Here is a 115,343-nt window from a genome sequence, read left to right as displayed (position 1 = left end):
AAAACACCGGCAATCAACGCTGGCGTCATTAAGTGTGGCTGAGCAATGGTTACATTGCCACCGGTTGGTAATGCTCCACCAATGACGCGCAGTGAAGAACATGTGCGATAAAGATGTTCCAACTGGTGAATGGTCGTCAGGCGATCGCCAGTTTTTGTTCCGCTACTGCCCAAAATATAAGTAATGTTTTCCCAGTTATGTTTAGCTCCCCAGTAGAGGCCCGGCGCGAACCCGATCAAAGCTCCTGGAATAGCACTGACGGCGAGCAGGAGGCCCATGAAGATGGAGCTATTTTGCGCGGCTGTACTCTTTTTTCGGTAGCGTGCCACTATTTCTAGCAGGCAGTATCCAGCTATCCAGATTATGGCGGCCAGAACTGCTATGACAATAAGGGGGTAGATCCAAAAGCCCAGGCCGATCAGAAAACCTATGCCGGCCCAGCGTAATGCAAGTTCTTTATAAGACGCACCTGCATGCCAGCGCTGTGTTAAGCGTAATGCTGAAAAAAGTAGCCATAGCATTACTATAAATGTTTCGATGTATCCGCCATAGGTACGAAGTTCTATCACCAGATCATAAAGGGGCGGAAATGTTGCGCACAGTGCGGCAATTGTCATGAACCATTGTTTCGCCCGGGGAGCTAAATGCGCGCTATCAGCCAGCGCTCCGGCTAATTTCCAGGTGAGCCAGACTACAATGAGCGAGAGTAAAATAGGCTCGGTACGCAGGGTCCATACAGATGCGCCGAAGAGAGCGAAAAGAGCAGCAATCAAGTAAGCTTCTAAGCTGCCCATGTAGGGCTGCCCATAGAAATAAATTGGATGTTCTCCACGTAAAATATGTTCTGCTTGAATACCCACCAGGGCTTCATCACCTTCAACTACTCCATGATTATGGATAATGAACCACACCCGTATAATCAAGGTGCACAGCAGACATATCAATAAGGGAGTATGTATCCATATTTGTGAGAGGGAGAACTTTGCGCTGAAGTTTCGCAGCGAAGAGCTTGTTTTTTGCGCAGGGTCTAGCGTCACAGTAGCAGATTTCATACCCATCTGTACTTAATCTCCTGGTACTCATTGTGTTTAAATAGTGAAATATAGATTTTTTGACGTATGAAATACTGTTTTGAATTTATTATTGCTCTGGCCTAAATAAATATAGCAACAGCAAAGTTAGTCTAATTTATAGATGTGATTATGTCAATAAAAACAATACTTTTGGATAGTTTAAGATGTACATTATTTCAAGTGCGGAGTGTGTGGTGGGTGGCCGCGGCCTCCTGCCTCTTGCAAACATGGGTATTACCAGCAAAAGATAAGGAGTCCATTATTTCAGGTGTGTAGTGTGTGGTGGGCGGCCGCGGCCACCCACCACACACTCCGCACTCCCAACCCGGCGCCGTAGGCGCCCAAGAGGAAAAGTAAAAAGCCCTGAGAGTGTAGTCATGTAAAGTTGTCCATTAAAAAGTGGAATGTTATAATTGGGTCGCCTCTAGTTTTAAGCATAACATCGCTATGTATTAATTTAAACCAATTAATAACTATGCAGGCGCATTGAAAAAAAGAGAGAAGAGGCCAACAACGAGCACTGCGGTTAGCGCGGGTGATCGGCGTGCTAGCTTTGCTCGATGAGGTGGCGATAGCTCTGGATGAAGTGGGCTCTTTCTCGCGATGGCAGTCCGACCCAGCCTTGCTCTTTGGCGTATTGCCAGGCCCAGTGATAAACAGGCATGAATTTAGGAGGATAGTTATTTGATGAGTACTGCCTCATCCTCAGAAAGAGTTGCATCTGTCCCTGATAGTGGAAAGTATTTGAAGCGTCATCTTGCCTTGCGGTCTGTACTTATCTCGTGGGAAATGTACTTGATTGTCATTGTTGCAGCCTTCCTGCGCTTCTACCAGTTGAATACGACTGAATTTGACGATGATCAAGGCGTTATCTTTCATATGGCCCGTTATGCTGTTACGCATGGATTGATCCCTGCTACGACTAATAGAGCATCAATCGGCATTATTAATCCACCAGCTACAATCTATTTGTTGATGATCCCGGCGGCTGTCAGCAGTGATCCGTTAGCGGGCGTTTTCATGACGGCGTTTTTAATGGTGGTCTCAGTGCTATTAACATATCTTTTTGTCCGCCGTTATTATGGTCGGGTGGCTGCGACCATCGCTGCGCTCAGTTATGCTACCCTCTTTCGCGCCGTTGTTTACTCGCGTTTTATGTGGGATCAGAATTTTCTGCCCTTTTTTATTGTGCTCTTCTTTATGGCGCTTTTCAGTGGGATCATTGACCGTAAGAAGGGCTGGTTTTTATCTGCCCTCATTCTGCTGGGAATACTCGTACAACTGCATGCCAGCACTATACTCTTACTGGTACCTCTGGCCCTGGCATACATATTTGCTCCAGGTACGATTCGTAAACGCGATTATCTCTTTGGGGGATTGGCTTTATTCCTCCTTTACTTTCCCTATTTCGCCAATGAGGTTAAGATCCACTTTAGCGATATAATTGCGTATTTGCATGCACCTAAAAAGACTGTGCTGGATATGGAGGCTTTGCAGTTCTATCAAGCCTTCCTCAATCCCTATAAGCTGCTGTCAGAACAGTATCCCTTGCACTGGCGGGTGGTGCCATTCATTGGACAACCATCGCTGCTCTGGCAACTTTCCCCTTATCTGAGCTGGTCGAGTATCCTGTTGGAGCTACTTATTGTTATCAGTATGGTCGCTCTCCTGGTGCTGGCGTTTAAGCCCGCTAGCCGAGGAACTGCCGGGCAAGAAAGTCGGACAGGCTTATGGGGCAAGGCTCTGTTTTATTGGAATCAATTACGGGGCTCACCTTATCGTTGCGCTCTGCTTGTACTGCTGGCATGGCAAATTGTTCCCCTGCTGTATCTTATGCGCCACTCGATGCAGCTCTATCTGCACTATATTATCTTTTTTATGCCCGGTCCTTTTATCCTGTTGGGCATCTTCATCAGACAAGTGATCATCTGGTTTGAGGCGCGCAGCTCGCGTGTGCTTAAGCATACTGTGACCTACGGGCTTTATACCCTGATCTTATTGATTGTGCTTGCGCAATGCATTGGGACCACCGCTGGCGTGCTGGATCTTGATCAAGGCCACTATAGTGATGGTGCTCCGGTCAATAACTTCTATAATGATCTGCGTTCGTTGCGCAACGCTGTCACTGCTGCCGACCAGCTTGCTCTCGAAAACCATATTAGCCGCGTCTATATCTCAGCCGATTGGCCGACCCAGTCCGCACTGGGCTTTTTAAGCACTCAGATGCATACACCTGTTACGTTATTTCAGGATAATGGTTGTGCTGCCCTGCCGGCTTCTAACGCGGGTCCGGCGGTACTGCTGATGGGCCCTTATCCCTCTTTTGCTGACACGTTGGTGCAGCGCTTTACTACTGCTACTCTGGTCAGCAAACCTGCTCGTGCTGGTGGGTCGCCTTTTCGACTCTACATTATCAATACAAAAGCTGCCCCGTCCGCCTCAACGAATAGGCTTGGTCAGGATTTGCAATGGCTGGGTATGGCGGGGGGACTGGTTCAATATAAACAAAGCTCATGGCAGGTGAGCCAGTGGACTCTACTGCGTTCCGCTCAGCCAGATTATCGTACTGTTTATTCTTACACTCTGACCCAGAGCATTGATGGTCAGAATGTAAAGCAGGAATGTGCTTTTTCGGCTCTGCATGCAGGAGATCAGATTCTGGTGCCTTTTCAACAAAAGAAAGCAGCGCAGGTATCATCCAAAGGTGCTGGACTTGCCTCAACGATGGATATACAGGCAGCATCCTATCAGGTCCAGCCGTACACTTTTCAGGTGGGTCCCTTAAAGTTTCTGACCTTTGAAGATATCGACACACCTGTCAGGCAACTCACGACGCCCGCTGGGAAGAATGCCCTTGCTATACCTACGGCTAGTTTGGCCAGCCCTAAAAAAGGTAAGTAGATGGTCTGGGCAGCAGGGTGCATGTCAAGGTAGCTTTTGCGTCTTAAAAGAAACTATTTTTGCGCTGAAATGACTCCTCTTCATGCCACCCTACAAGCGGCGCGAGGCGGTTTCTAGTGCAGGAAGGCAAGCACATGAATCAACACGTATGCTATTGTCTCCACTGCGGGGCTGAGAATGCCTCAACAGATGAGGTCTGCCACGCCTGTCACGTGTCGCTGAGTGCAGCGGGTGGCGTGAGCAGCGAACCACTTGCGAAAACAAAACCACCATCCCCAGTCCCTCAAGCAGGACGTGGAACTAAGATATCGCGCCGCCGCATGTTGCAAGGGCTGGGCGTTGGCTCTCTTGCCCTGGCGGCCATTGCCGCGCTTAGAGGCTACATCTGGCTTACCACTCCCCGATATTATGGGTTGCCGGCAGTACACATCATACCCATTGCCACGCCGGGTGCCGATTACATTTATCGGGGACATAGCGCCGCCGTTACGACGGTGTCCTGGTCGCCTGATGGTCACTACCTTGCTTCAGGTAGCGCAGATAAGACGGTACAGGTCTGGCAAGCTACCAACGGGGCCCTGCGCTATACCTTTGTCGGCCATACCTCTCCGGTAACTGCGCTCGCCTGGAACGTACAGAGCACCTATATTACCTCGGCTGGTGATGGGGATGGCAAGGTCTGGGTCTGGAATGCGTTACGGGACGAGCAAGATGCGGGCCACATGGGACAACAGGGGAGGGTGCGCTCCCTGGCCTGGCCAGATCCATATATCACCAGCAGGACCTCTCCCGTGAATGTGATCATTTCTGGCGCTGAGGATGGCACTGTGCAGGTCTGGGATGCCGAGAGCGGGAAGACCACAGCAACCTATACCAGGCATGGTGGTGTTAGAGCACTTCTCTCCTCCTCCCCAGATCGTGTGTTGTTGGCCGGGGATGACCATACTATTCATAATTGGGAGATCTTTGTGGACAAGAAAGCCTCTCCTACTCCTGCGACCTATGAGGGACATACTGGCGCGATCAATGCCCTCACATGGATCGATGAGAATAACATCTTTGCCTCGGCTAGCGATGATGGCACTGTCCGTGTCTGGTCTGCCACGAGCAACCGGCCTTCTGCCTCGCCCACACTTACCTATCGCGGCCACAAAGGCAGCGTCTATACTGTGGTAGCTTACAAAGGGCTGATTATCTCAGGCGGACAGGACCATAGCGTACAGCTCTGGCGCTTTGACACTGGCAAACTGCTCTACACGTATACTGGTCATAAGGGGCCCATTCGCTCACTCGCGGTGGTAAAGCCGCATGATAATGCATCTTATGTCTACACGCCCGTACCGTTTGTGGCCTCGGCCAGCGATGATGGGACTGTTCATGTCTGGCGTATCCCCGAGAAGGTCCTCGCCTCAGGAGGCTTCTATAGATAGACATATTTATACTTTAAATGAAAAGAAGGATCTGTATGAGTAAGCGAACCTGGACCTATATACCTGCTCCAATTAATGTAGTAAAACGTATGCAAGCATAGCCCTACACCTTTTGTTGTTGCTGCTTCATCCTCAATCGCCTCAAAGCCGAAGCTTTTTTGGTCTTCCATCAAGTCCACAGCCAATTTTGCGTCTTCGTCCGAGCCAGTGCCGCCGACGGCTTGATCCATGAGCCCGATCAAGCGAAGGGCTTCGTCTAAGATATTCAAACTGGCATTATGATCACGATCCTGGGGAACGTGATGATAGGCACAGTCCGCATTTTGACAGACAAACAGACGATCCGACAGGTCCATGTCCTCCCATCTCCACCCACACCCATGACAGGTTTTTGACGACGGAAAGAAGCGCCCCACCTTCACCACCTGTCCACCACGCTGCTCCACCTTGCTGGTGAGCAGTGACAACAACGTCCCAAGCGCTGCGTCGGATAACGAGCGGGCCAGGCAGCGATTCTTGAGCATCCCTTTGAGGTTGAGGTCTTCGATCCCGATGATCCCATAACAGGTTGCGAGATGGGTGCTCACTTTGTGCAACAGATCCTGGCGCAAACAGGTGATGCGGTAATGCAGTCGTGCCACCTGCCGACGCGCTTTCTCACGATTCTTGGAACCTTGAACACGACGGTGCAGCCGTTTGTTGGCCTGACGGAGCTTGTGGAGCGACGCTTTAAGGAATGCTTGGTTCTCGTATCCCTCTGCGGTACTTAACGTGACCAGTCGGTTCAAGCCGTCGGCATCGACGTCGGCTGCTGCTCGCTTGAAAGATGGCTCCTGGGGAATCTCGACCGTGATGCTGATGAACTACCAATCAGCGGTTTTGCTCATGCGCGCCCCCATAATTTTTCCGTGGAAACGCAGATTCTCCGCCATATTGACCCATCCGAGCTTGGGCACCCAGACGCGATGATCGCCTAGTTCCAGTTGATCATTGGCCAGATAAAAGCTCGCTTTACTGCGCTTTTTGCTTTTGAAGCGGGGAGAGCCGGTGCGTTTGCCCGTCTTGAGGCCTTCAAAGAAAGCAGTAAAGGCCTTGCCCAGATCAAGAAAGGGCTGATCGGAGGCGTTTTTGGTCACCTCCCAGGTCCAGGGAAACTGCACACGCCTGATCGCATTGAACTGTTTCTTGAGTTTCAAGGCAGTGGGAGTGTCGCCCGCTTCAACCTGCCGCTTCCACTCAGCCAGCGCCCAATTCCAGCAAAAACGGCTGACGCCAGCCGCTCTGGCGAAATAGGCCTGTTGTTCCGCTGTTGGATGCAAACGGATTTTATGTGCTCGAATCATCCCCTCTCCCCCTGGACACATCAAGAGCCTGTCATGCAACGTATATTAGAACATATTTTCTTGGCTGTCAAGCCCCACGACATGTCTGCTCTTTTCCATACAGACTTTACAAGCCCCCAGGCCACCCACTAATCCATGACGATTTTATCGCGATGCTTATACGCCCACTTCTCGAAGGTCGCCAGCGGTATGCCGGCAGTACCGAGATGGCAAGATGAGCAAGAGAGAAGAAGTTTTTTTGAGTTCCGCGTGATACGCTTTCATCAAAATGAAGCACGAGACTGATGGGAAAGAGCCGGCCGGTGTTACTGCCTTTCCCCATCACTGAACAATCGAAAGGGACGCCATTGATGAACGAACCAGTTACGAAAATTGATCCCCGCTTCAGCGATCCAGATGCCGTTGCCACGCCATGGAACGAGACGCGCCGGGTGCTCGAAACGGCCGAGCTATTCTGGATCTCGACGGTCCGGGCTGATGGTCGACCACACGTCTCTCCACTGGTTGCTGTGTGGCTTGATGGGGCCATCCACTTCTCTACCGGCGCTAGCGAGCAGAAGGCTATGAACCTGCGTGAGAATCCGCACGTGATTCTGACGACCGGCTGCAACCAATGGCAAGCAGGGCTAGATGTTGTGGTCGAGGGTGATGCCGTCCAAATCACTGATAATGATATGCTTGAGCGCCTCGCCGAGGCATGGACCACCAAATGGGACGGACAATGGCAATTTGAGGCGCGCGATGGAGGTTTTTACCATAAAAGTGGTGGGATGGCCCTCGTGTTTTCGGTAGCGCCCATCAAGATCCTTGCGTTCGCCAAGGGTAACTTCAGCCATACACGTTATCAGTTCTGAATTTATTGCTATAAGTTTAAGCGGTTTCACAAAACGTTTTGTTAATACACGGAGGCCAACGATCTATAATTGTCGTGCTTGCATCCCTACTATAGAATACGAATCGGTTTGCGCGGATGGGGAGGGTATACAAATATTCTACTCATCTGTTTGAACAGATCGATCCAGACAACGCTGATGTGGGACGAGAGCTCATTGTTATTGAGCTCTTTCCTATGTGGGTATGGGCTCCCAACTCTCTCTGGAAAGTAGAAGAGGAGAAAAGACGACCATGGCGATCCTTCGAGACAATGGTTCCCAAAAAGAAACGCGTCAAACGGATGTGGTCATTATTGGCGGGGGATTGGCAGGGCTGAGCGCGGCTCGAAAGCTTACTGCTCATGGCAAAGATGTGCTGGTTTTGGAAGCCACAGATCGCGTTGGCGGGCGTACCTATACTGTACAAAGTGTTTCTGGCGTCCCTATTGATATGGGAGGACAGTGGATAGGGCCAACTCAGATCAACATTGTTCGGCTTGCCGCTGAGTTTGGCATTGCGACCTTCCCTTCTTACGATACGGGTCAAACGGTTGGCTACCATCAGGGACAGCGGTTTCTCTATCCTGGTTTGATTCCTACGGTCGATCCTGCGTCAACTCAAGAGATCAACCAGGCCATCCAGCAGCTTGACGAGATGGCTTTGCAGGTGCCTTTAGATTCCCCCTGGCTGGCGGAGCAAGCTGCTTTGTGGGATGGGCAAACGGCCGCGAGTTGGCTATCTGCGACGGTCACCTCTCTTATCGCACGTGAATGGTTGACGGCCTTTCTGTTTGAAAACGTCTTTTCGGCTGCGCCACAGAGTCTTTCTCTGCTGCATGTCCTGTTTTACATTCATTCCAGTGGCGGCGTACAGACATTGCTCGCCACCACCGGGGGAGCACAGGATCGGCGTTTCCGGAGAGGAGCACAACAGGTAGCGCTGGCGCTCGCTGGTGAGTTAGGCATGCGTGTTTTGCTCAATCAACCCGTGCGCACTGTTATACAGCAGCCGCAAGGGGTTGAGATTCACAGTGATCGGTTGATCGTCAAGGCGCATCATGCCATCGTCGCACTTGCCCCTACCCTGGCCGGTCGTTTGTGGTATCAACCGGCTTTGCCGGGCCGCAGAGATCACCTGACACAGCAGTTTCCGATGGCGGCAGTGATCAAAGTACATTGTATCTATGATCGGCCTTTCTGGCGCGAGGAAGGGCTCTCAGGTCTGGCTATTGGTACACCCGGGGCACTGAGTGCGGTGCTTGATAATTCCCCCGAAGATGGCAAGCAAGGCGTGCTTGTGGGCTTTGTCCACGGAGATAAAGCGTTACTGTGGAGCACAAGAAGTGCCGAAGAACGACGCGCGGAGCTATTGAACTGTTTCAGCCGTTTCTTTGGCCCACAAGCCGGCCAGCCAAAAGAATACCTGGAGCAGTCCTGGATCGAGGAGCCATTTATTCGTGGTGGTTATGTTGGCTACCTGCCACCAGGCGCATGGACCAGTTGTGGCGAAGAACTCCGTAAACCCGTGGATCGTATCCACTGGGCTGGAACTGAGACTGCGACCGTTTGGAATGGCTACATGGATGGAGCAGTGCAGTCAGGCGAACGCGCTGCCGCCGAGATCCTCGCTGACGTTCACTGAACACATGAGCACATATTACACTTCTTCCGGCGGGAGATCAGCTCTGTTCGCACCTATCATTCCTGCCATCAAGCCAAGCAAAAAGCCAGCAAAAAAAATAATGAAGGGCGCGAAAAAATAGATACTTCCAAACAATGCCTGCCCACGGACCGCGTTCCCTGGCACCCTACTCATTGGGGTACCGAGTTGGGTGCCCACTATGCGCACAAGCCACAGCATACCAATAGCAACCATGCTCATCCATAGACCTGCTATCGTTCCTATATTCATATCCCCCGTTTTCTTTGCTGTGAAGAGCCCCACGCGCCAAAAACCAAAACATAAAAAGGCCAGGACTGCCAGAAAGAGGAAGAGCACCACTAGCAAGATACCGAGATCCATGGTAGGGCCCTGCGTCGGAAATATCCATCCAAACCAGAGCGCACAGTAGATATATAACGGCAAGCCGAAAACGAGCGCAAAAATCAGGCCAGTGATGCCAGCAGTAAGTACAGAAACAGGGCATAGATTCACTTTCTTTGGCATGGCATTTCCCTTTTACCTCCTGGCAACAAGGTTGCATGTTTGTGTTTCTTCACGTCGATACTAGAGAGTGTTTATGTAGTTTCCAAGTTTCTCCAGAGCTATCTTCCTTAAAGACGTTTCTTTTTGTTCTTCAATGGTCATTTCGGCCCAGGTTTTCTCTGATCCGCTGGGAATAAAAATGGGGTCCCAGCCAAAGCCGTTGTGTCCTCGAGGTATAGGAGAGATTGTGCCTTCCTTTGAATTGGCAAATGTATGTAGCGCTTGCCCATCATACAAACCAAACATGACCGCAGCCTCTGCGGATCGATCTGGATAGCCATCGAGTAACTGACATAATCCGCTCGTGCCCAACTCGCTGTAAAACCATTTGATGAGTGGCCCTGGTAATTTGCCCAGGGCGCAGAAGCGCAATGAGGTATCTTCTACCAGAACCGGAGACTGAACATATTTATAAGCCTCTTTCGCTTTCCACTCGATAATGGTGGCTAAATCAAGGGATTGAATTTCGGGGAGATCAATCTTCTTGTGGGTGACAGGAAAATCCAGATGCCAACCTACTTGTTTGGCTTTATCACTATTACCTGTAATAAATGTCAGCGTTTGCACTATCCTCAATCCTCGTTTCATCTGCGTTGCTCGCCTTATTAGTGCGGAAAGGATGACGTATTTCTAGCCCTACAATAGCAGATTACGTGCATGATTCGCAAGTCTTGCATTATTTGACTGGGCTTTTTACTGTTCGTCCAGAGAGCACAGGGAGATCATGAGCAAGCAATAAGAGGTCCATTCTTTCAGGTGTGGAGTGCGTGTGGTGGGCGGCCGCAGCTTCCTTCCTCCTGCAAACAGGGAGATCACGAGCAAGCGATACGATGGACCTTCTTTCAGGTGTAGAGTGTGTGGTGGGCGGCCGCCCACCACACACTCTACACTCCCCACCCGGCGCCGCAGGCGCCCAAGAGGAACATGAAAAAGCCCTATTATTTTGAGCATAGTAAGTTGTTGAAAGGCATTTGTTTTATATGCATTTTTGTATTTTCTATAATTTATAGGAAATAAAAAGATTTTCGTGTAATTTGCTAATAATAATTAATTATGTTATACTAAAATCAAGAAAAGGAGTCAAACCCTGGCTCTTTCTTCTACAGGAACAGCTTCGGCCCTTCCCTGCTTCTGCACTCTTCCCGTAAAGGCCACCGAACATCCCCTCTGTCGATGTGACGAGGAGCCGGGTATCCGATGATCAAAGACCTCACTTATACCTGGCTTACTACACTGAATTGAAGTATTTCTATGTCAACTGTAGTAAAGCATGTCAAATCAAGAAGGTAAAACATTATGTACCATCAACCCATAGGTCATCTTCCACCAGATGTGCAGATCGGACTGAAGTTCGAGTTGCTAGGCGGTCAGGCTGTTCTAGGTGTATCACAGGGAGATGCCGCTCCCACCCTTAATAACACGGGTTTTTTCCAGAATTTCTCGAATGGTTGGTCCATATTTTGGTCGCCAGTCACAGGTGCTCATGAAGTACATGGAGATATTCGTGCTAAGTGGGCAGAATTTAATTATGAGCGTGGTTTCCTGGGGTACCCGGTCAGCGATGAGACCGGAGCTCCAGATGGCATTGGACGTTACAATCATTTTCAAGGTGGTTCGATCTACTGGAGTCCATCCACAGGTGCTCATGAAGTACATGGAGACATTCGCGGGAAGTGGGCGGAACTTGGTTGGGAGCGAAGCTTCCTGGGATATCCGGTTACCGACGAGACTGGTGCTCCAGACGGGATAGGACGTTATAATCATTTCCAGGGCGGTTCGATCTACTGGAGCCCAAGCACAGGTGCCCATGAAGTACATGGAGACATTCGCGGGAAGTGGGCGGAACTTGGTTGGGAGCGTAGCTTCCTGGGATATCCTGTCAGTGATGAGCACGACTGCCCACCGGGCAGATGCAGCGATTTTCAGAACGGTACCATCTCCTGGACTCTTCAGGGCGGTTCCCAGGAACAACCACAGACATACGTTGTGGATGCACCTGATATCACCTTCGGGACAGGCATTGCCGCAGGTGGCAACGCGACGCTCACCCTGGCAAGCAATGGGGTTGTTACCTTCCGTGGACATTTACATGATAGCGGCCTCCCATCTTATGATTTTCTCGCGGTGTTTTCGGTCAAAGATAGTAATGGACAGTCAGCGTACACTGCTAGCCATGCAGGGAGATTACATGGCAGTGATGAGGCAGGGAGTCGGGATGGCGATTGGAATGAGACGATCAACAGTGATCTGGTGCGTCAGAACTGGCCTCTTGTCCGTGCTGGTTCAAGTGGCTGGAAGGTCGAGGTTACATCTGACTGGAGCCCTCAGAAGATTGCTGAAGATGTCCTATCCGTGGTTGGGACGACTGTTGGGATAGTTGCTCTGTTCATTTAATGCCCTTTGAAAATTCTCCTCGCTTCTGTCAGGACCTGTCAGGCTCTCTAGCAACAGTGAGGATGCGTGGCCCTCAATTAGCTTCTCCAGTTAGTTGAGGGCCACGCTATTTTTCTTCCCTCGCTTGCTTCCCATGAGCTCGTGAATGCTTGTTGGCTACCTCTCTCGCCTCTTATTTACTTAGCAAGGTGAACTCCACGAGAATGTGTAAGATCCTCTGTATCAAATCTCAAATTGCATCATGTGTACAGGCAACTTGTTAAGATTGCTTAACCTCATTAACCAAATAAACACTTCTTTGTCACTGCTTTCTATTGTTCTTGTATAGATAAAAATAATTATAATATTGAAGAGTTTTTATTAATCATTTTTATTTGTTTTATATGTGTTTTTGGTTATTCAACGTATGGATAGCACATATAAAAACTACTTGACAAGAGGGATTATGTCAAAACAGGTTTTTGCATTGGATGCGGCTGCAACACACCGTATCACGATCCATTGGACAACTGAAACTGATCCAGCTAGCGTATTGCTCAACGGTACGTTGTTGGGTACGTTGACTACAGGCCAGGAAAAAGTGGTCGGTAAAGATTTCGTTCTGCCCGATAATTCACCGCTGCACGTGCGATTCTTCAATGGGCAACCCCAGGCTTTCAGAGCGGGTGTAGCCCTCGCTCCTGTGTTTGATGAGGCTGATGTACCCATGGCTCAACGCAAACGCGGAGGGTGTTTAACTACCTGGCTGATTCTGAACCTGGTAGTGATGGTTGCCTTAACGCTGCTCTATTTTCTGGCCACCCTTGGCTCGCTGGTCAATAACAATACGGGCGTTTCGCCGTTGGCATTTTTCCTGTTAGCTGTAATGGGGATTGTTGGGATTGTGGGGATTAGTTTATTGTTGGCCTGGAAGAAGCTGGGATTTTATCTGGTCGCGGGCTATGTGCTCATCAGTATTGTGATCTCTTTGATCTTTGGACTTATCGATGGCAGAACTTTTACACCATTGATAGGGATTGTGGTCCTCTATTTCTGGCTCAATAGAAGTGGGGTGTGGGAAAAGCTTAGCTAGGCTTGCCTGAAAAAGGATCTGGCATTTCTTTCTTTTGTGGCCTGCAGCCTGCACATAAAAGCCTCCTGGATGAAGACTGATGCGTTCTTTCTTTCGCAGTCTCTTCCAGGAGGCTTTTTGTGACCTCATCCAGCAATTGCTGGTATCTCTATTTTGTGTTGCTCAGCGTGGCGAAATCTTCGGGGCTGAGCTGGATGGCTGTGGCGGCGATGTTCTCTTCAGCGTGTTGGACCGAGGAGGTGCCGGGGATTGGCAGCATGATGGGTGAGCGCGCCAGTAGCCAGGCCAGGGCGATCTGGGCCGGACCGGTCTGGTAACGTTGTGCCATTGCTTCCAGCGGGCTACCAGCCTGGCCGAGCTGTCCGATGGCGAGCGGGAAGAAGGGCATGAAAGGGATGTGCTGGGTGGTACAGGCATCCACTAAATCTTCATGCTCACGGTTGATCAGGTTGTAAAGGTTCTGCACCGAGGCTACCCGGATGATAGCTTGCGCCTCTTTGAGCTGTTCCAGCGTTACGTTGCTGACACCAATATGGCGAATCTTGCCCTCACGTTGCATTTCGGCCAGCGTAGCTACCGAGTCGGCAAAAGGAATGTCCGCATCAGGCATATAGCGGCAATGGACCAGGTGGATCTGCTCCAGGCGTAGCTGGCGCAGGTTTGTCTCGATCGCATTGCGCAGGCTGGCTGGACTCATATCAGCGGTCCAGCTGCGGTCAGCGTTGCGGCGAGCCCCGACCTTGGTAGCTATAACCAGATTCTCTGGATAAGGGTAGAGGGTCTCCGCGATCAAGCGGTTAGAGACATCTGGACCATAATAGACGGCGGTATCCAGAAAGTTGACGCCCAGTTCCACCACACAGCGCAGGACCGCCCGGGCCTCTTCAGGATGGGCGGGCTCGCCCCATACGCCAGGTCCGGGTAGGCGCATCGCTCCATAACCCAGACGGTTCACAACATACTCATTGCCAATCGTAACAGTGCCGGCTGTGGCGGCTGTTGGTGTTGTTGTCATATACAAATCCTGCTTTCTTTCGCTATCTAATTATTGCGCACCTTCACTGACGGATGGTACAGTAGCAAGTATGACACGTAAGCAAACGCAGGACTAGAGTCTTGTTATCGTACGATTGAGAGTGTCAGGATAAATACGGGAGGAAGCAATGACTGTATATGACGAGCAACGCCGCGAGGCATTGGCAGAATTTCTACGCACGCGGCGCGAGCGCCTGCGACCCGAGGATGTAGGTTTACCCACAGGCAAGCGGCGACGCGCGCCGGGCCTGCGCCGTGAGGAGGTGGCCCAACTGGCCAACATCGGCGTTTCCTGGTATACCTCGATGGAGCAAGGTCGCGATGTCCATCCTTCACTCGATATACTTGATAGCGTGGCTACGGCTTTGCAGTTTACTGAACATGAACGTCAACATCTTTTTCTGCTGGCCGATCAACATGCCTTTGCCAGTGCACCACCTCCTGAAGAATATATCAGCCCCGCCCTGCGGCGTATCCTGGCTAGCCTCGATCCCGATCCAGCCTACATCATGGGACGACGCTGGGACTACCTGGCCTGGAATAAGGCGGCCGAGTGCCTGTTTCGGCCCGCTCAGAGCTCAGAGGCATATGCCCGCAACATTATCTGGACCATATTCACCGCTCCTGAAAAGCGCATTGCTGGTTCACACTGGGAGCAGGTCGCGCAGGCGATACTGGCCGAGTTTCGTAGCGAGAGCGCACGCTATGCTGGCGAAGAATGGTTTAAGCAGCTGGTTGCCGACCTACAGCACGCCAGCCCCGAGTTTCGTGCCTGGTGGCCGCGCCACGATGTACGTGGGCGTACCGATGGCTACAAGGAGTTTGAACATCCTATGGTTGGTCGCCTGCTTTTTGAGCACAGCACCCTTCAGGTACCCGCCAATCCCGATATCAAAATCATGATCTATACACCTGTGCCCGGTACGCCGACCGCCGATCTTTTACAACAGCTGATAGCTACCACAGCCGCACAGGCTCTCGATCCTGTGCACTGACTTGAGCAATCCCTGATATCTAGCCAGAGCGTGGCAGCCAAAAAAGTTGTGGCTAGCTATTATTCCTCGACCGTATTTTGGCCAACATCGTTGGTGGTTGTTGCCCCGTCAGCCTTATTTTGTGCTACATCGTAGACGGTCGTTATCCCATCAACTGTGATAGCAATTTTTGTATAACTGAAGGAATCTTGCTCGGTATCCGTGTTGCTATTGGAGAAGCGTGCATACCCGGTCACCAGCACATTGCTCAAGGTAATCATTTTTGAGCTCTTGCCTGCAGCGTCATAAAATGTAAAGGTGACAGTTTTAATATGGGCACCAGTCGTCAGCGCCCTCACAATTTTAGGTGTCAATTTGCTGACATCCTTGGCTATGGTTACTGCTGAGACCTGGACTTTGCCAGCCGCCAGTCCATTTCCTGTGGGATTGCTTACTGTATTGGTCATACTCATCTGGAGGGTATTGATCGGTTCGGTTCCAATTGTGTCAATATCCATGACGATGGTAGTGGTGACCTGTGCTTTGACACTGGCTCTTCCATAAGCAATACCATTAAAGTTCCAGGCGCTCGCCAGGCTGGCAAGTGCCACTAATACCAGCGCGACCAGCAGTGGCCGCATAAGTTGAAATGTAAATCTTCTTTCCATCTTCCATTCCTCAACTGAATAAACAAGTCTTATACCTTCAGCATATAGCACCTGTAAAAATGAGCGCATAAAAAACCAAATCTTTATGTATTGCTGTGTTTAACATGCTGCTAAAAATTTCGATTAATAGCTGATATAGCCATTTTTCTTTTGCTATCTTTGTATTTGTGCACTTGCTATCTGTCGATATGGTATACTCGAATATAAGTGAGTTTCTTTATTTAAGATAGGAAATAGGGACTTCATATTACTAAGTTTGCTACTAGTAACTATTTCTTTTATCTATGGATATCCTACGTACAACAGTTATTTCTAATATTTTTTGTGTGCGCCTCGATCATAGATATTGGGAGTGTGGAGTGTGTGCTGGGCGGCCGCGGCCGCTCAGCACACACTCCACACTTGATAGATAATATATTATGAGTAAGAGCGAAAATTAAGGAGCGCCGAACGCATGGACGCCATTCAGGCATCTCATTCTAAGCAACAAGCGAAGAAGCCTGGCAATACCTCTCCATCCTCGAAACAGTCACCGCCTCCAACACGAAGTAATATATTCAAGAAGCTATGGCACTGGTGGTCCGCATTCACGGGCCCTAAAAAGGATACATTTCCGACTGATATTTTTGCTCAAGAACAGCTGCGCCGCGCACGCCTGGTGAGCGCTTTGTTAATACTTGTTGTCATCGTAGTGGCGCTACTCATTCTTAGCGCAACGGTGCGTTCACTCTGGATACCGACCATCATTTTATTAGTTGGTGGTGTTGTTATCGCGTTCTGCAATCGAGCTGGCCATACGACGTTAAGTTCGATTTTCTATGTCTTACTCGTAGATGTAGCGCTGGTTGGCTTTTTCTATTTTAAGCCCGTGCCCGCGCTGAGTAGTGGGAACATGACAGGCCTTGATCTCTTTATTCTCGCCGTCCTGGTGGGTGGTGTCATTTTGCCGAAAGGACTGATTCCATTTTCTGGCATCCTGCAGGTTCTTCTCATCTGCGTGATCTTCTTCTCTCGTCCGCATGATGCCAGCCTGACCGAGTTGATTCAACGCGCCGGCAATGACTATGTTGCTCTTATGCCCACTCTGGTGCTCCATGTTGTTGGCACAACACTTGCCTGGTTACATGCATGGAGTGTCGAACGAGCGCTTATTCGTGCCAGCCAGGCCGAAGAACTGGCGGAAGCACGCTCTGAGTTAAGTCAGCAGGCATTACTCATCACAAAGCAGAAGCAGCGGCTTGAAGAGGGCATCTCGTCCATCCTGGAGGCCCATCGGCAGATCGCGGCTGGCAATCTCGCCGCGCGGGCACCGGTGCATGAAGACCAGGAGTTGTGGCAAATTGGACACGCACTCAATCTTATGCTAATGCGCATTCAGCAGCAGGCACAGGACTATCGCTCCCTCCAGGCCACGTATAAAGAGATCGATCAATTAATTAATGTGTTCGGTGAAGCGCGTGCGGAGAGACGGCCAGCTCTTCCTCCTGTGCGTACACCTTTAGCGCAGCGTCTGCTGGTTGTATTGAGGCGCTAATATATTCTTCGCTTTTTTGGTCATGATACACTTACTGGATCGGGCATTGTCGCATTCTGGCGTAGGAGGGTGAGGGCGATGATTGGGAAGATCAGGACCGAGAGTAGCCCGGCGGCTATGAGCGCTGCGCCGGTGGCCCTGGTGATTATGCCCAGATCCAGACCGATCTGTGTGGCGGCTACTATAAATGATAACGAGGTGGCTTGCAGCAGTCCTGCGATGATCGAGCGTTGCTTGCCGATGAGTGGACGGTAGAGGAGCGCGGGTAGACCGCGAATGAGTAATAAAGCGAGCAGAAATAATGGTACTCGTAAGATGGTTTCAGGACTTGCGATGAGTGACTTCAGGTCAAATTGTATGCCGCTACTGATGAAGAATACGGGAACAAAGATCCCAAAACCGATGGCTTCGAGCTTTTGCCGAAATTGGGGATGGGTTAACGTGCGATCCCCATCGATTTGCCTGAGGATGACGCCGGCGATAAATGCACCCAGAATGGTCTCGAGTCCGAGTCTCTCTGCGAGCGCGACGAACGCGATCAGTAATGCGAAGGCTCCCCGTACACGGATCTGGGCGGTGGTATCCTGAAGACGTACAAGTACTGTTGTTATGCGCATTGATCTTTCCAGACGTAATACGATAACGGCGCATATTATTGCTAGCAGTACGAAACCCCAAGGAGTACTAATTTCGCTCCTGTACCGATTGCTTCACGTGAGAAGAACAGTGATAGTAGAATAATCGAGCCAAATTCAGCAAACATTGCCCCTGCAATCACCAGTTGACCAAAATCTGTGTCGCTCTCGCCTGCATCTTTGAGGAGTGGCACCACAATACCCAGGGCTGTCGCTACCAGGACAATTGCGATGAATAGCGGTGCTATTATCTGCCCTGCCGCATAAAGCCCATATCCCACCAGTAGCGCTAGCCCCAGTGAGACCAGGAAGGCGAGTGCTACATAGAGTAATAAGCGGCCTTTTAATCGTTCTAGTTCTACTTCCAGGCCCGCCAGAAAGAGTAGAAACGCTAGTCCGATCAGGGAGAGAATTGAAATTGGTAGATCAATTTTGACCCACCCCAGCACGGCTGGTCCGATAATGATGCCTCCCAGTATCTCTAATACCACCGATGGGAGGCGACGGATTGGAGAGAGGCCTAATAGAAGTGGTGCCAGGAAGGCCAGGGCAGTGACAATAAGTAAGCCAGTAAATGAGATAATAGGCATGCTAACCTCGCATCTATGTACTGAAAAAGTTCCCAGACCAGTATTGACTGTTGCCTGTTCAAGAACAATCCTTGTTTATTTGTTACACTGTCTGTTTGCCTCTTTAAACGACTCTGCCATGCATAACACACTTGTCCATTTCGCCTTTGTGCCAGAGTGGTCCCTCTAGCGCACACCACAAATTTCAGGTGAACGCAGCAGGCGCAAGACTTCATGAGCACTGTAACATTCCAGGTCTGTTATTCGTTTCGTGAGAGTAGGCATGTTGTGCTCACCCGTTTTTTATCCCTGATGTGGCGCTTATATATTTCCCTCGAGTTCGAAGTGAAGCGTGATACGACGGCTGCGCTATCCGCGAGTGAACGGTGTTTCTCATGGCTTTTCAGTGCATATAGTAATAAGTGTTTCTGAACATGCATCGCGCAGGATGAGGGAGGAATAGTCATGATAACGCAATTTCGGGATCGTACCGAGGCAGGCCTGCAGCTAGCAGCCCAATTGACTGCTTATCGCGATCGGCCAGATGTTCTGGTACTGGCATTGCCCCGAGGTGGTGTGGTCGTTGCCTTCGAGGTTGCTCGTAAGCTCCATGCTCCTCTGGATGTTATGATTGTGCGCAAGCTTGGTGTGCCCGGGCAAGAGGAACTTGCGATGGGAGCCATAGCTTCAGGTGGCGTGCGTATATTTAATGACGAGGTTGTGTACATGCTAAGGATCTCCGATGAGATGATCAATGCAGTCGTCGCACGTGAACAAGGTGAATTGGAGCGGCGAGAATACCTCTATCGTGGAGATCGTCCAGCCTATGATGTTCGTGGTCGCACAGTTGTGCTGGTAGATGATGGGATCGCGACTGGAGCGACTATGCGTGCGGCTATCGTGGCGCTGAAACAGCAGCGCCCTGCTCATCTGATCATTGCTACTCCTGTGGCTGCCGCCGCAACCTGCGATGAATTCATCGCTGAGGGGAATGCGATTATCTGTACCCATAAACTGGATAGGCTCTATTCCGTTGGCATCTGGTATGAACAATTCCCTCAAACCAGCGATGAAGAGGTACGTGACCTGCTTGAGCGAGCCAACCAGGAGTATTCTGCCTGGTTGCGGAGGCCAAAATAAACCATTCCTTGTCAGGAGTCAATTACTCCTCTTAACTCTGTATGGTTTTTTGATCTATCTCCACTTTTCGTTAGTGCTTCCTCATTTAATTTAGCATGAGCACAGTATTCATTCAGGAAAGATGGTGATGAAATGATGGGTAAACCTCAACTTGAGAAGATTATACAGATACCAGCCGATACCGTTCTGCTTGAAGGATCGCTTGTTCTACCCGACCGTACTGAGGGCCTGGTGGCATTCGCTCATGGTAGTGGGAGTAGTCGCTTTAGCCCCAGAAACAATTTTGTTGCTCGACAATTGAATCAAGCAGGCATTGGCACACTCCTCTTGGACTTACTCACAGGGCTGGAAGATACTCGCTACGAAACGCGCTTTGATATCGATTTATTGGCGGCCCGTCTGCTTCAGGTTACGTATTGGTTGCAAGAGCAGCCAGATACCAGGCAGTTGATGTTCGGTTACTTTGGAGCGAGCACCGGTGCCGCAGCCGCGCTCAAAGCCGCTGCGGCCCGCGCAACTCTCATTAGAGCAGTTGTTTCCCGGGGGGACGTCCTGATTTAGCACAAGAAGCACTGCTGCATGTTCAGTCTCCTACCTTGTTGATCGTAGGGGGTAATGATGAAACCGTCTTGCAACTGAACCGGGCGGCTTTTGCCGTTATCCCTGCGGAAAAAGAGCTCGTCATTATTCCAGGAGCAACCCATCTGTTTGAAGAACCTGGTGCCCTGGAGGAAGTTGCACAATTAGCAACACAATGGTTCAAAAGATACCTCCATTCATCTATACATTGATTTAATAGAAGTACCATGCCAGTTTTTAGTCCTATTTCATTTTAAGTTTTAATAGCTCCTATGTTAGAATGTAGGAGCTACTGACTCAGGTGGTACGCTGTTGACCTGCAGAGGATCATTGTTTCACCCTGGGCGCGCCCGAGCTTTTTTGCACCACACAAGAAAAAGTGCCGATATATGGGCTAAAGATACTCATTTAAAATAAAATAAAAAATATATAGTGTTATTGTTGTAATTAGGAGAATGAGCATTTGAGTAAAACCATACCACCACACCAGCCAAATACAAATCCCCAATTAGACAAGCCTATCTCTTCAGCCACTGGCAGCAATGTTGCTCAACCCACGCATCCCGTCTTGAATGTCATGAGAAAGGTTCCGGAAATTACGGTCTTTTTCTGGATTATCAAGTTGTTGACCACTGCGATGGGTGAAGTGACCTCAGACTATCTGGCCCATCAGCTCGATCCGATTATCGCCGTTGCTCTGGGTGGCATTGGCCTGTTAGTCGCGCTCATCCTGCAGTTCGCGGTGCGCCGATATGTGCCCTGGATCTACTGGTTAGCCGTCGTTATGGTCGCTATTTTCGGCACCATGGCTGCCGACGTGTTACACGTTGGGTTTGGTGTCCCATATCTTGTCTCAACCACGTTATTCCTGGTCGCTCTGGTCGTTATCTTCCTGCTCTGGTATCTGACCGAGAAGACTTTGTCTATCCATAGTATCTATACACGTCGCCGTGAGCTTTTTTACTGGGCCACCGTGATGGCTACTTTTGCGCTCGGTACCGCCGCAGGTGATATGACCGCGTCGACCTTTAATCTGGGTTACCTCGCTTCCGGTGTGCTGTTCGCGGTATTAATTGCTATACCAGCTCTCGCCTACTGGCTGTTTGGCTTGAACGAGATTGTTGCCTTCTGGCTTGCTTATATTTTAACCCGGCCTCTGGGTGCGTCGTTCGCGGACTGGGTAGGCAGGTCTCGCGATCTGGGTGGCCTTGGGTTGGGTACCGGACAGGTTAGCCTGGTTCTGACTGTTTTGATTGTTATCTTTGTTGGCTACCTGACAGTTACCCATAAGGATATTAAGGGTGAACAACGGTAGCTTCCTTGTGATCTCCATGATCTTCGCGCCCTCGGCGCTCAAGTAGTAATCTTCTGTAGTGTAAGCAATGCTATTTTTGCATTGCTTACACTACAGAAGAAAAACAGATGCGGGCGCACCTGCGCCCGTTTACAAGGGAATGATGTACTTCCCACTGCCATGAGGATCGCTCCCCTCAGCCGCCTCCGGCAAAGCCAGGCAGATCACGCGCAACCGCTCAATCAAATCTTCTTCTATGCCGTATCATCCATCCCTTCCACTTATTTCACATTAGAAATTGTGTTCTTTCTCCATTGTGCATCAATCAGCAACAAGATGTAAGCAATTCGACAATTGGGGGTACAGACAGGTATACGAGTCCTGACATGTAACAATTTTCCAGATCATGCGACGAAGAGGATGAGATCTCAATATTAGCAAAATGCAGAGGATGCAGAGGATGCAGATGCCATCATTTAAACAGCCGCCGCCTCAGGAGCATAGGGCTCTGGTCGCTAAATTATATACATATTATGCACCGGCCATGCTGATGTATATACGCCGTCATATCCTTTCTCGGGAAGATGCGGAAGATATCTTATTGGAAGTCTTTACGGTGGCGCTTGAGAGCCAGTTGCTGGGTGAGCTAAACGAATATAAGCAGCGTAGTTGGCTCTGGAGCGTGGCGCATAACAAGGTGATGGATTATCACCGACGTGCTAAACATCGTGTCCATACGAAGCTGGAGGATGTCGAAGAAGATCTACTGGACGCCGAGGAGGATATGCCAGAGGCTGCGGTTCTGCGCGACGAGGCACATGCCCAGGTCCGCGTGCATCTCGACACGCTTTCGCAGGCTCAGCAGGAGATAGTACGCCTGCGCTTCGCCCACGGTCTGCGTAGCCCTGAAATTGCGACCCTGGTCAATAAGAGTGAGGTAGCCGTGCGCGTTATGCTCTCACGTGCGCTCAACAGTTTGCGGGGCATCTACAACAAGGATGGTGAGGAATCGCACAATGGATGATAAAGAACACTTTCGCCCGGAAATTGTCGATGAGCAGATCGATGCGTTACTACAGGCCAGTTCTACCGCTGAAAAAGAGGCGCGTACCGTACACGACCTGCAGGATCTCTATCAGAGCGATCTCCAATCACTCAAGCGTGTCCGGAAACGTCTGGATCTGGGAAGCGATACGAACTTTGAGGAAGAATCGTGGCTGAGCAATAGCCATTACAATAATACATTATCCCATCATGAAAGGTCTCAACCCATGCAAGGACAGCACACCCAACGCTCTGGGACCAGTCCCAGGCAGGTTTTGATACGCCGCTTTGGTCTGATCGCGGCTGTACTCGTAGCGGCCCTCCTGGTTGGTAGTCTCATCACGGCCCTGAATATTATGCGTGGGCAACATAGCAATGTTGCCACCACATCGAATCCATCGCAGGTGAAGACCTCCGCCGGCCTCTATATCAGGTATTTCAACGGGGTGATAAAAGTTGATCCCATGACGGGAAAAACTATCTGGCGTTACAACCTGCCCCAGACCAAAGAAATGCCCCAGACAGCGATTACCCACGTTGACTCCGCCGGTAACACGCTATTTGTGATAGCTAATGGAAAGCTGAAAAATGGTATGTATGCAGGAGGTATGGTTGCCCTGAATGCACAAAACGGCGCTACTCTCTGGCAAAAACAACTACCACCAACGGGAGTCGGAGCCATGACCTGGAACAACATGACAGTTGCTAATGGCAACGCCTACGTTATTAGCACGGATAATAAATTAAAATCAGAGATTGTGGCCCTTGATGCTACGACAGGCGCGACGAAGACAAGCTATGGACTCTCATTATTAATTAACCAGATATCCTGGGATAGCGGCAACTTGTACCTGGGAACCACTCAGGGGTTGTACGTAGTGAATGCGCAAGACGGCAAAGTAGTCTGGAAAGATCAAGGAACCGAACCTGGTCAACGCTACTCGGTCTTGCTGTATATCGAAAATAAAATTGTCTACGCAGCTTTTAATGGCAATAACTCTTCATACCTGAAGGCATATGATGCTCAAAACGGTACTTCATTATGGCAAGGTAAAAATTTTAATGGGATGATAAGTCGTTCCATCACCATCAGCGGCCAGCAGATGTATGCCAACGTTATAACCTATGGTCAGCCGCCTGCTAGTTCTATCACAGCGTTCAATATTAACAATGGGGACGTGAACTGGTCCGTATCAGCACCGTCCATGGCTTCCTTGCCAATAGGGGCACCCGAGGTTATCGATGGGGTTGTTTACTTCCCTACCACCGTAAGTGGACAAAAAGGCGAGGTGTATACCCTGAATGCTTTAAATGCGCTTACTGGTAAGCGTCTGTGGCAGAAGCCGGTCGATCAGGGTCTTGCGTACTATGCAGCGTTGTCCAACAATATTGCCTATGCTGCCAGGCTCGATGCTCTCCCTGAACCCAACACAGTTATTATCTCTGCATATACAATTGATGGCAAACGTCTATGGCAGATCACGATCAATGAGGATGTATTAGAGATGATCACCCAGGCTGGATAGCAGAGCATAATCTATATCGGACACATTAAACTGACGAAATCGTTCACCCATGCGAGGTCACCTGCTCAAGTAGCGGTGACCTCGCATGGGTTTATTACATAATCTGGTGCATGCGCCAGGCCGTTGTAAATTTGCTTAAATATAACGTCCTATTTATTGGGTAATTGACGTCATTATTATTTAGTAAAGCAAAAATAATGTATGAAAGTTACCAATGCATACATAGGTCTTTATGCCTTTGATAATTTTGATGCATTTATAATGTATTATTGTCCCACTATGGTAATTTTTAGTCATTGCAGTTTATATCAGAGTTGCGGATAAAAAATAGCTTTGTGCATGGACTTAAAGGGAGATCGCCGCTATGAATAGAATTTTTGCTGGTAGAAACAGAGGTTTGCGTGTATTACTCATTTTGGCTGCCATCCTTGTATTGATTATCCTTATTCCTGGGATTGGTGCATGGACGATTGTCGATGCCGGGCACGTTGGCGTTGTGACCAGATTTGGTGCCATCAATCGCGTTGTGGACCCTGGCTTTGTTCTGAAGCTTCCTCTGGTTGAAGGTGTCTATTCTATGGAAACAAGGACCCAAAAAGAACAGGTGGAGGCCCTGGCCGCTTCTAAAGACCTGCAACAAGTTACTTCAACGATTGCCCTGAACTTTCATTTGAGAGGCGAAAAAGCCCAGGAGGTCTATCAGAATATTGGTGAAGACTATACTAATAGAATTATTGATCCAGCCCTGCAGGAGGCCTTTAAATCGACAACCTCTCAATTTACTGCTGCCGACTTGATTGGCAAGCGAGAACAGGTCAAGCAGATTGCTTTTACAGAACTGAAGGATCGCCTTGGAAAATATGATATCGTGGTGGATGATTTCAACATTGTAAATTTTGCTTTTTCCCAGGAGTTTAATGTAGCTATCGAGCAAAAAACTATAGCTGAGCAGAACAAGGAGAAGGCGCTCATCGAAGCCCAGACCGCCTTGATCCAGGCAAAAGGCCAGGCGGATGCTCAAAAGGTCTTAAAAGATGCGGGCGATCTGACCCCTGCCTATCTACAATTTCTGGCCATACAGAAATGGGACGGCAAATTGCCCAGCTCAACCAGTGGCGTCCCCTTCTTTCAAATCCCTATGAAATAACGCTGGCTATTCCACCAAAACTCAAGCCCACCCCCCGCCCCCAGTCTCAGTCGGGAAGAAAGCTGGTAAAGCGGGGAGGTGCAGGCGCCCCGCGATCAAGTAGCCGGGGCAGCGAGCCTATACGCGGGAACGTAGCTCAACAACAGCAAATTTGAGTGAGCTATGCCTTCTATATTTTCCCGAAAACACCGAAAGTTCGTCAGTCATTCTGTGCACTTTTTTTGCTGTGCTTGCATCTCAACGATACAATCAGGAGGTAATCGCACATTATGGAAAGAAGTGAGCAAGATGAAAGCGATTCAATTTGATCAGTATGGAGAACCTGCACAGGTTCTAACGCTCCGAGAAACTTCCGTACCTGAGCCAGGAAACAATGAAGTACGCGTTCGTATGATTAGCAGCCCTGTCAATCCGTCTGACCTGCTGTTTGTGCGAGGCGTATATGCAGGAGTTCAACCGCACTTTCCGGCATCTGCCGGATTTGAAGGGGTAGGTCTTGTGGATGTAGTTGGCCCACAGACACAGGGAGTTGTCCGTGGACAACGAGTGGCGGTACTCAATGGGGAAGGTGGCAACTGGGCAGAATACGCGGTTGTTCCCGCCAACAGACTCTTCCCTGTCCCTGATGACCTTTCCAATGAACAGGCGGCCTCCTTCTATATCAACCCCGCAACGGCCATTGCCATGGTTCGTTATGTGCTCGCTGTACCACGAGGCGAGTGGCTACTCCAGTCCGCCGCAGGTTCAGAACTGGGACGCATGATTATCAAACTGGGTCAGAAGGATGGATTCCACACGATCAATGTTGTCCACCGACACGCATCAATTGAAGAGCTCAAACAACTGGGTGCTGACGCCGTCATTGCCGCTGATGACGGACCAATTGACGAGCAGGTACGCAGGCTTGTCGGTCCTCAAGGCGTCAGGTACGCCATTGACCCGGTGGCAGGAGATACCGGAACCCAGATATTTCAGGCGCTCAGTGATGATGGACACATGCTGGTCTATGGTTCCTTGACGGGTGAACCAATCCGTGTCGGGGCCGATCCACGTTTCATTCTCGCTGGCAACCGCATCCTGGAAGTCTTCTGGCTTGGCTATTGGTTCCGGGGGCGCGATGATGCCGCGCAACGGAATCTGTTTGGTGATATTGTCACGCTCATGCGTGAGGGCATCCTGGGAACCACAAGCGCACATCCTTTCTCCCTTGACAAGATTGGTGCCGCCGTCAAACAAGCAGAGGCCCCAGGTCGCCATGGCAAAGTGCTGCTCGTGCCCGCAAAGCAGTAGAAGCAGTGAGCCCCACCTCCCGCCGAATGGTCTTTAACCAATGAAGTTGGTAGAAAGCAGGGAGGTGCAGGTGGGGCGGCGAGCCCCACCTGCCAGGGAGCGGGTGTCCCCGCTCATTTCCTCCTCCATTCCCGCCGAAGGGGGGAATGTAAAAGATAGCCAATCTGGCTAGTATATTTAGTAAAAAACTAAACAATTAAACCTGTTTTGTGCGTGAATTTCATAACCCTTTTCGTTTATTAATATAAATATTGACTTTTGTGCATGAAGCATATACACTCGATCTATCCTTATTCCTTTAAATAAACCGTGCAAATGTGTAACCTGTTTTGACCCAAGAGAAAGGCTGACTTCGCAATGGCGTTCGTACCTGGTGAACCTCTATCCAATGATTCTTCTGTTGTCTTGCAAAAGGCACGCGAGCATACTCTTCTGATTATTGACACAAACGAGGTTCGGGCACAGCACCTGGCTCGCCTTCTTACTTTTGCCGGGTTGCGAGCTATTGTTACTTCAACCAGCTATCAGGCTTTTAATCGTTTCTTAAAAGAGCGTTTTGTTCCTCGCCTGATCTTGATTGGTCAACAGGAGGAGACCACGAATCCTCTTTTTGCGCGTTTTTCCCAACGCCTGCTTCAAGACTTACAGCAGGATATTCCGGTCATGCCTCTATCTTCTATTTACCTCAATGACGGCCTGCTCTTGACGGCGGAAGAGTCTATTTCAAGTACGATGCATTGTATCTCACCTCCTAACCGCCTGATCCTGAGGAGAATCTGGCAGGTATTGCCGTCGGCACAGATACCGTTGAAGACGATGGAGCACTCCATGGCTTTGGAGTCGCTGCCAAAGATAGGCTTTCGCCCTCGCGTTGCCCGCTCCAAACGCTCTTTCTCGTCTCATTTGCATTATCAGTTGAAGGCGGCCAAACACGTTATCCCGCCCGATCAATGGGATGTGTTGACCGATGTCGGACTGGCACAGTTCTGTCAGGAGGACCAGTGGCCGTCCGCGGTTGATCAGTTTACTATCCCGCCCGAATATTTCTCCCTCCTCACCCGGGCCGTGATGTTTTCACGCCCTGAACAGCCTTTGCAGCAGGTGCACCATTGGGCTGATCAGGTTGAAGCTGATACGTTGCATAAAGCCCTCTTGATTTTTTTGATGCAGCAGATCCCCAAGATTATTGGCGCCGATCGCACCATGCGTACACTGCTTGGTGTGCTGACCAACGAGATCGATAGCCGCCGCGGCGAAAAGCTCACTGAATGGAAGCGGCTTGAGGACGGCTCATTTATCTTTGTTTTTTATAGCAATATTTTTGTCTATAGTCAGATGGGATCTGAGCGTCCCTTATGCACTATGTGGCAGTCTTCATTTGATCTTATTCTGCGACTGACAAAGCAGCAGCAACAATGGAATATTCGTGAAGTTGAATGCAGTAGCCAGACCCATACCGGACATTGTGTATTCCTCATTTCACCCAGACAGCGCTAGTAGCGCGCCTGCGGCGCTCAATAAAGTTTTTAGAATAGGTCTTGTCCTCATGATCTCCTCGCTCTTCACACCCGATTTTGAGCGCCAATAGCGCTCAAGGTGTATTTCTTGTGTGGTGCAAAAAGTGCGCTATGCGCACTTTTTGTACCACACAAGAAAAAAAGCTCGGGCGCGCCAGCGCACGTACGCCAGGGCTCAGCGCGCTTCCATAAGACAGACTATGAACTTATCCCTGTAACTAATTCTGTAATGCCATCGTCATATCTCTGTATGAGATTTCTACTTTTCTGCAGGGCTAAATAGTAGAAAATACTGTTACGTGCATCCATTATTGATATATGGCAACTATAGTTTGCCGGAGCATATTGTGATGGAAATGTGATGCCCATCTCACCATAGAGAGTCTTTTGAGACGGCTAGAGGTTATATTTTTATTCTTAGCAAAGAATTGGCATTTACAGCTTTTTAAGAAAGACACATTGTCAGTGTTGCAGACCCGGGACTGGTTGCGCATGTCACAAAGGAGGACTGGTAATGTCTCTGTTCTTTCCGCTGCACCAGGTGATAATCTTACTCCCACTTGCCAGCAAGTGTCTGATTATTGGTCTTGCCGTTCTCTTTGCCGCCTCTCTTGTCTATCGCAGGCGGTTGCATGCCCACTCGGCTATGTCTCGGAAGCGCGATTATCTATTGCAGTCAGTTGCTTCACTCCATGCCAGCGATTTTAGATTGATGCATTATGTGCAGGATATTTATCTTTCTCGCCAGGTTGATCGGGTTGTAAGAGAGACCCTTAGAGAGCTGGCCGCTGCTACCAATCGTTCGTTGCTGGGTGTCTGTATTGTTGGACCTCCTTTACAGGGAAAGACGCGGCTTGCCTGGGAGGCGATGCGGGCTGAATTAGCGGACTGGACTGTTGTGCGTTGGCCACATGTCTGCTATCGGGCCCTGGCACCCTTTGATTTTTCCTCTGGCATAGAGAGACGGTTCGTTCTCTGGCTAGATGATGTGTATGAGTTCGCTCATCCAGATGAGGCGAATGCTATCCTGGATTTTATCCGCCTTTGTTCTATTCATGATGTGCATCTCATTGTGATTGCTACCTGCCAGGATGGAGAGCTACAAAGGCAGGCAGAGCATTATCTGGATAGTCTGCTGGGCCGCTTGAAAACCGTGATACTTCCACCTATGGATCAGTGTGAGCAAAGGGAGCTGCTCTATAGTTTTTCGGAACAGGGAGATGCAGTATACGGGGATGAAGTCGATGGTGCACCAGGATTGCTTGTGTTAAGGATCAAGTGTATGCGGGAGCGCTATCTCCATTTGCCGTGTGAGGCTCGCTATGTGCTGCAAGCTTTGAAGCTGTTGCATTCAGCCCACATTTATCTCTATTCTGACACACAGGTGAAAACGATTGTTCAATATGTCTTTGGTTGCCAGTATGCTAATTGGTCGGATATCTATGCCGTCCTGGAGCAGGAACATTTTATCGTCCGGCGCACAGGTGATCGTGATGCAGGAGATATTATCGAGCCAGTGGCTAACAGCTATATTGGTGATGATGTCATCATGGATTTTCCTGCCCGGCAGGTACCACTGACTTACTACTGGATACAATTGAAGAATAGCTTCAAGCAGCATGCCGATATTAAAGGACTAAACTACCTGGGATTGGCTTTCGCGACCTGCCCGCAAGAAAATCCATTGCATAATCTGTTTCAGGCGGAGGCTTGCTATCGTAATGCTCTCCAGCTATGCAGTAAAAGAAGCATGCCGTATTATTGGGCCAACATTCAGGGCAATCTGGGCGATGTTTTTCAGGCTCAGGCGGCCATGTTTGCTGGTGTCGAAGGCAGGTTTTTGGTGCAGCGAGCCATCACGGCTTATCACGATGCTCTCACTGTATATAGCCCGACCGGATCTCCAATAGCCTGGGCAAAAACTTTGAGCCGCCTTGGGCGGCTTTCGCAGGCGCAAGCCAGGGTGATGAAGGGCGATGAGTCATACTGTCTTTTGGGCAATGCTTTGCAGACTTACGAGGAGACCATGGTTGTCTATACACGGGAACATACCCCGATCGATTGGGCGATGACTTTGAACGATATGGGGCTGACGCTTCATAGCCAGGCTCAATTGCGCGAGGGCTTTATCTGCTATCAGCTTTTGCAGCAGGCTTTGTCAACCTATCAGGATGCTCTTATGGTCTATATTGATAATCACGCATTCAGATATAGAGCGCAGATTCAGCGCAACCTGGGGAACATCTTATGTGATCAGGCAAAGCTGGCTATTGGAGAAGAGCAGAGCAGCCTGTTGGATCGTGCCCTTGCCGCTTACCAGGACGCCCTGACCTATTGATCCCCGCCCGTTGTTTAGTGGCCGCCTCCAAATTGATAGAGCTTCTGAAAGCTTGCAATTACCTCACCGGTGGCTGGAGTCATATTTATAAATGCCTGGATGCCGGGCCATGCTGGCTGGCATGTGCGACGGATCTCTTCGTATAACGCGCTTTCGTCAATGTAAGTACTCTTTTTGTGCTCTAGTACCAGTTGCCCGTTGACGATGACACTGTCTACAGCCGTGTCAGGTTTGCCATAGACCAGATGCAGAAGTGGCTCATGTAAGGGCAAGAACGAGCTATCTAGCAGATCCAGTAGCACTATATCCGCTAGCTGTCCTGGCGCCAGTCTACCCAGTTCATGTTGGTAGCCCAGTGCTAAGGCGCCTGCGTGCGTAGCCATCTCGATGATCTGAGCCGGGCGTGGCCAGCGCTTATAAGGGATATGGGCCTGATTGTGCACCAGGCCAGTCATTTTAAGGACCTCGAACATGTTCTGGGTATCATTGCTGGCTGAACCATCGCTGCCTAACGCCACATGGACCCCTTGCTGTATGGCTTCTTCCAACTGGAAGCGTCCACTGCCGAGTCGCAAATTACTGATGGGATTATGCACAACGGTGGTCTGGGTTTGTGCCAGTAATGAAAGATCGCCGGGCTCCAGCCAGATTGCATGGGCCAGTGAGGTTCCCGCCTTTAGCGCGCCCTCATCCTGCAAGAATTGCAAGCCTTTTTTCCCCAGCATCTTTTCAACCATATTCGCCTGGAATTGTGTTTCCAGGGCGTGCAGATGCATCCCCACCTGATATTTTTGCGCTATCTCCAGACAGCTATGGAGTAAATCTGGACTGCACCACTGTATCCCTACCGGTCCGGGCATGCCGCGTAAACGGCCCCCGGCGCCGCCATGCCAGTTCTGCATAAATTGCTCGATGACGGCGAATTGCTCCTCCAAAGGCACCCAATTGTCGAAGCGATCAACATAGGGATGCGCTGGAAAACTGACACCATAGCGCTCGCCAGCCTCTAGCAGTAAATCCCGATCTTCCAGGAATGGAGCAACCGTCGCGCGAATGCCACAGTCGTGATAAGCCTGCATGACCGCATTGAGGTGCTCTGCAGAAACACCAACGACCGTCCAATGATGATCCAGTACTGCCGTGGTGCCGGTTTTCAGCATCTCTAGCGCGCCTGCCAGGGCGCTCAAATACGTCAATTGTGGGGTCCACGCGATATAATCGTTATAAAGTGCCAGTCCCCATATCTCCACCGGCATCGAAGGCAAGGCCGCTTTTAAAATATTTTCAGGGGAATGGGTATGGGCATTGATCATGCCAGCTACCGCCAGCACATTTTCGCCCGTCAGGGTATGACATAACACATCATCAGGTGCCCGCAAAGTCCCCGCCTTCCCGATAGCCTCAATTATATTTCCCACCACCAGAATATCCCCGCTCACCAACCCCGAAGGATCTTCCTGGCTCAACAAACGACAATTCTCAATTAAAATTGCCTGCTGCTGCTGCCTGCCCCCTAAACCGAATGATTGCAACGTCATATATTTATCTCTTTCTGAATCATTGACATCCTGGAAAGCGGGGATGCAAGGGGCGGCCAGCCCCTTGACTGGGGGCTTGGGGGCTGTGCCCTCTTAGGTGTAGGTTTTTCAACAGGAGTTGAAAAAGCCCTCTGCGAGCGGCAAGTCAGGCCCCTGAGGCCAGGGCTCAGCGGGCAAGAAGAAGCGTAACGGTTCCTGTAAGCGCCAAATGATACGCGCTGCCAAGCGACACCCCCGATTGAAGCAACTCAACTTGCGCCTTTGATGCTGCTTTCGGTCGGGCTTGGCCGTGCGCCGAGCAATATGCGTGGGAGGCAGGCGTTCCAGGCAAGGCGCCTGCTCCTGCACCTCACGCTGGGCTCCCATCCCTACGGTGAGCAGAGTCGCTACCGCCATGGCCAACCAGAGCCGTTCCACCCGTGAAGGGATCTCACACCGACAGCGTTGCCAGTTCCACCCCCCTCGTTTCCCATCTTTGAACCCACATTCGATCCAAGGGCGCAGCCCGTACCAGCAAGCTTGGGCCTCTTCGACGGGCAGATCCGTCACCACGAACCAGGGCTCCTCATAGCCTTCATCCCAGCGCGCCAGCAAGCGACAGCGCAGCCGAGCATGCCGATCCGAAAAGCACATCACGTCCCCACTCCATTGGGTTCCCGCGCTGGGAACGAGCGTTTTGATCTCTCGGAAGTCCCCCACCCGATGACTGCTGGCTGGACGGGCCTTGCTGCCGCTGCGAATACGCAAAAAGGGATGCCACCCACACGCCACGATTTTTTGATACAGCCAGCGAGCGTAGAGCCCTCGATCTGCCATCACCAGGACTTCCCATTGCGCAGGAACGGACCCGCGCAAGCTCTCCAGTAGGTGCAGCCAGTGCGATTTGTGTTCTCCTTTCACTCCAGCTGGCACGATGTGCCAGGCGACCGGGATGGCACAACTACGCAGCACCACGGAGATGGAAAGGATCACGAAACGGTCACTCACGTTGGTAGCGTCGACAACGAGCACCAGACGGTGGCTGCTGGGATCCCAGCAGGATAGGATCCAGGTCAAGAGGGGCGCGAAGCAGGCCGAAACGTCCACCTGCTGCCGATGAGAACCCCGTTTGGCACCCGCTTCATTGCGCCATTCCCGCAGGCGTTGAAAGACGGTTGGTTGCGTTTGCCCCAACACTTCTGCCAGGCTGTCGGACACCTGGGTCAAGCCGCAGGTTCCTGCTATGACAATCCCCAGGCTGTAGCAGGCCAGCACCTTGGCTTGGGGCCAACTCAGATGAGGAAAGCGTCTTGCTACTTCTTTGATCCAATGCCATACTGTTTCTGGATACGACATGGTTTTCTCCCTTTCGATCGCCTTTGTTTTTGACGGTGGTCTTATCGTAACAGAAAACCGTGTCCTTTTTCTTGTTCCCTTTCAAAAAACCTACACCTAAGAGGGGCTGTGCCCCCAACCTCACTCACATCCCGGTGACGCCTGAAGGCGGCACCGGGATCACCCCCTATTGGATGAATTGATTAGTATAAAGGGCAGATGCCGGAAGATTCTTAGCTTCCACCACCTTCCCTTTCTGATCCTGGACCGAGCCAGTGGGCAGAATAAAGTTCAAATAGCCATTCCAGGCAGCATCGCTCTGGAAGCCCCACTTCTGCGTGCCATCAGTGTAGAGAGGACTTAAAGACTCTTGAGAAGCAATCACCAGCTTATTATCCGGGAATGTTCCCTTGGGAGCCGTATTAATTAGCAACTGGGCGGCTTCATCAGGATGATCCTTCGCAAATTCATAACCCTGCGTAGTGGCTTGCATAAAGCGTTTCAAGAGATCTGAATTCTTCTGAATCTCATCCTTGCTGGTCACGATGGTCGGAGAGTAATAGTCTGGCACCCCGTAGTCAGTTACGGCAAACTTTTTAAGCTGTAGACCCTGGTGCTCGGCGCCGACGATATCCAGGTTGAAGACCCAGGCGAAATCAATTTGCTTGCTTCTCAAAGCGGAGATGGCATCGGTTCCCAGGGTGATAGTGCGAAACTTGCCTTTACCGCCGGCATGTTGAATCACTTTCGACATGATCGGAATTTCATAGGGGGCTCCGTAGCTGCCATAGATCTTGCCGTCCAGGTCTTTAGGGCTGTTGATCAGGGCATCGGCGCGTGTAACCAGGTAAGAAGTATTGTGCTGGGTAATGGTAGCGATAGAGACGACATTCTGGTTGGAGGCATCGTCCAGTACAATGCTCTCGGTGCCGCTGATGCCGACATCAGCCTTACCAGAAGCTACCAGTACGTCGGGGAAAGCGTTTTGTGAGAATGGCAAGATAGAGACATCGATCCCTTGCTGTTTGTACCAGCCCTTGGCAAGCGCTGTATAAATACCCGTGTGGTTTGGATTAGGCGTGAAGTCCAGCGCCACTTTAAATGGGGTCAATTTCTGGTTGCTGGTTTTAGAACCGGCTGTTGTCTGTGTCGTGGCTGTATCATTTGTGTTTATCGAATGAAAGACCAGTAGTCCAATCACCAGTAGCACGATTACTACTGGAATACCAATACTTAAATACAGGCGTGTCCTTGATTTCATGCGAACTCCTTTGAATGATAAAAAATATTTCAACGTGCACAGAGAGTAAAATTCTCTGTGGCGGAAGCGCGCTAGGGTTGTGTTTTTTCGGCATGATATTCTTGCAGCGTTTTGACGGCTGAAAGATGATACCAGGGCAGGGCCAGCCATTCGATTAAGGAAATACAGCCGAAGAGTAAGAGACTTAACAGGGCGGTGACCACAATGGCCGCAAAGACCAGGCGGATAGCGTGCGCGTTGGTCGCCATTTCGATGTAGATTCCCAGCCCTTTCTCGGCCCCTACAAATTCTCCAAAGATGGCTGCGGTAACGCTATAGGTGGCTGCGATGCGTAATCCAGAAAAAAATGAAGGTAGCGCGGCCGGCAACCTTAGCATCCACAGAATCTGCCAGCGGTTAGCATCCATGCTACGCAGCAGACGGTACAGGTCTTTGTCGGTCGATAACAAACCGTCCGCGCAGGCGACAGTAATTGGAAAGAAACAATACAGTACCACCACAATAATTTTTGGTGTGATGCCAAAGCCAAACCAGATTAAGAGCAGTGGTGCCAGTGCGATGATCGGGATGGTCTGCGAGATAATTAAGAGTGGATAGACTGCTTTGCGTATCCATGAAGAGAAATCCATCAAAATAGTAAATAGCACCCCAAGGACAGTGGCGATTGCCAGGCCCAGGATGGTCTCTTCCAGGGTTTGTAGTGTATGGTCCAGGATGGTGCTGCTATTGTCGAGCAGTGCAGAGCCTATGGTACTGGGAGCGGGTAAAATCAGTTGATCAATTGATCCTGCCTGTACGTATAATTCCCAGATCAATAACAGGGCAAAGGCCAGCACAAATGCTGGTCCGTAGCTGGCTATGCGCCGTAATTTCATATGCTCTCCTCCCCTAAGAGGAGGCCCAGCAACTCTTGTTCCAAGCGCACTGCGCCTGGCTCTGCCAGGTGGGCGCTACGTCGTGGACGCGGCAGATCCACTGTTACCACTCTCAAAATAGTCGCGGGACGCATGCTGAGAACATAGATTTTATCGGATAAGAGCAATGCTTCCCGTACATCATGCGTAATAAATAGTACACTGGAATGAAATGATTCCCACAGTTCAAGTAGCCACATTTGCATTTTTAGTCGTGTCAGGGCGTCGAGTGCTCCAAAAGGTTCATCCAATAATAGAAATTCTTGATGAAATAAGACCGTGCGTAACAGGGCAACTCGCTGTTGCATCCCACCAGAGAGTGTGGAGGGATACTGATGTGCGAAGTCGGCCAGGCCAAAACGTAGTAAGAGCTCTCTAGCCTGCGCCTGTGTTTCCTGGCGTGGCTTACGGCGTACATCGGGTCCTAGCAATATATTCTCCTCAACGGTGCGCCAGGGCATTAGCGCTGGCCGTTGGGGCATATACCCAATAGACCCGGTGCGCTTGCGGCGGATCTCGCCATCGATAGCGATAGTTCCATCACTGGCTTCTTCCAGTCCGGCAATAATATTAAAGAGTGTGCTCTTGCCACATCCACTAGGGCCGACAATCGAGATAAATTCACCCGGCGCAACACTCATATCAAGAGGTTTGAGCACTTCGATACGCTTTTTTCCATGCATAAAGCTCTTCGAAATCTGCTGAAGTTCAATTTTGGCTTGTATCTTGTTCGTTGTTTGCATCTCCTCCTCCCTTCATTAAATATAAGCTTAGCCGCTATTACGCGATTAGCTTGCTTAATTTGCTAGAATAATGATAGCAATAAAATAGCAAAAATGCAAACTTACTTGATTAAAATGAATTATTTAGTATAATTCTTTTAAGGGGTAATTTATATTTTACAACCTTGCTACTATATTCCTGCTTTATAAGATCGAACTACCCAGATTTATATAATCGTTTTACGATATTAAATCGTAACTCACGTTTGTAAAAGTTCAATTCACATTCCTTTTCGTTAAGTAATAAGAGATGTGCTTTGAGCTTTCCATATAGTGAAAAGCTTTTATTGTTCATTTTATTGCTTGGAGGAACAAGGGTTAATGTTTTCTATGGAGGCTAAAGAGACAGCGAACCGTGATCCTGGCTCTTTTATGGGGAGGCCCTGGCGCGTGTTCCCTGGCTCGAACGTTTTGGTTTGTGGATTATCCTGGGCTTTATTGGTTTGTTTGCGTTTCTGCTTATCATTTTGAATCTGACCGGTCAGGTTCCGGGACAAAGTTTGATCCTCAAGGATATTTCGGATGTGGCGCAGACCGCCGGTCAGTGGATCGGTTTTGCGTTTTGCCTGCGGGTTATTTTTCGTTTTGGGATGGCAAAAAAGCAACTGCAGCAGCAATTAGTGCAGACCCAGGACCGTCAGCAGGTTGTGCTGTTGACGAAAGAAATAAATCATGTCAGGCGCGCTCGCCTGGCCTGGATTTTTCTGGCGCTTGGTATTGCTTGCTATGGGCTGGCTGGTATTATCTGGACTAGCTATGATACACGTATGCCAACCGCGCAGGTGCCTTATCCTGGTTTATATGATATCGGTTATGTGCTGGCATATCCGTTTTTTATGCTTGGCACTGTTTTGTTAGCCCGCCGCGATCGTGCTACCGTTGGTCGTCTACGGCTGATTATCGATGCCATGGCAATTATTGGTACTGCCATTGCTCTGTCATGGTTCTTTTTGCTGGCCCCTTCGATTGCAGGCCTGGCGCAGGCTCCCAGTTTTCTGGCGCAGTTTCTTGCCTTGTATTTCCCGACTGGCGACCTGCTCCTGATTACGGTCAGTGTACTCTTATTATTTAGCCCTCTTTCTACCAAGGGGCAAGAACCAGTTCTGATCCGTCTGACTATTGGTTTATCCTGCCTGGCGGTGGCTGATAGTATTCTGGGATACTTTAATCTGACGACGGGTTTTAATTCTGGCACATTGCTGGACCTGCTCTGGCCTCTGAGCTTGCTTCTGGTCGGCTGGGCAGCTATTGAGCATCCTCGCAGTGTCGCCCGCGAGCAACTGCAGGAGAATGCGGCTCAGGTTGATCCGCTGCTGACGGTAAATCGATTTTCTTCAATTATATCGACCCTGCAGACGATCGTGCCTTTCATCCTGGTCTTGTTGACCTGTGCTGTTCTGTTGACCATTGTTGCTCCTCGTAATGCCAGCTCGCTGCTGCAAGCTGATATCTGCGCTTTGCTACTGGTCTTGATTGTGATTGTACGCCAGGCGATGACGCTGACCGAGAATAACCGGTTGACGCGGCAGATGCGGGGCGAGCTGGTTATTTCGCGTCGTGAATTGCAGGTGACGCGCCGGGGTGCAGATGTTGCCGCTCAGCTGGCTACTGAACGCCAGGCCCTTGAGCAGGCTCTGCAAGAGTTGCAGGAGGCGCAGGCCCAGGTAGCGAAGGGAAATTTTAATGTCCATGTTTCTTCGCTGCCGGGCGCTCTACTCCCTCTGGGTTTGAGCTTTAATTTGATGATTGATCGCTTGAAGACCCTTGCCCAGCAGGTTACATTTAGTCGCCAGTTGCAGCAGGAGGGACAGGTTTTGCGGCAGGCTTTGGAGTATCAGGCTGGTGGCGAGCTATATCCTGTTGAAAAATTGGCTAATCAGAGTAAGACGGATCTGCGTGGTGCATTTATGGCCCTGGCCCAGGTTCAACGTACCCAGTCCAATCAGCTGCAGCAGCAGATCAATACGATGAGAATCTTCCAGGCGCAGGTTGCTCGCTATCGGCAGGCTGTAGAAACACTACAACATTCCTCGGCCTTTAATTTGCGTAACAGTGGGGTTGAAGTGTCTACCCTGCAAAGTCTCGCCGATGGCCTGGCCTATCTGGAACAGCAGCAGCAGGATTGGATTGCGTCTTTGCTGCGCCAGATCTCTCCGGCGACAGCTTCTGCGGGGACGTCTACCCAGGCTGCGCCAGCTAGTCAAGCCGCACCTCTTAATCCTGAAAAGCCTCAGCCTGAGCAGGTGCCTTTTCCATCTGGTCAATTGCCTTTCTCCGCTGCTTCTCCTGCCGGGCCTTCTTATGGAGTACCAGGTGGGGATGTGAAGCCAGATCTTTCTACCCTGTATCAGCAAAGAAAGGCCTAATAGCGCATGGGTAGTGGGTTTGAGTTGGGAGCAGGGACGACGCTAGGTCCTTATCAGATCCAGCATTTGTTAGGGAAAGGGCGTAACGGGAATTCTTACCTGGCGTGGCATGTTGATTCTCGTCAACATGTCACCCTGAAGTTATTACCACAGGATCAGGCTAACCAGCATCTATGGGAGGCTGTGCGGCGCGAGTTACGGACGTTTAGTTCTTTTCGCCAACCTGCGATTTTGCCTGTTTTTCAAAGCTTTGTGTATCGTTTTCCTGTAAATCCAAGTGATGCCAGCCAGCCTTTATCAATTTCATATCTCTTATCGGTATGTCTATATACCCCCTGGTCTCTTTCTGATGTGTTAGCTGGACGTATGATTCCGGATGCCGTTGAAACCTGGCTCTTTAATCTCTTTCAACAGGTTGGCCAGGCCTTGAACTTTGTGCATCAGCAGGGCCTTGTTCATGGGGCGCTGGTTCCTGGTAACCTGCTTTTTTCACAGACGCAGTCCTGGATCGCCGATTTTAGTCTGGCCAGACTCTCCCCTCCGCCGGCGCCATATCTCGCGCCCGAGTTGGAGGCGCTGGTTAAGCAGTGCTATGCGCAACAGAATATGGAGACCTATTGGTCGTTGAAGTATCCTCTGGCCGATCAATATGCTCTGGCTGTGCTCTATTCGCAACTGGTTTCGGTTTTGCTCTCGCAGGCTGATGCTCGCTCACTTTTACCTGTGTTATATCAAGCCATGCAGGCAGATCCGGAACAGCGCTTTCCTAGCGTTGAACATTTCACGTATACGTTGCTGAGACGCTTTCCGCTCTCCCAGGGGGGTCAGTTTGATCGCCGGTCGACGCCAATCTCTCTTGCACCACCTACCTCTGGCTCGGCTTCAGCGGAAGAGTATCTACAACATATTATGGCTTTCGATCAGGAACAGAAAAAGCTGACCCAGCAGTCTTTTCCTTTTCCGGCCGCGCCAAAAACAGCAGCCGAGTGGGCTACGCAGGGTGACTTGTTTTTTGCTCAGCATCGCTATGAAGAGGCTAAAGAGGCCTATCAGAAGGCGATCTCTGCCGATGCCAGGAACGCTACTTATCTTGGTGCGTTTGGCGATAGCTGTTTTGCCCTGGAGCAATATGATGCGGCGCTGCAAGCATATGAAAAGGGTATCAGGCTCAGCCCCTTGGACGCAACCCTGTGGAATAATCGTGGGGCAGTCCTGGATGCTGTGGGGCGCTATTCAGATGCTCAGGCTTCTTATCTGCGTGCCTCTCAACTAGAAGCATAAAGTCATCATTTTATGTCACTGGTCTGCAGGCCAGGCTATGATTTTTCAGCTTGTCGACCCAGGGTACTGGCGCGCGCATGCAGGTGGAATGGCACATAGATTGATTCCGGGGTATGGGTGCGCTGGCCCTTGATACGTTCGATCAGCATCTGTACAGCTATGCGGGCAATCTCTTTCTTGTCTGGCTCGATCGTGCTAAGGGCTGGATTGGCGTAGCGGCCATCTTCGATGTCGTCGATCCCGATAACAGCGATGTCCTCTGGTATGCGAAGTCCGGCCGCGCCTAGCACAGAGATTGCTCCCAGGGCCATCAGATCGTTGAAGCAGAAGATGGCATCGGGCCAATCCGCGCGCTTGCGCTTGAGCAGTTCTTGCATGGCCGCCGCACCATCGGCCCGGTGCCAGAGTCCGCCGTCCATTAAGAGTGAGCTATCTAGCGGCATGTTGGCTTCGCTCAGGGCCTGCATAAAGCCCTGTAAACGCAGCGATGGAGCTTCACTGCGCGCTTTTTGTGCTCCGATGACAGCAATCTTGCGTTTCCCCACCTCTATTAGGTGCCTGGTCGCGCTATAGGCGGCCGCCGTATTGTCGATTAACACATGGTCAAATGGGGCGCCAAAGAGCCTTTCTCCGAGCAGCACAATCGGGCCACCAGACTCGATCTGGCGTATGTCTTCTACTTCCAGTGCGTGTGAGTCCAGGATTAATCCATCGATGAGGTGCGGGCTCATACCTGCCAGTATATTGAGTTCTTTGTCGCGTTCAGAAAAGGTGTAATCTAAAAGGACCGTGTAGTTGAGCCTGGCTCCTTCAACAGCGATGGCGTTGCCTATATCGGCGAAGTAGGGGTTGGTAAGGTCGGGGAATGCGTAGGCCAGCACGCTAACCTGGGCCTTACGCAGATGGCGGGCCGCGTTATTTGGCTTATAATTCATTTTTTTGATGGCATCTAATACCAGCACGCGTGTCTCGGGTCCCACATGTTCGTAGTTGCCGTTTACCACATTGGAGACAGTCTTAATAGAGACACCGGTATAAGCCGCAATATCTTTCAAGTGTACTGTCACGGTCGCTTTATATTCTTTCTCTTGATCTAACCTGACATTGTTGTTATGATAGTAACACCCTCATTTCCTTTATGTCAACTTACTAATCTCTTCTGTCAGGGCCATTAAAAAGCCTTTTTTTGCCGCCCCTTGACGCAGCTGTACGAACATTATTTTATGTGTGGGGTGTGGCTGGTGGGCGGCCGCGGCCGCCCACCAGCCACACCCCACATTCCCAACCCGGCGCCGCAGGCGCCAAAGAGGAAAAGTAAAAAAACCTGCTCTTCTGTTTTAAACATACTAAACATTATTGAGTAGCGTTAAATTTGTTTCTCTAGATCCTTGACAGATGCGTTTTTTAGATGCTATACTTAGTTCAACGTTGAACGAACATGATCAACAACCAGGAATGCACCAGACCTATATCTCTTTATCGTTCCTCTGTGTCCTGACATGATGGATTATCTAAAATGTTGCTATGATAGCAATAATACCGCATGTCTGGACATAGGTATGAGTTTGCCTTTTATTTTGGATACATCGTTCTATTTATGCATTGTTGCATGTAATTTTCCATTGTTCTCGTGATGAGGAAAGGAAAGAACACGGATGTCAAAACAACTGGATTCGCTCAGTCAGCTTACTAACCTCGCATCTCAGCCTGCTATCTCGCGCCGCTCGTTCATTAAAACTTCTGCTGCCGCTGGTGCCTTTGCCGCTGCTGGTGGTCTGCTGGCAGCTTGCGGCTCCCCTTCATCTACTAGTGTCGCCACTGGCAATGCAACTGCCACTGAAGGTACGGTCACTATCTGGGATCGCGCGGGTGACCTGTTCCAGGTATTTGATGCTACCATTGAGAGCTTCAACCGCAAGTATCCTAAGATTAAAGTGAATCACGTATCAGTGGATGTCGATGCAAAGCTGCCTACTACCCTTAATACTGGTGTTAATGTGCCGGATGGATCGTTCTACGAGGATAACAATCTTCCGATCCTGGCTTCCCATTATTATGATATTACGAGCTGGATTCAGCCGTATGTCAAAGATATTGTGCCCTTCAAGTTGCGTGTTAACACCTATAACAATCGTATCGTTGGTATCCCCTGGGATCTAGATCCAGGTCTGTTGTACTATCGTGAGGACATGTTGCAAGCTGCTGGTGTCGATCCTGCATCGATCCAGACCTATGATGATTTGATTGCGGCTGCTAAAAAGGTGCAGGGGAAATATGGCCCTTCCTGTAAGCCAATTCACCTGGAACAGGACCCTGGTCTGACTCAGCTCTGGGTCGAGATGTTTGCTAATCAGCAGGGGACCAGTATGGTTGATGCCAATGGCAAATTGCAGATCAATTCGCCTGCTTACCTCAATATTATGAACTTCTTGAAAACTGTCCGGGATCAGAACCTGGGAACTCGTGCAGCGTATTATGGCCCTGGCGACATTGCGGCGATTGAGAGCAATCAGGTTGCCTTCTATCCCTGGGCTGTCTGGGCTGTGTATGGGCCTGACTTGCTCTTCAAGAAGACCAAAGGTAAATGGCGCGCGATGCCTCTGCCCGCCTGGACTCAAGGTGGTACGCGGGCCGCTGTCATGGGTGGTAGCTCGTTTATTATCCCGAAAAAAGCTAAGAATCCTCACCTGGCGTGGCTCTTCTACGAGCATCTGGTCTTCAGTAAAGAGGGCTATTCTTCCGTCTATGGTCCTAATAAGGTCTATCCTGGTGGTATCAATACCTCCATTCCATCGTATTTGCCTGCGCTTGATACCCAACTGTATAAAAATTCTGAAGGGCTGGGTGGACAGAATCTCTGGCAAACTGTTACCAGTACCGTCAAGGATATTCCTGGTAATTTCTATATCGCCCCCTGGTATAACCAGGCTATACCTTACTTTGGCACCAACGTTCAGCGTTTGTTGGATGGGCAGATGACGCCGCAGCAGGTGCTTCAGAAGTCCTCGGATGATATTCAGACCAAACTGGTTGCTCGCCAGTAATATCCGTCTGCAGGTGGTTAATGGGGAGGGCTCATAGTGTTATGGGCCCTCTTTGCTCTCAGAGAGGAGTTCTGTTATGGCTGTTGCTACATCCCGGCCACGCTCTGCTACACCTTCTCCGATGCCTTCTCGTTCGCCGATCGAGCGATTTCGCCGTTGGCTAGGTGGTAGCTTCTCGCCTTATCTGTTTATCGCGCCATTTATCATTTTCTTTTGTGCTTTTTCGCTTTTCCCGTTCCTCTATTCGTTCTTTCTGAGCTTTACTCACTGGCATGGAGATACTGATCCGCGCTTCATTGGCCTGTCAAACTATACCTTTTTGTTGACGGATAGTGACTTCTGGCAGTCGCTCGGCAATTCTGCGGCGCTGTGGTTTTTGATTGTGCCGGTACGTGTGCTGGTGGCTATGGTGGTGGCGGCCCTGCTGTCATTGCCTGGTCTGCGTCTGCGCAGCTTTTTCCGCACCTCCATGTTGCTTTCATATGTGGTGCCGCTGGTGGCCATCGCTCAGGTCTGGTTGGTGATGTTCGATCAGGATTTTGGGGCTGTGAACGCCATTCTGCATATAGTACATATCCCTACCATTGGCTGGTTGACGACCTCTACCTGGGCCAAGCCTACGCTGGCTATGCTGGTGTTATGGCTTGGTAGCGCCTTTGCGGTGCTGACGATGCTGGCCGCCATTCAAGCGGTGCCGGCGGAATATTATGAGGCGGCCTCGATTGATGGCGCTAATGCGTTTCGGCAGTTCTTTTCGATTACGCTGCCTTTGTTGCGCCGTACCGTTGCCTTCCTGGTTGTTTTTAGCACGCTGGGAGTGGTCCAGATGTTTGCTGAGCCCAAGATTTTGACCAGTGGTGGCCCCTATAATTCGACCACTACCGCTGGCTATTTGCTCAATTCCTATATTGCCAATTCCGATTTCGGGACCGGGGCCGCGAACTCGTTTCTGTTGACGATCTTGTTGGTCCTGCTTTCGCTGTTTATGTTGCGCTTCTTGCAGGCTGGAGAGGAGAAGTAGGATGGCTATTACAACTTCACAAGCGGCAGATCAGATTCTCACTGACTCATTGCCTGTACGACGCCGAACCTTTCGTTTTCGACCCGGTAGTGTGCTGGTCTACCTGGTTCTGACTATTGCCGCGCTGTTGACGATTTTTCCGCTGGCCTGGATGTTTGTTTCATCCTTGAAACCGGGTAGCGAGATCGCGACTGCCCCTCTGAGCGTGGATCTGCACACGCTCTCTTTTAATAACTATACCGCCTTGTTCTCTGCCGTGCCGATGTGGATAGGCTTTCAGAATACCTTCATTGTGTTGATCATCCAGGGTGGGGCCACGATGTTTTTCTGTCCGCTGGCCGGCTATGCCTTTGCGAAATTTCAGTTCCGGGGCAAAAAATTCTTGTTCGCCTTTGTGCTCTCGACTATGATGCTGCCCGCTATCGCTATGATTATCCCTCTCTTGCTTGAGATGGGAGCCCTCAACTGGGTTGATTCGTATCAGGGCCTGGTTGCTCCTGGACTGGTGAATGCCTTTGCGATCTTTTGGACGCGGCAACAGATTGCGGATGTGCCCAATGAGTTGTTGGAGGCGGCTAAGGTTGATGGTTGTACCCCGTTTGGCATGTACTGGCGCATTGTCGTGCCATTGATGCGCCCTGCGCTGGCGGCCCTGGCGATTATGACCTTCCTGGGTATCTACAATGATTTTGTGTGGCCGGTAATTATTACGAGCTCCGATTCGATGCAAACCCTGCAGGTGATGCTGTCTAACCTGGCTACTCAGATTAACAATTCAAGTCCTGGTACGACTGGCCACGATGCCTGGGGCATGATTATGGCTGCCAGTACGATTGCTACGGTGCCTGTCCTGGTTCTGTTTATCGCACTGCAGCGCCAATTTATTAGCGGTATGCTGGCTGGCAGTGTTAAAGGGTAAGTTATGGGTATATATTCTGAGCAGAAAAAAAGTTCGTTGTTAGAGTATCGACGCCGTGAGGCCTATCCCCGCCCCGATTTTGATCGGTCGCAGCGCTGGCTCTGCTTGAATGGTTCCTGGGATTTTTTGCCTGATCCGGACCAACAGGGCCGGGCTGCGCGCTGGGAGGAGCCTGGTAATGCTTGCTGGTCACAGCAGATCGAGGTTCCTTTTGCCTGGGAGACGGCGATTTCGGGGGTGGGGCAGGAATGGCTTCCTGCTGGCTGGTATCATTTGCGGCTGCAGCGTCCGCAGGAATGGGCGCGTGAGCGCACTATCCTGCACTTTGGCGCGGTGCATTATCTATGCCAGGTCTGGGTGAATGGATTGTGGATTGGTGAGCATCGGGGCGGTTATCTTCCCTTCTCTTTTGATATTACCGCTGCTTTGCGCAATGGAGTCGGTGAGTTGATTGTGCGGGTGGAGGCGCCATTGGATAAGCTTGCTATTCCCCATGGCAAGCAAGGCAGCCGGCCCAGGGATGATTACTATGAATGCGCGTTTACAGCCAATAGTGGTATCTGGCAGACGGTCTGGTTGGAGGGGCGCCCTGAGACATATATCCGGCATGTGCGCCTCTCTCCCGCTCAAGCGTTGAGCGCGTTTGAGGCGCGTGTAGAGCTTGAGGGATCTTCCCTGTCTGAGGCGCAACTTTCGGTGCAGGTTGAAGGGATGCCGGAGCAAGTCGTGCCGATTGAGGCTGGTATCGCTCAGGTCACTTTGCCGATTGAGCAGCCTCGCCTCTGGACTCCCCGGGACCCACATCTCTACTATGTGACCTTTAAGCTGACGAGCCCGGCTGGCTCGGACCAGGTGAAGTGTTATTCTGGCCTGCGCTCTATTGAGGTGCAGGGCAAGAGATTGCTGTTGAATGGGGAGCGCTTGTATCTCCGTGGGGCTTTGGAGCAGGGCTACTGGCCAGAAAGCGGTTATAGCGCGCCTAACGATGAGGCTCTGCGCCTGGATGTGGAAATCGCGCTGCGGGCCGGCTTCAATCTGATGCGCAAACATATCAAACTTGAAGATCCGCTCTGGCTCTATTGGGCTGATCGCCTGGGCCTGCTGGTCTGGGCTGAGCCTCCCTGCTATGGGCGTTTCTCCGAGGAGGCCGCGGCTATCTTTGAGTCGCAGCTGCCCCTGATGGTTGAGCGCGATCATAATCATCCCAGTATTATTCTATGGGTATCTACAACGAGGAGTGGGGCCTGGATTGGCGCAGTGGCCTGGATGTTGAGAAGCAGCAGGCGGTGATCCGCGCCTATGATTTGTTGGCCTCCCATGATCATAGTCGTCCGATTATCGATGATTCGGGCTGGAACCATGTCAAGACCGATGTGCTGGATTGGCATTATTATGATAATGATAATCAGCGCTGGCGCGATGTGACGGCTGCCCTGGCCGGCGATAATACGACCTGGTTTGGCCATCAACTGGGTGTGGATCACTGGTATGAGACGCAGTTGTGCGTGACTGGCCATGAGCACCAGGAGATACCATTGCTGAATGGTGAGTATGGTGTGGGGGGCAGCAGCGACGAGGAGCGTGGCTGGTATTTCCGCTGGCAGACACAGGAGCTGCGTCGCCATGATGCGATCAGTGGTTATATTTATACCGAACTCTACGATGTGGAATATGAGCTCGGCGGCCTCTACAATGCCTGGCGACAGCTCAAATCATTGGGCTATGATCCCGCTCAGGTAATTAATGCGGATACCGTCATTATCTTTGACCTGGTTCCATATAGCTTTGGTCTGGATTATATCGTTGAGCAGGCCGAGCTGACAATCCCTTATCAGATCTCGCACCAGGGTTCTCAATCTATCCATGGTCAGTTGCGCTATTGGTGGGAGGATGATAGTTCCGGTGCCCATCAGCAGGCCCTGGATATCGATCCATATACCATCACTGCTCTGCAAACCCTACATTTTAAGCTGCCCTCGGCTCAGGCACGCGGACGTTTGCATGTGCAGCTCCTGGATCAGCATGGCCATTGTTGTGCCTATGCCTTCCTGGATATGGCATCCGCCCGTGAGGCCTCGTAGGTGCGGCCCTTGCGGCCGCTTTACACCTCGCTTTAATGGATATATGTAGGTGCGGCCCTTGCGGCCGCTTTACACCTCGCTTTAATGGATATATGTAGGTGCGGCCCTTGCGGCCGCTTTACACCTCGCAATGTTTGTATGAAGGATCTTAGGATGTCGTTGTATCGTGCGTTTCATTGATGAAACCGTCAGGCTAACAAGGAGGAATGATTTCTATGCAAAAGTTCACACGGCAATGGCGCGTGCTGCTCTTGCCCCTGTTAGGCATCGTATTCGCTTTTGCTCCCTTTGCGTCCGCGCAGGCTGCGGGCCCTATTAGCTGGTTTACGATCAGTACCGTTAGCTCGAATAATAGCCCTGGCTGGGGACGTATGCTGCCCTGGGATCAGCAAGGGGATAACCTCGTTACCTATACCGAATATCCTTCTGGTGGTTCACCTGTGATTAAAGTTGCTCGTAGTAATCCTGCCAATCCTACCTATACCGAAATTGGTAGTATCCCTTCGCCAGATGGACATATTCAGGAGCAGTCTCAGATGGTGCAGATGCCCAATGGGGATATCTTGATGGCCATGCGCAATCGGCAGTCGGATCTGAACTGGTATGGTCTGCCGATTGTTAAGAGCACCGATGGTGGCTATCAGTGGAACTTTGTGAGCCAGTTGGATACCAATCCCAATTCAAATGGGCGCTTCGATCGTGGTCTCTGGGAGCCATTCCTATATGTCTTGCCGAATGGCTGTGTGGCGGGCTTCTATGCCAACGAGAAGCATGCCGATGACAACCCATCCTACAGTCAGGTTGTTTCTGAACGTGTCTCTTGCGATGAGGGGCAGACCTGGGGGCCAGAGATCTATGCGGCGGCGCAGCCTGGCTCTGCTCGGCCGGGTATGCCTGGCTTTGCGCGCATGGCGAATGGACAGTATATACTGGTCTTTGAAGTTTGTGGCACCGATAACTGCAATATCCATTATAAGTTTTCTAGCGATGGGACAACCTGGTCGAATGATCTAGGCTCTACCCTCGCCAATCAGCAGAGCGGACCCTATGTGACGGTGCTCTCTTCGGGTCGTATCCTGGTTAGTTCGGCTTCTACTAATCAGATCTCGATTAGTGATGATAATGGTCAGAGCTGGTATCTCAATGATCCACCAGCCTTCCAGGGCGCGACCCAGACCTGGCCGGCCATTTATCAGACGGGCTATAACAATTCGAATGAGGTTGGGGTGGTGGTGAACATTGATGGTGCTATCAAGATTAACTTTGGCAATTATTAGCCGGCCTGTTACAGCAGGGGGAGGAGTCTTTTGTGTCTGCTCCTCTCTCTGCACCCAATTATTATGAAAGGAAAAGATGCATATGGCTTCTGCTAGACAGAGGGGTTGGTGGCGCGGAATTCATTTTCTTGCACTGGGAGTGCTGTGCTTTTTCGTGATCGCCTGTGCATCATCGACTAAATCTATGTCAACATCGGCTGTCTCTCTCCATAATCCATTGGCCCCGGTGGCCGATCCTTTTATTGTTTATCATAATAAAAGCTATTATTTAACCGGCACGCATACAGGAAATTCGCTGGAGATCTGGCACTCACCTCGTTTGGAGGACGTGGGCCATTCTGCGAAAACCATCTGGACGCCAGCGACCGGCGAGCCCGCTTTCCAGGTCTGGTCTCCCTCGATGTTTTTGCTGGATTATCAAGGAAGCAGTCACTGGTTCGTCTATTTCACTGCGGCCCTTACCGATAAGAATGAAGATCATCGTATCTATGTATTGCAGAGTCAGGGTTCTGATCCGCTGGGTCCTTATGTCTATAAAGGTCAATTAACCGGTACCGCTAATGAAACTGCTATCGATGCTTCAATTCTGCAGTTGAATGGCAAGCTCTATATGATGTATGTGCTGGAGCGGGGTACAAATGCTACGTACCTGGCTCCGATGAGTGATCCCCTGACCGTCAGTGGGAAGCCACGTTTAATTATTGATCCTGATCAGCCCTGGGAGCAGGGTTTCCAGGCTCACTCCACCTATCCCGTGGCTGAAGGCCCCGAAGCACTATATCACGATGGTAAAACATTTATTGTTTATTCGGCCAGCGATACTGGTAATTATAATTATTGCCTGGGCTTGATGACCTATCAAGGCGGAGACCCGCTGGAGAGTAGTTCCTGGCATAAAAAGGGACCAGTCTTTGAATATAGTAGCGATAATGGCGTCTTTGGTCCTGGTCGCGCCCATTTTACTACTTCACCGGATGGCAAGCAGTCCTGGATGGTGTATCACGCTAAGACCTCGGCTGACTTCACTTATGATGGACGTGAGGTGCGTGCCCAGCCCTTTACCTGGAATGCTGATGGTAGTCCCAATTTTGGCGTCCCGGTTAGCTTGAAGCAGCCCCTTAATCCACCTTCAGGTGAGTAATTTTATTCACCAACATTCCTTTTAAAAGAAGCCACCAACATAGAGCCACCCAGACTCCATGTTGGTGGTCTCTTCTTTCTATTATTGTCTTAACCGCAATATCCGTTCAGCGTTCAAGTGGCTGATCTTTTCTTTATCGGCCGGACTGATCGCTGCATGATTCAGGAATTCGCGTCCCTGTTCGTTGCTGCTGTATGGATAGTCGACTGAAAAGATGATGCGGTCCGCGCCCAGCGTTTGCAGGGCGAGCAACAGAGGTGGATCGGTAAAAAATCCGCTGGTAGTAATGGTGAAGTTCTGTAAGAAGTATTCAGGGATTGGTCGCTTGAGGTGCCGGGCCGCCGGGGTCAGGACATTGTTGATGCGATCCAGCATAAATGGGATCATCTCTCCCATATGGCCGATAATGATCTGCAGGTTGGGGAAGCGGTCAAAAACACCAGCCAGGATCAGGCGTAGGGAGTGGATACCTACCTCGGAGTGCCAGCCCCAACCGGCCGTTGCTAAAGGAAATGCGATAGCTGGCTCAAAGCCACTGTAATAGGCTTTGCGGACCTCGGCCGGTGGTTCGGCTGGATGAATATAGATTGGTACCTCCAGGGCGGTGGCTCGCTCCAGGATTGGCAGGAATATAGGATCATCCAGGAAACGTCCCTGGGTGGTGCCGTTGATCATGGCGGCTTTAAAGCCAAGTTTGCGTACCGTTCTTTCCAATTCATCAGCGGCAGCGGCTGGTGTTCTCATTGGCAAGGTGGCAAAGCCAGCAAAACGCTCTGGATATCTGGCGATAGCCGCCGCCAGCTGATTATTGGCCTCTTGTGCCAGGCTAACCTCCTGCTCGTTGGAGATCGCCATATCACTCATTGCGGTGTGGGAGATTACCTGTAGATCAATGCCAGCGGCATCCATATCTTTTAAGCGTGTTGCACCCAGATCGCTTAGTTTGTCCTGTATCCCGGCCATCATGGTTGGGCTTGGGCCTGCCCCTTGCCCGGTAGCGTTGTGAGCCAGCACCTCTTTAAACCCACTCGCCAGGAAATGTTCTTCAATTGCAATTGTACGCATCAGAAATCCTCTTTCCAGAAAAATAGTCCATATAGTCTTCTGTCTTCATCACTGTAGATCAACACAAATGGTTTCTACTTAGCTGATCTGTTAATTTCATTATGCGTACAACTGCGAAAATGCTTTATTTCTACCTTCTGTCTGGCGTCATATTAGGCACGAGGTTTCTTGCAGCAGCCCTTATCTTCCCAGGAATCCTGTCCATGACCTGGTGATCGATACCGCTAGTGGTACATTAGACCTTATTGAGCGAGGCGTTTAAATAAAAATTTATCTACGCAATGTATAATTTATCTACTGCGAGATTTTCGTCTTATAAGTGTGCCATTGGCGCTCATTAAGTCCCAGGTCTTTTTTGAGGGTTTGGAGCTCTTCACTGCTGAGGAATTCTTCAGCCAGGTAACAGCAACGGCCAATGTGTTCCTCTTTCACTATGCGTGACATCGGAAGCACAAACCAGCCACGTTTCCGTAAATGCTGCAATTCTTGTAAGTCCTGGGAAAAGAGGTTTTGTAGCATGTCAAATGTGTTATTCATCTTCATCTTCCTTGTCTTTCCTCCTCGGCTCTGAGAAGGTGAAAAGATGCTAAATTTTTTGTTTATGCCTCTACTATAGCATATAGAACTTCGCCAGTGAATAGTAAAAGAGGCGAAGTTCTAAGATTATATGTAGACGAAATATCCATGTATATTTTACCATCTAGAGATGGGACTATATATGGGTATTTTGCCTGTCTGGTGGCCCGCATATTAATTGTACAGTTCTGGGTCCAGTTGATTAATTTTTACTAACATGCCATCTGGATCTTCTAACTGAAGCTGATAGCCAAAGCCTTCATCGCCGGTTGGGCGTGCGATAGTTACGCCAGCTGCTCGTAGTTTTTTCTCTAGCTCTTCCAGCGAGGCACTATATTCAAAATTGAGTTCGACCCGCCCCTCATTCTGCTCTGGATTGGCCGGGTGAGCCAGTAGACCCAGCTCCGTGCTGCCCAGTCGCAATAAGGCCCAATCTCCATCTCGACTGCCATGTAGGATAGTCGCGCCAAGTTTGCTATAGAAATCCAGAGCCTTACCCATATCATTGACATGGATTAAAGGCTGTAAGTTCAGCTTCTCCTTTTGTTGTGCGGCCACTGCTGGAGCTTGAGTGCCATCCTCTTCGGCGTTTTCCGCCAGATATGCTGTGAAAATTTTCTCTACCAGATCGGACAAAGAAAGTTGCTCATCGATCGCGCGGTGCTTCATTTGTTTAATGGTATCCGGCGCCAGGTAGACATTAAACTGCTGTTTAGCCTCTTTCACTCTGTAGCCCTTTCCTTCATAATAACAAGTGTTACTAGTATGCTAGCATACTAGTAACACTTGTGTCAAGGGAGATAAATATGGGCCATCCCTTGTGACGGTATTGCGAAAGAAAGCTTAGTTTACAGATAAGGTTACATCATCCACATACATGTATCCGTAGTAGGAGCCGCTACCAGCGCTCTCATGATCCAGGAACCGTATGCCAATTGTCTGACCAGCATAGCTGGATAGATCAAAATTCATGTATACCCAGGCGCGATCGTTGGTGGTCTTCTGGAAGAGTTGCTGGATCACCTGTCCGCTACTATTGACGATATCAGTCTCTTGCCAGGAATAAGGGCTGGTATCATTGGTAGTAGGCCAGTAGTAGAAACTTAGCGCTGCACTTGTGGATGAGCTAGGAATGGAGACCATCTGGGTAGCGATTGAATCTCCCTGTTGGTTACTGGTAGCGCCAACACGCAACGAATAAGTCCCACTGTGGGCACGGGTTGTCGAACGCGTTGGCAAGGTCGTTCCCGTGTAGGTCCAGTTCCCACTTGTCTCAAAGCCACCGTTTTGGATTAGATTGCCGCTGGTGGGGGTAGCCGTTGGTGTCATCCCGATGGGTGTAGGCGTGGGTGTTACTCCAATCGGTGTGGGCGTGGGCGTTGCTCCAATAGGTGTAGGAGTTGGTGTCGCCCCCGTAGGTGTTGGCGTTGGTGTTCCCCCACTTCCAAATTGGATATCGAGTATCGCGTGTAGCTCGATACCGTTGGGGGCCACTCCCGCCTGACCATGCAGGAAATCGAAAAATCCAACACCGGTTACTGTCACGGGCACGTTCGCTGACTGGAAAGTATCATTAGGTGTGTAGCGGGCATCAAATGCGGCACGAGCTTTCTTGATACTGGGCAGCAATGGACTGGAGGCACCGACGCAAGCCGGGTCGGGGATCTCGACGATCATCGTATTGCCGGAGCCGTCGGCAACGATCAGGTGATAGTCAGAGTCACTTTCCAGCTTGTACTGGGTCAGTGTGTCGTGCAGTTGAAATACAGTGGTCTCGGTCGGCTGAATACGGTTGTTGGATGGCAGGCTACCCGGGATAGTTAGTGCCGATAAGGTGGCAATCGTGGTCTGTGTCACAGATTGGAGATTGATCTTACCAACATCAGCATCAGTGCCAGTCTTGACCGCCCAGCGCTCAACTCCGCAAGATCCGCTGGTACTAAGCGGATTTTTGTTGAGGGTTTCCTGATCTGTATCAGTATCCTTGATGGGGGCTGGCTGATGCTTTTCTCCTTGTACTTGTTGGGTAAACGGTATTACACCGTATATAGAGCCTATACCCACCAGTGCTACCAGAAGCACAGCTACAAGGGCCAGAATGACGCGCCTTCGCATGTAAAGCTCCTTAGCTGAACAGAAACTATCCTTTACTTAATGAGGGGAGGTCTCCTTTGGCAGAGAAGGAGTAGATCGGGATGTTTATTTTTTTCTGTTCTGGAAAATTGTACCATAAAAACATTATTTACATATTATCTATAGGTTAGCTACATATTAATTGTTAATATTTTTTCCAGCGCAGAAAATAGCATTAAAGAATGATGATTGAGCTAGAGCAACTGGAGTAATATATTAAGATTCTGCTATCACAAATAGGTCTAATGCATAGTATGTATTTTTATCGCTCTACCACTTTTTTAGCATAAGCAGTCAGCCTTGCCATTATCTATTCTCTCACAGGTTTGCGAATGTAATGATTGCGACACTGTACTAAAAATATATAGATGGACGCATACAAACCAGCAGATGATGTTTCTCAATCTTTGCATGAAAATTGTACTTGTCCATGACACAATTGTCGGAAGCTTGAATTAATATATTCGATTAAATGAATGATATGGGCTTGTCCTCATCCGGGGTGTTGGGGCCTCACTTTTTGGTATTCATTCGCCACCACGCTACTTTAATGAAGGTGGTAAAACCTAGCCATCCCAGATACGGCACCATCAGCAGCCCGGCTCTCTTCGATACGCGGGCAAACAAGAGCGTGGTCACAAAGCCGGAACCCAGGCCGATGATATCCATCAGCACATACACAGATTTCTGTTTGAGTCGGTAGACGATGGGAATGAACGAGACGTTGTGGAGTAGATGGAGGCCGAAAACTGTCAGTGGTCCGGCAATGGATTTGCTCTTCTGCTGCTGCCACACCTGGAAGAGTGCGCTCCCCATCAGTGTGTAATTGCCCACCCAGACGGTTGGAAAGACCCATTGAGGCGGCCACAGCGGAGGTTTGGGACTCTCATCATACCAGGGCTGCGCTTTCCAGGCTCCTCCCAGAAAACTTCCCAAAAAACCAATGGCCATGCACCCGCCCACGAAGGGGAGCGCCTTGAGCCAGGTAGGAGACGATTGCTTTTTCATGCTTCACTTCTTTCTTTTAATTGATGAACTTTCCTGGCCTTTTTTTCCCGTGTGCACGTCTGAGGCGAGGCATATCGTGACGGAGAAACCAGAGCAAGACGACGACCAGGAGCGAGATCATCACCGTCATGACTCCCCAGACATCGATGGGTAAAGGCAGAAAGGCTAACCCCACCGGGACACCAATAGTGTGCGTAAAACCGTAGAGGACGACAATAAACGCGTTGACCCACAGGCCGGAGGTCAGGAGGCGACGGCGTGGCTCAAAAAGGAGGTGTACTCCGATGAATCCCTGAACCATTGTGATCAACAGGAAGATGATGCCATAGCCGATGAAGATCTCATACTGTTCTGGTAAGAGCCAGAGATGGATGAGTTCGGAGAGAAAGCACATCCCAGCCGCGATGGAGCGCAATCTCTTCGTATGGTGAGCGGCAAACATGGGTGCCGGGCTGCCCATCGTCCCAGACTGCCTGACTGGCAAAGTAGCGTTGGGATGTGGCTCAAATGTGTCTTGTTCCATTAAACCACCTCGAACTGACCCATCATGCGCATATCTTCGTGTTCAGCATTATGGCAGTGAAACATATACAATCCTCGATAGTCCTCAAAGCGCGTGATCACGCGAGCCTTTTCCCCGGCTTTGAGGAAGACCGTATCTTTATAGCCCACATCTTCAGGATCTGGGCGTCGCCCATCACGACTTAGCACCTGGAAATTGACAAGGTGCAGATGGATCGGGTGGTTGCCATCGCTGGTGAACTCCCAGATCTCCGTTGCTCCCAAATGAGGCGTCGCATCGGCCCGATTGGGATCGAAGTATTGCCCATTAATGGTCCACATCCCTAAGCCATAGAAGAATTGAAATGTGCGTGTGACTGAGGCACTGGCTGGCTTGAGGGCATCAAAAGGTGCGAGGGTCGTCGGAATCAGGCTTTCATCTTTGGCCTGGCGAGCCACATCAAAACGCATAATGTCCGCTGTCTGACCCTCACCCAGTAGGTTTCTCAGCACGATCTGTGAGCCGATGGGGTACTGAGAAAAGTCAACAATCACATCAAATCGCTCGGCGGGCGAGATGCGAATGGTTTGGCGTGAGGCTGGAGCAGGAAGCAATCCCCCGTCGCTGCCAATCTGGACAAAGGGCTGATGGGAACTGAGCGCCAGTTGGTACACGCGTGCGTTCGAGGCATTGAGTAAGCGAAAACGATATTTCGTCGCCGACACTTCCAGGAATGGCTGCACGGCTCCATTCACGAGAAGGGTGTCGCCGATCATGCCATTGTAATATTTGCCCAGGACACCTGGCGTGGTCGTCAGGGTTGGATCAAGGGAGGGATAAAAGAACGACCCATCGGCGTTGAAGGTTCGATCAGTGAGCATGAGAGGGATTTCGCGGTCGCCCTTTGGCAATGGAAGCGCATCCTCAATCTCGTCTCGGATCAGATAAAATCCAGCTAAGCCTCGATAGACTTGTGCGCCTGTAAAGTCCATCCGGTGGTCATGATACCATAGGGTGGTCGCGCGCTGTGTATTGGGATAGATATATTCTTTGGCCTGCTGCATGTGCATGTGCAGCGAGCGGCCCAGGCCCGCTGGTGACATAAATTGCCTCATGTGGCTGTCGCTGAGGCTCGCTTGAAAGGGAGAAGGATCTTTCGGGAGAAGGAAATCCATCGCATGCCCATCACTTGATGGAGGCGTATGACCTCCATGTAAATGTGTCGAGACTGGCGCGGGGAGATCATTAATCTGGCGGATGATGGTCTTACGTCCGCTTCTGACCTCGATGGTTGGCCCAGGAAAGATTCCATTGTAGCCCCAGATAGGCGTCTCAAGGCCAGGGAGGAGATGAGCAACTCCTGATTTCTGGGTCATCTCGTAGTAATCTGCCTCACTGTCGCTGCGCACCGGCGCAAGCACAGGAGGAATGGGTAAAGGACGCTGAAAAGGGCGGGTAGCAGGACTGGTCACTGACTCAATGGCGCGGATGCGTGCGAGTGGGATTTGGAGCATCCCAAGAGGGAGAGCCAGTCCTGCCGCGCCAGTTCCGCCCCATTTGAGGACCTGTCGTCGGGTCATCTTCTGCATGATACGTTCTCTTTTCTAGGGGCGCAGCCGCTTGACGTTTCGACTGCCCACGATGCTAACCAATTGGTTGACATTCTTAGTATAGACTATTTTTCTTGAGGTGTCAACCAATTGGTTAGCATTGGGATATTTGAGGGTGGAAAAAGCAGCCAGGAGGCTCCAATGGCCTGAAAAGTAGGAGAATGATGAAGCGGATAATCCTTCTGGAGATCAGGCAAGCGAGTGGAACCATTGCGCAAATTGAGCCAGGATGCCATCGATATCCGTTGGTTGCGTGTGCAACAAGAGACCAATGCCCTGACAAAATGCCATCAATGTGAGCGCCGTGCTCCTGACATCAAGATCTGCCCGAAAACGTCCAGCGGTTATTTCCTGATGAATGAGGCTTTCGAGAGAAGATTGCCACACTGTGACGGCTTCGGAGAGCACGCGATGTGTGGCAGGATCGCGCCGTGCATAGAGCAGTAATTCATCCAATACAAGGAAAACTTCTGGGGCTTCACGTAGTTGATAGGCCAGGTCGGAAAGGTAGCGTTGGCGTAATTGCTCGTTTGGGGGAGTGGAAAGTGAAGAAGCACGAGGCGTTTGGATCACCTCAAATTGATGAACGCAGAAAGCAACCACGGCGTGGATGAGCGCTTCTTTGGTGGGAAAGTAATAGAGTAGCGTTGCGTGATTGAGTCCAATACGAGAGGCGACCTCGCGGATGCGTAGTCCCGCCATCCCTTTCTCGGCAAGCAATTGATAGGCCGATTGCACCAGGCGCAAGCGTTGTTCATCAGTCGAAGTTGTCTGTGAGGCAAAGCGGCGGTTGGTATGATGTGATGTGTTCATAGGAGTCTGCAACCTCCAACAATGAAAGATCTTTCTCGCATTGTAGCGGTTTCGGGTCAGTGTGTCAACCAATCGGTTGAATACTCTCTTAAAAAAGGGATATTGCTCTTCTAAAAGATAAGCCCATCAAGGAAAGATTACCGGCATAAAAAAAGAGCCCTCTTTGGGGCTCTCAAAAAATCTTACTTATAAAGTATACCTGAGGGGTGAGCAAAAGTCAAGGGCTGTTGCAATGTTAGGGTGTCATTCATTTTTTTGCAGAGCCATCTTGAAGCATGCGATGCGAAAAGGTTTGCCTTCCCCAGCGTTTTTGTCCCTCGGTTCGTCCTTTGCGAGAAGAAGGTTGTGGAGCAAACGTAGAGGAAGGCAACCGCAAACAGATGTGCAGAATGAGCGCTCGCAGTTCTTGCGCGCAGCGAGCGCGTCGCTGGAGACTTCGCTGCTGTCGTTGGCCATGGTGATGATCGTTGCGCCAGCGTTGCTGATACTGCCAACTCTCTTCCCAGCGCTCGTTACACATCTCTCCCCGTAAGGCGAGCATGGGATTGACATTGCCCGGCTCCCAATGCATTCCTGCTCCCTTGAGACGGGCTTGCATCACCACTTTGTTGGCGCTTTCGACCATTCCTGAGCCAATGGGCCATCCCTGGGCTTGAAACTGCGGATAGTTCATCTGCGCCAAACGCTTGCCGAAGTAACGGAGCGCATCGGTGACCGCGGGCAACGGCCGAGCACGTTTCCACCACTGCAGATGCCTCATGATGCGTTCTGGCCCCGCATGTTTGAGCTCATGAAGAACCACATTGAGCCAGCGAGCAGGGACATGATAACCCTGCTGTTGTCCCTGTTCGGCGACCTGACCAAGGTAGTGGGCGGCATGGGCAAAATCTAAGATGCGCACCGCATCATGGCGATGTCCATCCACAAAGCCTTGCAGCCACTCGGCGCCATCCTGGATGGCACATACCTGCCTGGCCTGTGCGATCCCTCGCCGCGTCACTTCCGCCGAAGCCAGATCCGCAAAGATTGATGCATCCGCCAACCGCGCAAAGTAGCTATGCTGCTCGGTTTTCGCTGTTGAGGGGTTCACCTGAGCAAATACGGCCATTTTCACTTCACCCCAGATCCCACCGCGCAAGGGCACCATCCCGCCATCACTGCCCATCGCCATCTGCTCCACCACTGGAGCGGCAGGAAGAGGGAAACGAGGTCGGGCGGCTTCGGGATGGGCTTGTTCGCTCTGGATCGCCTCGGCGATCTGTCCTGCCTGCAAGGTACAGCGCCGGACGCTAGCCTCACTGATGCGAATGCCAAGCAACGCCTGCACTTCTTTGGCGGCTTGCCCAAAAGGCAGATGCGTTCCTAAGCGCACCAGACTTTGATGGGCGTGAGGTAACAACGCGGTGGGAGGCAGTTGCAGTTGCTCATCGAGGGGGAAAAAAGCTGTATCCGCAGGCGGGACAGCTCTGGTAGTCACGGCTCACGTTCACTTCTTGCTGTCCTCGTGTTTGAAAGGTTCGGGTACGTGCCCCTCGTTGATGCATGCGTGTGCCGCATTGCGGACACGATCGTGGCCCCTGCTGGGTGGTTTCCCTCTCTGCTTGGGCCATCTCTTCAATGATGCGAGCCCGTACCTGATCGAGTTGGGCATCAATGGCGGCTTCAATTTCGGCCAGGGTGGCTTTGGGATGCTCCTTCTGCCATTGAGCAAGCGTATGAAAGGCTTCTTGACTTTGTTGCTGCCAGCGTTGCTCCAGGTCTTCTGACTTCATGATCGTGCCCACCTTTCTCTTCCTTGCGTTTGAGCTGTTTCTATCTTACCATTTTGGCTCTGCAAAAAAATGAATGACACCCGCAATGTTATTTCATTCCTTCTTTCGGGAGATAGTGATGAATTTGCACACGACCAGCGCTTACGCCAGCAGCCCGCCATCGACCGTCAACGATGTGCCAGTGATGTATGATGCTGCAGGACTGGCGAGAAAGACGATAGCTGCCGCGATCTCTTCGGGCCGACCGTAGCGACCAAGGGCAATGGTTGGCACCAGATTGGCGGCGAAGGGGCCTTGAGCCGGGTTCATGTCGGTATCGATCGCACCAGGTTGTACCATATTGACGGTAATCCCTTTTGGTCCGAGATCGCGCGCCCAGCCCCTGGTGTACCCTGCTATGGCCGCCTTCGTCGCGCTATAGTCTGCCAGACCCGGGGCTCCCACCCGCGAGGCGAACCAGGAGCCGATGGAGATGATACGTCCTCCCTCACCCATGACCTGTGCCGCTGCCCGTACCGCTGTCGCCACACCGGCCAGGTTGACCGCCAGCAGCCGTGCGAAGCTGGTTTCGTCTCTCTGCTCATCGGTTACATTCCCAAAGAGCAGGATTCCGGCGTTATTGACAAGGATATCAAGGTGGCCGAATCGTTCGACAACTCGTTCAATCAACCTTGTGACCTGCACTGCATCAGCCTGATCTGCTCGGAAGGCTGCTGCATGCACGCCTTTTTCCTGTAGTTCACTGACAATAGCCTCTGCTTTCGTAGTCGAGGCGGTATCTGTATAGCTGATCGCGACATCCGCGCCCTGTTCAGCAAGCGCACGCGCCGTTGCCGCACCAATCCCACGTGATCCGCCGGTGACCAGGGCCACCTTTCTAAGTAGTGTCTGTGTCATAGTTTTCTCTATTCCTTTCTATTCTTTTTTGTCTTGTTCGCCTATTAATGTGTCAGGAAGCTGTCAACCAGGTTGGCAATTTCATCCGCCGCCGTATCCAGTGCGAAGTGGCCGCCATCTACTATATGCACTTCGGCTGCAGGTACATCGCGGCGGAACGCTTCAGGCTCGGAAGCGTCGAATGAGAGCTCGTACTTTCCCCAGATAACGAGCAGGTGAGGCTGGTTTTTACGCATCCACTCCTGCCATTTTGGGTAGGATGCGACGTTCGATTGGTAATCGTAAAACAAATCGCTCTGGATGTCGGCCTGGCCTGGCTGGTTAAGGAAGCGGAACTCATCTGTCCAAAGGTCGGGATCGTAGCGATCAGGTTGGGGATCGTTCCCCACATGACGTGTGCGTGTGGTGGCAAGCGAGAGAAGATTCGTACGCAAGCTCTCCTCGTTCGCGGCGCGGTCGGCCCAAAAAGCGCGGCGCGGTTTCCAGTTCTCACCGAGGCCGCTATCGTGTGCCACGGCATCCTGTACGATCAGCGATTGAACGCGCTCCGGATGAGCAAGCGCCAGGCGAAAGCCAACCGGCCCGCCATAGTCTTGCATGTAGAGGGAGTATTTCGTCAGGCCTAATGCTTCGCTAAAATGCTCCATCACGGTCGCAATATTGTCGAAGGTGTAAGCGAATTGTTTGCGATCCGGCCAATCGCTATGGCCGAACCCTGGATAATCCGGGGCAATCAGGTGATAGCGGTCAGACAGGCGCGACAAAAGCGGCTCATACATCCGCGAAGATGATGGTAGTCCATGCAGCAAAAGCAGGGTAGGGGCGTCTTCAGGCCCGGCCTCCCGATAGAAAATGGAAAGGCCATCTACCTGCACGGTGCGATAATACACAGGATTTTTCATCGGATTCTCCTTTTTATTTTTCGTTCCTTATCTTTCATGATCTTTCACGTTTGCTATGTCGGCTAAGTGATCGAGGTCAGCACGCCGCCCAGCAGGAACAGCAGCGCCACAAGCAGCAGCGCGCTATGCATGCCAGCCAGAAATGCGTTCCTCTCACTCAGAGAACCGAGTATTGAGCCTAAGATGGCAACACCAAGCACACCTCCCACCTGGCGGCTCGCATTCAGTAGTGCTGAAGCGACACCTATCTGGCTCCTGGGAACAGTATTAAGGATCGCCGTTGTCATGGCGGGGACCGTCATACCACAGCCAAGGCCAATAATGATTTCTCCGGCCATCAGTAAAAAGATGGTATTGCCAGTTTCGCCCAGCAGGAGCAAGACTGTGCCGAGACAGCCCGCCGCCAGTCCTCCGATCATCGGCCGGCGCGTGCCCAAACGTGCGGTGATCCTCCCTGAGAGCAGGGCTGTGCTCCCTGTCGCGACGGTGATTGGCAACAGCGCAACTCCTGCCAGTGCTGCCGGGTAGTGATAGATATCCTGAAAGAACAGGGAAAGGACAAACAGGACACCATACAGGCCAAAGTTGAGGATGCACCCCACCAGTATTGGCATGCTAAAGGCGGCCGCTGAGAAGAAGTGCAAGGGAAGCATAGGTGTACTGTGCCTCATTTCGATGAGCAGGAAGCCACCAGTTGCTCCTATGCACAGCACAAACATGCCGACGATCTGCGGAGAGATCCAGCCCTGGCTTCGCCCCTCGATGAGTGCGTAGGTTAGCGTGGCAAGGGCAACGATCACGCATGCCTGTCCCCATAGATCACGTTTCAGTGCTGTTGTACGTGGCGTCTCGCTGACGAAACGCATGGTGAGAGCGAGGGCGAGAAGACCCAGGGGCACGTTCAACAGAAATATGCTGCGCCACCCTAGCATTTCAACCAGCATTCCACCTATGACGGGGCCTCCTGCCAACCCGATGCCTGAACTTCCTGCCCAGATACCGACCGCCCTGGCCCGTTGACCAGGATTCTGAAAACCGTGCGAGATCAAAGAGAGCGAGCTGGGAACCAGCAGCGCGGGCCCCACTCCTTGAAGCACCCGTGCCGCTATCAAGGTATTGAGCGAGGGAGCAAGGCTACAGAGGAGCGATGCCCCTGTAAACAGCAAGTAACCCATCAGAAACGCGCGCTTATGCCCGAGTCGATCTCCGAGCGTGCCCGCGCTGAGCAGCAAGCTCGCAAAGGTCAGCGTATAGCCGTTGACCACCCATTGCAATCCTTCAAGCGAGCCATGCAGATCATGCTGCATAGCCGGAAGCGCCACATTGACGACGGATGTATCAAGAATAACCATGAAGAACCCGAAGCAGATGGCGGTCAACCCAAGGGCGTGCAGCGCCCCTTTTTCTGACGGGGCCGATGTTGCCTGTTGTTCTATTCGCATTCTTTTGTTGTAACCTCGTGATCTTATTTGTGCTGCCTTCCGTTGTGGAGAAGCGGCTTCTGCACCTACTCTAGCATGAACCTGGCGGGACATGCGCCCATATTCTTGCGCGTGAGTAACATATTCTTGCGCTGTTAACGGTAGTCCTTTGGGGCCAGTCCGGTGAGGCGCTTAAAGTGCAGTGCCAGGTGGCTTTCATGCGCGAAGCCTACCGCGTGGGCGATGGTGGTGAAAGACCAGTTTGTTGTGGTCATCAGCAGTTTGGCGCGTTCAACGCGGCGCTGGATGACATAACGATGGGGTGGAAGGCCGATAGATTCTTTGAAGAGGCGCGCGAAGTGGTAGGGGCTGAGATGTACGGCGGCCGCGATATCTGAGAGCGCGATATCCTCAGCGAGATGTTCTTCGATATACGTGATGGCAGGCCTTAGCGTCGTTCTTGTCAGTCTATTGGGCTTTGAGAGCGCGGGCTGTTTCACCGAAGAGTGATTCCTGAGGAGGTGGATACCCAGTATATTGGCCAATGATTCCACATAGAGCTTTCCCCAAGACCATCTGAGCGCAGCTCTGAGAGCAGCGAGAGCGCGATAGACTCGATCTGTGGATCGAAGGCGCCGAGCGTATCAATGAGCTCCACGCTATCAGGATTGATATCTGCTGAGGCAGCAACCCTTTGGATGAGCTTAGGAGAGAGATACAGATGCAGATGTCGCACCTCTTCCTCGCGTTCCAGGTGCCAGTTTGTCGGTGCTCCTGCGGGCAGAATAACCAGGTTGCCAGTTTTGAGGTGTGCCTGCCGCCCAACAAGATGTTCCTGGATTTTAGCAGGGGGACCGAGATTGATGACGAGGACGTGACGGGGGATAGCAGGCAAGGCAAAGTCATCGTGCGGATGGACGACTTCTGCAATATCAAGTCCATTCCAGCCCATACCGCTGCTCGATTGAACGATGTGCTCAGGCGGAACGTCAAGTGTTCTTTCCGAAAAATCATCCTTAAAAAACAATGCTTCCATTGTCCTGCTGCCTTTCAGTCAGTCGGGAGAAAATTGGAGTGAACCCTCAGTACCAGTGATAGCAATATACCATACTTTTGATATGATGTGTGCTCTGGTGACAAATCCGCATGGAGAAGAAAATGCGATCCCTGCATTACATTCATCCTGATATTATTACACTACAACTTCAAAGACTGCATCCAGGACCACCGGGGTTCGAACGGGTAAGCTATAAACTCCCGAGACCAGGCGGGTATGCCCCTGTTCCTTCCCAAAGATCTGTGCCAACAGATCTGAGGCACCGTCGGCCACCCCTGCATGTTGCGTAAAGGACTCGGTCGTCGCCAGTGCTATTCCAACGCGTACCACTTTCTGAATACGATCCACATCGCCCAGGAAATGGCTCGCCGCTGCCAGTGCGTTCAAGGCTGCATATCTGGCTGCTTCTTGTCCCTGCTCCAACGTCAGATCAGCACCCAACCGGCCTGTGAACAGGAGCTTCCCATTAACAAAGGGTAGTATGCCACTGGTGAAGAGCAGGGTCCCTACCAACGAGGTCTCCACATAGTTCCCAAGGGGAATCGGAGGCGTTGGAAGCTGGATGCCAAGCGCTTCCAGCCTCTCGCTATGCTTCTTTCCTGGACCGTTTCGATTACCATTTGCCTGCATGTGCTCCTCCATCCACGGATATGATTTCGCCGGTGACAAAGGTGGCCGCGTCTAAATACAGGATTGCATCCACAACCTCAGATGCCTGACCCATACGTGCGATCGGATGCATGTTGCGGAGGAAACCATAATCATCGTTTTTGTGTAGAGGGGTATCAATGTTGCCCGGGGCAACAGCATTGACGCGAATACCTTCACCCGCATACTCAATGGCCAGGGCTTTTGTCACCGTGTTTAAGCCACCTTTTGTTAAAAGAGCCATGGATGCCGAAACGCCTGCAACCGGCTGATCGGCTAGCGTGGTGGTAATGTTTACAATATGCCCCGAGTACTGTTTTTGCATCTGCTCAATAGCATACTGTGTTACAAAGAAGAAGCCCACCAGGTTCGTTCTGACCAGGCGCTCAAAATCCTGCATACTATAGTCAGTAAAGGGTTTTGGGATAAAGATCCCGGCGTTATTCACGAGCAGATCCACCCTGCCAAACCGTTGGACAGCTGTGTCTACTACCTTTTTTGCGGTCTCCTGATCGGCAATATCACCGTCAACGAGGGCGAGGCGCTCCGAAGCGGCCAGTGTTCCCGCACTTGTAATAGTGCGCGAGTTGGCGACGACCTGATATCCCCGCGCAAGTAAGGTATGCGTAAGTTCAAGGCCGATTCCTGATGAAGCTCCGGTTACCAGGGCAGTTTTTTTCTCAGACATGGTTGTTTTCTTCCTTCTTTCTTTCACGCTTTAGAGTGATGGATGGTTATCCATGAAAGCAGTGTGGCTTACTCACAGCTGCTTTCATGGATATATGTATAGAGAAAGGAGATGATCGAGTCCTTCAAACGGTTCTGCTCCGCCTTTCTCTTGCCACAAGAGTACCTCAGAAGGAAATTGCAAGCGCCTATATTCTTGCGCAATTTGAATAGAATCTTGCGCCACATACCAGGGTCTTTTACTGCTCGTCCAGAGATCACTGGCAAGCGATACGATACCCCTTCTTTCTGGTGTGGAGAGTGTATGATGGGCGGCCGCAGCCTCCTCCCTCCCGCAAAGATGGAGATCACGGGCAAGCGATACGATACCCCTTCTTTCTGGTGTGGAGAGTGTATGGTGGGCGGCCGCAACCTCCTCCCTCCCATAAAGATGGAGATCACGGGCAAGCGATACGATACCCCTTCTTTCTGGTGTGGAGAGTGTATGGTGGGCGGCCGCAGCCTCCTCCCTCCCGTAAAGATGGAGATTACGAACAAGCAATTAGGATATCTCTTCTTTCCGGTGTGGAGAGTGTATGGTGGGCGGCTGCGGCCGCCCACCATACACTCTCCACACTCCCAACCCGGCGCCGCAGGCGCCAAAGAGGAACAGTAAAAAGCCCCGATTAATTCATGAATAACCTTGACGTTAACGTTAATCTTATTGTATACTTAGAGGGAGCTGGTAATGTTACCTCTATTTATCACGCTCATTTTGACTTCAAAACCATTGATTGCGTTTATATTTGCTAATGGTTCTCACTATTCTTTTAAGAATAGAAAAGGATGGTTCGTATAGCGAAAATTATATTCACACCTAAAAATCTATAGATCGGAAATCACTTTTAATGCAAACTACCAAGCAAAACGGAATACAAATATCGGGTCCACTAACGGAACCACAAACCGGGAAATTCCTGCAAACGTTTCCCGCCTTAAGCCACCGCAACTTCAGATTATTCTGGTTTGGGCAGCTTATCTCATTAATCGGCACATGGATGCAAACCACCGGACAGGCCTGGCTGGTGTTGCAATTAACCCATAACTCTCTGGCTCTGGGAACGGTGGGCGCCCTGCAATTCTTGCCGGTGCTGCTGTTTACTTTGTTTGGAGGAGTGCTTGCCGATAGGCTACCCAAGCGTAGAGTGCTCTTATGTACACAGACATTTGCGTGTTTGCTGGCGACGACCTTATTCACTCTTTATATAACTCATACGATTCAACTCTGGCATATTTATATCCTGGCTTTCCTGCTGGGTGTAAATAATTCGCTGGATATGCCGACGCGCCAATCATTTGTGGTAGAGATGGTAGGGCGTGATTCGCTGGCCAATGCCGTGGCACTTAATTCGTCTGTCTTTAATATGGCCAAGATCGTGGGCCCTGGCGTAGCTGGCTTGGTTATTGCGCGCTTCGGTGAAGGACCCTTGTTCCTGGGCAATGCGATCAGCTTTATTCCGGTCTTGATCAGCTTGATGTTGCTTGATCCAACGAAGCTCTTCGCTGTGAAGCGCAAAGTTTCGGCTACATCGGTTAGTCCATTGAAGAGCCTGCACAATGGTCTGAATTATGTCTGGAAGACGCCAGCCATTTTCTTGATTATCGCTGTAGTTGGTGTGGTCTCTCTGTTTGGCATTAACTTTAATGTGGTTGAGCCACTGATTGGTACCGAACTGCTGCATCAAGGTGCGCAGGGCTTTGGCTTGATCTCGTCATCGTTCGGCGTAGGCGCTCTGATTGGCGCGCTCTCGATTGCCGCGGGTAATAAAGCTCCCAGTTTTAAGAAGATGCTGACACGGGCGGCGCTGTTCTGTGTTGGACTCGCGCTGGTTGGACTCTCGCATAATTACTTTTTATCGCTGGCTTTAGCTATGGGTACTGGCTTCTGTATGATTACCTTTGCCGCTACCGCCAACACGACCCTGCAAACGATCGTTCCCGATCATCTGCGTGGCCGTGTCATGAGCGTCTATATGCTGGTCTTCAACGGCACAACGCCTATCGGTAATCTCTTTACCGGTTGGTTGGCGGGCGTGATCGGTATCTCGCTGACCCTGATCATCAATGCTCTGATCAGCTTTATTGCTGTCGTGGTTGGTTGGGTGAGACGCGCGCCGGCAGAGGCTGACCTGAAGCAGTCTCTCGCTCCCGAAAAATTATAAGTTTAAATATGCCAGTGACCACGACCCTGTAACAAGGGTGGTGGTCACTTTTTTTGTGATTTTATTTGCGCATAGAATGCTATTACCCACCTGCGCTGTTCTTCAGTTTCTGGGACCACATAGCCTCTGGCCTTGCTTAGCTCTTCAAACGCCCGCTCTGGCGTGAAGCCATTGAGTATCAGCAGGCTGGCGGCGATCAGGATAGCCCGGCCCAGTCCCTGACGACAATGGATGGCGATATGTTGTCCTTGCGTGAGGTGTGTATTTAAGCGCTCCAGAAAGGTAAAGGTTGGCTTCGAAAAAGGTGGCACGCTGCGATCCTCAATCGGAAAATTAGCATAGCTGATCCCTTGTGCCAGACAATATGTTTCCTCTTCCTCCAACTCGAAGTTGTTGACTTCATCTATGGTCAGCAACGAAACCAGCACATCCACCCCTGCCTCGCGCAACCCCTTCATCTCATCAACCAGCCAATCGCCGCCCCGTGGACGAGCCGTAATGCTCACCTGGCCAGCAGGTAGTCCTCGTATCGAATATAGTTGTGCCCGCATATTCAACCCCCTTTAATTTTTTTGTGTGAATTCGCCCTGTAGGTGCGACCCTCTGCGGTCGCTTGCCGCCCCGGTAGGGCGGCCCCGTATCCTCACCACGCGGTTGCTTGTCTCTGAGACCTCGGCCCACGCGGTGCCCAAACACGGGCGCTGCTTTTGGGCACTGCGTGAAGGAAAGGGTCATGTCACAAGGCACGCCAGCGCTGGGATACGGGGCCGCCGGCTCTGCGGAGGGCGGCAAGCGATCGCAGAGGGTCGCACCTACAGGGCCGAAACCTTGTATCCTATGTTATTCTTTTTTCTTGTTGCTATTTGTACCTGTTTTGACACTATTTATGGCTGTGCTACATATTATAACAGGGATGGTCTTCTGCGATGTTGTCCCCATGCTAAGGTTAAAAAGATACCTGGTCTGAAAGGTTGATCATTCATGCAAGCAGTCAACGTTCCAGTACAGCAAGCGGCTGATCTTTTAGTACATAAGAAAACACATTTCGCGTTATGGCGTCCCGCCGTAACCGATCCCGCTCCTAGGTTGATAATTGGGAGCTTCCAGCCGGGCGAGCCGCCAACTCTGACGCAAGAACAGACATTTACATTATCCCCTTCGGCAAAGGGGCCTGATCTGTGGGATATCGCAGCCAAAGATTGTCTGCTTGAGAATGGCAAAGTATATCACTATTGGTTTGAGGTGACGGATACGAACCTCTATAAAGAGAGTCATCCACGTATCCTTTGTACCGATCCTTTTGCTATGAGTGTCGATTGGCGCTTGCTGGCCCCGCGCCTCGATGATCCTGGATTTGGGGAGGAGGACCGTTATCCCGCTAGCGTGGTGCTCTATAAGGATGGTGAGTTGTTGCCATGCGATCCAGATGGGCAGCAGCCAGATTGGCGTGGTGAGCCTCCATTGAAGGAGTTGCCGGTCAATACACAGCTGGTTATTTATGAGCTGCCAACGGCCTGGGCGCGTACGCGTAAAGAGGGTGGCGTAATGGTCGCGGGCGGCACGTTCCGCGATGTGCTGGCCCTGGTAGATCCGGCTGCGGTCCCTTTTAGCTTCTTTGGGCTGGCGGTATTACAAGAGGGACGTGCGCACCTGCGCGACCTTGGCATTACTGCCCTTGAACTGTTACCTCCGGCCGATAGCTATGTTAAAGGTGGTTGGGGCTATGCGACTACCAACTATCTGGCCGCCGATTATGATCTTGGTCGCTACGGTAGAGGCAGCAAGCCCGCGCCTATTACTGAACTGGCGCGTTTGATCCGAGCCTGCCATCAGATGGGAATTCGTTTTTTTGATGATGTGGTGATGGCCTTTTCTGCGCGCAACCCGTACCGCTCGATCAACTTCCCAGATTTCTTTGTCAAAGCTGATTCCGGCGATCCTGAGGAATATTCGGAGGGTGTGCGGCGCGATGGCTTTGGCAGCGATCTCTTTAAATATCACCATGAGATTGAAAGCTATGATCCTTACTCGGGCGAGAAGCAGACACTGAATCCCGCCAGTTCGTTTATGTTTACTTACCTTGACCATTGGATGCGCTTTTATCGTATTGATGGTGTGCGTATTGATAGCATCGTTAATATTGCGAGCTGGGATTTTGTGCAGCGTTTCAAAGGGGTCGGCCATAGTACCTATCAAGCTCGTTGGAGTGAACAAGGGAATGAGCCAGAGCAGGCTGGCGCGCGTTTCCTGGTGGCCGGTGAAGAGCTGGCGATGCCGCTGGACCTCATTCATCAGCAGCGCATTGATAGTCTGTGGAATGAGTACTTTAAGCGCTATGTGCGGGCACTCATTACGGGCCGCAACCATCCAGACGAGCAGAACTTTGAGAATACTGTCAAGAAGATGGTTGACTGCCGCTTGCTTGGCTTTGGGGATGGTTCGCAGGCAATCAATTATGTGACTTCGCATGATGTTGAGGGCTATGGCAATGAGCGACTCTATGATTTCCTGGAGAGCAACGGGATTATAGAGAAGGAGCAGCGTATCAAGCTGGCCTTTAGTTGCCTGATTACCTCGGTTGGTGTGCCGATGATCTTTGCGGGTGAAGAGTTTGCTGACCAGCACGATGTGCCTGCTGAGGGTCCAGATAAGCAGCTGGATGCAGTCAATTTTGAGCGCCGTGATGATCCCTGGCGTGCTCGTATTGTGGATCATGTGACGCGACTGGTACATCTGCGTACCTATTATGAGGCGTTATGGACCAATGATACGACTTTTATCCATAGCGATTTTTCTGAGGGAAAGCGTGTAATGGCCTGGGTGCGTGGACAGGTTGATAGCCGGATATGGTGGTTATCGTTGCGAACTTTAGCGATTATATGACTCCCAATGCCAATGATAAGGGTTCTGAGTATGTTGTTAATAACTGGCCGCAGTTGCCTGAAGGGCTGCGCTGGTATGAAGTTACTCAGGATCGCATTGTCCCGAAACAGTGGGCTGGTCGCGAGCCTATCTTTCCCTGGGAAGCCAAGGTTTACGCTGCCGTTTGATCTATCAAACTACAGTCGAGCTAGCAGATAGCTCAAAGGCAACCATGAAAATCACCTCCCTATGCTCACTTGCTGTCGAGAGGATGTACAGAAAGTGTACATAGGGAGGTGCTTATATTGCTTGCTCTAAACTAAGATCTAACTTGCTTAAGAGTGCTGGAGCCTCAATGCAGCCGCAATCTCATTAAGGAACGCATTTTCAGCCTGGGATATCTGTTCGCCTCCAAAGAGACCCAGGAAGCCACCTTCACGCGCTGCGGCTGCAACATTATAAGCAAATGAGTAGACGAATTGCTTATAGATGACTGCATCGCGTGGGGACGTTCTTTCGAGGATAGCCGCACTGCGCTGACTGGACGATAGGGCAGTGTTGCGGGCCATCTCTGGATTCTGTGTTGCTTGCCGTATATCGCCAAATGGACTCTGCCTGCCGGCACGCATATCTTCTAGCCCTTTGGTGAGTTGCTGACCCAGTTGTGCTAGCAATGGGCTGGTATTTCCCTGCGCTTGCAGGGCTTGAATACTCTTGCCGATGGCCATGGCCTCCTGGACCATACCAATCAAACCTGTAGGCGAAACTGACATCATGGCCAGGCTAACCTGTATCGGCGTTGCTACAAGTGTCTGCCACTCTTGTTGATTGAATGGCAGACCACCGGGGACAGCATAATTGGTAACTGCTGGTGCCTGCTCCTGACGGTTTACGGTGCCACCCATAGCGGTCCCTTGAGCAGATGTGCTCATGGTGCCACTGCGGAAAGACTCCTGGCCGGGCATATTACTAGCTTCGCGCTGATAGGTCTCCTGACCAGGTCGGTTCCAGGAACCTTGTTGACCTGGCTCCTGATTAGGTGGTGGAGTAGCATCTCTTCGATAGGGCTCCTGACCAGGTCGGTTCCAGGAACTTTGTTGACCTGGCTCCTGATTGGGCATTGGCGCCGCATCTCTTCGATTGGGTTCCTGACCAGGCTTGCTCCATGGATTCTGTTGATAGGGATCTTGCTCTGGAGGATTCATATCGCTCCGCCGATAGGGATCTTGACCTGGAGGATTCATGGCTTCTGTGCGGTAAGGATCTTGCTCTGGATTATTTGTCGCTCCGCCTGTGTATGGGTTTTGATTGGGATTGTTCATCCCTTGATTAGGATTTTGCATGTTGTGCTCCCTGGCCGTTCCCTGGCTGCGACTCCATCCAATTGTATCCGTCAATGTTGTTTGTTCACATACATGTGCTGCCCTACACTTGACTGCCCTCTAGAGAAAGGTTTAGATCATTCCTATTATATGCTGCCTATGCAAACTCTTGAATGAAGCTTGCCTCCTGCGGCGGCTAGATTGCTTGTTTGTTTACTCAACAAAGGCATCTTCCCTATTCAAGGGAAGATGCCTTTGTTGAGTAGGGTTTGATTATTACAATTACTCTCTATCCCCTACCAGATCGTGTGTCAGGGTGAAGTGGGTACCGTTCGGCTGTTGAAAGATGGCGTATTCTTTCAGAGGCTGCAGAACAAAGTTATCCACCACCAGGGATGCGTTGGCTTGTGCCTTGAGCGTCACCGTAAGTGTATGTTGGCCGCTGGTTAATGAGAAGGAGTTCCTGGGCCCCACAAGAGTCAGATAATCACTGTCAGGTGAGCTCTGAACCTGTATCGTGCTAACATGATGTCCATCGATACCTATCTCCAGCGCGAGTGTACCTGTTATTGTGTGTGGTTTGATCAGCGCGGCAGAGAGGATATACTCACCTTTGCGCGCAATCTGCAGATCTTGCTGTAGTTGATCATTATTAGACATCTTTACTATTTGTCCGCTGTATTGAGCTTCACCTGTCCAACTGCTGGTTGGTGTAATGACCTGCGGGGTTCCTTCAGTTATCTTGCAGGCTTCGGCTTCATAGATGCTGGCCGTATGCCGCTCAACGGTTTTGACATTCACCATATCCAATGCTTTAGCGTTTTGATTGACGGTCTGGAGCGCCATTAAAGCTTCGATAGTTGATTCAGCACCTGAATTCAAGCTGACTTTTCCGGTTGTGCCGTCTAAACCATCGTATCCGCGACCGCTGGCGGGATCATACATGGCGAAATGGGCATCGTTGTTTCCTGTAAACCAGGAGGCGGCGATCCCGGCATCGCGTGCATACCTGGTGTCATGTGTAGCCTGATAAACCGCCATGAAGCCCTGGGTCAACATATCGACTCCATAAGCGATCTGTCCATCTTTATAAGGTGTCGGTGCCATTAGATTAATCATGCCCGTAACAAGGAGGTGGCTAAATAATTGGTCTGCCTCCTGTTTTGCCGATGCTATCCATGCATTTTGATGCAGAAGCATTCCAGCCCTGGCCAGGGCAAAAGATTGTCCACTGCCGTATGCATGCCAGAGGCTCACTGAACCATTCCAGTCCAGGTGGGCTCCAAATGGGAACTGCGTATTGGAACCATATTGATACTCAGCAAGGCCGCGACCAACTTTGAGCATAGAATCCTTAACCGCATTCAATGGCTGTGCTGGTAAAATTCAGCAGTGACTGGCCCTAGCAATGTGTTCGACATAGCATCGAAACCGTCGATCCAGGCAGGTATCTTATACCCGTGCAGACTGATGTACGAGCCGTAGTTAGGGTTGATTTTCTGTTGCAAGGCAGTATTTGCCAGTAAAAAACTACTTTGCAATTTTCCTGCAAAGGAAGGATCGACATTTTTGAATACATTGTAGCCATAGCCAAGAGCCCACATGGCGCGCATTGCCCACCAGTCAAATGACTTTTTGCTTGTGGCACCATCAGTATTAATCGAGAGGTCAGACTTAATGAAATTATAGAACTCGCCGTCATTTGCCTCCATGTGCATGACAAAATTTAGCGTTCCTCGTGCCTTATCCAGTGATTGCTCGTTATGCGTTTGTTTGTAATCATTTAAATACACAACCACTGCGCGTGCAGCATCATCAACGCATGCAATACCTTCTCCTGGTGCATCTACCCACTTATAATCGGGATATTCCGAATAAACATGAATGATCAACATCTGCTTACCGCCTATAGTTATCTGTTGGCTTAAAGCATTGAGATGGGCCAGGTTGATAGCTGTTGAAGAAGTTGCCTGTGTCTTTGTTTGTACTGGCGTTGCTTGTTCGGCAAGAGCCGGTGCCCCCACTGGCAATGTAAACAAGAAAGCCAGTAGCGCCAGCGCTACTTTCACTTGAATGGACTTCATACAAATCTCCTTCGATTCACAATGTTTCTTAATTTCTCTGCCTCTTTCTTGATGAAAAAGTTTTGGAAGCGGTTACAATGATTATACCATAAGCGCAGCAAGGAATGCTAATATATCGCATAAGTGAAGTGATAAATACTAATATGCCTTATTAAGTACTTTGAAATTTTCTTTGTAATTGGAGATTCAGAGTTAGTTGTCATTTCTCAGGTAAATTAAATTGGTTGAGCGGCATGCGCTTTTTGACATGCGTACAAGACGAACAGCGTTTGGTCGAGGGGAACCAGCGTGAGGCGATGAAGATCTCCCCCCGGCACGTGCCATCTTGGTCTTCAAAAACTGCAGGAGTTGTCCCATCGCCGCATCCGGCACGGCACGTGAGAGCTTGCGATTGGCCATCATCCCCAAGAGGTTGAGGTCCTCGACGCCAATGGTCCCGCAGGTTCGAGCCAGTTCGGTGGTGAATTTGTGCTGGATATCTCGACGGATGTTGGCGATCTGCTGATGCTTGCGTGCCACCTTCACCCGCTGCTTCTGATAGTTCTCGCTGAACGTGGTTTTCCCCGTGTGCGGGTCTTTGGTCTTCTGTTTGCGGCTGAGGTGACGTTGGAGTTTGCCGAGCTTATTGAGATGGCGTGCGAGTGGCTTTTGGTTCTCAAGCACTCGTCCATCGCTCACCACGGCAGCTTGTTTCACTCCCACATCCACTCCCACAACTGGTCCCGGAGTCGGAGGCAAGGGCTTCTTGATCTCCATCTGAATGCTCACATACCAGTGATCAGCCTCACAGGAGACGGTGGCTCCGAGAATCTTGACCGACTCACAGGGCACCTGTTTCCGTTTGTTGCGCTTCTTCGTTGGGGGAGTCACCTTTCCCATCTCGACAAAACGCAGCTTTTCTGCCAGATTGACCGTTCCAAGTTTTCTCCTGAGGTTGCCTCGCTCCTTTTCCTGCTTCCGTGTCAAGAGCTAGCTCTTGGCTCCTTTCCTCGGCTACTGCCCTCTTCTCACACACGCTTTTTATAGGCCCGCATCGCAAAGATGTAGGCCACAACCAGAATGCCGACGCACCATGCAAGAGCAGCCCATATATTATGAGACACTGGCTGTCCAGCTAGTAACGCACGGATGGTTTCCACGATCGCAGTCACTGGCTGGTTTTCGGCAAAGACCCTGACGACCAGCGGCATCGACCTGGTTGGCACAAACGCCGAGCTGATAAAGGGCAGGAAGATAATCGGATACGAAAATGCGGTTGCACCGTCTGTCGATTTTGCGGTCAGTCCAGCAATCACTGCCACCCAGGTTAATGCCAGCGTGAACAACGCGAGGATGCCGACGACGGCCAGCCATGACAGGATGCTCGCTGACGAACGAAAGCCCATGATCAACGCGACAAGAATGATGACTACCACCGAAATCGCGTTGGAGACCAGCGAGGTCAGAACATGCCCCCACAGCAGGGTGGAAGGGGCAATCGGCATAGAGCGGAAGCGCTCAATGATCCCCTTTTGCACATCGGTAAACAAACGGTACGCTGTATAGGATATGCCGCTCGCAATCGCAATCAGTAAGATTCCAGGTAATAAGTAATTAACATAATTCGCTGTCCCGGTTTGAATGGCGCCGCCGAACACATACACGAACAGCAACATAAACGCAATAGGCATGATGGTGACCGTGATGATGGTGTCCATACTGCGGAAGATATGGCGCATGGAACGACCAAGCATCACACTCATATCGCTGAAAAAGTGGTTCTGTATCGTTTCCATTTACTGGTCCTCCTTTTTGCCAATGATGGTAAGAAAGATCTCCTCCAGGGTTGGTTGTTTTTCCACATACTCCACCTCAGCAGGTGGGAACAGCTTTTTAAGCTCCACTAGTGTGCCGCTGGCGATAATCTTGCCCTCGTGGAGAATGGCGATGTGATCAGCAAGCTGTTCCGCCTCTTCCAGGTACTGCGTGGTCAAGAAGACGGTGATGCCACTATCAGCAAGCTCCTTCACCACTTTCCACACCTCGATGCGTCCCTCGGGGTCAAGCCCGGTGGTCGGCTCGTCAAGGAAAAGGATCGGCGGCGTTCCTACCAGGCTCATGGCGAGGTCAAGTCTGCGGCGCATCCCTCCTGAATAGGTCGACGCCCTGCGGTTGGCGGCGTCGGATAAACCGAAGCGTGTCAGCAAATCGTCCGCAACCTGGCGCGGCTGTTTGAGGTGTCGGAGCCTGGCAATCATGATCAGATTTTCTTGCCCGGTCAACATCTCATCCACGGCGGCAAATTGCCCGGTCAGACTAATTGATTGCCGCACGTTGTCTGGCTTTGACGTAACATCAAATCCGTTGACGATGGCCGTTCCACCGTCTTGTTTGAGCAGCGTAGTGAGGATTTTGACCAGCGTTGTCTTGCCTGCGCCGTTAGAGCCAAGCAGGGCAAAAATGCTGCCCTGTTCCACGGTGAAATTCACGCCTTTTAAAACATTGAGCTTCTTGTATGATTTTTGTAGATCTTTCACCTGAATTGAAGTGTTTTGCACAATATTTTCCTTATGCTAGAACTGTCACCTTCGATACATCAGCTTCCAGGCCTTTGAGCGCGGCATATGTTACCTTATCCATCTTCGCACCGTCAAAGCGAATGGATTTCATAGCACGGTAATATTTCTTCGACCAGAGAGACCGCGAGCGGAAAGACACCTGTTTGAGTGTCGCGCCCTGAAACGAAACGCCATTGAGTGCCGCGTCGTCAAACGTGACGCCGATAAAGGTCTGCCCATCAAATCGCAGTCCGCGCAGATCCGAATAGGTGAAGTCCACGCCGAGAAAGAGACAGCGTTCAAAGATTGTTTTTTTCAGGTTGGTCAGAGTCAAGTTGACATCCGTCAGCTTGACGTGGATGTATTTTGCTCCGGCCAGCCCCGACTTGCTGAAGTTGGTGCGCACAAGGATAGCTTCACGGAAGTTTGCATCCACAAGGTCAAGGGTGGAGAAGTCGCAATCGGTCAGATTGGCGCCAGCAAAATTGGCTTCACGGACATCACTGTTCCGAAACGAGCTCCCAGTGAGGTCTGCGCCCGTAAAGTCAGAGCCGCGCAACGCACTCGCTTGAAAATTTCCTTGATGCGCGATCACGCCCGCAAAGTCGCTCTTTGGCAGATTGCTCGCACTCAAGTTGATGAACACCTGCCGCTCCAGCGAGCGCGAGAGGTTGGCGACCTCCTGGACGGTTTGCTCAATATCGCCGATACTCTCAATGGTCATGTCAAAGGCTGTTTCATCATCCTTGCCCTCGGCTTTTAGTTCACGGAAGCGCTCCTGCAAATCGGAAAGCAGATCAGCCTTTAATTCGGTCGCGCTTTTCACCCCATCGTAGGGAGCAAAAACGCCGTTGACATAGTTGGTCAATTTCTCATTCATAACAACACATTTCCTTTACAAGAGGTTCTCCAGCACGCGCTTCGCGTACTCCCAGTTGTTTTTGTTGCGATCGTACGTGGCTTTCCCTTTTTCAGTAATCCTGAAGTATTTCCGCCTTCCGCCCTGAGATTCATCGCCCCAATACCACTCGATATCACCGTCCATCTCAAGCCGCCGGACGCTGGAGTACATCGTGGCTTCCTTTAATTCATATTCACCACCCGAACGCTCAGCAATCAGCTTGACAATCTCGTAGCCGTAGCGGTCAGCTTCCGATAAGAGCCGTAAAATCATCGTATCGGTATGTCCGCGTAGCAGGTCGGAGGTCAGTTTGTTTTCACTCATATCATCACCTCGTATTTGGATTATACACCACAGTACTATGATTGTCAAGGTAGTATTTCAATTGTAATACTTTGTTTGGTGAATCAACTAAAGGACACCTGTGTGTTTGTGGTTATCTTGACCACTCACCGGGCAGTGTTTCTCCTGTATGTGCCTATATTTTGATCTACCACGGATGATTTATTGACTTTTTTGTGTTGAAGTAAATAGAATGATTAGAAATTATGGATAGTTAAAGGGTATCGGAGTCCAATGAATGCATCGTCTTCACATGAATCCCAAAATTTCGGTTAGTGTTGTATTTGTCGCGGCCATGTTTATGAGCATCATGGATGGGACTATTGTAACTGTCGCCTTGCCTTCATTGGGTCGGCAGTTTGGAGTGTCGGGCGCGGGTATTGATGCGGTTGTGGTTGGCTATCTGGTGAGCCTGGCAGTGGTTATTCCCGCATCGGGTTGGCTGGGTGATCGTTTTGGCACCAAGCGTATCTTCTTGAGTGCACTGGCCCTCTTTAGTATTACTTCCGCCATGTGTGGCCTGGCAACAAGTTTGCCTATGTTGATTGTTTTTCGTATTTTGCAGGGATTGGCTGGTGGGGCTTTGACTCCGGTTGGTATGGCCCTTCTCTATCGTACATTTCCACCTGCTGAGCGTGTACAGGTATCGCGTATTCTGAACATTCCTACTGTCTTTGCGCCCGCGATGGGGCCTGTTCTGGGTGGTATCTTGATCACGCAGTTCTCATGGCGCTGGGTCTTCTTTGTGAATGTTCCGATTGGTATTCTGGCTTGTTTGTTTGGACTCCTCTTCTTGAATGAGTATTACGAAGAGTCGGTGAATAGCTTTGATGTGCTGGGTTTTATCCTGGCGGCCGTCGGTCTCTCATTGGCGATGTATGCTTTGAGCGAGGGGCCAAATTATGGTTGGAGCTCCGTTGGCATTCTGGGTAGTGGTATCGTGGGTGTGCTTATTCTGGTTGCTTTTGTCTTTATCGAGTTACGCTCTTCACATCCTATGCTGGACTTGCGACTGCTGAGCAACCGGGTTTTCCGTACTTGCAATCTGCTCTCGCTCTTCTCGGGCGCAGGTTTTCTAGGATTGCTCTATGCGGCCCCGCTCTTTCTCCAGGAGGGGCGTGGCGTATCGGCGCTTACCTCGGGCCTGACCACTTTCCCTGAGGCAATTGGTGTGCTGGTCTCGACCCAGATCGCTGCCCGTCTCTATCCACGTGTGGGGCCGCGTCGCTTGATTGTGACTGGATTGATGGGTGTGACTGTTTTTATGGTGTTGATGAGCTTCATAGGACAGAATACCAGCCTGTGGTTGATGCGTGGTTTGATGTTCTTGATTGGTGCTGGTATGGCTAATGCTTTTCTGCCGGTGCAGGCGGCCGCTTTTGCGACCATTTCTCCTGCCGCAACAGGTCACGCCTCGGCGCTCAATAATGCTCAGCGACAAATTGGTTCTTCGCTTGGAGTCGCTATTATCAGTACTGTTATCAGTATTGTTGGTATAACCCAGTTGAGCCATAGTGGTGCCGTCGTCCCTAACCTGAATGCCTATCATGCCGCGTTTATTACCTCGGCCGTCCTGGTTTTTATTGCCGCGCTGATCGCCTTCAAGGTCCGTGACAGTGATGCTGCCTCTACTATGCAGAGTAAAGAGAAAGATAGTGAGCAGGCTACCTCGCAAGAAGCCTCTCTAGAAGCAGCGTTAAACGTAAATGCTAGCGTTTAACGCCTTTCAGAAAGCGGCTCCCTTCCCCATGTGCACGCGGGGAAGGGAGCCGCTTTCTCAGCGCTTTTTGATGCGTTTGCGCAGGAATGGCATTTGATGATACCCCTCAGAGACAACCTGGTAACCACAATAACTGGCGATCATGCAGACAAATTCATACGCTTCCAGGGCTGGTCTATAGGGTGGCTCCAATAAATTATAGGTTGCGCCATACGTTTTTTGGACCGCTTCAACATAATCGATATAGGCCTCTCGATGCCTGGCACGCAAAATTTCTTCTTCTTCCTGGGTTAAGTCAAACTCGATCTCTTCTTGCTGCATTATTGTAGTGACTTGATTCATATACCCCTCCTGTGTTCGTTTGTCTCCTAACATCCCACCCTCCTGCTTTGCATAACAGAATTTATTATGGTCCTGGCCTCTACCAGGCCAGCTCACTGGCTATTTTATGGCTTAGAGTAAATATACCGCTGAAATGTGTGAACTGTCATCGTTAGAAATGCGGTAATTTGATAATTATTTTTTATTCTATTATGTGGTAAATTGTTCGAAAGCGGGTACTCCTCTTTTCTGCTATTGCAGGAAGGGGGTGTGAAGAATCTAATGAGGATAATGCTTAGTTTACAATGTGTGAGATTAGATAATTTTATGGTTGATGGCTGCCCTTATGGCACCGGTGCGCGAGGTGACATCCAGTTTCCTATAGATAGTGCGCAAGTAAGCATTTACGGTGGCGGGTGTGATGACCAGTTCCTGGGCAATTTGTGCATTGGTGCGGCCTTGCGAGAGATGCCAGATGACTTCAAGTTCGCGTTTGGTCAGCTTAATCGTGTGTCCCTGGCTACTCTCTGTGTTGGCGATCACTGTCTTGCTGGTTTTTTTTCCACGTGCTACTGGTTTGGTATGTTTCAGGGCGGCTATTGCTTGTTCCGGGGACATCTTTTGCCCCTCATTCCAGGCGCTGCTAAATGTTTTTTCCTTTAAAATAGTGCGCACTATCTTTTCGAGGGGTGCACGTTGCGTATGGATCTGCTGTATCTGTTCTTCGTCGCTACCTTGCAGCAAGCGTTCGATGGTCCCCCATAAGCGTGCCGCGCCAATCGCCAGATTTTTCTCCTGCCGGGCCATGACGCTTGCCAGTTCCTCCAGACTGCTGATCAGGGCCTCCTTATCTTGTAGCGTTCGTGCCAGCTGTACCGCTTGCTCGGCGAAGGTGCAGGTCATAAGGTAGTCACGTTGATGCGCGGCCACCTGGACCAGCAGGGTATAGCTCCCGATCATGCCCTGTTGATCTCCCATTTGTTGCTGGGCCGCCAGAGCTTGTTGTAGCAGAAACTGGGCACGTAGTTCCTGTCTATTGGTCAACGCTATCTGTCCCCACATGCTGAAGTAGCTACCCAATGACCAGGTAGCTCCCACCTGCTTAAATAGTTCTTTTCCTTGCTGTATCAGTGTATAGGCTCTCGCTTCGTCCCCCTGTGCGATGGCGACATCAGCCAGCATCATATGGATGAGGCCATTCATGCATTGGTCGCCCTCATCGCTAAAGAGGGCAATGCCCGTTTCATGGAGATGGACTGCCTGCTCGTAATCTCCCTCAAACAGGGTGACCGACCCCAGGATACAATGGAGGGCACCAATGGCCCAGATGTCTCCTACTGATCGTGCAAATGCCAGCATCTCTTCAGCCAGCGCGCGCGCCGCCGCGACATCACCCATTACGAGCAAGCTATGGACGAGCATATAGACTGAGGCCGAAAGATTGCGGGTATCTCTGGCGGCCTTGCAGAATGGGACGCTTTCCTGGCACTGTTTAAATGCCAGTTCTCCTTGTCCTGAAAAGCCTGCAAACACGCCCGAGCCTGAAATCAGCTTTCCGCGCTCCGTGTCGGGGAGCTGCTCAAGTCCTCCGTTGCTCAGCACATATTCGGCCCATTGTTGACCTTCATGCAGGAAACCATGCATATACCAGAACCAGCCAAGGGTTGCTACCAGGTGGGCCAGTTTAGCCAGCTCATTGCGTTCCTTTAGAAACATCAGGGTGGCGCGAATATTTTCATGCTCTTGCTCCATGTGTGCCAGCCATCTGCTCTGCTGATGATGATATAGCTCTGGTTCAGCCCGTTCAGCCAGATGTACATAATAGGCTGCATGTGCCTCCTGGATACGTTCAAACTCATTACTGGCAGTTAGTTTTTCTCGCGCGAACTCACGAATCGTTTCCAGCATCCAGAAGCGTGGCGTTTGTTCCTGAAACTCGCTCTGTTGTAGCAGGTTTTCGTCTAGCAGGTGAGAGATATCGTCCAGAACTGAGTTTGTATCTCCATCTAAATGCAATACGACGGCTTCAATGGCTTCAAGCTCGCTGCCCTGGATAAAGACTGCCAGGCGTTGAAAAAGGAGCTTTTCGGAAGGGGAAAGCAGGTCATAGCTCCAGTTTAGCGTTTCGCGCAGGCTGCGCTGGCGCACCGGAACGTCCTGGCGGCTACCATTTAAGAGCTTCAGTGGATGTTCCAGGCGCCCAAGCAGGGCTTCGGGCGGTAAGATTTTGATGCGCGCCGCCGCCAGTTCCAGTGCCAGGGGGAGACCGTCCAGGCGCGCGCAAATTGCGGCGATGGTGGTGGCATTTTTTTCGGTTAACTGAAAATCGAGCTTCAAAGCTCTGGCGCGCTGAACGAAGAGCGTAATGGCTGGCGACTGCTGGATCTGCTCAAAATGTGCTTGCTGTAGATCGGGGAGCGCTAATGGCTGGACTTGAAATTCTTGTTCGCCCTGCACGTGTAACAAGGTGCGGCTGGTGACCAGTAGTTTGAGTAATGGACAGGCTGCCAGCAGCGCTGTCAACAATGGAGCGCCTGACTGAATATGTTCGAAGTTGTCCAGGACCAGCAGCATTTCTCTGGTATGTAGAAAGGCTTTGAGGTGCTCAAATAGAACGTCGCCCTCGCTCTCGCGCAGTCCTAGCATATGTGCTATGGATGGAATGATAAGTCCGGGTTCCTGGATAGATGCCAGTGAAATAAAGTACACTCCATCCGGAAAAGCAGGGTAGAGCTCTGCGGCAACCTCCACGCCCAGCCGTGTCTTGCCTACTCCTCCGGTCCCGGTGAGTGTGAGTAGCCGGATCTCTGGACTTTGCAGCAAAGCGCGTGCTGCCGCGATCTCATCTTTACGTCCGATCAGTGGTGTTAGTGCTCGGGGAAGTAGCCGCTCAGGAGGTTCGGCGTGTGCGGTAGTGGGCAGGTTCTCTTTGGCTAGATTCTCAGACATTTGTGTCTTCCTTCCTGAGCAATTAAGCTACTAATGCTTGTTTATCCTGTGGGTTTACTGTTCTTGTATTGATTTTTAGATTCAGCGCTAATGTTAAGATAAATAAGCACATTACATCTTTTTATTTTATTATATGATTATATCTCACTTTATATATTTGGACAAGCATAAATCTCGGGCGTGCGCATGCGCGCCCGCACAATATTTTATAGGGTGGTGGGGAACATGCGCACGGCGCATGTTCCCCACCACCCTATAAAATATTGTGCGGGCCTTGTTGCTGTGCGGACGTGCGGAGGCACATCCGAGCATTTTATATTATGTGATGTAGAAAATATGAGCAGCGCATGTTCCCCACCACCCTATAAAATATTGTGCGGGCCTTGTTGCTGTGCGGACGTGCGGAGGCACATCCGAGCATTTTATATTATGTGATGTAGAAAATATGAGCAGCGCATGTTACCCACCACCCCTATAAAATATTGTGCGGGCTTTGTTGCTGTGCGAACGTGCGTAGATACATTCGAGCATTTATATTATGTGATGTAGAAAATGTGCATCACACATTTTCTACATCACATAATATAAACATAATTTCGCACCGCAGGTGCGAAAATGCTGGAGGCGCCTGACCTGCCGCGATTTAATTATTGATATTGATCAGGGTGTGCACTTTTTCGAGCAGGATATCGAGGTCGAAAGGCTTTTGCAAGAAGTCACTATTAGGGTCAAGCAGATCTTTTTGCTGTAGTTGGATTTGCTGATAGCCGCTCATGACCAGCACCTTTGTTTCAGGTTGGCGGCGGCGTATCTGTTGCTGGAACTCTTTGCCTTGCATTTTAGGCATCATGATATCGGCTATGACCAGGCGGATCGTAGCGATATGTTCCTGAAATAGCTGTAGCCCTTCTTCGCCATCGCTGGCCAGTAGAATGGTATAGCCCTCTTCGCGCAGGACTTCACAGATTACCTGTTGAACATCCGGATCATCTTCTACCACCAGGATTGTCACTTTGCCGGGTGTCTTTACAGATGGCGTTACCTTCTCGGAGGCTGCCCTTTCGTTGAGGGTTGTTTCTTCCAGGGAGACCTGTTCTGCTACCGGGAAATAGAGGGCGAAGCATGTTCCTTTGCCTGGCTGGCTGGTTACTTCAATAAAACCATGGTGTTGCTGAATGATGCCATAGACTACTGAGAGCCCGAGCCCGGTACCACGACCCACATCTTTGGTGGTAAAGAATGGTTCGAAGAGACGCGCTAATACCTCTGGCGACATACCTTCGCCGGTATCGGTTATCGTGATTTGCACATAAGGTCCCGGTTGAGCGGTAAAACGGGCATCCTGTTTACCTTTATGGAGCTGGAAGGTATGGGTTTCAACCCTCAGTGTTCCACCATGTGGCATTGCATCGCGTGCGTTAATACACAGATTCACCAGCATCTGTTCCAACTGTGTAGGGTCGGCATAGAGGTCAGCGATGGTAGCATCCGGATTAAACTCTATTTTGATCGTTGGACCCAGTAGAGTGCCTACGAACTCCAATGTCTGGGCAATTAACGTATTCATCTGAATACGCATGGGCTCTAAATGGCTGCCGCGCGCGAAGGTCAACAGTTGCCGTGTCATGCGTGCACCCTGTTCTGCACGCGTGAAAATATGCTGGAAATACTCTGCCAGTTCGGGATTGGCGGAAGAATGCTTAATACCTTGTTGAGCATAACCCATCATGCCCGCTAACAGATTATTAAAGTCATGGGCCAGGCCACTTACCAGCAAGCCCAGGCTCTCCATTTTTTGAGCCTGCTGAATCTGCTTTTGCAATACTTCATGTTCGTTCTTTAACTGTCTTCGCTGGAAAAAATCCTCAATCGCCAGCGGTAGTCTGGAGAGATGAGTCTTGAGCACATAATCGCTCAGGCCTAGTTTCATGGCCTCAACCGCCAGCTCTTCGCTGCCAGTATCCGTGACCATGAAGACGGGCAGGTCGGGGCAGCATTTGATTATGAATTTGAGCACATCTATGCCGGTGGTCCATTTGAGCTGATAATCGGTCAATACGAAATCAAAGTCTGGCTGTTTCATAATAGCCGAAAAAGCCTGCTGGTTAGTTACTTCTTTCCATTGAATATCTGGCCAGACCTGTTCCATCTTATGTTTAACTAACTCGCGGTCAAATGGATTATCATCGATGAGAAGGACTTTCATAGCTCTCCTTTCGTTACCGAGCGCAACTCCATCCAGAATACACTCCCTTGCCCTACTACTGAGCGTACTCCAACATGTCCTCCCATCAAATCAACTGCTTTGCGCACTGTCGCCAGTCCCAGGCCGATGCCTTCGTATTCTTCAATCCCATGAAACTGTGTAAATGGCTGAAATAGGCTGGCCTGGTTTTCGGAGGAGATGCCAATCCCGTGATCCTCTACTTCTAGTCGATAGCTACCCTGAAGCTCTATCGTGCGGATGTGTATATTGGGATGATCACCTGGTTTGATAAATTTGAGTGCGTTAGATAATAGATTGGTAATGGCCATCTTTAATAGAAACGGCTGCCCTTCTACTATTGGTAAAGGAGGCTCAATCGTAACTTGAGCCTCTTGCTGCTCTATGATTGGGGAAAGGCGCTGTATACAGCGTTCAACTAAAAATTGGAGATCCACTTCCTGGGATTCTCCATTACTATAACCTACCCTGGCGAAAGCAACCAGACCATCGATAATTTCCTGCATCTGCCCTGTGGCTGTGCGAATATTTGAGAGGTAGCGTTGTCCTTTATTCGTTAGTTTTTCGCCTTCTTCATCATTTAGAAATTCAGCAAAACCTTTGATTGCGCGCAACGGAGCGCGCAGATCATGTGTCATCGCATGAAAAAAGGATTCCAGATCGTTATTGCGCAACTTCAGGGCCAGTGAGAGTTCGCGTGTACGTACGAGCATCTCTACCCTCGCTTGCAGTTCAGTTTTTTCCACGGGTAAGCGAATCAATTCATCTATAGTCTTCCAGAGATGGCGTGTAATGAGCTCTACCTCCCGGTAGGAGGTTAAAAGTATAACGGGCAGGAAGATTGGATCTTCCATGGTTTTGTGGGCTTGAATTTCAGCCCAGCGCCGATCTAAAGTTGGTCCATCAACCAGGCAGACATCAAAGGACTCTACCAGTGGAGTACCAGGTTCTTGTTGAATAACCTGGTAGTGATGAGTGAGCCAGTTAGCTAGCAATGTGCGATTTTGCCTGTTTTCGAGCATAAGCAGAAGGCGTGTCATTCTCAATTACTCTTCCAGGAGACTTTGAATAATACCAATAAATTCCTTGATAATTAGTGGTTTGACCATTACTCCTCTGGCTCCATGGGTGAGACCCGCCTGCTGGACGGCGGCGCTCAGGCGTGGAGAAATGACCAGGAAGGGGATCTTGGCGGCCCGCAGCTGTTCGCAGCGCGCCCAGATCTGGCCGTCAAATCCTGCAATATCTACCAGTGCCCCTCCCGGGCTTGGTTGCTGGGTGATGGCCTGGTCAAAGGTAGCATAGTTATGGGCTGCAATTGTAGAGTAGCCCTCTTTTCCGAGAAATTCAGTCAGCAGCTGTAGGTTGCGCTGGTTGCTATTAACCAGTAAGACAGGAGCTTTTGCAGCCATGCTAGTCCTCCTTGTTCGAGTGATCTGTGAAGTGTAAGTCGCCTGTTAAAATGCCTTGAATGCCCGTTAATGGTCTGCCTACTTTGATTCCATAGCGGCTGATCTCAATCTCACGAATGGTGCGCTCAAAGTTTGAGAGGCGTTTTTTCAGGACGCCAATGGCGCGCCGAATCTCACCTTTTAATTCCAGATAACGTAAGAAGATAATATTGTCTGCCAGATAGGAGAGACCATACTCTGTGACTTTGAACTCACCGGTAATGGCGGCTACCTCATTAATTAAGAGCACGGCAACGCCCATATTCTGCAGGTATTTACACAAAGCGTGTAAATGTACGACCACGTCGCTTCCTTTGAGTGAGAGGCGATAACCAGAAATACTATCAATCATGACGATGCGCGCCCCTTGTTGTTCTACTTCCTGGCGCACCATACGTGCGAACTCATCAGGCGTAAAATGAAGTGGCTCAATCTGGACTACTGAAAGGGTGCCGCGCTCCTGCATGGTGCGCACTGGAATGTTGATAGACTCACAGCGGCTTAGCAATGTCTCTTTGACTTCTTCGAAGGTATAGACTACAGAGCGTTCTCCTCGGCCAGCAGCCTCTTTCATAAATTGTAGGCCGAGGGTGGTTTTGCCAACGCCTGTTGGGCCGGTAATCATGCTGATGGTGCCGCGCTCAATACCACCATGTAATAATTCGTCGATCTCAGGGACACCGGATGAAATAGTCTCTTTGGCAAAGGTTTTTGTGTAGAGCTGTGGCAGTAGCCTTGGAAAGACGTGCATGCCGGTGTCGGTCAGGCGCATCACATGGGCGCCAGCGTGAAAATCGGAACCACGAAATTTACTGACACTGAGCGTACGGCTATCGGGATAGAAGTGTAAATGAATTACGCCGTCACTCATGAACTGTAGATCATCATCAGGCGAGGATGCGCTTCCTTCTGATGTAAAGAGCACGGTGGCTCCCTGCTCTACCAGGAAACGTAAGAATGATAATACCTGTTTGCGGAACTGAAAGTCATCTGGATTGAGGAAGCGGAACTGGGTCATTGCATCCAGGAAGACGCGTTGGGGACGCAGTTCTTCAACCCTGGACATAATCTGCTGCGTTATTGGTTCGCGTTCAACCTCGGCGGGCGAGAATATATCATAACTCTGCATCTCGGTGAAAAAGGAGGCGTTGGGCGAGAGGTCCAGAAAGTGCATTTTATCCAGATCATTGGCGAAGGCCTGGGCGTTCTGGCGAATTTCGGATTCTGGTTCGCCCAGGGTAATAAATAGGCAGGTCTCACCCTGTTCTACCCCTGCTGATAGGAAATGCATTCCCAATGTGGTTTTGCCGCAACCAGGACCACCCCGCAAGAGATAGGCGCGTTGTCCAATCAAGCCGCCATTAAGAACTTCATCAAAGCCGGCAACGCCGGTTGAAAGCCGGGGGATGGAGGTCCGCGATTTCTGTGGTGAGATAGATTCCATGTCTGCTGAGTCAGCAAATGACAGTGTCTCGTTGGTGAGACGGTTTTTACTCCTGGTCATTATTTTAACCTTCTTTTTGAGAATTGACTGGAAGTCCAATAAAACAGGCCATCAAACTGTTTTTGCTGGGTCGTTATGATCATGGTGGTAGAAACAAGTGCACTTTGGGCTGGAGTATTATAACCTGAATAAGCCCGCTTGCTTTCGCGCTCACAAGCAGGATATTTCTCTGTGAAAATAGGAGTGTCTATAAAAGGTTGATGGATCGTGCTCTGTTGCATATCACTTCCTTTATCGTTCTGCGTGCTATTGTATCGCATCACAATAAAATTCTCAATGCTATCATTTGTGATGCTGAGTCTTGCTATGCCACAGGAGGAAATAAAGCTGAGGAGTGGTAGGGATAAGGTAGATGGAGCAATAAGCTGAGGATCAGCACTAATGCTCCGCCTGTATTTATAAGCAGGCGAAGCATTAGTGTTTCTATAAAGAGTATAGATTATATATGTATAGCCCCGTATAAGAAGCAGCTGTTGTCAGCGCTTCCCGGAGTGCCAGGAATTGCGGATACTGCTATTAGCAGCCGAAACCACAACCGTCACTACCCCAGTTGCCCCACCAGCCATGATGGAAATGGTGGAAGCCATAGCCATAGCCATAACCGTAGCCGTAACCATAACCGTAGCCGTGGCCTCCGCCTTCACCATCTCCGTCGCCACCGAAGTGCTCATGGCGACTAAAGGCACCTACCACGCCAGCCAGTTCCTGGTCGTTTAGTTCAACGATTGTGTTCTGCTCATTATTGGATGGAATTGAATTGCTCATAAGAATTTCCTTTCTTTAGTCATGTCAACAGTAATGATAGCTTTCATTGTTCGCTATCCTGTAAGATGCCGTTTTGAGTAGCGGCGTTTCTTATGAGTCTATTTTATGTTAGAGATGCTTAATAATCCATGAAACGCATCACAAATTCAGCGTGTTCTGAGCGATATAAGTATCTTGCGTAATGTGTTATAATACAAAGCGGTGATTTGAATATAAATATATAAATATGTGTATAGTAAGAGCATAAAATAAAAGACCTGCTCCAGTGTGTCGTGTAGATAATTGCAAAGATCACCGCCGCGCTATTTTTTTGCCATGCTTATCATCAAGACTTGAAATCAGTTCGGGGTCTGAGTAGATAGTCATTTTTTAGAAAATGGGCAAAGCTAAGCATCTCTACCTGATAGCGCTTCAGGTTGCTGGCCTGGATCTCCGGCGTGCGTTGTGGCTGGTAATCGATACCATGGGGTTGCAGGCGGCTATAGCCAAAGCTGTCATTGTGGAGATAAAGCTGTAGATCGTAGGGGACGTGGTGGTCTAAATAAAAAGCTTCGAGCGCCTGGTGTACTAGCCAGGAGCCACGGTAATAGGCAACATTCTCTTCGCGTGCCAGCTTAAACATCTCTCTATTGAGTTCCTCCAACACTTCAGACGCGGCCTGCTGCTCTTCCGCCTCCTGCAGGCGCCTGGTGGCTTCTCGTGCCTGTCTGCGTATCGTTTCTGTGTTCACGGCATGAAAATCAACCCAGGGAGCGGCATGTCCACGATCCAGATGTCCTTCACAGGAAGCGTTGGTTTCAACGCCCAGTGCATTGAGCGCGATCACCGCTTCCATAATGCCTGGATCGATGGGGGCGCCGGTTGGATCCGTGGCGTGAGCCAGTTTGTGCGCAATTTCTTGCCAGCCCTCAGGAAGCGTTGATGGTTGATCTGACATCCTTCGTCCTTCTTTCGTCGCTTTTACTGTCCATGGTCATTGTGAACCATCTTCTGTGCGCCTGTCAACATAGTCATCTTTACCCTCTTATCAGGCGGATCGCGGCGTAAAGAGAAAGGCGCAATGGCCGGTGTGGGATTGACTGCTACATTCGATTTCGCGCACATGCCAGTATTTTTGTTGCTTTCCGAGTTCTAGCATTTTATCGAAGGAGGCCTGCCAGACATAACATGTGGGTTGCTCGGCACCCATGAATCCATAGGCGAATAGATTGCTATAGAACACAAAAATAAATGAGCCATCCTCCAGCCGTTTCCAGTCGGCCAGTTTTTCTCCTCGCACCGAGTTGATTTCATTCACAAATGCGTTGAGCATTGTACGCATGGTGAGGTCTTTGCCGATGACCTTTGGTGCCTGTTGTAATAGGAAGATCAAGGCCACTCTCTGCAAGATGTCGGCATCGACCTGGTTCGCCCATGTGTAGGCCTGTTGCGCTGGTTGCTCGGGATTAGAGAACATGACTGCGCGGTTCAGACAGGTGGTGTATTCAGGTGGAATTATATATTGCTCTGTTGCAGCAGGCCAGTTCTCCTCTTTACGGAACTGCGCCAATCCTACATCGGTCATCAGGTTATCCCACTGGCTGTCCAGGATGATGCGTCTGGCGGCTTTGAGCTGATCGTGGAAGTGGGACGCGATAGAGAGCTTCTTCTGGGTAACGCGGGGTAGCAGGCCCAGCCGCGATAGAGGCTCTAGCACAATGGGATTTTCGATCAACTTGAGCGAAATCTGGGTCGAAGGGAGGACACGCCAGATTTTCTTGAGTACTTCGCTATTTCGTTGTGAGACAACGTGGACACTGGTGGAGGCAAATGTATCAGCAAGCAGCAGATTCCCATCCGCGAGCTGGAAATTGGCACTGGAAAGAATAGGCGTTTCTTGCTGGAATTCCTGAATTAAACGTTGAAAGAAGCGAGCAAATAGTTGGGTTGATCTTTCTTCTGGCTGACCAAGTAATATTAGCTCTGGCTTAAAACGTTGCTGTAGAAAACGCTCGAAGGCCTGATATGTATTTGGTACTACGATGGCGCGCAATCCTGCTAGTGTGAGTACACTGGCCAGATTTTGGGCACGCATTTCGTCGGTATCGATCAGGAGAAGAGTGTGTTCTTGCGCTTTTGCGATTGGATTGCCTGGAATCCCAGCTGCGGTACTTTTAGCTGCAAAATTCATTATGCGAGTTTCCTTCCTCGGCGAGGGAAGATGGCTTCGGCGGTAGATAGGTATGTGTATTTCAATGACCCAACCCATCGAAAGTTGAAAAAACAAGTAAAACTGTGTGTGTGGAGTGTATCGTGTTGGGATAAAAATGTCAATCTCTGCTACTGTACGAGTGGCACGAATATGATCGCCGGGTGTATCAATATTCGATCATATTCGTGCTTGATTGCCATATTTGTCGGTACGCTTTACTTATTTAATCGAAATGCTGCCGCCTGAATTCTAGGATTTTTAGTGCAGAGATAGATTTCACCTTCGGTTGAACCAACCAGGGAGAGATGAAGGTGTTGCTGATTTGAGGCATCGACAAAATTGGCCAGGGCAATGCTGTTCTGGGTTGTCCAGGTATTGAAGAAGCCTGAGTCAAGGTCCCAGTGGGCGCCGTCATCTGTGGTGCTGAGCAAGAGGACTTCTGACCTTTGTTGGCCAGTTACCGCCAGGAATAGCGCGCCATCGTGGCTGGTAATCCCTACCGGAAATTGGGTTTGCCAGTTCTCATTTCCATACACCTGGATCGGGTAGTAGGTCTGGTTGGCAATGACGTATTTTATGAGCCAGATAGCTGAGTCTAAGCCCACCAGGGTGATATAGATGTTCCCATTATGGGCGGCAATACCCAGTGGCTGCTGCGTCTGCCAGTCTCCCAGGATTTGCGATGCATTGAAGCTAGCACCATTATCGTTCGATGTGAGCAGATAGGCCTCGTTCCTGGTATTTCCTACCAGTGTCAGATAGAGCACACCATTCAGGCTGGCCATATTCATCTGGTAGCCAGTTTGCCAGTTACCCTCGACCTGAGTGGTATTCCAACTGCGGCCTTCATCAGTGGAGGAGAGCAGCCAGGCTTCTTGATTATTTCCTACAATGGTCATGTACAGGCGCCCATTATGACTGGTCATTCCAACTGGGGAGCCCGTCACCCAACCAGTCTGTGGAACTTGCCCCAGATTCCAGGTCTGCCCATCATCAGGACTGGAGAAGAGCCAGATGGCGTTCTCGTTTCCTATGACTGTTAGATAGAGTTTTCCTTGATGCTGGGTTAGATTGGTGGCGTAGCTGGTTGTCCATTCTGGCGCGATACGTGAGAGGGCGGCAAAGCGTTCGGTCTCCCATACAATGTGATCCATAATGGTGAGATTTTGCTTTACTGCCAGGGAGTACCACCATTCAAGTCCCCAGAGTAGGACTGCGTGATAGCCTTGTCCGATATGCTGGTCATTTAGCCAGCGGATATCGGCTGGTGTGGGGGCCTCTGGTCCCCATGGTTCGGCCTGGCTCTCTCCGACCATGGCATGCTTGCCGACGTCGATGGCGCGTCTAAGATAGGCACGTGGCAATACCTGGCAACGGTTTGTGTAATCCAACTGGCTGCCATTGACTGTGGGATAGATATCTAATGCCAGGACGTCGGCGATCGCCAGGGCGTTCCTCACTGCATAATCGCCATCTAAACCCCACGGATAGCTACTCAAGGTTTGATCTTCACACCAACAATTGATTACCAATGGGCGGCTATCCTGGCTACGGACTCTGGCAGCCTCTTCCGCGACAAAGTCGGCGCCGATAAACCATTTTGCATCGCCTGCGCGGTCCATTGGCTCATTTTCAACCTGCCAGGCCTTGATGATATCCCTGCCGCGGTAGCGATCCACGGTCTTACCAATAAAGTCTAGTACGCGAATTCTCAGGGTGGGGTCCAATGAAATCTCACTATTCATACCAGGTGTCGGTACTGGCATCGCCCAGGCTGGAATATAGTATTCTGGATAGCGGGGAGCCTTCATGCCAACCGAGAGTAGAATACTATAGCGACCTTTTTGTTCGATCGCGTCGATCACCGCGTCTAGTGTATCCCAGACATAGGTGTCTGCTGTCGGTTGTATCTGTGACCAATAGGCACCTACACGTAAGAAAGAGAATTCTGCTGGTAGAGCAGTTTGCATATAATCCAGACACTGCTTCCAATCCAGGCCCAGCTCCTTAAAATGTGGCTCGCTAAATGTTGTGCCATAAAGCTTTTTGTCAAAAAATGAACTGTCCATTCAATCTACTCCTCACTCTGCAATCAATGCGAAGCACAAACTTTTATATCTAATCCTGTGTGCTCTTCTTTTTATAAAGCCTGATCCCAGTGGTCTAAACTATTTTTGACTTTTGGCGCTTGTATTTTTGGTGGATATTCGCTTTGATGGTTTCTAAGTTTAGATTTATAGTGATCTTGCTTTCAAAAAAAGTATACTCAGGGCGCGAAACAAAGAGTTTATTGATATTCGCGCATATATGAGTTAGCTAGAGAGGAAGTGGTGAAGGGAAGTAACTTTGGTGTGGATTAAGAGGCTGATGTGCAAAACAGGCCAGGCCCGCATAAATATTGCTCTATGACCTGACCTGTTTTTAGAAGAGGTGGAGTAGGATTAATCGACTGCGATCAGAAAATCTCGTATCTCGTAGCCGGTTACGAGGTCGCTCCAGCTTACTTTTGGTTTCTGCTTGATACGTAACGTTTTGAGCGCTAGCAGGCGTGTCAGGAAGATATCGGTTTCCTGAATAGCAACATAAGCGCCAGGGCAGCGATGGACGCCATCACCGAAGCTCATCAGCATTTCTGGAACATGATCACCCTGCAGAGAACGTCCCGGGCAGATGACGCGTGGATATTCGCCGACGATGTTTTCGTCACTGTTAGATCCATGAAGATGAATGTTTATCAAGGCATTATTGGGGATGACGACCTCTTCTCCATTGGCTTGTAGTGTGATTTCCGCGGTTGTGCGTCGTTGTAGATTGCCGACAATTGGTTCCAGGCGCAGAATCTCGTGTAAGATTGCGTAGCGCTCTTCCTGGGATGCGATCAGGTAGCGTTCGCGTAGTTCTGGCTGCTCTAATAGATGCCAGGCGGCCACACTGATGAACTCACGGGTGGTGATCATGCCGGCGGCCCCATAAGTGACGCATTCTGTTAGCATCTCTACTTCGCTATAATTCTGTTCGAGCAGGTGGGAGATGACATCCTGTTTTGGATTGCGCTTGCGGGCTTCTATCGCGGGTTTGACATCCATATAAAAGAATGACAGCATGCGTCGTTGTGACCAGATCGCGCGTACTTTTTCCGCCAGTTTGCCTGTGCCTTGATCAAAGCCACCCTCAAAGAAAGCCTCAATTCTACGATCCATGCCGGGAACGCGGCTGTTGGTCAATCCAACAATCTCACCGGCTACGCGGACCGCTAGTTTCATGCTCAATTTGCTAAGGTCGACCTCTTTTTTGCGCTTCAGCTTTGCTATCAGTTCGTCGCTCAGATTTTCCATCAACTGACGATAATTATCGCTGACCGTTTTGGGGGTGAAAAAGCGTGCGGTGTGCTTGCGTTGCTGCTGGTGGACCTTGCCTTCTTGATAGAGGATAGGTGTGTTCTTCTGATTAGGGATACTGGTCAGTAGCTCGGCGTTAAATCCCGCCTGTTTGGTATTTGGGCTGCGTAAAATGGTACGGGCCGCTTCAAAGCTGCGAATATGCCAGATGTTAGCCGCCTCGTCGTATTCGATGGCTGCACCCACGGGCTCAATAAATTTTGGTGTTTTTTGTTGCGAAATAGCACTATGATCAATCGGACAACGGGCTGACATGTCCTTAGTGTCCTGTTCCGCAGTTTTTTCATACGTTTCTTGCATTGTTATTACTCCATTTTATATGCACTCTGTTCACATAGTAATCCCGGCTATCCAAAATTTATGGTATAACATGTATCATATGATATACTGTAGATCATAAAATGGTACAAGTCAAGGGTTAAGCTATTAAGTATTATCTAAGTAATACGTTTCGCTGTCTTTGATCGGCCAGCTGTGATATTTATATATGCCTATATATGCCGCGGCACGGCCGAGAAAAAGAAGAAGAGCCTGGGAGCACAGCCCCAGCCCCAGGCAAGGGTTTGGCCACCCCGTGCATCCCGCATGCAAAAAGCGACAAGAAAATCAATATCTGTAGGTGCGACCCTCAGCGGCCGCTTGCTCCACTAGCGGTGGGGCCCGGTATCATCCCCACGCGGTCGCTTTATTGCCGACCCATCTGCCCACGCGGCGCCCAAAAGCGGCCGTTCTTTTGGGCGCCGCGTGGGCAGATGGGTCGGTAGGGTATACTGCAACATGGCCAGGAATTGCGCATTTAATATCTTTATCCTGTTATTAATGCGAGCATATTTCGTCGATCGCGCTCAGTTCTTCGGGGTGAAGGCGAGGTTGTTGAGGGCGGCGACGTTTTCTTCGATCTGTTCAATGCGTGAGGCGCCGGTTAATACGCTGCTTACGGCGGGATGATGGAGCGACCAGGCGATCGCCATCTGGGCCAGGGTCTGGCCTCGTTGTTGGGCCAGCAGGTTGAGTTGCTGCACTTTGTCTAGTTTGGCTTTACTGGTAACCTCATCCAGGTTCTTTTTGCCCCACACGTTGGCGGCGCGGGAATCTTCAGGTAAGCTAGCGCCCAGGTATTTGCTAGAGAGGACCCCTTTTGAGAGTGGACTAAAGGCGATGACGCCGATGCCATTGAGTTCGGTGTGCCCAAATAGGTCCAGTTCGCAGCGACGTTCAAACATGTTGTAGCGTTGTTGGTGAATGGTGAGCGGGCTCAGGTGCATGCGTTGTCCAACCTGTACCGCTTGCTCTAACTGTGTGCCCGAGAAATTACTGACACCAATGTAAAGGGCCTTCCCCTGGCGCACAATCAGGTCCAGGGCCGCCATTGTCTCTTCTAATGGTGTCTGGGAATCTGGCCGGTGGGCATAAAAAATATCTACGTAGTCCAGTCCCAGGCGGCGCAGCGATTGATCCAGGCTGGCCACCAATGATTTTTTTGAGAGCCACTCCCCATATGGGCCTTCCCACATATGATAACCGGCTTTTGAGGAGATGATCAGCTCATCACGCGGCATACTTTTGAGGATTTTTCCCACCAGCTGTTCGGCTGTTCCTGGCGGTCGTCCGTAGTTGTTTGCCAGGTCAAAGTGGGTGATGCCCAGATCAAAGGCGCGGTACAGGCAGGCGCGGGCAGCGACTTCATCCCGATAACTGCCATAGGTCTCATGGGCTCCGAGCGCAATCGCGGGCAGCAAGAGACCCGAATGCCCACATCTGTTGTAGCACATCTTTTGATAACGATTATCCATGAATGATGCCATTTGCTCGTTCATCGTATTCCTCGTTTCTGCTCGATCTTTTATGTGCACTGATGGATGTCATAATTCAGGCTTGTGTCTTTCCTTTTACTGTACACATGCGGGCAAAATTATCTCTGCCACCCGACTATCTTGCTGGCCTGGCTGCTGAATCTCTGGGTGTCCCCTTGTAGATTACCCGATCCTCTTATGTATTGTTCTCTTTTAAGGTATAGTTATTGCATAGCTATTTACTTATTTATCGATATCTATCAGGCTTTGGAGGATTTTTTTTTATGAGTCAGTGGACTGTCAGGGAGATTCCTGATTTGCAGGGACGTGTAGCGCTGGTGACCGGCGCTAATAGCGGACTGGGATTAGAAACGGTGCGAGCGCTGGCCGCGAAGGGGGCTCATGTGGTCATGGCCTGCCGCAATCAGGAAAAAGGTCAGCAGGCGCAAGCTACGCTGTTAAAAGAATTACCGCAGGCTTCCCTTGAATTGGTCGCGCTTGATCTGGCCTCCCTGGATGCGGTGCGGCAGTTCGCCAGTAGCTTTTCGGCCAGCCATGCGCACCTCAATTTATTATTTAATAACGCGGGCGTGATGGCGATTCCTCGCCATGAAACCCAAGATGGTTTTGAGATGCAGTTTGGCACCAATCACCTGGCCCATTTTGCTTTGACTGGTCTATTGCTTCCTACCTTGCTTGCCACACCACAGAGCCGTATTATAATCACTACCAGTGCCGCTCGTGCCATGGGGAAAATTCGTTTTGACGATTTGAATCGGACACGCTCATATGGTCGCTGGGAAGCTTATGGGCAGAGTAAGCTCTCTAATCTGCTTTTTGCCTTTGAATTACAGCATCGGTTGGCTGCTGCTGACGCTAGCACGATCAGTGTCGCCGCTCATCCTGGCTATGCGGTAACGAATCTACAGACCACCAGTGCTACTACTTCGAACGCTTCGTTTGAGCACTTCATCTATACAACGATTGGCCCAGTTTTTGGACAGAGTGCGCAGATGGGTGCTTTACCTCAGCTCTATGCCGGCCTTGCGCCGGATATCCATGGTGGTGAGTTGGTCGGCCCGGGCAGCCTGGGTGGCCTGCGTGGTTATCCTAAAATCGATGCTAAGGCCCAGAAAGAATATGATAAAGCCACCGCTAGCCGCCTCTGGGACGAGTCCGTCAAACTTACTGGCGTGGATTTTGCTGCCCTGCGCTCTTCCCGGTCAGTAGGCTAGCTTTTCCAGGTACTAAGAATATCTATAGGCATGAGACATGATTATTCCATATGCAAGCTCCAACTTTTGGCTGAAGGTTTATCTTCATTTATGAACTATATTCAAGTAGTAGCGAATATTGTGATTAGAAGAACTTTCAGTTTATTGAAGGAGGATGTAGATGTCTAAGCAGCCTGATAAAAATAATATGTTAGTGGTGGGCGTGTTCGAAGATGTGACGAAGGCGAAACAGGCTCAGAAAGATGTTGAACTCTGGGATGAGTCACAGTCTGATGTTACGTTGGGTGGCAGTACGGTCATCTATAAGGATGCTGATGGGAAAATCAAAGATGAGCGTAGCCGCAAGTTCGATTGGAAGAAAGGCGCGCTGATCGGTCTCCTCCTGGTACCTTTGACTGGTGGGATCTTGCTTCCCGTATATGGTGCCGCGGCTGGCCTGGCTGCTAGCTGGTTAAAGGGCATTAAACGTGAAGATGCTGATAAAGTGGCTTCTGCGGTTAAACAGGGTAGCGCCGCGCTGGCGGTTTTGTGCGATGAATATGAGGTGCCAGCCGTGTCTGAGGAATTAAAACGCCTCGGTAGTAAAGAAGTTGTCGGTTATAAAGTACCAGAATCCACGGCCAATGATGTGGAGAAGGCTGTCAAATCCGCTGAAGATAAAGGCGAGGTCAATGAACAACAGCCGGTAAGCTAATAAGCCGCTAAGCTAGCATGCGCATGTGACTCCTTCTAAATACTTCTAAATATTTGGAAGTATTTAGAAGGAGTCACTATTATTGGTGCCCGGTGCTGTTGAAAGGTGGCATCTGGAGAGCATACGACTGACTATCTTTGTTCAGCCTTCCACTTGGCCTGCGCATGTTGTAATCCCAACAGTTGCTGCTCCAACGTCATGATCTCCTGCTGCAAGCGCTGTTTTTGTTGTTGCGGCCCCAGCAAGCGGATATCCTCTGTGATCTTATATCCTCGCCGCAACAATCCGTGCGGCACAAAGGCAGCCGTCTGATTGTATTGAGAACGCGTACTCGACATACGCGTATTTATTTGTTTTAAGTCTAGCTTTAGTTGTCTGATTTGCAGCTTTAATTGACTGATCTGATCTTTGTAGGGATCTGATTGTCTGCCGCGACTTTGTCTGATTGGCATGTTAGATCCATAAGGTGTAATGGCGCCGGGCTCTTGCAGTGGTGATCCACAATTATCACAAAAACGTGCTCCGTCTTTGATACGCTGACCACAGGCAGAACAGAACATATATGAACCTCCCTTTCAAGTGTTCTACTCTATCTATGATACGGTTGAGTCGCCGAAAAAGTGGACTGTGAATAAAAACTTGACATGCTTGCACGCTAAATTGTACTGTTATGCTGATGAAGGCTTCGTCTCTACGTTTGCTAGAGCAAATTGTCCTTTGCCTTTTTAGCGGCATCCATGATCTAATTTGACTATCTCTCCTGGTTATATCTCTATTTGCTTTTATCTTTAGCCAGGCGCAGGGATAGCGAGGAGCGCATACAATGGCCAGCGAGCAGAAAAGTAAAACTGTCCGGTCAAGCCTGATACGCACGTTTATGAACCTGCATGTCTCTCTCTTCCGCCTCACCGGCGGTGCACTTGGCGGTAACCTGCTAGGGCGACCGGCTTTAATTCTCACCACGGTTGGACGTAAAAGTGGAAAGACACGTGAGACGCCCCTGACCTATATTCCTGATGGGGATCGTTATCTTCTGATTGCCAGCAATGGGGGCTCTGACCAGGCTCCCTTCTGGTGGCGCAACCTGGTGGCCAATCCGGAGGTGAAGATTGAAGTTGGACGGCGTACCATTGCGGCTATTGCCAAAACTGCCGACACTCAGGAGCGGGAGCTGCTCTGGCCCCGGATCGTTGCTCAGGCTCCCAATTACGCCTCCTACCAGAAAAAAACTTCTCGCGAAATCCCTGTCGTCGTTGTGACACCCATTGCTCAATAACGCTGATTTGTATTCGTTAAAGAGTCGCGGTCACTGCAAACATTATCTGCAGTGACCGCGACTCTCTTTTATATTTTTACCCCTACTTTTATATTTTTACCCCTAAAGGTAGGCTAGGCTTTCTGTCCCCTGATGAGATTGTTTTTGTAGAGTAGCCATAAGAAGGGTTCTTCGACGCGCCGTGGGCTGACGCTGCTGATATGACCCAGGGTGTCGGGGGGCTGGCCCAACGAGGAGACGCCAAAATACTGGTAGTTGGCAAAGTGCTCATGGACATATTTGCAGAAATTGGGGGAGAGCCAATCGTAGAGCCGGTGCTGGATGTCGGTATGCAGTGATTGGATATCACTTAAATTCAAGCTTCCATTATGGGTGCTTGACTGCAGCAGGGGCGAGCCGGGATCATCGAGGTTATCTGCCAGCATGTCGATTTTTGATAGGGTGAAGGCGACCGGAACCTTGATTTTTTGGGTGGCGCTGATATTTGTGACGCGCTCGAAGAGCTCACGCAACGCGCGTACAATATTGTCGGGCGCCGCCGCCATGTCCAGATCCGGTAGGGTCTGGTTGGTGATCTTCTGACGTACCCCTGACATCTGGAGTGGATCGAGTAAAAAAATAATGCCATCTGCATCACAGATATAATGGCTGTACGTCGAGAGCGTCGCATGGCTGGTCATATCCTCACCGGCGGTATCGAAGAAGCTCAGGTTGAGTGCTCGCCGTGGCCGGCCGTTGGAGCCGCCAAAGAGTAAGCGAAAGATAATCGGTGAACGTACCTGGGCATCCAGGGCTGATGGTAGGGTTGGATTAAGTACCCGGCGTTGCTCAAATAGTGGTGTATAGAAGTCCCGGGCCCAGCGTACCTGGGAATCATCGCCCAGAATACTAACGCTAATGTCGAAGCTTTGTCCTACCGAGTGCATCAGGCGGTGAATAAGGGAGGCAATATAGTGGGATTTGCCAGTGGCCCGGCCTCCGATGATGGCAATGACTTTTTGCTCGGTCTGGGCAATATTTGAGGGCAGTTCAAAATGACAGGCGGGACAGATACGCGTCGTGCTGTATTCTTTGCAGGTGTTGCAAAATAGCTCATGCGGCGCTGTCAGGGCCAGCACACTCTTTTTCCTCTCTGGAATAAGCACTCGACCCATTCTGATGCGCCCCAATCCTCGGCGTAAAGCAAATTCGTTATCTGGTCCTATATCTGGACAATTGGGATTGATACAGCGGAAATATGTTTCCTGTAATGAGAAACGCGCGAAACAGAAGGGACAGGTGATCTTATGATAAGATGGGGTAAATGCCATGATATCCATATCCTTTATTTATAAATAAGAGAAATAGGTATGGCTGTCTAACAGGACAACTATACCGGCCTGGATAAATTGATATATGTAAATATTAGCGCTGCATGGTAATCTCGCGTGCGATAGTGCTAAAGGTCTCGCTTAGCCTGCCCAGATCCGTAAAAAAGCTTTGCTCATTGGAAGAGGCAATCGCACGCAGGAAACTATGATCTGCACGGCCAAATCCGATGGCTATAATTTGTATTTCCGCCTTGTGACAGCGTTGCGCCGCCATGATCGCCCCCAATCGGCCCATCCATGCTCCATCTGTCAGTACCACCGCATAACGTGGGCCCACTGTATCATGCAATAAATTATAAACTTTGTTTAATGAACCTCCTGATGTGCCCCCACCGGATGAGAGTGAGTCGATGGCCCGGCTAATCTTGCTGGCATCTTGTGTGGCATGTAGAGGAACATGTACAAAGCTAGAGAATGAGATCAGGCCGATGGCAATCCTGGAGAGATCACACTGCTGTACAAATTGGTGGGCGGCCTTCTTGGCTTCGCGTAGTGGTCTGCCTGCCATACTGCCAGAGGTATCGATATCCAGGTAAACGGTGATAATCTCTTCTGGCACCTGCTGTTCGAGCGGACTTCTTAAAAAACGTGCCGGGACATCGGTCGGGACTGGCTGAATGTCCAGGGCCAGTGGCTGACCGGTGGTCCGCTCGGTCGCTGAGATCGTGACGGTGCCATTTTTGTCGTAGGCGTAGGTGATGTTGAGTATGGCCGTTTTACTGTTTATGTGTGGAAAGCGACTGAAAATATAGCGACCCAGATACGAACATTGCTGGGGATCTTGCGTCTCGCCCTGAGTGAGAAATACTTCTAGTTCCGTGTTGCCATCCCTGCGCAGGGTCAGCTCGAAAGGGCGCATCTGCTGGGTCGGAATCGCGTTATTTTTGGGAATAATCATACTGTTGATATAGCGGGTCCGGTCGGCGCTTTCGGCGATCAAGCCTAGACTGTGGGCGATGACATCCACGGTGTGTTTAGGTGCGCGCAGCACGAAGTGATTTTCTGTTGCGGGATTCTGGCTGTCCTGCAGGCTCATCGCAGCCTGGATGGCTGCCCCGATGGCGACGGCCTCGTCAGGATGAATGCCACCCATGGGTGGGTTGCCTGACATGCGTTTGATGTAGTCGCTGACCATGGGCATACGGGTTGAGCCGCCTACGGGCAATACGCCTGTGATATCTGCCCAGCTCTTTCCAGCGGTTCGCAGTACACGTTCGGTTAAGAACTGGGTGCGCTCCATCAATCCTTGTGTCATGCGTTCAAACTGTTCGCGGGTCACCGTATAGCTGCCAACCTGGCCTGAGGCCTGAACCCGGATGGTGGCGCTCTGCCGCGCGCTAAGCTTGCGTTTCAGCTCTTCTGCCTGTACACGTAGCGCATTGACATCGTCGCCAAATAGCTCCAGTCCAAATTCTTGCTCAAACTGGGCCTCTAAATGACTCAGCAGGCTATCATCCCAATCTTTGCCACCTAGATTGTCGTCCCCATCCGTGCCAATTACCTTTAGTTCTGTGGGAGTAATCGCGACCAGCGAAACATCAAAGGTACCACCACCCAGGTCATAGACTAGAAAGAGTTGTTCCTGGGTATTGGGACCTGGACGCTGGCCGTAGGCCAGCGCGGCCGCGGTCGGCTCACTGATAATTTGTAGTACATTCAAGCCGGCTTTATGACCAGCTTCAATGGTTGCGCTACGCTGGGCATGTTTGAAGTAAGCCGGTACCGTAATTACCGCGTCGGTAACGCTCTCGCCTAAATAGTCTTCGGCACACTTCTTCAAGTAACGTAAAATAATAGCTGCCAGGTCGGTCGCGATATAATCAGTGTCACCAAAAGCTAGCAAAAAATCAGGATCACCCATATGGCGCTTAAAGAGTAAAGCTATCTCGGTAGCTCCTGCCGCCATCTGTTCGCGCGCCTCTTCGCCTACAACTGGTCTGCTGCCATCAAACCAGATAATTGATGGTGTGACTGCGTTGGCATCGCTATTCTTGATTACCTCTGCCCTCCCTTCGCCATTGATAAAAGCAATAGCAGAATATGTAGTTCCCAGGTCAATACCGACAAATCTACCCATTGGTGATACTCCTGCTCGCACGGCATGCGAATAGTATTGCTATTAGAAGAAGATTGTTTCTTTTTAATAGGAAATTTTTATGCTTTACCTGATATATTTGTATACTAGCATTCTTTAATGTTATTATTATTCCGTGAACATTGCAACAGATTGAGATGCCAAAAACGCTGCCAGAGTTTGAAGCGCTTTGGCAGGTTGATACAGCATTATATCAATCTGCTTTATTCTGTTTAAAGAGAGCATTTTCTTGGCTAAAGAGGGATTTTATATGGGATTCATTGCTCCCTGGCATAAGGTAGTATGCCCGAGCTGTGGCACAGATTTTTATCCCGGGTCGGCTGATATTGTTTCAGGCTTGAACCCCAATAACGTGATGCAGAAAGCTCCTACCCATGATGCCCTGAAGGTTCTGTCACGTTTCTGGATTACGGCTACAAAAGGGAAAAAATATACCCGGCAGTTGGCTGGCCGGCAATGTCCTAATGCCGACTGTAAACGCGTCTTACCTTATAATATAGAACGTGCCAAAAGCTATACAATTGCTATTATTGGTGATGGTTCGGCTGGCAAAAGCCATTATATTGCTTCTTGTATTCATTTATTAAAACAGCGCCAGGCACTCCAGTTGATCGGTTGTAGCCGCATCGTCGGTTGGGGCAAGACTGAAGCGATCTATCAATCAAAGTTTTATCAACCAGTTTTTGGTAATTTACAGCCTATTCCTTTGACTCCCAGGGCGCGTTCAGAGATCAATGAGCCTTTGATTTATGAGCTTATCTTTAAGAAAGAGGCCTGGTGGAAGCCTGCCAAAAGTGTCAATCTCTTCTTTTATGATGCTTCAGGCGAAGATCTGGCTGAACAGGATCGTATGGTGCAGTATAGCTCTTATGTCCTCAATGCATCGGCGATCATTTTTCTGGCCGATCCTCTTACGATGCCGAATATTGTGAAGGCGCTGCCGGTCGACTTGAAGCCCGGCGCGATCCGTGAGCGCAGTTCTTCAGAGGTATTGAATCGCATTACCGAGACCTTCAGAATGGGCCAGGGGCTGGATGCGGGCGCCTCGATCGATATTCCGGTAGCCATTGTGCTCTCCAAGGCAGACCTCTTGAAATATGTTGTGCGCTCACAAGAGGCGACCACCCAGTTTTTACGTGAGACAACGTCTACTAACCGCTTGAATACGGCGGATTTTGCCGCTATCAATGAAGAGGTCCAAAAACTCATCTTGCGGGTTGGTGACAAGGTATTGGTGCAGTCAAGCGAGTTATTTAATACCGCCTCCTTCTTTGCGGTTTCGGCTACTGGCTGGGCACCCGATAAAGGCAAGTATCCGGCTATTGAACCATTACGTTGTCTCGATCCTTTGCTCTGGATCTTGTGGAAGCTCAATGTGATTGAAGCTGAATAGCGCTGTTTACCGCTCTGCGTTTTTTGAAGTAGCTGGCAGAGTATAGGCATGTTCAAAATAGATAGGAGAGACGTACGATGGATCAACTCTGGTATACCTGGTCTACTGTTGGTTTGGGCAGTGTGACAGGGCATCGAGTGCGTGCGGCCTCACATGAATTGGCAGATTTGCATGGTGATTGGTATCGGGAGATTGAACGGCATCTGCAATATGAATTACCCGATGGTATTAATCCTTATGATATAACTACTGAGACTTCACCCTATGGCCTGGCTTATATCAAGACAGAGCAAGGGCTGATCATGCTTCATCGTGCCTACGCGGGTGAAGATGCCTATGGGCGTGCAGGCGCGTTTTTTGTGCATGTGCTGGCCAATCTTAACAATATTTCAAGCAAGGATGCCATTGGCTTCTGGGGCTCATCTTTCTGGAAGACGAGGGATGATTTACCTTCCGATCAGCTTGATCTGCCACAAGTTGTTGAGCTACCCGCAGGTCCATTGAATGCTGCTACCATTACCCACCAGTCAGGCAACCAGCAGCTCTATAGCCAGAATTTAGTCTTCTTGATTGAGTCCTATCTTTCTCTGGGTGAGTGGCAGAATCTTTATATCGAAACCTACGCTGAAGAAGGCGTGCATGGGGCTTCTGAACGCAATGCCGAGCTTATCTGGGGCCTGCTGCATTGTCTTCCGCCGTATCTGACTGACGCAGCCACTTTCAGTACCTATGAAGCCCATGTAGAGCACTCACCGGCCCGTATTGTGGCGACCTGTTACTCTTCGCTGGATGAACTCCAGCGTGCCCGGCCCCACGATGGTCCGACCCTCAGATGGGCCTATGGGCGAGATGGGCGCTGCTTGCTGTTTGAGCCGGGGGTCCCGCCTCTGCCAGATATGGCTGCTGTCGCTCCTGAAAGTATTCAACAGTCCAACCCTGAACAGCAGCAGTTGCGGCAGCAGTATGCTCACTATGCGGTTGCTAAGTTGTTCAGCGGCAGCGATAAAGACCTCAAAGAGTTAACGGCCCTGTTTAATTTAAGCCGGGATTGGCAGGTTAAGGATAGCCCCACCTTCTTGCTGGCCTATAAACTCTTTACCGCCAGTAAATTGACTGAGGAAGATATGCAGATGGTCTTTGTTCCTGAGCGGGCCGTCTCCTTGCTGGTGCCAGAAACAGTACGCGCTGCCGTCCTCCAATTTATGGTTATTCACCATCCACAATGGTGGTCCACGCTAGGTCAGGCGTCCTGGGAAAAGCTCTACCAGCAATCTCATACCATACCCGGACTCGCGCAAACCCTGACCGATTTTGCCACCTATATCAAAGATGCCATCGTTATTGACCTGATCGGGGGTAATTCTAAACGCGCCAGTGTTTACCTGCCGCTGCTGACCACTATCGCGCCTCCTCAGCAACACAAAGCACTATGGAAGTCACTATTAATAGAACTGACGCCGCGCCTGGATGCTAATCAGCAACAGTATCCCTACGAATTATTCAATTCATCTTTCTACTTTAGTCTGCTAGAAAATTGCTCATATGTCACAGATATTCCCGAGCATATCCTGCATTCCTGGCTCCGCGTCCCCTGGGAAAATGTCAGTGAATTGTGCCAACGGAACATTTCCCCTGCCTGGAAAGCCAAAGCTATCGCCTGGCTCATCCTCTATGATCAAAAGCAGTTCCCTCAGGATATCGTCAAGATTGCAATGTCTGTGAGCCAGAACTATGAAGATGCTCTGCAATATCTTTCCCTTTATCAGGATGCGGCCCCGGCGGCGGTGGCAAATGTAATCCCGCTCATTGAGCGTGGTTATCGCCATAATTATTCTGCTGTTTCGAAACTTCTGGAGACCCAGAAAGTAAGCGCTGATGATGTGGGGCGTTTGTTGATCCAATCGAAGCTGACATCAGAGCAGTTGGATGCTCTCTTTCTACAGCACTGGGAATTTTTACTGTTTGCGGCTCCGCATCTTCAAATTGTACAGGATATGACGGAAGGATATTTTAAACACTTATTATATGCTTCCATATTACATCAACCAGGCACGAGAGCGTTGATGGATATGGTGAATAAGCGTAAAAAATATCTGCTCTTTCTACAGGAATATCTGCGCTACTGGATATTGATTAGAAACACTATTCCAACCGGACCAACGAGTAATGCTTACGATTTAGTCCATAGCGAAACGAGGTTACGTGACCTTGGAGAGGCGATTAGTAAAGTTCAACCACAGCGCGATCCTCTTTATAAAGGCTACCTGTTTCAATATCTGATTACAGGCATTAATAATGGTGAGGATTTGATACGTTGTATCAAGTATATTGAGCCAGTTCTTTTTCCTAAATCTAGCCGCATCACATTTATGCAAGAAATGGCGCCCTATGTAGGAGCATGGTATATTCCGAATCGGGATCCCAAATTTTTACTTCCATATATTCATCAAACTTTACAGGATGTACAGCAACATCCCAACAAAAAAGAGATCTTGCCGATCATTCTGCAACAGTTGCTTCAAAATGCCGATAAGAAGACCTTTGAATTTATTGATCGCAGTATTGTGGGGAATAAACTATTTGAGAAAGAGTGGGAGCGCTACGCGGAAGATTTACGCCCCAAATCCTCATTTTTTGCTATGCTTCCCTTTGGTTCCTCCAAAGATAAGGGAACCTCTAAGATGGAAGCGATCAAACCACCGCAGGCTAACGCTGCCTCATTGACTAATGTACCAGCACCTCCTCAGGGTCTGCTGGCTGAATTGGAGGCATCACACATAACCTCGCAGAAACCAGTCGCTGTATCTTCATCACAGATAGCAGAACCAACCGCCCAATCAATGCTGGCTTCCATTCGCAATAAGGTTTTGCCACCAAAACAGGATACAAAGATGCAACTGTTGCCATCTTCTAAAGAAGAGCACCATTCAATTTATCCCAATTACCAACCCAGCGAAAGCCAGGAGATAATTGCATGGGCTGGTGATATTCCTATCTCATTTAAACGGTTTAATACGTTTGAGGCATTCAAGAGCTTTTACATAGCATACAGAAGAAATAAAAAGTATAGTGATTCGCAAGAAGATAATTTTCATAAAATATGGCGCCAGGAAGAGAAACGTAGATTCGTCTTATTAGAGATGAAGGAGTACATGATACAGACAGCTGTTCATTATTTAGCTTACGATTCATTTATTGAAGAGAATTTACTTCATCTATCTGAAGATATTAAAACTTATCCACAAAGAGCGATGCAGCCAGCCATTGCTGGAGCCAAAGCACAAAAAGAATGCAAGCGTTTGTTAGAGAATAATCTCTATTCCGAACAAGCGTTGCAAGAAATATTGTCAATTTTCCTTCGTACCCATGCATTTGAATTTTATTTATTGTCGCATGATAGCAATTTGAGTCTGTGGCTAGAACGCCAGCAGCAAAAATATCCTATTCGCTATAACGATGATTTAGTTCAACGTTATAAGGCTCAAATTAAGAATAAATTAAAATAAATGCATAAAAGTTTTTTGGGTCTTGATTAGAGATCTCTAGCAGGCTGACGTTTCGCTTTGCAGGGACGTTCAGGTGCATATAGGAAGCGACCATTGAATGTCGCACCCTATATGTCTTGCCATTCATTTGGATGAGCGAAGCTGCCTGACAGGCGAAACTGTTTGCTTGATACTGATCAATTCGAATGGCTGAGCCAGTGGCAGCGGAGCTAGCCGCGTTCAAGCGGCGTTTACGATTGCTTTTCAATAGTATGCTCTTTTTATTTGCATATGGCCTGGGCTGCGAAGATGGAGCGTGGGGTCGTTTGTTCTTTTAGATTTGGTGTTTTGTGAATGTTTTTTGTTTAAGGGAGATATTTGAGTATCTATGCTTAATGATAAAGATGCTGTAATTGATCAACTAACTGATCTGGCCACCGAGGTCGATAGCAGTGATCCAAAAGGGGCCATCCGTCTGCGTGAACTGGGCGATGCGGTGCGCGGCGGCCAGTATGCCGATGCCTGGGCCGGCAATAACTTATACAATTTGATTAATGTCGACGCGATCGTTAATCGCTATCGGGTACAACAAAAGGTGGATGGTCGTATTGCGCTGGTTGAGACATGCCGCAATATTTTTATTTTCTTGCCGCTCTTTTTTACCTGGTTGGGTATCGCAATCGCGGTCCGTGCTTACTATAATCTGGTAACCCAGTATCCAAAGTTTAGTACGACCCCCTTTCTACAGCTCTGGCAGGGCAGTTTCAATGGTACGGCCCCCTGGGGTTGGATCGATACCCTGGGCGGTATCGCCACTATCGACTGTATCTTGATCTCGGTCATTGTGGTACTTACCATCTATTCATCCATCATGACGCATAATTCACAGATGAAGCGGGATCGCAAAGCTGAGGAGCTGCGTGATAATCTGGCTCATGCGCTGGCCGGGGCGACCCTCTTCCTGTCTACGCGCCACTGGACGCAGCCGACCAATTTCGTGGATCGCTTTAACTCTGTCGTTAATAGCTTTAATTCAGTTATCTCGGGCCTGGAGGCACAGATTAAAACTGAGCGCCAGGAACTGGCCCAGTTGGCCGAGCGCCAGCGCCAGGAGTTCGCCCTCTTTAATTCCTTTAAGACTTCGCTGGTGGCCAGCATGGATAATGTGGCGACCACTATTCGGGATCTCAAGGATTCCCAGAAGGTGTTGAATACCAGCATTAATAGCCTGGTGGCTCCCACACAGGAGATGACCAATCAGCAGAAGACGTTGCTGGTAAATTCTAAAAGTACACTGGATCAACTGACCCGCCAGGCAGTGGCCCAGGAAGAGGTGGTGAAGCAGCAGAAGCTCTGGGGTGAGAAGTTGAATAATGTATTGACGATCCTCGATGGAACCGTCAATGAGGCGAAGACCCTGTCGTCCCATATCTCTAAGTTTACGGAAGAGCAGAAGGGGCTGGTTAAGCTGCTGCAGATTGAGCATGGGGACCAGGCTCAACTGGTGAAAGATATTATCACCAATACGAATGCTATGAATCGCATTATTAAGCAGATCGATGAGAGCGCTACCAATATCAATGGTGTGACGGTCAATATGGGCGAGGTTGCGCGGCGTATCGCAGCTAAAGTACCTGTGTAATAGCTGTGAAGCAGGTCAATAAAGAGAGGAATAGAAATGCTGCGCTCTGTACAAAATAATACGGCCCTGCTGTCAGGCTGGCTGTTTGCCGACTTGCTGCTCGGCCTGATGGTAATTTTCCTGGCCGCCATTCCAGGCGTGCCGCCGCCCACACCTCCCGCGCCACCCAGGCTTATACTCAGTCCCAAGACGGTGGTACCGCGGAATCCCGACTGCGCGATCGGTAATATTGATAAGCCGCGCTGTGAGGCTGTGATCACACTTAAAGAGAGCGATGACTCCAGGGTTAATGTGACCTGGTCGGTACGTAGCGATATTAGCGATGGCATTAATTTTTCGCCTGCTACTGGCACCATCACACCCGGACAAGAAGTGCAGATCAAATTATCGAAGGTGCCATGCCAGAATGGTTCGTTTACCTTTGATGGTACCGCCAGTGCGGCCTCCCAGACCGTGGCCTGGAAATGTACGGCCAAACCCGATCGCCTCGAATCCAGTTATGTGCCCTTGCGTTTTACTGGCGAGGATACCGATGGCATCTTGAATAATGATCGTGGGGCCATCGATCACCTGAAACGTGACATCAGGGCCCGGCGTGAATTGCATGGTCGTCGTGTTGGCCTGGTAATCATTGAAGGTGGCGCTGACGTTAATAATCCCAGTCGTGGTACGGAGGTGGCGAAAAAAGTCTATGGTATCCTGGATCAACTATCATCTGAAGGTTTTGCGCCTTTTGCGGATGCCTCGCACTATCAGCCGCTATTTAATACTGCTGAAAATACAGATGTAATCCTTATCGATGTCTATCTGTTCAAAATCACGCAATAACCAGCTTATCGAATAAGCAACAAGAAAAGAGATGCGCATAGGTTCGGCCCGGTAGGTGTGAACCTATGCGCATCTCTTTTCTTGCTCCCTGGTTGTTCAGGGAAAAGGATTGGGCCTTGCCCTGATTTCCTGTTGGCGTACAAATAGGTCCAGGTCCATGACGGAGTTTTCAGGTGTTCTGCACGAGTGAGTCTAGCTGTGTATCGATGTGTGATGGTGTGGGGTGGTTGGCTGTGTGGGCTTCGAAGAGGGGGAGTAGTTGTTCTTCATATAGTTTTTCGCTGGCGATGGTGGAGATGAGCCGGGCATAGGCTGAGGGTTCGCTATGGCTGATCTTACCGCTGATCAGGTTGAGGATAAAGTAATGGCGGTAATCGTTGGTTCCCGGTTGGAAGGGGATCTGTGCGGGAACGCCGGTGAGCATGAACTGGCTTTGGTAGGGGTGGTGCTGGTAGGTGGTGAAGCTGAGCAGGGGACGGCAGGCTGGCGGTAACATACAACTGACGGTGGCGATCCAGAGGGCGATCTGATCGCTGGTGCCGATGAGGATTATGCTGCGTTGACTGCGCTCCAGATGAAGCACTGCGCTGATAAGGGCCGCTAGATATTGTCTGTTCTGCTCACTATGCAGGAGTGACCAGATCTGTTCTGTGTCCAGGGCTGGCTCCATCTCTAGATCAGAGAGGAGCGGCAATTCGTCTGTGGCTGTGTTGTCCTGTGCTTTCCAGAAAGAACTTCGCCAGAAGAAGACGGGTGGGATATTGCTGAAGAGTTCAGGTGGTATGATCAGTGAGTGGGCAAAAAAGTTGCCGGGACGTCCATTGTCGTCATTGCCGGTCGATTGACTGTGGATGAGGAAGCTGGTCTCTTCGTCCTGGTAAAAATAGCGCAGGGCGACCGGATGTTGAGCGACTGCGCTGGCATCCAGCCCGGCGGGCAGGCGGTAGGCTAGCATACGCAGGAGCTGTGCCTGATCGGCTGCTAAGATGCCAGGCGACATGGCTCTGGTTTGAAAACCGCTGCGCCCATTGGCCTTGTTCACAAAAGAGGTGTAGTAATGCTGTTGTATCGGCATATGTTCGCTTTACTTTCACTTTTATTTCCGCTGTCTTTTGGTCCAGCCAGCCAGCGTTATGTTGTTTAATCGAGCCTCAATTTGGTGTCACTGGGATGTTGAATGGTGACAAAATTATAGGAGCTGCTATCCTCCAGGTATAATTTACCGAAGGTACGTGGCTGATAATTCTGTTCGGGCAGTGGCATACTGAGCTCCCTCTCAATGTGGGTTGGACCCTGATGCCAGAGCCGTTCACCTTCGTTCTTTTGTAAGGGGAGGCGCTCGCGCCGGCATATCAGTACCATGGCGGGCAGCAGGCCGGGAGTCTGGGCGCGGATATAGAGCATGCGTTTCTTGCCGAAGCGAGCTTTACGGATCTCATATGTGAGCGTGATTTTTGGTGCCAGCCTGGCCTGCAGCTTTATCCCAGGCGCTTGAATACGATTTTGTCCCTGGCGGATCAAGGTTGCGACACGGATATAGCATTCCTGAGGCCGATCTTCGCGCAATTCAAAATAGCCAACGTTTTCGTACTCGGCTTTAGTGATGTAATGTGTTTTGGCCGCTGGATATTGCCAGCCATCGTGATTATAAGTAATTGCCACTTCCTGGCAGCTGGCAGGCCAGTTCCATTGCAGACGGATCTTATTGCCCATATTCTCGCTGCGCAGGTTGGTTACCTCATCAATGCAGGCGTAGGGTACTTCATTGCCTATATAGGCCATGCCCCCAAAGGTAACAACCGGTGTGTAGTAGCATATCCCTTGTTTTAACCAGGTCTCGACCAGGGAGTGGGCCAGCCCTTCCAGGGTCTGTCCATAGTTTTGGAGCTGATCGACTGGAATGCTCTCTCCAGGTGAGAGTCTAGTGCTTTTCTCTGATTTCAGGATCACTACTTTGCCTTTAGCACTTTGTGGCCACGATAATTGCACCCGATAACCTTGCGCTAGCTTCTCATTGCTGATTTCAAGCTTACTGATGACCGTGGGTGGCGACTCTGGTCGGGCTTTCACAATTTTACCCGGCGAGGTTAGTATCTTGCCTTGATTGTTGAATTGGCTGTAGATGCCATAGTAGTAGGTATGCTCATTCAGCACGTCGTGATCGACAAAACGTGCCTGCTCGGTACTGGTCAGGCGTATTCCATCATCAATAGAGCGGGGCGCGATACTCTCTTTACGCACAATGATTACTTTATGCACATTCGGGGGAGGGGTCCATTTGAGGAGAACCTGGTTGTTATGGACTTCAATAATTTCGTTGTGCACATCCTGTAGCAGGAAGATCGGCTTGTTGAGCAGGGTTGGCTGTGGGGCGATCACATCCTCATACTCAGTGAAGATCGCATAGTAGAGTGGCGCCCCCACTTCGCTCTGCGTATCATCATAGCTAGTGGCGGTGAGGGTGGCGAGTAGCTTGCCATCGGTGGGGGTAACGGGTTGTGAATGAGCTTTGCGCACTATTTTATAGCTTACGCCTTGCGTGGACGATGGCTGCCAGTTCAGGCTAACCAGCGTACCACTAACGCTGGCCTGGAGTTGAAGCGCTGGCATTGGCGGCATTGCCTTGAGCAATTCACGCGCCTCGCGATAATCGCTACAAAGCTGCAAGGCGGTGCGATATAGCCCGGCCCTCTCCTCGCGATCCTGAACCCCTTGCGCCTTGTTGAGGATGTTACGGGCCTGCGCGATTGTATCACTAATGAGTTGCTGGTAATGCTGACGATTAGGAACGTTGGCGCGATTGGCGGTGAGGAACTCCTGAGCTTTAAATAAGAGCTTCTGGTCGATCAACTGGCTGAGCTGTTGTTGCAATGCCTGTTGTTCTTTGACACGATTTTGTAGCTCGCTTTGATATGTCTTTAACTTTTGCACCCGTGCATCTGGTTTGCTCGGATTCCAGAGCGAGGCGACCTCGTCGAGCAGGTGCTTGGCTTCTACATAATCATTTTCAAAAGGAAACTTCTCCAACAACTCATCTACATAGAAGCGATTGCCGGTCGCGAAACCACAGCTATCACAACCAGTGGCGTCTGCGCGCACGGCCGCATTGCAGTTTGGGCAGGTAGTGAGCAGTTCCTTATGACAGCGCTCGCAGAACTTGTTGGTTGGCTCATTTATCGCATTACAATGTCCACAGCGTACCAATTTCTTGGCCTGAGCATTTATGGACGGAACCTGCACAAACCAGTTGCGCCGTTGGGCCATTTCACGCAGCCGTTCGATAGCTATCTCGTCGGCCCAGCCAGCCTCACGGGTCTTCTTCAGAAAAACCTCAGTCTGCCCTACCGTCATGGTTTTGTCAGCGCTACGCGTCATCGAATCCGAGAGCTGCTTTAAAATCTGTTCCAGTGAGCGCAGGCGGATACTTTCATCATAACTTTCTCGCTTAGCAGACGAACTAAAGATGGCTTGTGCCTGGCCCGCCAGGTCCTTTTTAGCATCTATATCCACCGTGGGACTGCGCTTGACCATATCGTTATATAACTGTTCTGCCGCCTGTCGTAATTTATCATTTGAAACGGTCTGGTCCAGTCCCAGTACCTGGTAGAGGGTATCCATACCCAGGATATGTAGTTGTTCGTTGATTTTTTTGAGCTGTGATTCCTCAAGGGGTTGAACTTTTGAGCCCGTATTGGCGCTCGGGTCGGGGGCTTTAGGCACCACCGGTACGGTTAACAGGGCGCGGATATCTTTTTCGGTCAGCGTTTTGGCATCTTTGACCAGCGCATCTAATTCCGCTTGAACAATATAGCCACGTGCAAAGGTAAATTCCAGGCTCTCCTTCAGACTGGTCAGCTCAGCATTTTTGGCCGAGGCGCGTTCAGTCCTGGCCTCCTTCGCCTGTTTCTCTCGTTCCTCCGGATTTTTTTTAAACGCATCCGCACCCTTCAGCTGCTCAAGATTTTTCTTGGCTTCCAGTGCCGCACGCCCTACTCCGTTACTTTTACGGCTCCACTCAATGCGTTTGGCGTACACCTTATTATCAAAATCGGCCTCATTCCAACGCGTATCTGGATCTAACTGGAGTAGCAGGTAGAAGTTAGTTGTAGTATTAGTCGTGCTCATATCTTCTTTGTCCGCTTCTATTAAAGGTTAATTGATGCGTAGCTAGGCGCGTTTGCTACCCCTTGATCCTGTGATTTCCTGGGCGATGGTGCTGAATGTCTCGGTTAGTTTCCCTAAATCTGTAAAGAGACTTTGTTCTGACGAAGAGGCAATCTGCGCCAGGAATTGGCGATCAGCACCGCCGAAACCGATGGCAATGATCTCGATTTCTGCGCGATGACAAATTTGGGCTGCTTGGATGGCCCGGTCCTGATAGGACCATCTTCCATCTGTCAGCACCACAGCATAGGGGGCTCCTGACCGTTTTTTTAGCAGCGAATGGATATCATCAAATGGATGCGCTGCATTCCCAAAGCCCGTAAGGCCAATTACCAGCCCATCAATGGCCTGTTCGATCTTTTTTTGATTGTTTGTGGCATGCAGATTGATATGGGTGCGATCTGAAAAAGAGATCAAGCCAATTGAGGTTGATTGCAGGTCGCAATGTCTCATAAACTCGCGGGCGGCACGCTTGGCCTCTTCCAGGGGTTGTCCCGACATACTGCCTGAGAGGTCGAAGGCCAGGTAGACCGTGAGCTGTCGTTGCTGCTGCGTTGTTTGTTGGGTTGGTGGTAGTGCAAAGCGATCCGGTACATCGGATGGCAAGGGCTCGATTGTGAGCTTGAGCGGCTGGCCGGTACTGGTTTCACGGGCTGAAATGTTGACCACGCCGTTCTTGTCATAGGCATAACTAATCTCTAGTTTCGCGATTTTCCCGGCGATGGCTGGAAAATCGCTAAAAACGTAACAGCCCAGATAAGTACATTCCAGCGGTTTATCGGTTTCTCCTTGAGTTAGGAAGACTTCTAGCCGCGTATCCCCTTTGGGTCGCACCGCGATCTGGTAGGGACGCGCATTCTCTATCGGGATGGGTTTATTCTTCTGGATAATGATGCTATTGAGGTAGCGCGTCCGGTCGTCACTCTCGGCGATCAGGCCCAGGCTATGGGCGATGACGTCCACGGTCTTCTTGCGCCCTGCCAACTGCAACCTGGGCTCATCCTGGTTACGCTGTTCTATCTCCATAATCGCCTGAATCGCGGCCCCCAGGGCGACGGCCTCATCCGGATTGATGCCACCCATGGCGGGTTTGCCAGACATGCGCTCGATGAAGGTGCGCACGATCGGCATGCGTGTCGAGCCTCCTACGGGTAGGACACCGTTGATCCCTGCCCAGGATAGATTGGCTTTCTTCAATACTTGTTCGGTCAACATCTGGGTTCTGGCCATCAAGTCATGGGTGAGCTCTTCAAAGGTGGTGCGATTGATGGTATATGTTTTCATTTGCCCGGCGGCCTGGATACGGATAGGGGCGCTCTGGCGGCTCGAAAGAGAATGTTTCAGCTGCTCGGCCTGTACACTCAGATCGTTGAGCTCCTCATCGCTCATCTCAAGGCCGGTCTCTTGCTCGAAACGTGTGGAGAGATATTGAATCAGGCTGTCATCCCAATCTTTACCGCCCAACTTGTTGTCTCCATCGGTAGCGATGACGGTGAGATCGGTGGCGGTGATTTCGACCAGTGAGATATCGAAGGTGCCTCCACCCAGATCGTAGACCAGCATGCGTTGTAGCTGGGCGCTGGGACGTATGCCGTAGGCCAGGGCCGCCGCCGTGGGCTCGCTGATGATTTTTAAGACATCCAGCCCGGCCGCTTTGCCCGCCTGGATGGTTGCTATGCGCTGAGGATGGGTGAAATAGGCTGGAACGGTAATGACGGCCTCGGTGATTGGCGTGCCTAAAAACGCTTCTGCGCGTTCTTTGAGCGCGCGTAGGATCAGCGCGGAGAGATCCACTGGTGTGTAATCGCGGCCATAGAATGAAAGTAGAAATTCTGGATCTCCCATGCTGCGCTTAAAGAATGCGATGGTATCAGGATTTCCATTGGCCTGGGCCTCTTTGGCCAGCGCGCCTACAATTGGACCTTCAGGTGTAAATTGGACTACGGATGGCATGATCGCTTTGCCATCCGTACCGGGTATAATCT

The 115,343-nt window shown here is 50.4% G+C and carries 93 protein-coding genes and 3 pseudogenes (2 of these 96 cut by a window edge); 37 read left to right on the top strand and 59 right to left on the bottom strand.

Features of this window, described 5'->3' with window-relative positions; genetic code table 11:
* Positions 1-1,058: the 5' portion of a glycosyltransferase family protein gene (locus EL645_RS32180; protein WP_136625328.1), read on the bottom strand. Its footprint begins 847 nt before the window's first position; only the first 1,058 of its 1,905 coding nucleotides appear in the window; the start codon lies at positions 1,056-1,058; its stop codon lies off the left edge, out of view.
* Positions 1,059-1,868: 810 nt separating this feature from the next.
* Here EL645_RS32180 and EL645_RS32175 point away from each other — a divergent pair.
* Positions 1,869-3,974, top strand: coding sequence for an ArnT family glycosyltransferase (locus EL645_RS32175; RefSeq protein WP_161977868.1), 2,106 nt, complete (start codon positions 1,869-1,871; stop codon positions 3,972-3,974).
* 134 nt (positions 3,975-4,108) lie between these two features.
* On the top strand, positions 4,109-5,404 hold the full coding sequence (locus EL645_RS32170) for a WD40 repeat domain-containing protein (RefSeq protein WP_126556558.1): 1,296 nt from the start codon (positions 4,109-4,111) through the stop codon (positions 5,402-5,404).
* 173 nt (positions 5,405-5,577) lie between these two features.
* On the opposite strand, the pseudogene EL645_RS32165 reads toward EL645_RS32170, so the two are convergent.
* Positions 5,578-6,747: pseudogene (locus EL645_RS32165) on the bottom strand (RNA-guided endonuclease InsQ/TnpB family protein); the annotation flags it as partial.
* 350 nt (positions 6,748-7,097) lie between these two features.
* Between EL645_RS32165 and EL645_RS32160 the strand changes: the two are divergent.
* Complete coding sequence (locus EL645_RS32160; protein WP_126557753.1) at positions 7,098-7,601, top strand: pyridoxamine 5'-phosphate oxidase family protein; 504 nt, start codon at positions 7,098-7,100, stop codon at positions 7,599-7,601.
* A 271-nt stretch (positions 7,602-7,872) separates the two neighbouring features.
* Positions 7,873-9,261, top strand: a complete 1,389-nt coding sequence (locus tag EL645_RS32155) for a flavin monoamine oxidase family protein (protein ID WP_161977867.1) — start codon at positions 7,873-7,875, stop codon at positions 9,259-9,261.
* Positions 9,262-9,276: 15 nt separating this feature from the next.
* Here the strand turns inward: EL645_RS32155 and EL645_RS32150 are convergent, their stop codons facing one another.
* Together EL645_RS32150 and EL645_RS32145 are read right to left on the bottom strand one after the other, a co-directional pair.
* Positions 9,277-9,786 carry a hypothetical protein gene (locus tag EL645_RS32150; RefSeq protein WP_126556556.1) on the bottom strand — a complete coding sequence of 170 codons (510 nt, stop codon included), beginning with the start codon at positions 9,784-9,786 and terminating at the stop codon, positions 9,277-9,279.
* Between the two features lie 60 nt (positions 9,787-9,846).
* A complete protein-coding gene (locus tag EL645_RS32145) occupies positions 9,847-10,392 on the bottom strand; it encodes a non-canonical purine NTP pyrophosphatase (protein WP_161977866.1) in 546 nt (181 codons plus the stop codon).
* Between the two features lie 729 nt (positions 10,393-11,121).
* On the opposite strand from EL645_RS32145, the gene EL645_RS32140 reads away from it, so the two are divergent.
* Together EL645_RS32140 and EL645_RS32135 are read left to right on the top strand one after the other, a co-directional pair.
* Complete coding sequence (locus EL645_RS32140; protein WP_126556554.1) at positions 11,122-12,219, top strand: LGFP repeat-containing protein; 1,098 nt, start codon at positions 11,122-11,124, stop codon at positions 12,217-12,219.
* A 445-nt stretch (positions 12,220-12,664) separates the two neighbouring features.
* Positions 12,665-13,291: a hypothetical protein gene (locus tag EL645_RS32135; protein WP_126556553.1), complete on the top strand. Its 627-nt coding sequence runs from the start codon at positions 12,665-12,667 to the stop codon at positions 13,289-13,291.
* Positions 13,292-13,439: 148 nt separating this feature from the next.
* Here the strand turns inward: EL645_RS32135 and EL645_RS32130 are convergent, their stop codons facing one another.
* On the bottom strand, positions 13,440-14,306 hold the full coding sequence (locus tag EL645_RS32130) for an aldo/keto reductase (protein ID WP_126556552.1): 867 nt from the start codon (positions 14,304-14,306) through the stop codon (positions 13,440-13,442).
* Positions 14,307-14,454: 148 nt separating this feature from the next.
* On the opposite strand from EL645_RS32130, the gene EL645_RS32125 reads away from it, so the two are divergent.
* Complete coding sequence (locus EL645_RS32125) at positions 14,455-15,321, top strand: helix-turn-helix transcriptional regulator (RefSeq protein WP_126556551.1); 867 nt, start codon at positions 14,455-14,457, stop codon at positions 15,319-15,321.
* A gap of 59 nt (positions 15,322-15,380) precedes the next feature.
* Here EL645_RS32125 and EL645_RS32120 read toward each other — a convergent pair whose 3' ends face one another.
* A complete protein-coding gene (locus EL645_RS32120; RefSeq protein WP_161977865.1) occupies positions 15,381-15,968 on the bottom strand; it encodes a type VI secretion system tube protein Hcp in 588 nt (195 codons plus the stop codon).
* Positions 15,969-16,422: 454 nt separating this feature from the next.
* On the opposite strand from EL645_RS32120, the gene EL645_RS32115 reads away from it, so the two are divergent.
* The gene (locus EL645_RS32115; protein WP_126556549.1) at positions 16,423-17,502 is read left to right on the top strand and encodes a HAMP domain-containing protein; all 1,080 of its coding nucleotides are present in this window, start codon (positions 16,423-16,425) and stop codon (positions 17,500-17,502) included.
* A gap of 20 nt (positions 17,503-17,522) precedes the next feature.
* Here EL645_RS32115 and EL645_RS44710 read toward each other — a convergent pair whose 3' ends face one another.
* Together EL645_RS44710 and EL645_RS44705 are read right to left on the bottom strand one after the other, a co-directional pair.
* Positions 17,523-18,119 (bottom strand): cation:proton antiporter, encoded by a 597-nt coding sequence (locus tag EL645_RS44710; protein ID WP_281276442.1) that lies wholly within the window; start codon positions 18,117-18,119, stop codon positions 17,523-17,525.
* A 41-nt stretch (positions 18,120-18,160) separates the two neighbouring features.
* A complete protein-coding gene (locus tag EL645_RS44705; RefSeq protein ID WP_218032159.1) occupies positions 18,161-18,727 on the bottom strand; it encodes a cation:proton antiporter domain-containing protein in 567 nt (188 codons plus the stop codon).
* Positions 18,728-19,171: 444 nt separating this feature from the next.
* Between EL645_RS44705 and EL645_RS32105 the strand changes: the two genes are divergently transcribed.
* The 9 genes and pseudogenes from EL645_RS32105 to EL645_RS32065 all read left to right on the top strand — a co-directional run bounded on the left by EL645_RS32105 (position 19,172) and on the right by EL645_RS32065 (position 30,581).
* Positions 19,172-19,846 carry a phosphoribosyltransferase gene (locus EL645_RS32105; protein ID WP_126556548.1) on the top strand — a complete coding sequence of 225 codons (675 nt, stop codon included), beginning with the start codon at positions 19,172-19,174 and terminating at the stop codon, positions 19,844-19,846.
* Between the two features lie 135 nt (positions 19,847-19,981).
* Positions 19,982-20,637, top strand: a pseudogene (locus EL645_RS45950) (dienelactone hydrolase family protein).
* 251 nt (positions 20,638-20,888) lie between these two features.
* Positions 20,889-21,740 carry a COG4705 family protein gene (locus EL645_RS32095; protein ID WP_246035647.1) on the top strand — a complete coding sequence of 284 codons (852 nt, stop codon included), beginning with the start codon at positions 20,889-20,891 and terminating at the stop codon, positions 21,738-21,740.
* Between the two features lie 439 nt (positions 21,741-22,179).
* Positions 22,180-22,743: an RNA polymerase sigma factor gene (locus EL645_RS32090; protein ID WP_246035646.1), complete on the top strand. Its 564-nt coding sequence runs from the start codon at positions 22,180-22,182 to the stop codon at positions 22,741-22,743.
* Positions 22,736-24,289: an outer membrane protein assembly factor BamB family protein gene (locus EL645_RS32085; protein WP_161977864.1), complete on the top strand. Its 1,554-nt coding sequence runs from the start codon at positions 22,736-22,738 to the stop codon at positions 24,287-24,289. The genes EL645_RS32090 and EL645_RS32085 overlap by 8 nt, the downstream gene beginning before the upstream one ends.
* 364 nt (positions 24,290-24,653) lie before the next feature.
* Positions 24,654-25,436, top strand: a complete 783-nt coding sequence (locus EL645_RS32080; protein ID WP_126556546.1) for a prohibitin family protein — start codon at positions 24,654-24,656, stop codon at positions 25,434-25,436.
* Positions 25,437-25,724: 288 nt separating this feature from the next.
* Positions 25,725-26,726, top strand: a complete 1,002-nt coding sequence (locus EL645_RS32075; RefSeq protein WP_126556545.1) for a zinc-dependent alcohol dehydrogenase family protein — start codon at positions 25,725-25,727, stop codon at positions 26,724-26,726.
* Positions 26,727-27,083: 357 nt separating this feature from the next.
* Complete coding sequence (locus EL645_RS32070) at positions 27,084-28,223, top strand: hypothetical protein (protein ID WP_126556544.1); 1,140 nt, start codon at positions 27,084-27,086, stop codon at positions 28,221-28,223.
* A 534-nt stretch (positions 28,224-28,757) separates the two neighbouring features.
* Positions 28,758-30,581 (top strand): P-loop NTPase family protein, encoded by a 1,824-nt coding sequence (locus tag EL645_RS32065; protein ID WP_126556543.1) that lies wholly within the window; start codon positions 28,758-28,760, stop codon positions 30,579-30,581.
* A 14-nt stretch (positions 30,582-30,595) separates the two neighbouring features.
* On the opposite strand, the gene EL645_RS32060 is transcribed toward EL645_RS32065, so the two are convergent.
* The 5 genes from EL645_RS32060 to EL645_RS32040 all read right to left on the bottom strand — a co-directional run bounded on the left by EL645_RS32060 (position 30,596) and on the right by EL645_RS32040 (position 36,351).
* Positions 30,596-32,119 (bottom strand): amidohydrolase family protein, encoded by a 1,524-nt coding sequence (locus tag EL645_RS32060; RefSeq protein WP_126556542.1) that lies wholly within the window; start codon positions 32,117-32,119, stop codon positions 30,596-30,598.
* 108 nt (positions 32,120-32,227) lie between these two features.
* A complete protein-coding gene (locus tag EL645_RS41675) occupies positions 32,228-33,454 on the bottom strand; it encodes a transposase (RefSeq protein WP_218031778.1) in 1,227 nt (408 codons plus the stop codon).
* Positions 33,455-33,620: 166 nt separating this feature from the next.
* The gene (locus EL645_RS32050; RefSeq protein ID WP_126556541.1) at positions 33,621-34,694 is read right to left on the bottom strand and encodes an ABC transporter substrate-binding protein; all 1,074 of its coding nucleotides are present in this window, start codon (positions 34,692-34,694) and stop codon (positions 33,621-33,623) included.
* A gap of 71 nt (positions 34,695-34,765) precedes the next feature.
* Positions 34,766-35,569, bottom strand: coding sequence for an ABC transporter permease (locus EL645_RS32045; RefSeq protein ID WP_126556540.1), 804 nt, complete (start codon positions 35,567-35,569; stop codon positions 34,766-34,768).
* Positions 35,566-36,351: an ABC transporter ATP-binding protein gene (locus EL645_RS32040; protein ID WP_126556539.1), complete on the bottom strand. Its 786-nt coding sequence runs from the start codon at positions 36,349-36,351 to the stop codon at positions 35,566-35,568. The genes EL645_RS32045 and EL645_RS32040 overlap by 4 nt, the downstream gene beginning before the upstream one ends.
* 455 nt (positions 36,352-36,806) lie before the next feature.
* Here EL645_RS32040 and EL645_RS32035 point away from each other — a divergent pair, with 455 nt between their 5' ends.
* Together EL645_RS32035 and EL645_RS32030 are read left to right on the top strand one after the other, a co-directional pair.
* On the top strand, positions 36,807-38,756 hold the full coding sequence (locus EL645_RS32035) for a hypothetical protein (RefSeq protein ID WP_126556538.1): 1,950 nt from the start codon (positions 36,807-36,809) through the stop codon (positions 38,754-38,756).
* Between the two features lie 6 nt (positions 38,757-38,762).
* A complete protein-coding gene (locus EL645_RS32030; protein ID WP_126556537.1) occupies positions 38,763-40,037 on the top strand; it encodes a protein kinase family protein in 1,275 nt (424 codons plus the stop codon).
* Between the two features lie 35 nt (positions 40,038-40,072).
* Here EL645_RS32030 and EL645_RS32025 read toward each other — a convergent pair whose 3' ends face one another.
* Entirely contained in the window at positions 40,073-41,104 is a 1,032-nt protein-coding gene (locus EL645_RS32025; protein WP_126556536.1) for a LacI family DNA-binding transcriptional regulator, read from the bottom strand.
* 588 nt (positions 41,105-41,692) lie between these two features.
* Between EL645_RS32025 and EL645_RS32020 the strand changes: the two genes are divergently transcribed.
* From EL645_RS32020 to EL645_RS31990, 7 genes are all read left to right on the top strand, one after another.
* Positions 41,693-43,081: an ABC transporter substrate-binding protein gene (locus EL645_RS32020; RefSeq protein ID WP_126556535.1), complete on the top strand. Its 1,389-nt coding sequence runs from the start codon at positions 41,693-41,695 to the stop codon at positions 43,079-43,081.
* 76 nt (positions 43,082-43,157) lie between these two features.
* Positions 43,158-44,102, top strand: a complete 945-nt coding sequence (locus tag EL645_RS32015; protein ID WP_126556534.1) for a carbohydrate ABC transporter permease — start codon at positions 43,158-43,160, stop codon at positions 44,100-44,102.
* A 1-nt stretch (position 44,103) separates the two neighbouring features.
* Positions 44,104-45,021 carry a carbohydrate ABC transporter permease gene (locus tag EL645_RS32010; protein WP_126556533.1) on the top strand — a complete coding sequence of 306 codons (918 nt, stop codon included), beginning with the start codon at positions 44,104-44,106 and terminating at the stop codon, positions 45,019-45,021.
* 3 nt (positions 45,022-45,024) lie between these two features.
* On the top strand, positions 45,025-46,311 hold the full coding sequence (locus EL645_RS32005; RefSeq protein WP_126556532.1) for a glycoside hydrolase family 2 protein: 1,287 nt from the start codon (positions 45,025-45,027) through the stop codon (positions 46,309-46,311).
* Entirely contained in the window at positions 46,239-47,102 is an 864-nt protein-coding gene (locus EL645_RS32000) for a hypothetical protein (protein ID WP_126556531.1), read from the top strand. The genes EL645_RS32005 and EL645_RS32000 overlap by 73 nt, the downstream gene beginning before the upstream one ends.
* A gap of 215 nt (positions 47,103-47,317) precedes the next feature.
* Positions 47,318-48,379 carry a sialidase family protein gene (locus tag EL645_RS31995; RefSeq protein WP_126556530.1) on the top strand — a complete coding sequence of 354 codons (1,062 nt, stop codon included), beginning with the start codon at positions 47,318-47,320 and terminating at the stop codon, positions 48,377-48,379.
* Between the two features lie 82 nt (positions 48,380-48,461).
* Positions 48,462-49,520, top strand: a complete 1,059-nt coding sequence (locus EL645_RS31990; RefSeq protein WP_161977863.1) for a glycoside hydrolase family 43 protein — start codon at positions 48,462-48,464, stop codon at positions 49,518-49,520.
* Between the two features lie 81 nt (positions 49,521-49,601).
* Here the strand turns inward: EL645_RS31990 and EL645_RS31985 are convergent, their stop codons facing one another.
* From EL645_RS31985 to EL645_RS31905, 17 genes are all read right to left on the bottom strand, one after another.
* The gene (locus tag EL645_RS31985) at positions 49,602-50,585 is read right to left on the bottom strand and encodes an amidohydrolase family protein (RefSeq protein WP_126556528.1); all 984 of its coding nucleotides are present in this window, start codon (positions 50,583-50,585) and stop codon (positions 49,602-49,604) included.
* Between the two features lie 294 nt (positions 50,586-50,879).
* Positions 50,880-51,122 carry a hypothetical protein gene (locus EL645_RS31980; RefSeq protein ID WP_126556527.1) on the bottom strand — a complete coding sequence of 81 codons (243 nt, stop codon included), beginning with the start codon at positions 51,120-51,122 and terminating at the stop codon, positions 50,880-50,882.
* A 213-nt stretch (positions 51,123-51,335) separates the two neighbouring features.
* Positions 51,336-51,887, bottom strand: a complete 552-nt coding sequence (locus EL645_RS39710) for a VOC family protein (protein ID WP_161977862.1) — start codon at positions 51,885-51,887, stop codon at positions 51,336-51,338.
* Between the two features lie 117 nt (positions 51,888-52,004).
* Positions 52,005-53,276: a M6 family metallopeptidase gene (locus EL645_RS40100; RefSeq protein ID WP_126556526.1), complete on the bottom strand. Its 1,272-nt coding sequence runs from the start codon at positions 53,274-53,276 to the stop codon at positions 52,005-52,007.
* A gap of 531 nt (positions 53,277-53,807) precedes the next feature.
* On the bottom strand, positions 53,808-54,302 hold the full coding sequence (locus EL645_RS31965; protein WP_126556525.1) for a TspO/MBR family protein: 495 nt from the start codon (positions 54,300-54,302) through the stop codon (positions 53,808-53,810).
* Between the two features lie 16 nt (positions 54,303-54,318).
* The gene (locus EL645_RS31960) at positions 54,319-54,825 is read right to left on the bottom strand and encodes a hypothetical protein (protein ID WP_126556524.1); all 507 of its coding nucleotides are present in this window, start codon (positions 54,823-54,825) and stop codon (positions 54,319-54,321) included.
* Positions 54,825-56,393, bottom strand: coding sequence for a multicopper oxidase domain-containing protein (locus EL645_RS31955; protein WP_126556523.1), 1,569 nt, complete (start codon positions 56,391-56,393; stop codon positions 54,825-54,827). The genes EL645_RS31960 and EL645_RS31955 overlap by 1 nt, the downstream gene beginning before the upstream one ends.
* Positions 56,394-56,603: 210 nt before the next feature.
* Complete coding sequence (locus tag EL645_RS31950) at positions 56,604-57,227, bottom strand: TetR/AcrR family transcriptional regulator (protein WP_126556522.1); 624 nt, start codon at positions 57,225-57,227, stop codon at positions 56,604-56,606.
* Between the two features lie 247 nt (positions 57,228-57,474).
* Complete coding sequence (locus tag EL645_RS31945) at positions 57,475-58,704, bottom strand: ISKra4 family transposase (RefSeq protein ID WP_126549265.1); 1,230 nt, start codon at positions 58,702-58,704, stop codon at positions 57,475-57,477.
* Entirely contained in the window at positions 58,652-58,999 is a 348-nt protein-coding gene (locus EL645_RS31940) for a hypothetical protein (RefSeq protein WP_126549266.1), read from the bottom strand. Before EL645_RS31940 ends, EL645_RS31945 begins: the two co-directional genes overlap by 53 nt.
* 141 nt (positions 59,000-59,140) lie before the next feature.
* The gene (locus tag EL645_RS31935; RefSeq protein WP_126556521.1) at positions 59,141-59,896 is read right to left on the bottom strand and encodes an SDR family NAD(P)-dependent oxidoreductase; all 756 of its coding nucleotides are present in this window, start codon (positions 59,894-59,896) and stop codon (positions 59,141-59,143) included.
* A gap of 44 nt (positions 59,897-59,940) precedes the next feature.
* Positions 59,941-60,798, bottom strand: a complete 858-nt coding sequence (locus EL645_RS31930; protein WP_126556520.1) for an alpha/beta fold hydrolase — start codon at positions 60,796-60,798, stop codon at positions 59,941-59,943.
* Positions 60,799-60,860: 62 nt separating this feature from the next.
* Positions 60,861-62,240 carry an MFS transporter gene (locus EL645_RS31925; protein ID WP_161977861.1) on the bottom strand — a complete coding sequence of 460 codons (1,380 nt, stop codon included), beginning with the start codon at positions 62,238-62,240 and terminating at the stop codon, positions 60,861-60,863.
* Positions 62,241-62,374: 134 nt separating this feature from the next.
* Positions 62,375-62,719: a helix-turn-helix domain-containing protein gene (locus EL645_RS31920; RefSeq protein WP_161977860.1), complete on the bottom strand. Its 345-nt coding sequence runs from the start codon at positions 62,717-62,719 to the stop codon at positions 62,375-62,377.
* Positions 62,716-63,255 carry an AraC family ligand binding domain-containing protein gene (locus EL645_RS31915; protein WP_126556517.1) on the bottom strand — a complete coding sequence of 180 codons (540 nt, stop codon included), beginning with the start codon at positions 63,253-63,255 and terminating at the stop codon, positions 62,716-62,718. Before EL645_RS31915 ends, EL645_RS31920 begins: the two co-directional genes overlap by 4 nt.
* A 156-nt stretch (positions 63,256-63,411) precedes the next feature.
* Positions 63,412-63,906 (bottom strand): RidA family protein, encoded by a 495-nt coding sequence (locus EL645_RS31910; protein WP_126556516.1) that lies wholly within the window; start codon positions 63,904-63,906, stop codon positions 63,412-63,414.
* The gene (locus tag EL645_RS31905; RefSeq protein WP_126556515.1) at positions 63,890-64,612 is read right to left on the bottom strand and encodes an SDR family NAD(P)-dependent oxidoreductase; all 723 of its coding nucleotides are present in this window, start codon (positions 64,610-64,612) and stop codon (positions 63,890-63,892) included. The genes EL645_RS31910 and EL645_RS31905 overlap by 17 nt, the downstream gene beginning before the upstream one ends.
* An 886-nt stretch (positions 64,613-65,498) precedes the next feature.
* Here EL645_RS31905 and EL645_RS31900 point away from each other — a divergent pair.
* Positions 65,499-66,812 carry an MFS transporter gene (locus EL645_RS31900; protein ID WP_126556514.1) on the top strand — a complete coding sequence of 438 codons (1,314 nt, stop codon included), beginning with the start codon at positions 65,499-65,501 and terminating at the stop codon, positions 66,810-66,812.
* A gap of 44 nt (positions 66,813-66,856) precedes the next feature.
* Here EL645_RS31900 and EL645_RS31895 read toward each other — a convergent pair whose 3' ends face one another.
* Positions 66,857-67,363: a protein-tyrosine phosphatase family protein gene (locus tag EL645_RS31895; RefSeq protein WP_126556513.1), complete on the bottom strand. Its 507-nt coding sequence runs from the start codon at positions 67,361-67,363 to the stop codon at positions 66,857-66,859.
* A gap of 430 nt (positions 67,364-67,793) precedes the next feature.
* On the opposite strand from EL645_RS31895, the gene EL645_RS31890 reads away from it, so the two are divergent.
* Together EL645_RS31890 and EL645_RS41670 are read left to right on the top strand one after the other, a co-directional pair.
* Positions 67,794-69,695 (top strand): alpha-amylase family glycosyl hydrolase, encoded by a 1,902-nt coding sequence (locus EL645_RS31890; RefSeq protein WP_218032157.1) that lies wholly within the window; start codon positions 67,794-67,796, stop codon positions 69,693-69,695.
* Entirely contained in the window at positions 69,659-69,862 is a 204-nt protein-coding gene (locus EL645_RS41670; RefSeq protein ID WP_218032156.1) for a hypothetical protein, read from the top strand. Before EL645_RS31890 ends, EL645_RS41670 begins: the two co-directional genes overlap by 37 nt.
* Positions 69,863-70,009: 147 nt before the next feature.
* Here EL645_RS41670 and EL645_RS31885 read toward each other — a convergent pair whose 3' ends face one another.
* The 8 genes and pseudogenes from EL645_RS31885 to EL645_RS31850 form a co-directional block, all read right to left on the bottom strand.
* A complete protein-coding gene (locus EL645_RS31885) occupies positions 70,010-71,017 on the bottom strand; it encodes a hypothetical protein (protein WP_126556512.1) in 1,008 nt (335 codons plus the stop codon).
* Positions 71,018-71,278: 261 nt separating this feature from the next.
* On the bottom strand, positions 71,279-72,343 hold the full coding sequence (locus EL645_RS31880) for a hypothetical protein (protein WP_126556511.1): 1,065 nt from the start codon (positions 72,341-72,343) through the stop codon (positions 71,279-71,281).
* 17 nt (positions 72,344-72,360) lie between these two features.
* Positions 72,361-73,080, bottom strand: coding sequence for a hypothetical protein (locus EL645_RS31875; protein WP_126556510.1), 720 nt, complete (start codon positions 73,078-73,080; stop codon positions 72,361-72,363).
* 226 nt (positions 73,081-73,306) lie between these two features.
* Positions 73,307-74,040: pseudogene (locus tag EL645_RS31870) on the bottom strand (RNA-guided endonuclease InsQ/TnpB family protein); the annotation flags it as partial.
* A 47-nt stretch (positions 74,041-74,087) separates the two neighbouring features.
* A complete protein-coding gene (locus tag EL645_RS31865) occupies positions 74,088-74,855 on the bottom strand; it encodes an ABC transporter permease (RefSeq protein WP_126556509.1) in 768 nt (255 codons plus the stop codon).
* Positions 74,856-75,617, bottom strand: a complete 762-nt coding sequence (locus EL645_RS31860) for an ABC transporter ATP-binding protein (protein ID WP_126556508.1) — start codon at positions 75,615-75,617, stop codon at positions 74,856-74,858.
* Positions 75,618-75,627: 10 nt separating this feature from the next.
* On the bottom strand, positions 75,628-76,497 hold the full coding sequence (locus EL645_RS31855; RefSeq protein ID WP_126556507.1) for a pentapeptide repeat-containing protein: 870 nt from the start codon (positions 76,495-76,497) through the stop codon (positions 75,628-75,630).
* A 15-nt stretch (positions 76,498-76,512) separates the two neighbouring features.
* A complete protein-coding gene (locus EL645_RS31850; protein ID WP_126556506.1) occupies positions 76,513-76,842 on the bottom strand; it encodes a PadR family transcriptional regulator in 330 nt (109 codons plus the stop codon).
* 271 nt (positions 76,843-77,113) lie between these two features.
* Here EL645_RS31850 and EL645_RS31845 point away from each other — a divergent pair, with 271 nt between their 5' ends.
* Positions 77,114-78,580 carry an MDR family MFS transporter gene (locus EL645_RS31845; RefSeq protein WP_246035644.1) on the top strand — a complete coding sequence of 489 codons (1,467 nt, stop codon included), beginning with the start codon at positions 77,114-77,116 and terminating at the stop codon, positions 78,578-78,580.
* Positions 78,581-78,637: 57 nt separating this feature from the next.
* Here the strand turns inward: EL645_RS31845 and EL645_RS31840 are convergent, their stop codons facing one another.
* The 13 genes from EL645_RS31840 to EL645_RS31780 form a co-directional block, all read right to left on the bottom strand.
* Positions 78,638-78,922, bottom strand: a complete 285-nt coding sequence (locus EL645_RS31840) for a hypothetical protein (RefSeq protein WP_126556504.1) — start codon at positions 78,920-78,922, stop codon at positions 78,638-78,640.
* A 294-nt stretch (positions 78,923-79,216) separates the two neighbouring features.
* Entirely contained in the window at positions 79,217-81,850 is a 2,634-nt protein-coding gene (locus tag EL645_RS31835) for a LuxR C-terminal-related transcriptional regulator (RefSeq protein WP_126556503.1), read from the bottom strand.
* Positions 81,851-82,493: 643 nt separating this feature from the next.
* Positions 82,494-84,056, bottom strand: a complete 1,563-nt coding sequence (locus tag EL645_RS31830) for a hybrid sensor histidine kinase/response regulator (protein WP_126556502.1) — start codon at positions 84,054-84,056, stop codon at positions 82,494-82,496.
* Positions 84,053-85,114: a sensor histidine kinase gene (locus EL645_RS31825; protein WP_126556501.1), complete on the bottom strand. Its 1,062-nt coding sequence runs from the start codon at positions 85,112-85,114 to the stop codon at positions 84,053-84,055. The genes EL645_RS31830 and EL645_RS31825 overlap by 4 nt, the downstream gene beginning before the upstream one ends.
* 6 nt (positions 85,115-85,120) lie before the next feature.
* Complete coding sequence (locus tag EL645_RS31820) at positions 85,121-85,486, bottom strand: response regulator transcription factor (protein ID WP_126556500.1); 366 nt, start codon at positions 85,484-85,486, stop codon at positions 85,121-85,123.
* Position 85,487: 1 nt separating this feature from the next.
* On the bottom strand, positions 85,488-86,969 hold the full coding sequence (locus tag EL645_RS31815; RefSeq protein ID WP_126557750.1) for an ATPase domain-containing protein: 1,482 nt from the start codon (positions 86,967-86,969) through the stop codon (positions 85,488-85,490).
* A gap of 59 nt (positions 86,970-87,028) precedes the next feature.
* A complete protein-coding gene (locus tag EL645_RS31810; RefSeq protein WP_126556499.1) occupies positions 87,029-87,250 on the bottom strand; it encodes a hypothetical protein in 222 nt (73 codons plus the stop codon).
* A 295-nt stretch (positions 87,251-87,545) separates the two neighbouring features.
* Positions 87,546-87,794: a hypothetical protein gene (locus tag EL645_RS31805; RefSeq protein WP_176599846.1), complete on the bottom strand. Its 249-nt coding sequence runs from the start codon at positions 87,792-87,794 to the stop codon at positions 87,546-87,548.
* 325 nt (positions 87,795-88,119) lie between these two features.
* Entirely contained in the window at positions 88,120-88,731 is a 612-nt protein-coding gene (locus EL645_RS31800) for a hypothetical protein (protein ID WP_126556498.1), read from the bottom strand.
* Between the two features lie 90 nt (positions 88,732-88,821).
* Positions 88,822-89,964 (bottom strand): V4R domain-containing protein, encoded by a 1,143-nt coding sequence (locus tag EL645_RS31795; protein WP_161977859.1) that lies wholly within the window; start codon positions 89,962-89,964, stop codon positions 88,822-88,824.
* Between the two features lie 236 nt (positions 89,965-90,200).
* Positions 90,201-92,054 carry a beta-galactosidase gene (locus EL645_RS31790; protein WP_126556496.1) on the bottom strand — a complete coding sequence of 618 codons (1,854 nt, stop codon included), beginning with the start codon at positions 92,052-92,054 and terminating at the stop codon, positions 90,201-90,203.
* A 372-nt stretch (positions 92,055-92,426) separates the two neighbouring features.
* Positions 92,427-93,683 (bottom strand): cytochrome P450, encoded by a 1,257-nt coding sequence (locus EL645_RS31785; RefSeq protein WP_126556495.1) that lies wholly within the window; start codon positions 93,681-93,683, stop codon positions 92,427-92,429.
* Positions 93,684-94,228: 545 nt separating this feature from the next.
* Positions 94,229-95,200 (bottom strand): aldo/keto reductase, encoded by a 972-nt coding sequence (locus tag EL645_RS31780; protein WP_126556494.1) that lies wholly within the window; start codon positions 95,198-95,200, stop codon positions 94,229-94,231.
* Positions 95,201-95,460: 260 nt separating this feature from the next.
* On the opposite strand from EL645_RS31780, the gene EL645_RS31775 reads away from it, so the two are divergent.
* Together EL645_RS31775 and EL645_RS31770 are read left to right on the top strand one after the other, a co-directional pair.
* A complete protein-coding gene (locus EL645_RS31775; RefSeq protein ID WP_126556493.1) occupies positions 95,461-96,411 on the top strand; it encodes an oxidoreductase in 951 nt (316 codons plus the stop codon).
* A 160-nt stretch (positions 96,412-96,571) separates the two neighbouring features.
* Positions 96,572-97,105 (top strand): DUF1269 domain-containing protein, encoded by a 534-nt coding sequence (locus EL645_RS31770; protein WP_126556492.1) that lies wholly within the window; start codon positions 96,572-96,574, stop codon positions 97,103-97,105.
* 131 nt (positions 97,106-97,236) lie between these two features.
* On the opposite strand, the gene EL645_RS31765 is transcribed toward EL645_RS31770, so the two are convergent.
* On the bottom strand, positions 97,237-97,665 hold the full coding sequence (locus tag EL645_RS31765) for a zinc ribbon domain-containing protein (protein WP_126556491.1): 429 nt from the start codon (positions 97,663-97,665) through the stop codon (positions 97,237-97,239).
* Between the two features lie 263 nt (positions 97,666-97,928).
* On the opposite strand from EL645_RS31765, the gene EL645_RS31760 reads away from it, so the two are divergent.
* Positions 97,929-98,381, top strand: coding sequence for a nitroreductase family deazaflavin-dependent oxidoreductase (locus tag EL645_RS31760; RefSeq protein ID WP_126556490.1), 453 nt, complete (start codon positions 97,929-97,931; stop codon positions 98,379-98,381).
* A gap of 113 nt (positions 98,382-98,494) precedes the next feature.
* Here the strand turns inward: EL645_RS31760 and EL645_RS31755 are convergent, their stop codons facing one another.
* Both EL645_RS31755 and EL645_RS31750 read right to left on the bottom strand, forming a co-directional pair.
* Positions 98,495-99,691, bottom strand: a complete 1,197-nt coding sequence (locus tag EL645_RS31755) for a TRAFAC clade GTPase domain-containing protein (RefSeq protein ID WP_126556489.1) — start codon at positions 99,689-99,691, stop codon at positions 98,495-98,497.
* 94 nt (positions 99,692-99,785) lie between these two features.
* The gene (locus EL645_RS31750) at positions 99,786-101,828 is read right to left on the bottom strand and encodes an Hsp70 family protein (RefSeq protein ID WP_126556488.1); all 2,043 of its coding nucleotides are present in this window, start codon (positions 101,826-101,828) and stop codon (positions 99,786-99,788) included.
* Between the two features lie 268 nt (positions 101,829-102,096).
* Here EL645_RS31750 and EL645_RS31745 point away from each other — a divergent pair, with 268 nt between their 5' ends.
* The 4 genes from EL645_RS31745 (at position 102,097) to EL645_RS31730 (ending at position 109,194) form a co-directional block, all read left to right on the top strand.
* Complete coding sequence (locus EL645_RS31745) at positions 102,097-103,239, top strand: TRAFAC clade GTPase domain-containing protein (protein WP_126556487.1); 1,143 nt, start codon at positions 102,097-102,099, stop codon at positions 103,237-103,239.
* A 77-nt stretch (positions 103,240-103,316) separates the two neighbouring features.
* Positions 103,317-106,745 carry a GAP1-N2 domain-containing protein gene (locus tag EL645_RS31740; protein ID WP_126556486.1) on the top strand — a complete coding sequence of 1,143 codons (3,429 nt, stop codon included), beginning with the start codon at positions 103,317-103,319 and terminating at the stop codon, positions 106,743-106,745.
* 367 nt (positions 106,746-107,112) lie between these two features.
* Positions 107,113-108,366 carry a hypothetical protein gene (locus EL645_RS31735; protein WP_126556485.1) on the top strand — a complete coding sequence of 418 codons (1,254 nt, stop codon included), beginning with the start codon at positions 107,113-107,115 and terminating at the stop codon, positions 108,364-108,366.
* A gap of 36 nt (positions 108,367-108,402) precedes the next feature.
* Positions 108,403-109,194, top strand: coding sequence for a hypothetical protein (locus EL645_RS31730; protein WP_126556484.1), 792 nt, complete (start codon positions 108,403-108,405; stop codon positions 109,192-109,194).
* A 169-nt stretch (positions 109,195-109,363) separates the two neighbouring features.
* Here the strand turns inward: EL645_RS31730 and EL645_RS31725 are convergent, their stop codons facing one another.
* The 3 genes from EL645_RS31725 to EL645_RS31715 all read right to left on the bottom strand — a co-directional run.
* Positions 109,364-110,269, bottom strand: a complete 906-nt coding sequence (locus EL645_RS31725; RefSeq protein ID WP_126556483.1) for a GAP1-N2 domain-containing protein — start codon at positions 110,267-110,269, stop codon at positions 109,364-109,366.
* 65 nt (positions 110,270-110,334) lie between these two features.
* Entirely contained in the window at positions 110,335-113,319 is a 2,985-nt protein-coding gene (locus EL645_RS31720) for a double zinc ribbon domain-containing protein (protein WP_126556482.1), read from the bottom strand.
* A gap of 42 nt (positions 113,320-113,361) precedes the next feature.
* Positions 113,362-115,343: the 3' portion of an Hsp70 family protein gene (locus tag EL645_RS31715; protein ID WP_126556481.1), read on the bottom strand. It continues 76 nt past the right edge of the window; the window shows 1,982 of its 2,058 coding nt (coding positions 77-2,058); the start codon falls outside the window, past its right edge — the gene reads right to left on this strand; it ends in the stop codon at positions 113,362-113,364.

It is taken from the genome of Dictyobacter kobayashii (assembly GCF_003967555.1).
In the GTDB taxonomy this organism is placed as follows: domain Bacteria; phylum Chloroflexota; class Ktedonobacteria; order Ktedonobacterales; family Ktedonobacteraceae; genus Dictyobacter; species Dictyobacter kobayashii.
The sequence above is the reverse complement of the archived record's forward strand: the minus strand, read 5'-3'. Positions and strand labels throughout refer to the sequence as shown.

Bases quoted from the DNA above. Each gene is read 5' to 3' on its own strand.
- EL645_RS31825 (WP_126556501.1), bottom strand. From the start codon at position 85,114: ATGACACGCCTTCTGCTTATGCTCGAAAACAGGCAAAATCGCACATTG.
- EL645_RS31910 (WP_126556516.1), bottom strand. From the start codon at position 63,906: ATGCAGGCAAATGGTAATCGAAACGGTCCAGGAAAGAAGCATAGCGAG.
- EL645_RS31890 (WP_218032157.1), top strand. From the start codon at position 67,794: ATGCAAGCAGTCAACGTTCCAGTACAGCAAGCGGCTGATCTTTTAGTA.
- EL645_RS31740 (WP_126556486.1), top strand. From the start codon at position 103,317: ATGGATCAACTCTGGTATACCTGGTCTACTGTTGGTTTGGGCAGTGTG.
- EL645_RS32125 (WP_126556551.1), top strand. From the start codon at position 14,455: ATGACTGTATATGACGAGCAACGCCGCGAGGCATTGGCAGAATTTCTA.
- EL645_RS32170 (WP_126556558.1), top strand. From the start codon at position 4,109: ATGAATCAACACGTATGCTATTGTCTCCACTGCGGGGCTGAGAATGCC.
- EL645_RS31785 (WP_126556495.1), bottom strand. From the start codon at position 93,683: ATGCAAGAAACGTATGAAAAAACTGCGGAACAGGACACTAAGGACATG.
- EL645_RS31905 (WP_126556515.1), bottom strand. From the start codon at position 64,612: ATGTCTGAGAAAAAAACTGCCCTGGTAACCGGAGCTTCATCAGGAATC.
- EL645_RS31955 (WP_126556523.1), bottom strand. From the start codon at position 56,393: ATGCAGAAGATGACCCGACGACAGGTCCTCAAATGGGGCGGAACTGGC.
- EL645_RS32090 (WP_246035646.1), top strand. From the start codon at position 22,180: ATGCAGATGCCATCATTTAAACAGCCGCCGCCTCAGGAGCATAGGGCT.
- EL645_RS32105 (WP_126556548.1), top strand. From the start codon at position 19,172: ATGATAACGCAATTTCGGGATCGTACCGAGGCAGGCCTGCAGCTAGCA.
- EL645_RS31780 (WP_126556494.1), bottom strand. From the start codon at position 95,200: ATGAACGAGCAAATGGCATCATTCATGGATAATCGTTATCAAAAGATG.
- EL645_RS32075 (WP_126556545.1), top strand. From the start codon at position 25,725: ATGAAAGCGATTCAATTTGATCAGTATGGAGAACCTGCACAGGTTCTA.
- EL645_RS32130 (WP_126556552.1), bottom strand. From the start codon at position 14,306: ATGACAACAACACCAACAGCCGCCACAGCCGGCACTGTTACGATTGGC.
- EL645_RS32160 (WP_126557753.1), top strand. From the start codon at position 7,098: ATGAACGAACCAGTTACGAAAATTGATCCCCGCTTCAGCGATCCAGAT.
- EL645_RS31745 (WP_126556487.1), top strand. From the start codon at position 102,097: ATGGGATTCATTGCTCCCTGGCATAAGGTAGTATGCCCGAGCTGTGGC.
- EL645_RS32150 (WP_126556556.1), bottom strand. From the start codon at position 9,786: ATGCCAAAGAAAGTGAATCTATGCCCTGTTTCTGTACTTACTGCTGGC.
- EL645_RS31805 (WP_176599846.1), bottom strand. From the start codon at position 87,794: ATGAGCAATTCAATTCCATCCAATAATGAGCAGAACACAATCGTTGAA.
- EL645_RS31930 (WP_126556520.1), bottom strand. From the start codon at position 60,798: ATGAAAAATCCTGTGTATTATCGCACCGTGCAGGTAGATGGCCTTTCC.
- EL645_RS31845 (WP_246035644.1), top strand. From the start codon at position 77,114: ATGAATCCCAAAATTTCGGTTAGTGTTGTATTTGTCGCGGCCATGTTT.
- EL645_RS31935 (WP_126556521.1), bottom strand. From the start codon at position 59,896: ATGACACAGACACTACTTAGAAAGGTGGCCCTGGTCACCGGCGGATCA.
- EL645_RS32050 (WP_126556541.1), bottom strand. From the start codon at position 34,694: ATGAAATCAAGGACACGCCTGTATTTAAGTATTGGTATTCCAGTAGTA.
- EL645_RS32070 (WP_126556544.1), top strand. From the start codon at position 27,084: ATGGCGTTCGTACCTGGTGAACCTCTATCCAATGATTCTTCTGTTGTC.
- EL645_RS31840 (WP_126556504.1), bottom strand. From the start codon at position 78,922: ATGAATCAAGTCACTACAATAATGCAGCAAGAAGAGATCGAGTTTGAC.
- EL645_RS32060 (WP_126556542.1), bottom strand. From the start codon at position 32,119: ATGACGTTGCAATCATTCGGTTTAGGGGGCAGGCAGCAGCAGCAGGCA.
- EL645_RS31940 (WP_126549266.1), bottom strand. From the start codon at position 58,999: ATGAAGTCAGAAGACCTGGAGCAACGCTGGCAGCAACAAAGTCAAGAA.
- EL645_RS44705 (WP_218032159.1), bottom strand. From the start codon at position 18,727: ATGCCTATTATCTCATTTACTGGCTTACTTATTGTCACTGCCCTGGCC.
- EL645_RS31865 (WP_126556509.1), bottom strand. From the start codon at position 74,855: ATGGAAACGATACAGAACCACTTTTTCAGCGATATGAGTGTGATGCTT.
- EL645_RS31885 (WP_126556512.1), bottom strand. From the start codon at position 71,017: ATGCAAAATCCTAATCAAGGGATGAACAATCCCAATCAAAACCCATAC.
- EL645_RS31775 (WP_126556493.1), top strand. From the start codon at position 95,461: ATGAGTCAGTGGACTGTCAGGGAGATTCCTGATTTGCAGGGACGTGTA.
- EL645_RS31765 (WP_126556491.1), bottom strand. From the start codon at position 97,665: ATGTTCTGTTCTGCCTGTGGTCAGCGTATCAAAGACGGAGCACGTTTT.
- EL645_RS31880 (WP_126556511.1), bottom strand. From the start codon at position 72,343: ATGCTCAAAGTTGGTCGCGGCCTTGCTGAGTATCAATATGGTTCCAAT.
- EL645_RS32115 (WP_126556549.1), top strand. From the start codon at position 16,423: ATGGACGCCATTCAGGCATCTCATTCTAAGCAACAAGCGAAGAAGCCT.
- EL645_RS32005 (WP_126556532.1), top strand. From the start codon at position 45,025: ATGGGTATATATTCTGAGCAGAAAAAAAGTTCGTTGTTAGAGTATCGA.
- EL645_RS32065 (WP_126556543.1), top strand. From the start codon at position 28,758: ATGTCTCTGTTCTTTCCGCTGCACCAGGTGATAATCTTACTCCCACTT.
- EL645_RS31790 (WP_126556496.1), bottom strand. From the start codon at position 92,054: ATGGACAGTTCATTTTTTGACAAAAAGCTTTATGGCACAACATTTAGC.
- EL645_RS32135 (WP_126556553.1), top strand. From the start codon at position 12,665: ATGTCAAAACAGGTTTTTGCATTGGATGCGGCTGCAACACACCGTATC.
- EL645_RS31760 (WP_126556490.1), top strand. From the start codon at position 97,929: ATGGCCAGCGAGCAGAAAAGTAAAACTGTCCGGTCAAGCCTGATACGC.
- EL645_RS32120 (WP_161977865.1), bottom strand. From the start codon at position 15,968: ATGGAAAGAAGATTTACATTTCAACTTATGCGGCCACTGCTGGTCGCG.
- EL645_RS40100 (WP_126556526.1), bottom strand. From the start codon at position 53,276: ATGCGAAGGCGCGTCATTCTGGCCCTTGTAGCTGTGCTTCTGGTAGCA.
- EL645_RS31810 (WP_126556499.1), bottom strand. From the start codon at position 87,250: ATGCAACAGAGCACGATCCATCAACCTTTTATAGACACTCCTATTTTC.
- EL645_RS32140 (WP_126556554.1), top strand. From the start codon at position 11,122: ATGTACCATCAACCCATAGGTCATCTTCCACCAGATGTGCAGATCGGA.
- EL645_RS32030 (WP_126556537.1), top strand. From the start codon at position 38,763: ATGGGTAGTGGGTTTGAGTTGGGAGCAGGGACGACGCTAGGTCCTTAT.
- EL645_RS31925 (WP_161977861.1), bottom strand. From the start codon at position 62,240: ATGCGAATAGAACAACAGGCAACATCGGCCCCGTCAGAAAAAGGGGCG.
- EL645_RS32155 (WP_161977867.1), top strand. From the start codon at position 7,873: ATGGCGATCCTTCGAGACAATGGTTCCCAAAAAGAAACGCGTCAAACG.
- EL645_RS32080 (WP_126556546.1), top strand. From the start codon at position 24,654: ATGAATAGAATTTTTGCTGGTAGAAACAGAGGTTTGCGTGTATTACTC.
- EL645_RS31850 (WP_126556506.1), bottom strand. From the start codon at position 76,842: ATGAGTGAAAACAAACTGACCTCCGACCTGCTACGCGGACATACCGAT.
- EL645_RS31900 (WP_126556514.1), top strand. From the start codon at position 65,499: ATGCAAACTACCAAGCAAAACGGAATACAAATATCGGGTCCACTAACG.
- EL645_RS31725 (WP_126556483.1), bottom strand. From the start codon at position 110,269: ATGCCGATACAACAGCATTACTACACCTCTTTTGTGAACAAGGCCAAT.
- EL645_RS31875 (WP_126556510.1), bottom strand. From the start codon at position 73,080: ATGAAGTCCATTCAAGTGAAAGTAGCGCTGGCGCTACTGGCTTTCTTG.
- EL645_RS31795 (WP_161977859.1), bottom strand. From the start codon at position 89,964: ATGAATTTTGCAGCTAAAAGTACCGCAGCTGGGATTCCAGGCAATCCA.
- EL645_RS31830 (WP_126556502.1), bottom strand. From the start codon at position 84,056: ATGAAAGTCCTTCTCATCGATGATAATCCATTTGACCGCGAGTTAGTT.
- EL645_RS32045 (WP_126556540.1), bottom strand. From the start codon at position 35,569: ATGAAATTACGGCGCATAGCCAGCTACGGACCAGCATTTGTGCTGGCC.
- EL645_RS31960 (WP_126556524.1), bottom strand. From the start codon at position 54,825: ATGGAACAAGACACATTTGAGCCACATCCCAACGCTACTTTGCCAGTC.
- EL645_RS31835 (WP_126556503.1), bottom strand. From the start codon at position 81,850: ATGTCTGAGAATCTAGCCAAAGAGAACCTGCCCACTACCGCACACGCC.
- EL645_RS44710 (WP_281276442.1), bottom strand. From the start codon at position 18,119: ATGCGCATAACAACAGTACTTGTACGTCTTCAGGATACCACCGCCCAG.
- EL645_RS31965 (WP_126556525.1), bottom strand. From the start codon at position 54,302: ATGAAAAAGCAATCGTCTCCTACCTGGCTCAAGGCGCTCCCCTTCGTG.
- EL645_RS31730 (WP_126556484.1), top strand. From the start codon at position 108,403: ATGCTGCGCTCTGTACAAAATAATACGGCCCTGCTGTCAGGCTGGCTG.
- EL645_RS32015 (WP_126556534.1), top strand. From the start codon at position 43,158: ATGGCTGTTGCTACATCCCGGCCACGCTCTGCTACACCTTCTCCGATG.
- EL645_RS31995 (WP_126556530.1), top strand. From the start codon at position 47,318: ATGCAAAAGTTCACACGGCAATGGCGCGTGCTGCTCTTGCCCCTGTTA.
- EL645_RS31720 (WP_126556482.1), bottom strand. From the start codon at position 113,319: ATGAGCACGACTAATACTACAACTAACTTCTACCTGCTACTCCAGTTA.
- EL645_RS32000 (WP_126556531.1), top strand. From the start codon at position 46,239: ATGGGTATCTACAACGAGGAGTGGGGCCTGGATTGGCGCAGTGGCCTG.
- EL645_RS31770 (WP_126556492.1), top strand. From the start codon at position 96,572: ATGTCTAAGCAGCCTGATAAAAATAATATGTTAGTGGTGGGCGTGTTC.
- EL645_RS32010 (WP_126556533.1), top strand. From the start codon at position 44,104: ATGGCTATTACAACTTCACAAGCGGCAGATCAGATTCTCACTGACTCA.
- EL645_RS32040 (WP_126556539.1), bottom strand. From the start codon at position 36,351: ATGCAAACAACGAACAAGATACAAGCCAAAATTGAACTTCAGCAGATT.
- EL645_RS32020 (WP_126556535.1), top strand. From the start codon at position 41,693: ATGTCAAAACAACTGGATTCGCTCAGTCAGCTTACTAACCTCGCATCT.
- EL645_RS31950 (WP_126556522.1), bottom strand. From the start codon at position 57,227: ATGAACACATCACATCATACCAACCGCCGCTTTGCCTCACAGACAACT.
- EL645_RS31855 (WP_126556507.1), bottom strand. From the start codon at position 76,497: ATGAATGAGAAATTGACCAACTATGTCAACGGCGTTTTTGCTCCCTAC.
- EL645_RS31800 (WP_126556498.1), bottom strand. From the start codon at position 88,731: ATGTCAGATCAACCATCAACGCTTCCTGAGGGCTGGCAAGAAATTGCG.
- EL645_RS31815 (WP_126557750.1), bottom strand. From the start codon at position 86,969: ATGGAATCTATCTCACCACAGAAATCGCGGACCTCCATCCCCCGGCTT.
- EL645_RS31980 (WP_126556527.1), bottom strand. From the start codon at position 51,122: ATGAATAACACATTTGACATGCTACAAAACCTCTTTTCCCAGGACTTA.
- EL645_RS31755 (WP_126556489.1), bottom strand. From the start codon at position 99,691: ATGGCATTTACCCCATCTTATCATAAGATCACCTGTCCCTTCTGTTTC.
- EL645_RS31895 (WP_126556513.1), bottom strand. From the start codon at position 67,363: ATGCGGGCACAACTATATTCGATACGAGGACTACCTGCTGGCCAGGTG.
- EL645_RS32085 (WP_161977864.1), top strand. From the start codon at position 22,736: ATGGATGATAAAGAACACTTTCGCCCGGAAATTGTCGATGAGCAGATC.
- EL645_RS31820 (WP_126556500.1), bottom strand. From the start codon at position 85,486: ATGGCTGCAAAAGCTCCTGTCTTACTGGTTAATAGCAACCAGCGCAAC.
- EL645_RS31735 (WP_126556485.1), top strand. From the start codon at position 107,113: ATGCTTAATGATAAAGATGCTGTAATTGATCAACTAACTGATCTGGCC.
- EL645_RS41670 (WP_218032156.1), top strand. From the start codon at position 69,659: ATGGTGGTTATCGTTGCGAACTTTAGCGATTATATGACTCCCAATGCC.
- EL645_RS31985 (WP_126556528.1), bottom strand. From the start codon at position 50,585: ATGCGTACAATTGCAATTGAAGAACATTTCCTGGCGAGTGGGTTTAAA.
- EL645_RS31750 (WP_126556488.1), bottom strand. From the start codon at position 101,828: ATGGGTAGATTTGTCGGTATTGACCTGGGAACTACATATTCTGCTATT.
- EL645_RS41675 (WP_218031778.1), bottom strand. From the start codon at position 33,454: ATGTCGTATCCAGAAACAGTATGGCATTGGATCAAAGAAGTAGCAAGA.
- EL645_RS31990 (WP_161977863.1), top strand. From the start codon at position 48,462: ATGGCTTCTGCTAGACAGAGGGGTTGGTGGCGCGGAATTCATTTTCTT.
- EL645_RS31915 (WP_126556517.1), bottom strand. From the start codon at position 63,255: ATGGAAGCATTGTTTTTTAAGGATGATTTTTCGGAAAGAACACTTGAC.